101 protein-coding genes and 10 pseudogenes (2 of these 111 running past the window's edge) are annotated in these 115,343 nt (G+C 46.7%); 50 read left to right on the top strand and 61 right to left on the bottom strand.

The window, feature by feature from the left end:
• The 3 genes from mobH to mobI form a co-directional block, all read right to left on the bottom strand.
• Nucleotides 1–1,960, bottom strand: the 5' portion of a protein-coding gene (gene mobH / locus IB222_RS24450) for a MobH family relaxase (RefSeq protein ID WP_223203175.1). The gene continues 1,007 nt to the left of window position 1, outside the view; 1,960 of the gene's 2,967 nt are visible here — the first part of the coding sequence; it begins with the start codon at nt 1,958–1,960; the stop codon falls past the left edge of the window.
• 79 nt (nt 1,961–2,039) lie between these two features.
• A complete protein-coding gene (locus IB222_RS24445) occupies nt 2,040–2,762 on the bottom strand; it encodes a hypothetical protein (RefSeq protein WP_015063003.1) in 723 nt (240 codons plus the stop codon).
• Nucleotides 2,759–3,244, bottom strand: a complete 486-nt coding sequence (gene mobI / locus IB222_RS24440) for a conjugative transfer protein MobI(A/C) (protein WP_015063002.1) — start codon at nt 3,242–3,244, stop codon at nt 2,759–2,761. The genes IB222_RS24445 and mobI overlap by 4 nt, the downstream gene beginning before the upstream one ends.
• A gap of 756 nt (nt 3,245–4,000) precedes the next feature.
• Between mobI and IB222_RS24435 the strand changes: the two genes are divergently transcribed.
• From IB222_RS24435 to IB222_RS24415, 5 genes are all read left to right on the top strand, one after another.
• Nucleotides 4,001–4,798: a hypothetical protein gene (locus IB222_RS24435; protein WP_015063001.1), complete on the top strand. Its 798-nt coding sequence runs from the start codon at nt 4,001–4,003 to the stop codon at nt 4,796–4,798.
• Between the two features lie 5 nt (nt 4,799–4,803).
• Nucleotides 4,804–5,316 (top strand): hypothetical protein, encoded by a 513-nt coding sequence (locus IB222_RS24430; RefSeq protein WP_015063000.1) that lies wholly within the window; start codon nt 4,804–4,806, stop codon nt 5,314–5,316.
• Nucleotides 5,317–5,931: 615 nt separating this feature from the next.
• A complete protein-coding gene (locus IB222_RS24425; RefSeq protein WP_015062999.1) occupies nt 5,932–6,978 on the top strand; it encodes a thioredoxin family protein in 1,047 nt (348 codons plus the stop codon).
• Entirely contained in the window at nt 6,968–8,383 is a 1,416-nt protein-coding gene (gene trhH / locus IB222_RS24420) for an IncHI-type conjugal transfer protein TrhH (protein ID WP_015062998.1), read from the top strand. Before IB222_RS24425 ends, trhH begins: the two co-directional genes overlap by 11 nt.
• A gap of 8 nt (nt 8,384–8,391) precedes the next feature.
• A complete protein-coding gene (locus tag IB222_RS24415) occupies nt 8,392–12,381 on the top strand; it encodes a conjugal transfer protein TraG N-terminal domain-containing protein (RefSeq protein WP_015062997.1) in 3,990 nt (1,329 codons plus the stop codon).
• 371 nt (nt 12,382–12,752) lie between these two features.
• On the opposite strand, the gene IB222_RS24410 is transcribed toward IB222_RS24415, so the two are convergent.
• The gene (locus tag IB222_RS24410) at nt 12,753–13,319 is read right to left on the bottom strand and encodes an HAD domain-containing protein (RefSeq protein WP_015062996.1); all 567 of its coding nucleotides are present in this window, start codon (nt 13,317–13,319) and stop codon (nt 12,753–12,755) included.
• A gap of 99 nt (nt 13,320–13,418) precedes the next feature.
• A complete protein-coding gene (locus tag IB222_RS24405) occupies nt 13,419–13,934 on the bottom strand; it encodes a lytic transglycosylase domain-containing protein (protein WP_032610469.1) in 516 nt (171 codons plus the stop codon).
• 147 nt (nt 13,935–14,081) lie between these two features.
• Between IB222_RS24405 and IB222_RS24400 the strand changes: the two genes are divergently transcribed.
• The 3 genes from IB222_RS24400 to IB222_RS24390 are packed head-to-tail and all read left to right on the top strand — an operon-like array spanning nt 14,082 to nt 15,706.
• Nucleotides 14,082–14,831 (top strand): thioredoxin fold domain-containing protein, encoded by a 750-nt coding sequence (locus tag IB222_RS24400; RefSeq protein ID WP_040113318.1) that lies wholly within the window; start codon nt 14,082–14,084, stop codon nt 14,829–14,831.
• A 25-nt stretch (nt 14,832–14,856) separates the two neighbouring features.
• Complete coding sequence (locus tag IB222_RS24395) at nt 14,857–15,249, top strand: hypothetical protein (RefSeq protein WP_032610466.1); 393 nt, start codon at nt 14,857–14,859, stop codon at nt 15,247–15,249.
• A gap of 34 nt (nt 15,250–15,283) precedes the next feature.
• Nucleotides 15,284–15,706: a hypothetical protein gene (locus IB222_RS24390; RefSeq protein WP_015062992.1), complete on the top strand. Its 423-nt coding sequence runs from the start codon at nt 15,284–15,286 to the stop codon at nt 15,704–15,706.
• A gap of 58 nt (nt 15,707–15,764) precedes the next feature.
• On the opposite strand, the gene IB222_RS24385 is transcribed toward IB222_RS24390, so the two are convergent.
• Nucleotides 15,765–16,112, bottom strand: a complete 348-nt coding sequence (locus IB222_RS24385; RefSeq protein WP_223203176.1) for a hypothetical protein — start codon at nt 16,110–16,112, stop codon at nt 15,765–15,767.
• Between the two features lie 369 nt (nt 16,113–16,481).
• On the opposite strand from IB222_RS24385, the gene IB222_RS24380 reads away from it, so the two are divergent.
• Entirely contained in the window at nt 16,482–17,291 is an 810-nt protein-coding gene (locus tag IB222_RS24380; RefSeq protein ID WP_015062990.1) for a DsbA family protein, read from the top strand.
• 51 nt (nt 17,292–17,342) lie between these two features.
• On the opposite strand, the gene IB222_RS24375 is transcribed toward IB222_RS24380, so the two are convergent.
• The 14 genes from IB222_RS24375 to IB222_RS24310 all read right to left on the bottom strand — a co-directional run bounded on the left by IB222_RS24375 (nt 17,343) and on the right by IB222_RS24310 (nt 31,007).
• Nucleotides 17,343–17,396, bottom strand: a complete 54-nt coding sequence (locus tag IB222_RS24375) for a DUF4113 domain-containing protein (RefSeq protein WP_223203177.1) — start codon at nt 17,394–17,396, stop codon at nt 17,343–17,345.
• A 198-nt stretch (nt 17,397–17,594) separates the two neighbouring features.
• A complete protein-coding gene (locus IB222_RS24370) occupies nt 17,595–19,094 on the bottom strand; it encodes a lipopolysaccharide kinase InaA family protein (protein ID WP_032610464.1) in 1,500 nt (499 codons plus the stop codon).
• Between the two features lie 25 nt (nt 19,095–19,119).
• Nucleotides 19,120–20,757: a PP2C family serine/threonine-protein phosphatase gene (locus IB222_RS24365; protein WP_015062988.1), complete on the bottom strand. Its 1,638-nt coding sequence runs from the start codon at nt 20,755–20,757 to the stop codon at nt 19,120–19,122.
• Nucleotides 20,757–21,797 carry a TerY-C metal binding domain-containing protein gene (locus IB222_RS24360; RefSeq protein WP_015062987.1) on the bottom strand — a complete coding sequence of 347 codons (1,041 nt, stop codon included), beginning with the start codon at nt 21,795–21,797 and terminating at the stop codon, nt 20,757–20,759. Before IB222_RS24360 ends, IB222_RS24365 begins: the two co-directional genes overlap by 1 nt.
• 88 nt (nt 21,798–21,885) lie before the next feature.
• Complete coding sequence (locus tag IB222_RS24355; RefSeq protein WP_015062986.1) at nt 21,886–22,524, bottom strand: VWA domain-containing protein; 639 nt, start codon at nt 22,522–22,524, stop codon at nt 21,886–21,888.
• Complete coding sequence (locus tag IB222_RS24350) at nt 22,524–23,165, bottom strand: TerD family protein (RefSeq protein ID WP_032610462.1); 642 nt, start codon at nt 23,163–23,165, stop codon at nt 22,524–22,526. Before IB222_RS24350 ends, IB222_RS24355 begins: the two co-directional genes overlap by 1 nt.
• 22 nt (nt 23,166–23,187) lie before the next feature.
• The gene (locus IB222_RS24345; RefSeq protein WP_001388628.1) at nt 23,188–23,826 is read right to left on the bottom strand and encodes a VWA domain-containing protein; all 639 of its coding nucleotides are present in this window, start codon (nt 23,824–23,826) and stop codon (nt 23,188–23,190) included.
• Nucleotides 23,827–24,289: 463 nt separating this feature from the next.
• The gene (gene terW, locus IB222_RS24340) at nt 24,290–24,757 is read right to left on the bottom strand and encodes a tellurium resistance protein TerW (protein WP_001176767.1); all 468 of its coding nucleotides are present in this window, start codon (nt 24,755–24,757) and stop codon (nt 24,290–24,292) included.
• Nucleotides 24,758–24,774: 17 nt separating this feature from the next.
• On the bottom strand, nt 24,775–25,983 hold the full coding sequence (locus IB222_RS24335; protein ID WP_000506888.1) for a DUF4236 domain-containing protein: 1,209 nt from the start codon (nt 25,981–25,983) through the stop codon (nt 24,775–24,777).
• A gap of 10 nt (nt 25,984–25,993) precedes the next feature.
• Nucleotides 25,994–26,950: an HpcH/HpaI aldolase/citrate lyase family protein gene (locus IB222_RS24330; protein ID WP_032610458.1), complete on the bottom strand. Its 957-nt coding sequence runs from the start codon at nt 26,948–26,950 to the stop codon at nt 25,994–25,996.
• The gene (locus IB222_RS24325) at nt 26,950–28,029 is read right to left on the bottom strand and encodes a cysteine protease StiP family protein (protein WP_032610457.1); all 1,080 of its coding nucleotides are present in this window, start codon (nt 28,027–28,029) and stop codon (nt 26,950–26,952) included. Before IB222_RS24325 ends, IB222_RS24330 begins: the two co-directional genes overlap by 1 nt.
• Nucleotide 28,030: 1 nt before the next feature.
• Complete coding sequence (locus IB222_RS24320; protein ID WP_032610456.1) at nt 28,031–28,804, bottom strand: hypothetical protein; 774 nt, start codon at nt 28,802–28,804, stop codon at nt 28,031–28,033.
• Complete coding sequence (locus tag IB222_RS24315; protein WP_032610455.1) at nt 28,797–29,939, bottom strand: phosphoribosyltransferase domain-containing protein; 1,143 nt, start codon at nt 29,937–29,939, stop codon at nt 28,797–28,799. Before IB222_RS24315 ends, IB222_RS24320 begins: the two co-directional genes overlap by 8 nt.
• A gap of 9 nt (nt 29,940–29,948) precedes the next feature.
• Nucleotides 29,949–31,007, bottom strand: coding sequence for an ATP-grasp domain-containing protein (locus tag IB222_RS24310; protein WP_015062980.1), 1,059 nt, complete (start codon nt 31,005–31,007; stop codon nt 29,949–29,951).
• A 322-nt stretch (nt 31,008–31,329) separates the two neighbouring features.
• Between IB222_RS24310 and IB222_RS24305 the strand changes: the two genes are divergently transcribed.
• The 8 genes from IB222_RS24305 to IB222_RS24270 all read left to right on the top strand — a co-directional run bounded on the left by IB222_RS24305 (nt 31,330) and on the right by IB222_RS24270 (nt 37,847).
• Entirely contained in the window at nt 31,330–31,911 is a 582-nt protein-coding gene (locus IB222_RS24305) for a TerD family protein (protein ID WP_015062979.1), read from the top strand.
• Nucleotides 31,911–33,068 (top strand): TerD family protein, encoded by a 1,158-nt coding sequence (locus IB222_RS24300; RefSeq protein ID WP_015062978.1) that lies wholly within the window; start codon nt 31,911–31,913, stop codon nt 33,066–33,068. The genes IB222_RS24305 and IB222_RS24300 overlap by 1 nt, the downstream gene beginning before the upstream one ends.
• Nucleotides 33,069–33,090: 22 nt before the next feature.
• Nucleotides 33,091–33,546, top strand: a complete 456-nt coding sequence (locus IB222_RS24295) for a tellurite resistance TerB family protein (protein WP_000007448.1) — start codon at nt 33,091–33,093, stop codon at nt 33,544–33,546.
• A gap of 22 nt (nt 33,547–33,568) precedes the next feature.
• On the top strand, nt 33,569–34,609 hold the full coding sequence (gene terC, locus IB222_RS24290) for a tellurium resistance membrane protein TerC (RefSeq protein ID WP_000255079.1): 1,041 nt from the start codon (nt 33,569–33,571) through the stop codon (nt 34,607–34,609).
• A 48-nt stretch (nt 34,610–34,657) separates the two neighbouring features.
• Nucleotides 34,658–35,236: a tellurium resistance membrane protein TerD gene (terD, locus tag IB222_RS24285; RefSeq protein WP_015062976.1), complete on the top strand. Its 579-nt coding sequence runs from the start codon at nt 34,658–34,660 to the stop codon at nt 35,234–35,236.
• Nucleotides 35,237–35,305: 69 nt separating this feature from the next.
• Nucleotides 35,306–35,881, top strand: coding sequence for a TerD family protein (locus IB222_RS24280; protein ID WP_015062975.1), 576 nt, complete (start codon nt 35,306–35,308; stop codon nt 35,879–35,881).
• A gap of 58 nt (nt 35,882–35,939) precedes the next feature.
• The gene (locus tag IB222_RS24275; RefSeq protein WP_105318587.1) at nt 35,940–36,590 is read left to right on the top strand and encodes a hypothetical protein; all 651 of its coding nucleotides are present in this window, start codon (nt 35,940–35,942) and stop codon (nt 36,588–36,590) included.
• A 15-nt stretch (nt 36,591–36,605) separates the two neighbouring features.
• Nucleotides 36,606–37,847 (top strand): VWA domain-containing protein, encoded by a 1,242-nt coding sequence (locus IB222_RS24270; protein WP_015062974.1) that lies wholly within the window; start codon nt 36,606–36,608, stop codon nt 37,845–37,847.
• A gap of 147 nt (nt 37,848–37,994) precedes the next feature.
• On the opposite strand, the gene IB222_RS24265 is transcribed toward IB222_RS24270, so the two are convergent.
• On the bottom strand, nt 37,995–38,675 hold the full coding sequence (locus IB222_RS24265) for an HAD family hydrolase (RefSeq protein WP_032610522.1): 681 nt from the start codon (nt 38,673–38,675) through the stop codon (nt 37,995–37,997).
• A gap of 313 nt (nt 38,676–38,988) precedes the next feature.
• On the opposite strand from IB222_RS24265, the gene IB222_RS24260 reads away from it, so the two are divergent.
• The 4 genes from IB222_RS24260 (at nt 38,989) to IB222_RS24245 (ending at nt 44,266) form a co-directional block, all read left to right on the top strand.
• Complete coding sequence (locus tag IB222_RS24260; RefSeq protein WP_149384964.1) at nt 38,989–39,618, top strand: hypothetical protein; 630 nt, start codon at nt 38,989–38,991, stop codon at nt 39,616–39,618.
• Between the two features lie 82 nt (nt 39,619–39,700).
• Nucleotides 39,701–40,120 (top strand): hypothetical protein, encoded by a 420-nt coding sequence (locus IB222_RS24255; protein ID WP_223240861.1) that lies wholly within the window; start codon nt 39,701–39,703, stop codon nt 40,118–40,120.
• A 273-nt stretch (nt 40,121–40,393) separates the two neighbouring features.
• Nucleotides 40,394–43,735: a hypothetical protein gene (locus IB222_RS24250; protein WP_032610447.1), complete on the top strand. Its 3,342-nt coding sequence runs from the start codon at nt 40,394–40,396 to the stop codon at nt 43,733–43,735.
• A gap of 309 nt (nt 43,736–44,044) precedes the next feature.
• Nucleotides 44,045–44,266, top strand: coding sequence for a hypothetical protein (locus IB222_RS24245; protein WP_032610446.1), 222 nt, complete (start codon nt 44,045–44,047; stop codon nt 44,264–44,266).
• Between the two features lie 206 nt (nt 44,267–44,472).
• On the opposite strand, the gene IB222_RS24240 is transcribed toward IB222_RS24245, so the two are convergent.
• On the bottom strand, nt 44,473–45,072 hold the full coding sequence (locus IB222_RS24240; protein WP_015062969.1) for a hypothetical protein: 600 nt from the start codon (nt 45,070–45,072) through the stop codon (nt 44,473–44,475).
• Between the two features lie 261 nt (nt 45,073–45,333).
• Between IB222_RS24240 and IB222_RS24235 the strand changes: the two genes are divergently transcribed.
• Nucleotides 45,334–45,864, top strand: a complete 531-nt coding sequence (locus IB222_RS24235) for a hypothetical protein (RefSeq protein ID WP_032610444.1) — start codon at nt 45,334–45,336, stop codon at nt 45,862–45,864.
• Between the two features lie 220 nt (nt 45,865–46,084).
• Here IB222_RS24235 and IB222_RS24230 read toward each other — a convergent pair whose 3' ends face one another.
• On the bottom strand, nt 46,085–46,546 hold the full coding sequence (locus tag IB222_RS24230) for a hypothetical protein (protein ID WP_058806041.1): 462 nt from the start codon (nt 46,544–46,546) through the stop codon (nt 46,085–46,087).
• 8 nt (nt 46,547–46,554) lie between these two features.
• Entirely contained in the window at nt 46,555–48,195 is a 1,641-nt protein-coding gene (locus IB222_RS24225) for a hypothetical protein (RefSeq protein WP_149384963.1), read from the bottom strand.
• A 314-nt stretch (nt 48,196–48,509) separates the two neighbouring features.
• On the opposite strand from IB222_RS24225, the gene IB222_RS24220 reads away from it, so the two are divergent.
• The 3 genes from IB222_RS24220 to IB222_RS24210 all read left to right on the top strand — a co-directional run bounded on the left by IB222_RS24220 (nt 48,510) and on the right by IB222_RS24210 (nt 51,231).
• Nucleotides 48,510–48,767, top strand: a complete 258-nt coding sequence (locus tag IB222_RS24220; protein ID WP_103216141.1) for a hypothetical protein — start codon at nt 48,510–48,512, stop codon at nt 48,765–48,767.
• 267 nt (nt 48,768–49,034) lie between these two features.
• Complete coding sequence (locus IB222_RS24215) at nt 49,035–50,381, top strand: ISNCY family transposase (protein ID WP_077258062.1); 1,347 nt, start codon at nt 49,035–49,037, stop codon at nt 50,379–50,381.
• A gap of 58 nt (nt 50,382–50,439) precedes the next feature.
• Nucleotides 50,440–51,231 (top strand): tetratricopeptide repeat protein, encoded by a 792-nt coding sequence (locus tag IB222_RS24210; protein WP_042973673.1) that lies wholly within the window; start codon nt 50,440–50,442, stop codon nt 51,229–51,231.
• Between the two features lie 40 nt (nt 51,232–51,271).
• On the opposite strand, the gene IB222_RS24205 is transcribed toward IB222_RS24210, so the two are convergent.
• The 6 genes from IB222_RS24205 to IB222_RS24180 all read right to left on the bottom strand — a co-directional run bounded on the left by IB222_RS24205 (nt 51,272) and on the right by IB222_RS24180 (nt 55,476).
• On the bottom strand, nt 51,272–52,108 hold the full coding sequence (locus tag IB222_RS24205; protein WP_004862033.1) for a macro domain-containing protein: 837 nt from the start codon (nt 52,106–52,108) through the stop codon (nt 51,272–51,274).
• A gap of 56 nt (nt 52,109–52,164) precedes the next feature.
• Nucleotides 52,165–52,728, bottom strand: coding sequence for a TIR domain-containing protein (locus IB222_RS24200; protein ID WP_024146422.1), 564 nt, complete (start codon nt 52,726–52,728; stop codon nt 52,165–52,167).
• Nucleotides 52,729–53,087: 359 nt separating this feature from the next.
• On the bottom strand, nt 53,088–53,381 hold the full coding sequence (locus IB222_RS24195) for a hypothetical protein (RefSeq protein WP_016246546.1): 294 nt from the start codon (nt 53,379–53,381) through the stop codon (nt 53,088–53,090).
• Nucleotides 53,382–53,401: 20 nt separating this feature from the next.
• Nucleotides 53,402–53,701: a hypothetical protein gene (locus tag IB222_RS24190; RefSeq protein ID WP_016246547.1), complete on the bottom strand. Its 300-nt coding sequence runs from the start codon at nt 53,699–53,701 to the stop codon at nt 53,402–53,404.
• Nucleotides 53,702–54,016: 315 nt separating this feature from the next.
• A complete protein-coding gene (locus tag IB222_RS24185; protein WP_015062961.1) occupies nt 54,017–54,955 on the bottom strand; it encodes a hypothetical protein in 939 nt (312 codons plus the stop codon).
• Nucleotides 54,956–54,960: 5 nt separating this feature from the next.
• Nucleotides 54,961–55,476: a thermonuclease family protein gene (locus tag IB222_RS24180; protein ID WP_015062960.1), complete on the bottom strand. Its 516-nt coding sequence runs from the start codon at nt 55,474–55,476 to the stop codon at nt 54,961–54,963.
• A 222-nt stretch (nt 55,477–55,698) separates the two neighbouring features.
• Between IB222_RS24180 and IB222_RS24175 the strand changes: the two genes are divergently transcribed.
• The 7 genes from IB222_RS24175 (at nt 55,699) to IB222_RS24145 (ending at nt 61,444) form a co-directional block, all read left to right on the top strand.
• Nucleotides 55,699–57,126: a DNA cytosine methyltransferase gene (locus tag IB222_RS24175; protein WP_015062959.1), complete on the top strand. Its 1,428-nt coding sequence runs from the start codon at nt 55,699–55,701 to the stop codon at nt 57,124–57,126.
• Nucleotides 57,127–57,254: 128 nt separating this feature from the next.
• Nucleotides 57,255–57,422, top strand: a complete 168-nt coding sequence (locus tag IB222_RS24170) for a hypothetical protein (RefSeq protein WP_016246550.1) — start codon at nt 57,255–57,257, stop codon at nt 57,420–57,422.
• Nucleotides 57,423–57,445: 23 nt separating this feature from the next.
• Nucleotides 57,446–58,765, top strand: a complete 1,320-nt coding sequence (locus IB222_RS24165) for a DUF1173 family protein (protein ID WP_149384962.1) — start codon at nt 57,446–57,448, stop codon at nt 58,763–58,765.
• 77 nt (nt 58,766–58,842) lie between these two features.
• Complete coding sequence (locus tag IB222_RS24160; protein WP_003031976.1) at nt 58,843–59,247, top strand: transposase; 405 nt, start codon at nt 58,843–58,845, stop codon at nt 59,245–59,247.
• A complete protein-coding gene (tnpB, locus tag IB222_RS24155) occupies nt 59,244–59,591 on the top strand; it encodes an IS66 family insertion sequence element accessory protein TnpB (RefSeq protein ID WP_021563201.1) in 348 nt (115 codons plus the stop codon). The genes IB222_RS24160 and tnpB (IB222_RS24155) overlap by 4 nt, the downstream gene beginning before the upstream one ends.
• Nucleotides 59,592–59,639: 48 nt before the next feature.
• On the top strand, nt 59,640–61,178 hold the full coding sequence (locus IB222_RS24150; RefSeq protein WP_004201219.1) for an IS66-like element ISKpn24 family transposase: 1,539 nt from the start codon (nt 59,640–59,642) through the stop codon (nt 61,176–61,178).
• 62 nt (nt 61,179–61,240) lie between these two features.
• Nucleotides 61,241–61,444, top strand: a complete 204-nt coding sequence (locus IB222_RS24145) for a hypothetical protein (protein ID WP_105318598.1) — start codon at nt 61,241–61,243, stop codon at nt 61,442–61,444.
• Nucleotides 61,445–61,498: 54 nt separating this feature from the next.
• On the opposite strand, the gene IB222_RS24140 is transcribed toward IB222_RS24145, so the two are convergent.
• The 3 genes from IB222_RS24140 to rcnR all read right to left on the bottom strand — a co-directional run bounded on the left by IB222_RS24140 (nt 61,499) and on the right by rcnR (nt 64,276).
• Nucleotides 61,499–62,719 (bottom strand): hypothetical protein, encoded by a 1,221-nt coding sequence (locus tag IB222_RS24140; RefSeq protein ID WP_016246553.1) that lies wholly within the window; start codon nt 62,717–62,719, stop codon nt 61,499–61,501.
• A gap of 2 nt (nt 62,720–62,721) precedes the next feature.
• Nucleotides 62,722–63,534 carry a DUF4942 domain-containing protein gene (locus tag IB222_RS24135; RefSeq protein WP_015062955.1) on the bottom strand — a complete coding sequence of 271 codons (813 nt, stop codon included), beginning with the start codon at nt 63,532–63,534 and terminating at the stop codon, nt 62,722–62,724.
• A gap of 469 nt (nt 63,535–64,003) precedes the next feature.
• Complete coding sequence (gene rcnR, locus IB222_RS24130) at nt 64,004–64,276, bottom strand: Ni(II)/Co(II)-binding transcriptional repressor RcnR (RefSeq protein WP_000019951.1); 273 nt, start codon at nt 64,274–64,276, stop codon at nt 64,004–64,006.
• A gap of 122 nt (nt 64,277–64,398) precedes the next feature.
• On the opposite strand from rcnR, the gene IB222_RS24125 reads away from it, so the two are divergent.
• Nucleotides 64,399–65,514, top strand: coding sequence for a nickel/cobalt efflux protein RcnA (locus IB222_RS24125; protein WP_001572377.1), 1,116 nt, complete (start codon nt 64,399–64,401; stop codon nt 65,512–65,514).
• Between the two features lie 257 nt (nt 65,515–65,771).
• Here IB222_RS24125 and IB222_RS24120 read toward each other — a convergent pair whose 3' ends face one another.
• From IB222_RS24120 to pcoR, 6 genes and pseudogenes are all read right to left on the bottom strand, one after another.
• Nucleotides 65,772–66,206: a hypothetical protein gene (locus tag IB222_RS24120; RefSeq protein ID WP_000723070.1), complete on the bottom strand. Its 435-nt coding sequence runs from the start codon at nt 66,204–66,206 to the stop codon at nt 65,772–65,774.
• Between the two features lie 217 nt (nt 66,207–66,423).
• Nucleotides 66,424–66,783, bottom strand: a pseudogene (gene pcoS / locus IB222_RS24115) (copper resistance membrane spanning protein PcoS); the annotation flags it as partial.
• 41 nt (nt 66,784–66,824) lie between these two features.
• Nucleotides 66,825–68,360, bottom strand: coding sequence for an IS66 family transposase (locus tag IB222_RS24110; protein ID WP_001000409.1), 1,536 nt, complete (start codon nt 68,358–68,360; stop codon nt 66,825–66,827).
• Between the two features lie 49 nt (nt 68,361–68,409).
• Nucleotides 68,410–68,757 carry an IS66 family insertion sequence element accessory protein TnpB gene (tnpB, locus tag IB222_RS24105; RefSeq protein WP_000609174.1) on the bottom strand — a complete coding sequence of 116 codons (348 nt, stop codon included), beginning with the start codon at nt 68,755–68,757 and terminating at the stop codon, nt 68,410–68,412.
• A gap of 468 nt (nt 68,758–69,225) precedes the next feature.
• Nucleotides 69,226–70,269: pseudogene (pcoS, locus tag IB222_RS24100) on the bottom strand (copper resistance membrane spanning protein PcoS); the annotation flags it as partial.
• Nucleotides 70,266–70,706, bottom strand: a pseudogene (gene pcoR / locus IB222_RS24095) (copper response regulator transcription factor PcoR); the annotation flags it as partial. The pseudogenes pcoS (IB222_RS24100) and pcoR, both read right to left, overlap by 4 nt.
• A 34-nt stretch (nt 70,707–70,740) precedes the next feature.
• Here pcoR and IB222_RS24090 point away from each other — a divergent pair.
• Nucleotides 70,741–71,709, top strand: a complete 969-nt coding sequence (locus tag IB222_RS24090) for an IS5-like element IS903B family transposase (protein ID WP_000654812.1) — start codon at nt 70,741–70,743, stop codon at nt 71,707–71,709.
• Nucleotides 71,710–71,910: 201 nt separating this feature from the next.
• Here IB222_RS24090 and IB222_RS24085 read toward each other — a convergent pair whose 3' ends face one another.
• Nucleotides 71,911–73,044 carry an AraC family transcriptional regulator gene (locus IB222_RS24085; RefSeq protein WP_149384988.1) on the bottom strand — a complete coding sequence of 378 codons (1,134 nt, stop codon included), beginning with the start codon at nt 73,042–73,044 and terminating at the stop codon, nt 71,911–71,913.
• A gap of 228 nt (nt 73,045–73,272) precedes the next feature.
• Here IB222_RS24085 and IB222_RS24080 point away from each other — a divergent pair, with 228 nt between their 5' ends.
• The 4 genes and pseudogenes from IB222_RS24080 to IB222_RS24065 all read left to right on the top strand — a co-directional run bounded on the left by IB222_RS24080 (nt 73,273) and on the right by IB222_RS24065 (nt 75,138).
• Nucleotides 73,273–73,875, top strand: coding sequence for a DUF6448 family protein (locus tag IB222_RS24080; RefSeq protein ID WP_105318619.1), 603 nt, complete (start codon nt 73,273–73,275; stop codon nt 73,873–73,875).
• A gap of 170 nt (nt 73,876–74,045) precedes the next feature.
• A pseudogene (locus IB222_RS24075) lies at nt 74,046–74,144 on the top strand (hypothetical protein); the annotation flags it as partial.
• 66 nt (nt 74,145–74,210) lie between these two features.
• Nucleotides 74,211–74,642 carry a silver-binding protein SilE gene (gene silE / locus IB222_RS24070; protein ID WP_061360591.1) on the top strand — a complete coding sequence of 144 codons (432 nt, stop codon included), beginning with the start codon at nt 74,211–74,213 and terminating at the stop codon, nt 74,640–74,642.
• A gap of 145 nt (nt 74,643–74,787) precedes the next feature.
• Entirely contained in the window at nt 74,788–75,138 is a 351-nt protein-coding gene (locus IB222_RS24065) for a DUF305 domain-containing protein (protein ID WP_149385145.1), read from the top strand.
• A gap of 166 nt (nt 75,139–75,304) precedes the next feature.
• Here IB222_RS24065 and IB222_RS24060 read toward each other — a convergent pair whose 3' ends face one another.
• The 10 genes from IB222_RS24060 to IB222_RS24015 all read right to left on the bottom strand — a co-directional run bounded on the left by IB222_RS24060 (nt 75,305) and on the right by IB222_RS24015 (nt 89,343).
• Complete coding sequence (locus tag IB222_RS24060; protein ID WP_149385146.1) at nt 75,305–77,131, bottom strand: AAA family ATPase; 1,827 nt, start codon at nt 77,129–77,131, stop codon at nt 75,305–75,307.
• 562 nt (nt 77,132–77,693) lie between these two features.
• Nucleotides 77,694–77,993 (bottom strand): helix-turn-helix transcriptional regulator, encoded by a 300-nt coding sequence (locus IB222_RS24055; RefSeq protein WP_001097217.1) that lies wholly within the window; start codon nt 77,991–77,993, stop codon nt 77,694–77,696.
• Nucleotides 77,994–78,355: 362 nt separating this feature from the next.
• Nucleotides 78,356–79,282: a hypothetical protein gene (locus IB222_RS24050; RefSeq protein WP_149385147.1), complete on the bottom strand. Its 927-nt coding sequence runs from the start codon at nt 79,280–79,282 to the stop codon at nt 78,356–78,358.
• 11 nt (nt 79,283–79,293) lie between these two features.
• The gene (locus IB222_RS24045) at nt 79,294–80,850 is read right to left on the bottom strand and encodes a TnsD family Tn7-like transposition protein (protein WP_024143025.1); all 1,557 of its coding nucleotides are present in this window, start codon (nt 80,848–80,850) and stop codon (nt 79,294–79,296) included.
• 41 nt (nt 80,851–80,891) lie between these two features.
• On the bottom strand, nt 80,892–82,340 hold the full coding sequence (locus IB222_RS24040; protein WP_001049182.1) for an ATP-binding protein: 1,449 nt from the start codon (nt 82,338–82,340) through the stop codon (nt 80,892–80,894).
• Nucleotides 82,340–84,463: a transposase family protein gene (locus IB222_RS24035; protein WP_149385148.1), complete on the bottom strand. Its 2,124-nt coding sequence runs from the start codon at nt 84,461–84,463 to the stop codon at nt 82,340–82,342. Before IB222_RS24035 ends, IB222_RS24040 begins: the two co-directional genes overlap by 1 nt.
• On the bottom strand, nt 84,450–85,292 hold the full coding sequence (locus IB222_RS24030; RefSeq protein ID WP_020833813.1) for a TnsA endonuclease N-terminal domain-containing protein: 843 nt from the start codon (nt 85,290–85,292) through the stop codon (nt 84,450–84,452). Before IB222_RS24030 ends, IB222_RS24035 begins: the two co-directional genes overlap by 14 nt.
• A gap of 809 nt (nt 85,293–86,101) precedes the next feature.
• Nucleotides 86,102–87,124 (bottom strand): IS110 family transposase, encoded by a 1,023-nt coding sequence (locus tag IB222_RS24025; protein WP_000156887.1) that lies wholly within the window; start codon nt 87,122–87,124, stop codon nt 86,102–86,104.
• A 152-nt stretch (nt 87,125–87,276) separates the two neighbouring features.
• The gene (locus IB222_RS24020) at nt 87,277–87,981 is read right to left on the bottom strand and encodes an IS6-like element IS26 family transposase (RefSeq protein WP_001067855.1); all 705 of its coding nucleotides are present in this window, start codon (nt 87,979–87,981) and stop codon (nt 87,277–87,279) included.
• Between the two features lie 228 nt (nt 87,982–88,209).
• Nucleotides 88,210–89,343, bottom strand: a complete 1,134-nt coding sequence (locus IB222_RS24015; protein WP_149384988.1) for an AraC family transcriptional regulator — start codon at nt 89,341–89,343, stop codon at nt 88,210–88,212.
• A 228-nt stretch (nt 89,344–89,571) separates the two neighbouring features.
• Between IB222_RS24015 and IB222_RS24010 the strand changes: the two genes are divergently transcribed.
• A complete protein-coding gene (locus IB222_RS24010; protein WP_105318619.1) occupies nt 89,572–90,174 on the top strand; it encodes a DUF6448 family protein in 603 nt (200 codons plus the stop codon).
• A gap of 170 nt (nt 90,175–90,344) precedes the next feature.
• Nucleotides 90,345–90,443, top strand: a pseudogene (locus tag IB222_RS24005) (hypothetical protein); the annotation flags it as partial.
• A gap of 139 nt (nt 90,444–90,582) precedes the next feature.
• Here IB222_RS24005 and IB222_RS24000 read toward each other — a convergent pair.
• Both IB222_RS24000 and IB222_RS23995 read right to left on the bottom strand, forming a co-directional pair.
• Nucleotides 90,583–91,280 (bottom strand): IS1-like element IS1B family transposase gene (locus IB222_RS24000; protein WP_095033700.1). Its coding sequence is split into 2 segments (ribosomal slippage): nt 90,583–91,031 and nt 91,031–91,280, totalling 699 coding nucleotides; the frame shifts between segments, so codons are not numbered across the junction.
• Between the two features lie 271 nt (nt 91,281–91,551).
• A complete protein-coding gene (locus IB222_RS23995; RefSeq protein ID WP_149385189.1) occupies nt 91,552–93,810 on the bottom strand; it encodes a nitric-oxide reductase large subunit in 2,259 nt (752 codons plus the stop codon).
• A 698-nt stretch (nt 93,811–94,508) separates the two neighbouring features.
• On the opposite strand from IB222_RS23995, the pseudogene IB222_RS23990 reads away from it, so the two are divergent.
• Together IB222_RS23990 and IB222_RS23985 are read left to right on the top strand one after the other, a co-directional pair.
• Nucleotides 94,509–94,926: pseudogene (locus IB222_RS23990) on the top strand (Tn3 family transposase); the annotation flags it as partial.
• A gap of 84 nt (nt 94,927–95,010) precedes the next feature.
• Nucleotides 95,011–95,430, top strand: a pseudogene (locus tag IB222_RS23985) (IS110-like element IS5708 family transposase); the annotation flags it as partial.
• A gap of 237 nt (nt 95,431–95,667) precedes the next feature.
• Here IB222_RS23985 and IB222_RS23980 read toward each other — a convergent pair.
• The gene (locus IB222_RS23980) at nt 95,668–96,036 is read right to left on the bottom strand and encodes a hypothetical protein (protein WP_032242306.1); all 369 of its coding nucleotides are present in this window, start codon (nt 96,034–96,036) and stop codon (nt 95,668–95,670) included.
• 144 nt (nt 96,037–96,180) lie between these two features.
• Here IB222_RS23980 and IB222_RS23975 point away from each other — a divergent pair.
• The 4 genes and pseudogenes from IB222_RS23975 to IB222_RS23960 all read left to right on the top strand — a co-directional run.
• Nucleotides 96,181–96,786: pseudogene (locus IB222_RS23975) on the top strand (IS110-like element IS5708 family transposase); the annotation flags it as partial.
• 334 nt (nt 96,787–97,120) lie between these two features.
• Nucleotides 97,121–97,426 (top strand): annotated as a pseudogene (locus IB222_RS23970) (transposase); the annotation flags it as partial.
• 72 nt (nt 97,427–97,498) lie between these two features.
• Nucleotides 97,499–98,619, top strand: a protein-coding gene (locus tag IB222_RS23965) for an IS3-like element ISSen4 family transposase (RefSeq protein ID WP_112150738.1) whose coding sequence is annotated in 2 segments (ribosomal slippage) — nt 97,499–97,757 and nt 97,757–98,619 — 1,122 coding nt in all. Because the reading frame shifts where the segments join, the coding sequence is not laid out codon by codon here.
• Between the two features lie 26 nt (nt 98,620–98,645).
• Nucleotides 98,646–99,350: pseudogene (locus tag IB222_RS23960) on the top strand (IS110-like element IS5075 family transposase); the annotation flags it as partial.
• 922 nt (nt 99,351–100,272) lie between these two features.
• Here IB222_RS23960 and IB222_RS23955 read toward each other — a convergent pair.
• From IB222_RS23955 to IB222_RS23930, 6 genes are all read right to left on the bottom strand, one after another.
• Complete coding sequence (locus IB222_RS23955; protein ID WP_099973644.1) at nt 100,273–100,578, bottom strand: PerC family transcriptional regulator; 306 nt, start codon at nt 100,576–100,578, stop codon at nt 100,273–100,275.
• Between the two features lie 388 nt (nt 100,579–100,966).
• Nucleotides 100,967–102,133: an iron-containing alcohol dehydrogenase gene (locus IB222_RS23950; protein ID WP_099973643.1), complete on the bottom strand. Its 1,167-nt coding sequence runs from the start codon at nt 102,131–102,133 to the stop codon at nt 100,967–100,969.
• A gap of 798 nt (nt 102,134–102,931) precedes the next feature.
• Nucleotides 102,932–103,636, bottom strand: a complete 705-nt coding sequence (locus IB222_RS23945; protein WP_001067855.1) for an IS6-like element IS26 family transposase — start codon at nt 103,634–103,636, stop codon at nt 102,932–102,934.
• A 101-nt stretch (nt 103,637–103,737) separates the two neighbouring features.
• Nucleotides 103,738–104,435 (bottom strand): IS1 family transposase gene (locus IB222_RS23940; RefSeq protein WP_225386177.1). Its coding sequence is split into 2 segments (ribosomal slippage): nt 103,738–104,186 and nt 104,186–104,435, totalling 699 coding nucleotides; the frame shifts between segments, so codons are not numbered across the junction.
• A 434-nt stretch (nt 104,436–104,869) separates the two neighbouring features.
• On the bottom strand, nt 104,870–106,681 hold the full coding sequence (locus IB222_RS23935; protein WP_149385139.1) for a nuclease domain-containing protein: 1,812 nt from the start codon (nt 106,679–106,681) through the stop codon (nt 104,870–104,872).
• Complete coding sequence (locus tag IB222_RS23930) at nt 106,678–109,197, bottom strand: AAA family ATPase (RefSeq protein WP_223240939.1); 2,520 nt, start codon at nt 109,195–109,197, stop codon at nt 106,678–106,680. The genes IB222_RS23935 and IB222_RS23930 overlap by 4 nt, the downstream gene beginning before the upstream one ends.
• Before the next feature lie 189 nt (nt 109,198–109,386).
• Between IB222_RS23930 and IB222_RS23925 the strand changes: the two genes are divergently transcribed.
• Nucleotides 109,387–110,367: a tyrosine-type recombinase/integrase gene (locus tag IB222_RS23925; protein WP_149385140.1), complete on the top strand. Its 981-nt coding sequence runs from the start codon at nt 109,387–109,389 to the stop codon at nt 110,365–110,367.
• Between the two features lie 265 nt (nt 110,368–110,632).
• Here IB222_RS23925 and IB222_RS23920 read toward each other — a convergent pair whose 3' ends face one another.
• On the bottom strand, nt 110,633–111,427 hold the full coding sequence (locus IB222_RS23920) for a helix-turn-helix transcriptional regulator (RefSeq protein ID WP_040078785.1): 795 nt from the start codon (nt 111,425–111,427) through the stop codon (nt 110,633–110,635).
• 85 nt (nt 111,428–111,512) lie between these two features.
• On the opposite strand from IB222_RS23920, the gene IB222_RS23915 reads away from it, so the two are divergent.
• Both IB222_RS23915 and IB222_RS23910 read left to right on the top strand, forming a co-directional pair.
• On the top strand, nt 111,513–112,703 hold the full coding sequence (locus IB222_RS23915) for an MFS transporter (RefSeq protein WP_149385141.1): 1,191 nt from the start codon (nt 111,513–111,515) through the stop codon (nt 112,701–112,703).
• A 72-nt stretch (nt 112,704–112,775) separates the two neighbouring features.
• Nucleotides 112,776–113,357, top strand: a complete 582-nt coding sequence (locus tag IB222_RS23910) for an NAD(P)H-dependent oxidoreductase (protein ID WP_149385142.1) — start codon at nt 112,776–112,778, stop codon at nt 113,355–113,357.
• Between the two features lie 139 nt (nt 113,358–113,496).
• Here the strand turns inward: IB222_RS23910 and IB222_RS23905 are convergent, their stop codons facing one another.
• On the bottom strand, nt 113,497–114,390 hold the full coding sequence (locus IB222_RS23905; protein WP_040078782.1) for a LysR family transcriptional regulator: 894 nt from the start codon (nt 114,388–114,390) through the stop codon (nt 113,497–113,499).
• Between the two features lie 133 nt (nt 114,391–114,523).
• Here IB222_RS23905 and IB222_RS23900 point away from each other — a divergent pair, with 133 nt between their 5' ends.
• A protein-coding gene (locus IB222_RS23900) for an amidohydrolase family protein (protein ID WP_149385143.1) crosses the window boundary here: on the top strand, nt 114,524–115,343 show its 5' portion. 578 nt of this gene lie beyond the right edge of the window; only the first 820 of its 1,398 coding nucleotides appear in the window; the start codon lies at nt 114,524–114,526; its stop codon lies beyond the right edge, outside the window.

Here is a 115,343-nt window from a genome sequence, read left to right as displayed (position 1 = left end):
ACATTGACGTATCAAAAAGCGACTTCAGCGTAGAAGTGGTTCGGGGTTCCGAGGTGCTCACCTGAATACCAGCACAGTTATCCCCCAGTTGTATCAGGCGTAGATTGTTTACGTCACGGACTATCCACATACCATCCAGTGATCCATCACGGTACGTCAGCTGGAAAAAGGGCCCATCACAAAATGCCGCCTCATCAATACCAGGGATTAACGCAATAGCAGCATCGAGATTAAGGTAAGGTACGGAATCAATATTAATGACTGCGTTGTGGGGCAGTGGGGCGCTCAGAAGCATTTCATGCAGCTGCTCGACCAGACGCATCTGACTCTGCTCTTCATGTTCCTCTACCCGTTCCTTTTCATCCAAGCCGCCTGTTCCGGCTGTATCTGTTGGCGTAGTAACCTGCGGATCAATAATATCGGTTGCTTTATCCGTGCCAGCCGCCTCCACACTTTCTGTGATGGCTTCAGTATTTTCACTGCTTTTACCGTTGACACTGTCGGCATCAGGGCCGTTCACGAGTTTGAGTCCGTATTGTGGAGTATCTTCAATGGCGTCGCTTACGGTGTCCGTTACTCTGGTAACAGACTCACGACCCGGGACCGGCCTTCTGTATTCTGTTACAGTTTTCTGTTCATCAATATAGATGAAATCTTTATTTGCATTAACGCTGAAGAGGCCCGGAACAGAATCCGGGATTTTATATGAGTCAAAAATTAACCCGATCCAGCGAAGTTTCAGGAGATTATAAAATTCCAGCTTACCGATACCGTTTCGGAAGATGCTGGCTATTTCATTTTCCGAGTATGTCCCGGGAATAAAATAATGAACCACACGCTCATCATCGTAAGGCTCAACATAACCCCGTTGAACCAGCGACTCTACTAGTACAGTTTTACCTGCATCCCCCTGTGGGAAGTTGAACTTGTGGGCCGCAAAATCACTAAGTACAAAGTCGAGGAAGGCGTTTTCATTGAGGTAAACTTCACCGTTTACAATAATGATGTGCATGGGTTTGGATTTATAGTTATTAATATTAATACTGGTGAAGTTATGCTTAATGGTACCTATTGCTCTTGCCGCAGCATCATTCGACCGCAGACCCATTATCGGGTCCCTCAATACATTAAGGTCAGTTCCCGTTGAATAATAATCTGAGGTTCTTACACATTTGGACAGAAAGTCATTGCCATCGTTATAGACATTCAGTGCCGTAACCATTTTTGCATAGACGCGCTCCTTTTTGACACGGTCGAGGAATGACATACAGACCGGATCTAATATTCTCTCAAGGAAAACGCTTGACCATATATTATGTTGGTTATGAATGCGTTTTCGCCAATGTATTTCATATTCGACAACATTGTTTTCACGTGCCCAGTCAAGCAGGCTTTGCGAGCTTGGCGCCCATGTTAAAGTTTCATTCAGATTCAGACTTACTATATCGAGGTCATATACCTTTCCGGCATCATGCACAAGGCCACAGATAAAAGCGGCATAGAGATATACTTTTCGGCGAATGACTTCTTCATCCTGATACCCAATTGGGCGCAATTCAGAATGATTGGCATTTTTTAAAGAAATCATTGCAACTTCCAGGCTATGTGACAACAATCCGCCAATACCATTATGGTGGTGGTTTTCTGAAGCAGGAAGTAAATGAATCCAACGGATGTATTCAATCAATGGTTTTAAAACCAGATTGGTGAAGGTAAAGGCATCCTCACGGATGTCTCCATCACTTATTGCCAGCATCATAGAGATTGAGTGCAGTTTATCTCTGTAAAGAGAAAGAATAGACTGCTCATTAAACGTTTGTATCCCAGCTGGCCGAGTTGGGTACTCAATGAATTTCAGGACTTCAAGATTCGGGTGATCCGGTACAGTGTATTTCTGATCCCCTATAATCTGAGCAAATGGTGAAAGACTCGAAACATCCTTCATCATTAACTCAGCCACATCATTCTCCCTACTGGAGAAGATGCCTAAAACTCTTTGTATACTTAGGAATAGCGCCCTGAAATTCATCAAATAATCCTTATTGGCGTTTACCAGATAGTTCCGCAGCAATATATGCCTGCACGCTTTTGTACTGTTTTACCTTTTCGATAAACTCATCAGGACTGTAAGAACCTTTTACACGGCGCGACACGTTAAGTGTTTTTTTGACCCGTTCGATATACATGTTGAGACTTCGGATAATATTGTGCGCCATTACGTTGTAATCGCTAACCGGCAGCTGACCCAGAGAGTTGAATTTATACATCTGGGTCAGAAGGTTGTTCATTTCAAAGATGTGCTTATAAAATCGCATCGTGTTCTGGTTGTTGAAGTTTAACTGGACAGATTCAAATCTGAACGGAGAAAACTCAGTTGATGAGAAGAATGGATCACTTTCATCAACCTTAATAGTGGCGATGTGGGCCTCCAGATTCTGCTTCATCAAATTGTTTTCGTCGTGCAATTCATTAAACCAGTCCTGAATTGCCTGCACCAATTCAGGGTGTTTTACCGCATTAACCGTCCTGAATAATGATGAAATAGCAATGCTAACATCATTAAAGCCTCTTATTACGGAACGATTCCGTGCCGTAAGAAATCGGTTAAAGTCTGGCGTGCCTGGAGTAATAGTTACTGTTGCCATGCCGTAATGTTCATTTTTACTTTGCGTGGCTCTTCGGCTATCTTCAGGAGTCTGAGAGGAGCGGGCATTTACATCAGGTGTCTTCTGCTTGCTTTCATTAATTGTTACGTCGGTCATTGTGCCACCTCTGATTTTGAGTATTTACGGATTTTGCGTCCCAGTTCGATATACGCAGTATGATAGAACTCAAGTAATTCTCTGTAGGGTTCTAGTACTCCCTCCGTTTTTTCGATCATTTCATATTCCCAGAAGGCATGATTAACAAAGCAGCTTTTCGAATATTTTCCGCTTTTCATCGCAGAAATCCGTTTCGACATATGACTGGGAGACCTGGTTTTAAACGGGCTGAACTTATGCCAGGTGATTGTAACTTTTTTGGCATTACCGATTAATTCAATTTTCGGCGCATACGAACCCAGATACTCACGCTTTAGCGTATTGTTAGGCCGGGGTAAATTAATCTCCAGATGATTCCGTTCTTTCCACTCGATCCAGTAATTTGTGCAAAGGTCTTCAGCTGCCTCCCGCAGAACCTCGATTTGTGAACGCATCAAACTGCGTGATAATTCTAGTGACTTTATTAGTTTCGAATTAGACATGTGACCTCCTGATGTGAAATCACTATACCGAAGTGGTTTTTATTTTTTTTTCACAAACAGGACTTTTTTCCGTGATTTTTATCGAGAATTTTGAGGTGGGGCTTCGGAGGCGTGAGGAATACAGATAGTGCGCAGCTCCAGATGAACACGGGAACGGCTGAGATGGGCGCATTTAAGCGCGGCAGAAAAGTAACTTTTTCTGCCATGGGTATTTTGAGACCGTGATCTGAAAAGTGCTGTTTTACTTACTAAGTTATACATATATCTAGTGCCACTTTTTAAACAAAAGTGACCCTATGTTTTTTGCGCATAGTGCCACTTTTAAAAAAAGTGACCCTATGTCTTGGCTACATAGGGTCACTTTTCACAAAGAAGTGACCCTATGTCGAGGCTTCATAGGACCACTTTTCGGCAAGAAGTGACCCTATGTAGTAGTCATGTTAATCAATCGGAAAAATATTCATCCTGAATCGCTTTTTTCGCTAATGTTATTGCCGCTTAATGCCGATAACGATTCGGGCTTTGCTATTTTTTTAAGCGATTAAAATTTCGTTAGCAAGCGCAGGGTTTTTTGATAAAATTCTGGTTAGTTTGGTCAAAAAGTGTTACAAGTAAGGCCAATGGATGAATGGTTAGTTTTAAGACTCAAATAGGCAGTATTAAAATTCCAAAAGTTACTTTTCATCATTCAAAAACCAAACTTTAATTTCATGTAGAAGATTAGTACAATTGTATTGACGCAAGGACAATCCGCACATGTCAGAATCAGATAACATAACGCGTAACCTACTCGGTAAACTATTACGTACCGAGATTTCGATTATTCGTAGTTACCGTGCATTCCTAATGTTATTGCCTATTCACGGATCTTCTATGTATCAAACAGGGTCTCCACTCCTGCAACGCCGTCTATTTGGAACCGGGTTTGGGGCAATGGCTGATAATGCATTCGAAGTTGAAACACGTCCCGGAAGTTTCCTCGTTCCACGTTCTTTAGGTAAAGAGATCTCGTGGGATAAATTTTTTATGGCCGTTGTTGATGGTGACACTAACGTTATCCGTGAATATGACAGTGACGATACTGACTTCGGCATTTACAATGCAGGGGAAAAAGTTACTTTGTTGAATGGGCAGGAAGATTGTTATAATCCGAGCAAAATTCAGCAGTTACGCTCCAAGTGTGTAGACATACAAAATGATTATTTTATGCAGATCTTCTTTATGTCAATGCTTGCACCTGAGTTTGTCAGTATATTTTTTGGATTAAAGCCTGCTACCGTAGATGCAATAAAAGATGTTGGTGTGTCATCACTCAAAGCAATTAACGATGTCGTTCTATTCCCACGAATAATTGCCTTTACACCGGGGTTGGGGGATGATAGTGCAACATTAAAATCTAAGGTGTTTGCCTGGGCATACGAATTATCTGCCGACATTCGTTTGGGTAAAGTTAGTGACGACTTAATGGAACTATTGCGTTACGACACTATGTTTACATGCCACCGTCAGGATGTGTTCAACTCTTTGGCAAATAAAGTGCTCTTGAAGGATTAATAAAAATGGCTAAAGTCGATCAAACTAAAGCTAACATGTTGTTGAGCGCTACAAAAACGATGTCACTTGGTGCGAATAAAAACTCAATAAGAATTCTTTATGGAAGCCATGTTGCAGAAAATATTGATTTCAGATCGGAACCTCAACAAAACGTTAAAAAAGGTATTCGAGGGTGGAGTCGTCGTTCGGATAACCGCAGAGCATTTTCTGCGGTTATTGATGTCGCGGTAAATTACTTCGGTTTTGATCCTATTCATCCGGAATCCAGCTTCCGCAATATTGACTTCAACCGAATCATGAGCGTGCTGCATAACCTTGGGTATTTCGTCTGCGCCCCTGAGGTCAATAAAATCATTGAGATCCTCACGTCAATGAAAGAAATAGAGGAACTCGAAACTTGTGCGAAATGCAAGCGGCCTTACATTGTCCCGTATACCAATGATACTCATTGCCCTCGGTGCAGATTGTCGTCAACGGTCTCTGCAATAGCGAGATATTCTCAGGAGGAGTTAGATTAGCTATTACTTTATGTGAGTGGTTTTAAGCTGAGACCAAAAATCTAAAGACTGCGTCGTCTTTATCTATTAAATCTTTGGCTTGCATACCGTTACACATGGTTCCTCATGTTGCTGTTTATTTTCAGACGGCTTCCGTTCTGACGTATCTAAAACATACTGTGTTAAATATTACTACCATCCGTATTTTTTTGTCTGCTCTATCCTTCCAACGTTCATTTTCTGTAAGTATAACTAACATGAATTGCCATTCTTTGATTCATTACGGTCTTTGAAAAGTCCAGATTTTATGATGCGCCTGCCAATTTCGTTTCTTATAGGTATTCAATTAAGTATAAATTCCCTTATGCGTTAACCAGCAAAGTACGGGGATCGTTCATAATCTGGATAGTGTTGTCTGAATGACAACGCGAATTTGCATTACTGTACCGTCATATAATTAATCCATTTCTCTCTTACAGACCATGTCTTTACCGGGACACTGTGTTGAACTGTCGTTTTTGGGGCTTTGTCGGCGTCACATTTCTGGTTTTTTAACGCATGAAATCTACTCCGTTATCGAACTCCCGGTGATTTTTTTTATGCCATCATACCTCTATTCCATGAGGAGATCGGTGAATGACTCGATTAACGTTACTGCCTTCAAAGATGTTAGTGCTGATGTCTTTGTTTATAACTGGCGTCCATGCAAATGAAGACCAGACCCTTATCAAAGACACCCCATTTGTGTCAGGACAAGCCTTTAAGAAAGGTTTTTTCTGGTATGACGACCCAGCCCGGAAAACTGAGGAAGAAATTAATGAGACTACGCCTCCTGTTGCATCTTCGTCCCAGCCAGTACAAGAAGAAAAGATTGATCTTAATTCAAAGTGGCTAAAGGACAATATGCCCCGGCTTTTGACTCAGGCAATGGATAATCCGACCCCTGAAAACTTATCGAGGTTTTATACAGCGCAACGTTTAATGTTGGATATCGGTACGCGATTTTCGGATAAGTCGAAAGATTATTTTCTTAAAAATCCAATGATGTCTGAAAAACGAAGACAGCCGGTTGAGAAGGTTGCCTTGGATGCACATCGTACGGTTGTGGAAAAAAACCAGCAGACGGTAATGAAAGATATTTTCACAAGATCCGGGCTCTTTTTCTTTTTCCAGAGTACCTGTGAGTTCTGCCACGAAGAAAGTCAAATCCTCCAGTTTATGCAGAATTACTATTCGGTCGACATTCTCCCTGTCAGCATGGATGGCAGACCATTACAAAATGGGTTGTTCCAGGATTTCTCTGTCCCTAATGCGCAGATTATTGATCAATTCAAAATCCGCGAAGTGCCAACTATTTTCCTTGTGTCGAAAGACGGGTCATCAGCGCAACGAATTAGCGAAGGTATGATCACTGCTGAGGAGCTCAAGAATACTATTATTCTGGCTGCAAAGGGCATGAACCTGATTGATGATGCCTCATTCCAATCCACGTTAGATATTAAGCGCCAATATACCATTGGTGAGGATGGCGTAATTACAGTGAATAAATCAGAAATGGAATCTGACCCGTTCTTATTGCAACGAATAATGGACCAGAAGTTGGAAGGGTACGATATGCCTACAGCGGACCCTGTGAACTACTTGAATGTTGGTGGCAGTTTAGGAGGCCCATATGCGCGCTAACCTCCATGTTTGTGCAAAAAAGTTACTTTTGTCGTTAGCCGTTTGCACGGCGATGATTGCACCAAATGCCGGTGCCGATAACGCCATGCGTAATATTTTTAATGGAATGATGACGACAACCAGCCCGGCCAGTTTTGAAACGGCCACCCGTACCGGTGTGGTTGGCGGCTCTTTTTCCTACCGCACAACAAACGTGAATACCAATTTAGTTTCAATGTCTTTCCCCAAAGCTTCCGTCGGCTGTAACGGCATCGATGTTTTCCTCGGTTCATTCAGTATGATTAACGGAGATCAGTTGGTGCAGGTTGCTCGCGGTATCGCGCAGGGGGCCGCGATTTATGCATTTAATGTCGCGGTATCGGCAATCTGTGCTGACTGTGCTGCGACTATTAATGATATCCAGAACAAATTGCAGGCGTTGAACAAATTTGCCAAAGATTCCTGCAACGCTACTTACTCGTTTCTTTCTGAAAATGTTGGACCACCCAGCCAGTATGCGAATGCGGTCAGTTCCGGCCCAGCTTCAATGCTTGGTACTCTTAATGGATTGTTGCCTGATTTCGGTTCATCAATGACCAAGTCGCCAGAAACTGTGACCTCCCAGGTAAAAGCAAAAGACCCTGAAGAGTTTGCTGAAAAATTCAGTGGAAACCTTTTCTATATGTCATTTATGGACATCGATAAAGGTTCTATGAATATCGGTGGCGTGACTGAATTATCTGGCTACAAACTCGCAGAGCAGCTGATGTCGCTTGTCGGCACTGTGATTATCAACTGGGATGCTAAAGGTGAAAAAGCGGGGATGGAAGTTCGTCCATCGACGATGACAGTATCGGATTTCATCATGGGTCCTCCGGCTGGTGGCTCCATAAAAATGCTCAAATGTTCGCCTGTACCCGATCCTGCTTCAGCGAGAAAGTCGCAATGCCTGGTTATGTCTGAAGTGATGGATGGTGGTTTCAAAGGACTGAAGGATACGATTTCAGACCTCCTAATTCAGGTTCAAACAAAGGCAATCAGCGATGTCAGGATCTCTGATGATGAATTACGCATTATTTCTTATATCGGCATCCCAACAATTCTTGATTCTCTTCAGACTTTTGATGTCCCTGAAGGCTATGCCTATATCCAGGATATCAGTGCAATAGCGGCCACCAGCCTTGTCATTAACATGCTTCGGCAAGTTGAAGCAAAGATCAGCGCTATGAATATCCCCAGTGAATCACTTTCCGGACGGCGGCAGGACCTGACTCGGTTATCTGAAAACCTTAGCAATCAGGTAAAAGCAGCTTACGAGCTCACCCGTAGCCAGGTAGGTAACAGCTCTGATGTCATTTCAGCATGGGATGATCGCCGATTAAAGAGGAAGGCGTTCATGGAAAGTCTTCGTGGCACAGGTAACTGAGGTCTGATATGGATTACAACATCTATACAGTAGGTGATATCGAGTTCGTGTGGTCCGCCCTTAACGGGATTGCCCTGATTTTCTCACAATATACCGGTGTAAAAGCATTTCTCACCACGGCAGCGGTGCTGGCTGGAGCCAGCCTGTTTTATAAAACATGGCTTTGGCTGTTGAACCCGACAAAAGCAGAGGTGCCGATATTTTCATGGATTCTTGGGCTGATTCTTTTTTCGATGGCAATAGTACGCGTGGATGTGACTATTGAATCGGTTAAGTCTGGTGAAGTGAGAAATGTCGATGGTATTCCTGTTTTTATCGCGGCGATGGGAACTGTAACCACTAACCTTAGCCAGGGCCTACTCAAAGACTATAAAACGGCGTTTGATCCGCTGGCGCCGATCGACTTTGCCGCAACCACGCTTGATGATGACATTACTCTTGGCCCGATGATTCGCTTCGTTAAATTCTTACAATGGGGCGGGGACAGCCAGGGGTATTGTTCAGCGTTCCCCGAACCAGTTAGCGGATTAGGTGCGATGAACGTGTGTGCGACAGTGCAATCACTGGCCTATAACTGCCTCAAGGGAACACAAAACTCAAGCGCGAAAATCGCTGGGAAAGAAACCATTTTTAACGATATTTTCTCTTCAAATGTCGCGGAAAGCATGGAACGCATTAATCAGGCGATGAAAGGTTCGCTGAAGAACGCATCTGCTAACATCGTGGGTGTGAATAGTTCAAAGTCAGCGACTTGTGAAGAGGTCTGGTCGACCGTTAAACAGGTAACGAGCACCCCGGAGGCTCGACAGACGATTGCTTTGATTGGGCAAACAAACGGTATTCTTACCCCAGAAGAGGCGGGCGGTGCCGCATCCGGATCGAGCTTCACGGATGTAATGGCGTCGGCGAACGGCATGTATGGCAAGGCGATTGGCGCTTATGACGCGACGCTTTCTTTGTTCATCATGAATGAGCTACGTAATGGTGCCAGTAAATACAAAACCCCACTTGGTCTGGCCTCGGATATGCAACTGTTTGAGGCATCATTAAAACGTACGAATACCATGGCATCTCAGGGGCAGCTCTGGCTGCAATTATCTGGTGCGGCAATTGCGTTTCTTGAAATGTTTGCGTACATGGTTGCTCCGTTTGCATTGCTCATGCTGCTTGCACTCGGCGGAAACGGTGTTGCCGCAGCGGCAAAATATCTTCAGTTGATTCTCTTCGTTAATATGTGGCCGATTACTGCGGTGATGGTCAATGCCTACGTGAAGAAGGTGGCAACAGCGGATCTTGATACATGGAGCACACTGAATAGTCAGAGTAACGCGGTGACTTGGATGGGCTTACCAGGGCTTGCCGAAACATATAGTTCTTACTTATCAGTTGCATCAGCGCTCTATGCTCTTATCCCAGTCCTGACGCTGTTCCTGATGACGCAATCCATTCATCCAATGATGAATGCGATGAAAGGAGTTACGCCACCCGCACCTGTGGACTCCAGCCACCTCACGCCGAAAGTGTGGGATGCGCCAAATAGCGGAAAATCATCATTTGGGGATGTTAATCGTACAGCACTGACAAGCACCGGGCAGGGGTTCAGCGGTGGCGGGGCCATGGACTCCAGTAACTTCCGACTCGGTACGTGGAATGCAGGTTCAAGTATCGCGTCAAGCCAGGGACAAGGGGCGGCAATGACCTCATCAGTCATGAGTGCAGCAAGTAATTCATTCCAGCAGGCCTACAATCAGATGAGTGAAGTTGGTCGTTCGGGGCAATCGGGCCAGCAATTTTCCTCGAATCTGCAAAACTTGAAATCATATACAGACCAGGCCGGTGCAAACGTCGCTAATAGCGTAGGGGCGAAGCACGGAATTAATTCGCAGCAATTAGCTGGTGTGGTGTCAAACCTTCTCCTCAATGGAAGTTTGGGACTTGGTGGCGAGGAAAAACTTGGAAAAGGGGGGGCTGGGGGCATAGGTCAGAAAGTGATGGATTCACTAGGTCTGAAAGCATCGGGTACCGTTGGTTCAGGGATCTCAAAATCGAATTCAGGCAGTGATAGCCTCTTAACTGATTTGAATAAAGCTATTACGACTCAATTGTCAGAAAACTCAGGACTTTCTGAACAAATGAGTAAAGCGGCTTCTCAGGTAAACAGTGATCAGTTTGCACAGACCAATGCATTCAAAGAAGCTGCATCAAAAATGAACCAGGCAACACAGACAATGGCCGAAAATCTGTCGACGTCACTTTCAACGAACGCCAGCGCTAATACCGGCATGACACTCGACTCAAGACAGTCTGTCAACCTAGACAGATTCTCCGATTCTATTCGTAATAAAAACTTCAGCGATGATGATGTGCGTAATTTTGCACGGAAAAATGGTCTTGATGAGAATGCGTTTATGGATAAATTCAATTCTTACAATGACACATTTAAGGCCAGCACTCAGTTGGGATCACAACTCCAGCGAACTGATGCGCTGGTGGCAACGACACGCGACTTTAGTGAGCAAAAAATTGCGATTGATACTGCCAGGGGTGAAACGGCTGAGAGCAATAAGCAGGATCTGCGTGAGACCTCCAGCCTGCTTAAAGGGCTGGTTGCTGACTTCGGCGGTAACGCTCAACAGATGCTGCCAATTACCAATCAACTTGACCGAATCACTGGTGATGCATCGGGTATTAATACCATTGCACAGGCGCAGGAGCGCACACCAGACCATGTAGATACCTCCGGCGTAATGAGTGCCGATCGTGTTGCTGACGTAGGGCAAGGTCTGGATGCTCAGGCGAAAGCTGGATTGGCACAGAACCAGCAGAATGCTAATCAACATATTGGCGGACAAACCGAATCAGGTGTTACGCCGTACAATGTGGGCTCGGTCAGTAAAGAAGATATTCAGGGCATTCATAAAGGTAATGTAGCTAACTCCTATAGCGAAGAAAACCAAAGTGTTCTCTCGTCGTTGGATAAGAATACCCCTGTAGTGACTAATGAGACCGTGGGAAGAATTCAGGGGGCTGGGCAGGACGTTAAGAACGCCAACCAAACTTTCGACCAGCTTCAAACTGGTATAGGCGGCAAGCATGCTACTTCAGGCATGGGTAATACCAGCGAAAAACTGAATTCTATGTACGGAGATAGCCAGATACGCGGGATATCAAACAACCTCCCGAATTATTTTGACAGGGTTGCAAATGACCCAACCAAAAAGCCGGATGACAAACGGGCGGAGCTGGCCGCACAAGCCGTGTTTACCTATGGGGCCAGTACAATGGCAACCGGCGCTGAGAAAGAACAACTGAAAGCGGATACTCAAAGCCTCCTCACCGAGCTGGGTCACTACAACGTTAGCTGGGGGATGAATGATCTCCAGAGTATCCATGAAGGTTTCAACATGCACAACAAGGCTTCAGGCTCTCTTGATTCAGCAATAAGGGCGAATCTTGGTGAAGGCGGCTCTGGCGGCGGGATCGTTGGCCAACGAACCCAAACCACGATTGATACCCTTGCTGGTAATAAAATTGAGTCCAATACAGAACGTAGTGTGATTGGCAGTACGCTTTTATCGGGCCAGGAGAGTGTTGCCAGAGGGCTTGACGTTATCGGAGCAAAACCCGTAAACGACATGCTCTCAGGTATTGGGGTCCTGACTACGCCCGCATCTTTGGCAAACGATGCAACGAATCCGGTAAATATGCCGAGTTCGTTATTGGGCAAGGTTGGCAACCACCTGCAAATGTCAGATGGTCTGAGCGCGGTGACCAGCCGTTATAAGGATATGGGAAGTGATGGGATCAAGACGTATGAGAGTGCATCACAAAACTCAGAGCGTGCGATTCGTCAGCAACTGACCGATGATCCACGCTTCGGGTCGGATAAAGCAGATGCGTTCGTTAACTTTATGAAGTCAGACCTTAACAATACAAACGAACCGTATCAGTCGAGAATAGAGAGAGCTGAAAACTGGCTGAATGATAATAAGAAGTAGGAGTGAATACTGACTGATAAAAGCCGTGCTCTTTTTGGGCACGGCTTTTTTATGCCTGCATCCGGGGAAAATAACTATTCACGGCAGTGCTATTCAAGGTAAACCACGAATCTGAGAAAAGTACACCGGCTAACTGAGCATTGGATAAGGTTTGTTCAGTTTTAAAACAATGGTCAAACAGGATACTATCTTAATCACGATTCAAATTCTCTTTCCAAATCCAGTTCACTCGCCACCCTAAGAAACGTGAATGCTTACTGGCCTAAATTAAAGTTGAGGAAAAAGTTACTTTTCTGATCGACTGATGCAGTGTTTTTGGTAGATGGCGAATCATGGTTTTTTTTGACGGAGTGTGTGGAAAAGTTACTTTTTTAATAAAAACGGGCCATCAGTAGGTTATATCTGGCTATCAGATCCGTTATGTCCTTTTCTTTAACCCCCGTGTAATAATCCGTACGGATCAGGTGCGGATATTCTGGCGGAAACAGGGTCGTATCGTCATCAAGGCAGATAAAGGCTTTTACCTGGTGCCTGGCCACGAATTCTTCACATTCAGCTGCACGTACCCCTATTCCCCCCGAGGGTAGACACAGGGATGGGGTTGCGCCAATTACCCGGTCTCTGTACGGCGAGCGGAAAAGTGACTTTAGGTAGGTAATACTCCCGCATTCTCTCCATGAACTTGATATAACGATGAACATTGAAGGACTTGCATCAAGTAACTTCTCAATCAAATACATCCGTTCGAAAGATTCATTCTGACATTTGTGGATTACACCATCAAAATCCAGGAAAAGAACAATATGGATTAATGGCAGAGGTCCCCATAAGCCAGCTGTTGATTCATCCTGAGGCAAGATCCCGTCCAAGTCTTTATTTCTAAGCTTCTGTGGAGAACAGCGTATCTTGCACAGGAATTCGTATATTGATTGGAGCATACCTAACCTCTTTCACGGGACAGTTTCACTCGCTCAGTGATGAATTGTTCACAGCCACGTAAAACAACTAAACAATAAATTGGAGAGTAGGGGGGTAATTTACTCCGGAACATTTTTTACAATATGTCCGTTGTACTGGGTCTTTGGTTGCGTCCACTGATATAACTCGTCCATGCCATTCCGGCCCTGAATCCGGCGATTGTATTTGACCATGAAGTTAAAGATATACCTCGCCCGGACCTTAGGGGTTTTGCTGTTGTAATCGGCAATCCCTTCAAATACATTACCATTTCGGTCTACAATTTTCCGGTAAAGCCACCAGGTACCTACCCAGAAACTGGCACAGGCGTCATAGGCCAATACCCGCCAGGTAACAGACGGAAAGTGGCCACGTATTTCCGGCAGATTGGACGAATTGATCTGCATAGGTCCAATATCATAAGTGCCATTTTTATTCCGGCTGAACGTTCCCACTTTTCCGCCTTCATTATCAAAAAGCGTAAAGACCAATTCTGCATCAATCCCGAAAAAGCGGGAGGCATCGGTAATGCACTGTGTGTAGACTTCAACAGGAACGGGAATAGGTTTCACATCATCTGCTGGTGGTATAAACACGAGATAATCTCCACTGGAATTACATACTGGATATTCTCCCACATCGCGGGCTAAAAATTTTTACTATAGGGAGGGAATTTTGTCCCTTAAGCGAATTTGGAGGATTTTTTCGCATGATAGTATTAATGCTCCATTAAAGGAGCTGAAATGAATAAGACTATCAAGGCATCATTCTTATTACTGGCATCTTGTACGGCCTTTAGCATGAATGCCCAGACAGTGAAAACTGACGTGCTTCCTGATGCAGCACTGAAGAAATTAAAAGAAGTTGGGCTGTCCATCGAGCATATTGAACCATCCCCAGTAAAAGATATTTATACCGTGATTTCAAGAGAAGGCGTGAGTTACGTCAGCAAAGATGGTGATTACATTTTTACCGGGAGCTTGTTTCATGTTAACGGCAAAGATGTGGAGAATACAACGGAACAGGCGATACTGAAAGGCGTCAGGGAGTTTGCTGCTAAAACAAAATCCATAGAATATAAGTCGGCGAATGAAAAATATCGCCTGGCGGTGTTTACTGATATAACCTGCGGGTATTGCCAGAAACTACATCATGATCTTCAATCCTATCTCGATGCCGGGATCTCAATAAAATTCCTCGCTTTTCCGCGTGCAGGCCTGAACTCCGTGGTCGCGGGGAATATGGCAAAAATCTGGTGTGCGGCCAAACCTAATGATGCGCTGGATGCTGCAATGAGCTCGATATCAATCATTCCGGAAGGACGGCCTGACGCGGCCTGCCTCGATATTATCAAATCGCATTTCCAGGTTGCTTCAACTATTCCGCTTCAGGGTACGCCAACCATGGTAACGCTGTCGGGTAAACCTCAGTTGTTCACCGGCTGGTTGAGCCCGGAAAATCTGGTGACCCGCATGGGCACCGCACAAAAGTGACTTTTCACGACTGCAAGAGGTGATTATGAAATCTGTAATACTGACAACGTTAATGCTCGTGGCGGTTGGCACTCAACCCGTCTTTGCGGCCCAATGCCAGTTCGGGTCCTGCAACGCAGACATTGAGGCCAGCAGTGAACTGCTGGTCTCTGCGGCTCAGACGGATAAAGACGCGGTTTTAAAAAAACTTAATGACGCATCATCCCCCAGCGACGCTATGTCTAAGCGGGTTGAATCGTATCTGAATAATGACAGGCTAAAGGTGAACACCGACAGTACCCGGAAAGGTCCGGGCAATGGAATCGTGAAGCCGACGGATGAGCTAGCGCCGGTAAGGCAGCTGAAAGCCATTCGCCCCGAGCTTGTACAAAACCCCATCACCCAGCCATTGGTTGCCTTTTATGAACGTATGGCCTGAGAGCGCCGTATATCCGCGATTTGGGGGTTAGAAAATGTCGCTCTGGCTCAGCATTGTCACCCGGGCAACGGGATTACCGGATAAGCGGTATTTAAATGATCCGGTGATCTTCCGTTATTACCAACAAAAGATCCAAAAGGCTCCTTTTGCCCTGGTCGGATGGACTCTCTGTTTCCTGGCAACCATCGGTGTGTCGCTGGGACTGGAGCTCTCCAACCAAATATTACTTCTCGTTCTGCTGATTCTGTTTTTACTAATGGTGGTTCTCCAGAGTCGGTACCAGTTCATGCATCCGGAGAGATGCATCAGTGCTCGATTTTACCAGGAGGTGCTGGACGATGCGTCAGTGTCAGATATTCAGAAAGCGCAGTTTGAGTATTTGTTCGTGTCCAAAGTGGATGCAATGACGATCGGTGATCTTTACCGGCTCTATGATTTCAACAGAGGAGGCCGGTAAAGGTGCGGCATGCAGGTGAGAAAAGTCACTTTGCGGTTGGGCGTTGCGGTGCTGGTCATTAGTTCCAGGGAACCGATGCGACATAGTTTCCGGAGCGTAGCGGGGCATCCAGTTTCCCGGCCAGAGCGTCGATCATTGCGGAATACGCAATGCTGTCCGATGGGATTGGCGCATTGCTCTGCATACTGACTTTAAGAACCTGTTGTGCCCCTTTCCCCGCAGGGTAGACTTCCACATCAAGGCGGCGCCAGAAATGCCTCTGTGATATCGTCTCTGACCCCACGATCCCGCTGACGGGTTTATAGTCATAGTCCGTCTGAGTCTGCCCGTGTTTATCTTTTTTCGTTGTCTTCTTCTCGACGACATATCCGGTTATGCCCGTCACCAGCTGTTCACTGTATTGCATATTTTCCTGGGTCTTACTGTAACTGAATCTGAGAATATAGTCGGGCAGATGGTTGGAAATATTAAACCCTATCCCCGTTAATCCACTCGCAAACCGGGCTGCAAACATGCGCGATTGTATACTGTCATCAGGCGCTACAATTTCAAATTTCTTGTTGCCTACCGGGCGTGACATTAAATCGTAAGCATCAACATCATTCCCGAAATGATAGCTGCACCCACATAAGAACGTTGTGGCGGTCAGTAAGAATAAATGCCGTAACATTCTAATTCCTCCAAAAAGGGTTCTTTAACGAATAATTCCGATGTGCTGTGACAGTATAATCGAACACAGGTTGATAACTAACAAGTTGAATTCGTAAAGGTGGCTATGACTAAATTAAATTATTTAAAACCCGTAGCGTCTGTTTTAATTTCTGTGTTGATTGCGACGGCTGGCTCTGTGTATATCACGTCGAAATATTTTAAAACTGAGCTCCCCAGTAACGATGAAGTAGGAAAGGTAGCGGCTACCTATCTGGTAAAAAATCCTCAGTATCTGCTTGAAGCGGGTAAGGCTCTTGAAAACCAAAATACCAACGCCTCCCTTGAGCGGATCATCCCTTACGCACCGGCTCTCTTCGAGACCAAAGAGACTCCCAACATTGGACCGGATAATGCGGCCGTCGCCGTCATCGAGTTTTTCGACTACCAGTGCCATTTCTGTATGAAGGTAGCGCCGGTCGTTGAATCCGTGTTGAGCCAGAGCAGCGATGTTAAATTCTTCTTTAAAGAATTTCCAATCTTCGCTGGTTCGAAACCCGTTTCTGCGATGGGGGCGGCGACAGGCCTGCATGTGTACCAGGCATTTGGCGCTGAAGCGTATCGTAAGTACCACAACAACCTGATGACCAGCGCGTATGTATTCTTCAACAACCAGCGAGGGTTTACGCTCAGTGATTTAGACATGGTGGTGAATAAATCCGGGTTCAACAGCTCATTCAGCGATCGAGAAAAAAGTCGCTATGAGAATGTCATTTCCGGAAATATGCAACTGGGGGAAGCTCTCGGGATCAGCGGAACGCCAGGGTTCATTATCATGAACATGCAAAAACCCGATGCTGCAACGACATCATTCATCCCGGGGGCTGTCGACGAAGCTACCCTGAAATACGCAATCCAGAAGGCCCGTGGTGGTTAAAGTAGCTTTTCATGCCAGAACTGACCATGCCGGGTAACACTGGCATGGATGTCAGGCTTTTACGACAAGTAGCTCATTCCAGCGAGTGGTATACCGTGGCGACATTGACAGTATGGTCTGCTACCCCCTGAAATCCTGCTGAATCCCTTCCCCAAGCAGGAACAGAGAGCTACGCAGCTCTTTGTTAAACCGATCCATCGCCTTCATAAGCGCTTCACAGCCTCGTTTGGCGGGCCGCTCATCGAATTAGTCGCGATGAGTGGCTCAATGCCGTAACAGCTAAAATCTGGTAAGAGATATTTGTTAGTTTTCTACTAATTGAACGACTACCAGCCTGCCACCTTCCTCTTTTGACAAAACAAATTGAGCGTTATTCTTCAGTTCTATTTTTTCCCCAACCATAATCTGCCGCTTATCCGGTAATGACATTAGTCCTGATATGCCTTCATTTACCAACCACCATTGATCGTTATGGTAAACAAAATAACCAACCCGTTTCCTTTGTGCATCCGTTGTACGTTCATTTGGCGCGATAAGACGATTCACATGCCACGCATAGATAGACTGCCCGCTCCAGACCATCAACCGGTGATCGTCAGGACGATAGCTGCCTTCTTTACGAGAAGAATAAAAATTAAGCACTGGCAACTTACCTTTATACGGCGTACCGCAGTAAGGACAGACCGGCTTTGTCTTACCCGAGAAAACGTACCACTTCTGTTCACATTTCGTGTTTTGGCAGGGCTGTATCAGGTCAACGGTCTTAACCAAGGCACTTTCCCACTCATCGGCGGTAGGGCGTTTTGTGGCATCATGTAAGCCATCGATGAAGGCTCGATCAAACAATGACGTCAGGTAGGGACCCATGATGGTGTAAGGAATTTTACCCGGGTCAGCCCAGGGAAGTGAAAAGGAGGATAACTGACTGATTTTGACTGCATTACTTTTGTCTGTCGGATGTTCAATGAAGAGCGCTTTCTCACCCATTGATAAGGTTTCATCACGCACTTCATCCGACATGTCATGTATTTTTCCGCCACGTAGCGGATGACGGAAAAACAGGTACATGTAGATAAGCACCGACAGTGCATGGCGGTCAGTAGTAATGCTTGGCAGTACGCGGTTCGGATCTTCTTTGGAAAGATGGCTGGTTTTCACCACCTCCGGAGCGATAAAATCCGGAGTGCCCACCACATCGGGAGGATACTTTCCAGGAACGACTAGGCCGTCTACGTCAATGATGCAGGCATGGCCCATTTCTGGATCAATCAGCACGTTTTTATAGCTGAGATCGCTGTGACAGAGGCCAGCTGCATGCATCCTTCTGACGGCTCTTGTCAGCAGCAGACAGACTTTGAGATAGGTAAGCGTATTGCCTCGTTCACGCGGATCGAGGAATTTATTCTGGTTGCTGGCGCTGGCAAACCATTTGCCTTCTTTCTCCCGGCCTTTAATATCCAGAAAATCATCGTTTTTGGAACCATATTTAAAGAAAAAATGGTTCTGGTAGGTTGGAACCACGATACCGATTTTATTCCCATGCTCAACAACGTGGGTCGGCCAACAAAACAGATCCTTCCAGTATTCGCCACCGGATTGTCCAAAAATGTTTTGCCTGTAGCGGCCGGTGATCATATCAATACGATCCCGGGCCTGCTCATTCTGCGGTTTTTGATAAAAAGCGACGACGTAAGATTTATCAGGCGAAAAGTAAACATCCTTCATCGAGCCTGAACCAATCACCTCGTCAACATACTGGACTGTTTCGCCGTTCTTTGTTTTACACGTAACGATATTTGCCATATTGATCACCGAAAAAGCGTATCCCTTACCACAACACCGCAATAGTGCGGTCATCATGGTTCCCAGTGGAGAAAAAGTTTAACCAGTCGCCTAACCCCTCAGACGCAATACTGGCGTCTGCGAGGATAGGGGAGATCTCATTAATGAGACGGGTCCATTTTTCGTCACTGCGAAGCCCGTTATCAGTCTCAAACAGAGGGTCTGATACGCCGTCGGTCATAAGGATCAAGTGAGATACGTCATTCCATTTGCCCACGCTGATGCGACCAGTAAATGATGGGTCTGCGATAATGCTCTGGTCAAGGAAGCGGGTTTGTCCTGCGTATTCTCCGCTATCGGGATTTCCAAGTATCCTGACTTTACCTGAAGGACTGTATGCACCTATCGCACCATCGCCAAGCCAGAAAGCAGCTGCAAACAGCTCGTTTTCAGTTCGCAGTGCTACAGTTGCAAGAAGGGTTGTTGAATAGGATTTCACAGGTTGTTCTGCACAAATGGCTTCGTTCTGGATGCTGTTGACCGCGAGCGTAGCTGCCTGTTTAAAATGATGAAGCATGGCGTTTATGGTTGCCTGCTGATCGCTCCCTTCCCAAGTCGTGATATGCTCTTTTAAACGGACGCCTTTCACTCCACTGAGCTGATTGAAAAGGTAATCGCCAGCCGTCATGACTGCAATTCGCGATCCCTCTCTGGAATTTACTGCACTACCGGCCCCGTCTGCGACCAGCATGACAGACCATCCTGTTTCCTGGCAGTGGTTGATATAGAAGTCATCATCTCTGAAGCTCCCGGCATGCTCATGAGAGCGGCCCCGGCGACTGGCGGCAGCAATACATATGTTATCTCTGACCAGGCCAGCAGAGTCCAGATGGGCCTTAGGGTAGGGAGCGTCTGCTGGTGGTTCTATTACCTTCCACAGGCTTCTCGGATCCGGGTTTACTACAAAAAGTAACTTTGTTTCGCATTCGTCGTGCGAAGTGTATGACCACAGTACTGAAAGCTCAATATCGCCAATTTCAGTGGGTATGCCAGTGAGCAACCCTTGTTCTTTTTTATACGACAAGCCAATGTCCCGGGGAAAGACAACGTCTCTTATCGTCGCCCGTCCACCCTCATCCAGTATGATGGCAACCGGCGAAGAGAAACGTTCGCCTGCGCGGGCGTTGGGTATGGTTATTCTCGCTGTCGGGGGCATTACACATTGCACTGCTGACCCGGTCCGATGCTGGCTTTCCGGTACCTGCCCAGGTTTTAGTATCGGAGACGGCTGGTTTTCAGTTTCATTTTTTCCTGGTTTCTGAAGTTCGTAAAAAGGCATCAATTTCCACAATGTAGGGCTGGTTTCGTTGACTGTGGCTGTTTGCGTCTCTTTTTTGTCAATAGCGTGGTTTCCCTGCATATCCTCATCAGTCCCGACCGGCTGTTGCTTTTCGGCAAGGCCTGGAGCAGGCGGGAGGGCAGTCACTGATTCGTTCTCACCTTCGTTAACCAGTGCAGAGGTACCTTTTGCAAGGTTCTCAATCCGCTTTATAAGCTGCATAACCTCGGCAGACAGGGCAGGATCCTGGGATGGAAGGGAAAGCCGCTCACCTTCTGCGGTGTGGCTGAGCTCAGACAGAACTAAGCGGATAATCTTTTCTTCAAGTGACGTATTTTGCGACATCAACCTCTCCCTCTGTTTACGTCGAAGTTAGTGTTTCCGCCATCATTGCTGAATGAAAGACCTTTTTCACACCATGGGCAGATCACGTCATCGGGGCCATCAATGCAGAGCAACTTCCCGCATGAGCACATGGCAAACGCACTGGCATTACCACAGTGGGGGCAACCCGGTACACCATGCAGTTCGCTTGTGTTTACCTGCAAATCGGTAGCGGTGGCATCTGACCACGCAAAATAGTCCTCATCAATGGGATAGCATCCGGCAATATTAAAGTTGTTCAGGTTCAGGTTGAAATCGAGCCCGGAAACCCTTGCTGGTGGCCGTTCATATTTCATCAGGTACGGTCGACGAGTCTTGCTGCAACGCCCGGTGAGCGTAACGCAGTTTTCGTCGTACGCTTTTACATACTCGTCTTTGGACAGGCGAACTATGTATTCAGTCTGGCTGAGCTCCGGTTGTTTTTCGTCCCCGACACTGCGGCTGTGAGCAGTAACCGAGGCCGTGATCCATTTGATGAAGCGGGTAAAGTCGCCTTCCTGTGACTCTGTGAATAGCATGACATTTTCTGTCAGCTGCCGCAGGATATTCAGGTCCGCTGACGGTCCCAGGCCAACGGCAATGAGATTCACCTTACTCGCGTAGTTATTTTTCCAGCGTTTCACTTCTAAGGTTGTGTCGTCAGTCGGACGTCCGTCGGTAAGGAGATACACTACGGGTTTCCAGTCGCCTTTAGTCTCATGAGTGGTTTTTCTTACCTGAGTATCAATTTGCACGGTCAACTCACGCAATGCAGCCCCAAGGCTCGTGCCGCCGCCAACGGGAAGGCGGGGAGGGTAGAACGAGGCAATTTCGTGCAGAGGTACAATCGTGCGGGCTATTCCGGCAAATGCGATTACCGAGACCCAGGCCGTTTCCAGTGCGTGTGGATCTTTTCTTAAATCTCCGACGATCATTTGCAGACCATCAGTCATTTTTTTCAGGTTTTCACCGATCATGGACTCTGAACAGTCCAGAACAAAAAAAACGGGAAGGCGTCTCATAATATCCCTCGTACGGCTGGTAACAGTCAGCAGAAAACGGTTCTGTAAAGGAAGGCGTTTGCCGGGTAAAGCAGCACCTTCCTGTCTGTCAGAGCACCAGCTGTATTTCTGGTGGAGGAGGTGGGAGGGTATCTGTTCCGGCATTGATCCCCGCGCTTGTGCTACCGGAAGAAACGCTGGCCGAAACCCATTTAAAGAAACCTGCAAAAGCGGTTGAGTCGAGAGTCTCCAGAGACACAACCTTATCAGTGAGCTGTTTTAAATGCTCGTGGCCTGCTTTAGGACCTACCGCACAGGCAATGATGGAGCCAAATCCCCGGCCACGAATAGCTTTTACCGCTTCACCGTACGCCATGGCATCAGAAGGCGTACCATCAGTCATCAGGAATACCAGGGGACGCCAGTCTCCTTTTGTATCACCATCTGAGCGACGCACATCCCGGTCTACACACTGCATCAGACATTCAAGGGCAGCGCCGGTGAACGTCCCGCCAGCGCTTGGCACAACGATGTCAGAAAACTGGAAGTCTTCCAGCGGCGTGAGAGGAATAAACTCACGCGCCTCATTGTCATAGGTGATAATGGAGACATGGACACTTTCGAGGGCGTATGGATCCTGGCGGAGTGCGTTTAGCATCGCCTGAATTCCAACGTTAACGGAATGGATGGACTCACCGCGCATTGAACCGGAGGTGTCGATAACAAGGTAAACAGGCAGGCGACGCATCAGATGTAATTCCTCAGGTGTGAGACAAACGAATCTGATTCTGAAGGCTCACCAATTGCCTTGAGTTTCCAGCCTGTAGGTTCGCGTATCAGCTCGGCAAAGACCATGGAGCGCTGGCTGGCAAAGGCGGGTCCGCCAGAAAGATCGAATCGTGCCATTTCAATATTACGGGCATCTACTGCCCGGATGAAGGCATTCTGAACTTTACCAAAGTGCTGCTGGAGCTTTTCACCATTGTAGATCTGAACGATGAACACAATTTTCTCGTACTGAGCGTCAAGGGAATTCAGGCGCACAATAATTTGCTCATCGTCACCGTCACCGGCTCCGGTTCGGTTATCGCCTGTCAGCCAGATATTGCCTGACTTATGGCGAAGGCTGTTGAAAAAGATGATATCGCCATTCACAAGCGTTGGTTTACCATTTTCCACATTGCCGAGATCGGTCACCTTTCCGGCTGAATTACACAGGAAAGCGATCACATCAAGGTCGTATTCTTCTTCTTTTTTACCAAAGATCCCGCCGAGGAAACCTTTCTTTTCCTCATTAATATCCCAACCCAGGCCGATAGTAACGGACGAGAGATCGTATTCATTTTTTTTCAGGCTTACGCCCTGGCCTTTGCTCAGACTGACAGACATGACATCCCCTTAATTAATAAAATTATAAGACCACATTTACTTCTGGCGGCGGCGGTGGCAGGTCTTCAAGACCGATCACTTCTTTTTTGCTGGACTCCACTTTCTGACTGCCTACCGAAATGCTCGCACTGACCCATTTAAAGAAAGCTTTAATCGTCGAACTGTCAGCTGTATCGAGCTGAACCACGATTTCAGTGATTTCTTTGAGGACGCTGGTATCGGCATCATGCCCGGCTGCACATGCCACAACAACGCCGGTTCTGGCGGCTTTAAAGTCATTCAGGCCTTTACGCCAGTCATCATTCGGACTTCCATCCGTCATCAGGAATACTAGGGGACGCCAGTCACCTTTAGTGTCAGCCGTCGTTTTCTGTACTTCTTTGGCAATGGAGCTGGCCGTCAGGGTAAGCGCTTCGCCAAGAGACGTGGTGCCGCTGGCTGTTAGTGCTGGCATCTGGAAACTCAGGAGGTCTGTCAGGGGGACTGCCTGTCGGGCTGAAGAATCAAAGGTGATCACTGACACGTAAGCCGTTTCGAGTGCATACGGATCCTGTTTCAGCGTGGTAAGCAGCGTCTGAACGCCATTCTTAACCGCTTCGATAGGCTCTCCGTGCATAGAGCCGGACGTGTCGAGTAGCAGATATACGGGTAAGCGTCTCAAATGTAATTCCTTCTTAAGAGATCGGAAGAGGAGAGTAGTTTCAGGAAGAGGCCAGAGTTTGTAGATTTGATAAAACGGCACGACATCTGTCGGGTGGAGATTAAATACTCAGAAGCGGCATTAAAGAAATAAGTTAACCACCATTGAATTACCGACATGTGAATGGCCTCTTATCAGAGAAAAAAATTCAGACCGTACTGGAATATAAGATTTCTGAAAAAAACTCCGGCAAAAATAAACTTTCTTATGTATGAAAATCATCATACATCACAGATCTGCATGAATGGAGTGTAAATCGCCCAAAGATTGATGTGTAGCACAAGAGGATGTCAAGACACCAGGTTTTGTAGGCAGAAAGGCGCTGCTGACATTGCGGGAGGAGAATAGATCAAAACTCCGTCACGCAGATACAGAGGTGAAATATGACAAAACCGGGGTTTTCACCCCGGTCTGAGATTTAGCGTCAGGACTTTTTAGCGCTGTATTCTTTTATCAGTTCATCAACGGAGTGCAGAGCCAGCTTCTCTACCGCTTCACTTCGGGTCGAGCCACTCAGCGCAGCCAGACGGTCAATTTTTCTTAAAATCCGCATGCGTAGCGATAATGACACGGCTGTTTTTTTATCCTTATCGAGTACGACCTTCCCTGTGGACTCACCGGTTTTCAGTTCAGCATTCTGTGCGAGCGCTTCATTCATCCGGCGAAGGGTCTTTTTATCCAGCTGGCCCGGATTAACGAGATGGTATGAATGACCTGCCTTGCTGTATTTGATCTCCGCAGAATATGACTCGCGTAGCTCTTTGAGTGCCCGGGTTAATGTCGGCTCTGAGCATTCCAGACTGGTTATAATGTCGGCAGCGGAAACGGGCTTGCCGGTGCCCAGTAAGTTGGCAAGCTTAAAAATCCGGGCCTGTCTGGTATTTAATTGCATCGTAAGATTTAGCCTGCTTAAAGGGTTAGTGGTTCAATAGGCTGAAAAATGAAGGTACTGCTCATCTTTCGAATAACCGGTTGATCGCCTAACGCTTCAACCGGATCAATGTGTTCTAAGCCTGCAAAATTTACTGACGACATCTGGCTGCGACTGCATTTGCAGGACAGGATATACTCATCCTCCAGATAGCCGGTCCGCTTACTGACCCGTTGCGTAAAGCCTGACACAATCACGTTGTCGAACGGTAGCGTATGTAAAACGATACCGACCAGGCGGAACAAGCAGCCATGGACGTGGCGGGCATAGTTTTCGCGTACGGCTTTTTGCGTCATGGCTTTTTCCGTCAGCTCCGTGCCCCGGGCATTAACGCCGTAAATCTTATCAGGGAAATCTTCAATCTCAGCTAAATCAACATCCAGCAGGACTGCTGATAGCTCCGGCTTTACTTCAAATGCAACAAGCGTTTCACGCGGCCATTCAGTTTCTGCCAGCACACCCGCCAGGTATGATTCGAAAAACGCGGCGTCTGTCCGGAACTGCTGCCGGGCATCTGCCTGAGCCGTGGCGAGCCGTTTTTCATGTTCTTCAGCCTCAAACTTCCAGTTTGCATACTGTTCGGCCCAGGCCGTCCGTTGTTGCTGGTACCGGTGCTGTCGAAGGGTATTCTCACGCTCCACATCAATCAGCTCCTGCTGCCACCGGCGAAGATTTTCGGCGTGGCGCTCAGCTTTAGCTGATTCCGATTCAAACCATTTACCCAGAAAACTAATGCCTTCGCTCTCGGCAGGCTTTTCCGGCAATGCAAGATAGTCTGGCTTTTCTGGACGCACCGGTGCCGGAACCTGAAAAGGCGACGTTCTGTTATGCAGGTATACTGCTTCCAGCTCTGCCCAGCTGATGCCTGTTTTAGGATCCGGCGTCAGCTCGTGAATATTACGGATTGCGGTCACCGCTGACATGAGATCAGCGGCTTCCTGCTCAAGCGCCTGTCTGAGCCCCGGGTCGGTAGCCGTCCGGTTCCCACCTCCGGAACGCGCGGCCCGGTCAAGCCGGGTACGGTAACTCAGCCCGGTACCGGGCAAGCCCAGATTGGCATAGGTCCCCCGGCTTCCAAAAGAAACGGAAGCACCTCTCGGCCCGACACTCAGGCTCGGTGCACCGTTACTCAGGTTGAGGCGAACACCAGGAATAATGTTGATCGACTTTCTGAACCTGAACCCCATTATGATTTCCTTAATGATGCTGGGTCACGGTAAGTAATCTGATTCCATCAGCGCTTTGCTCGTTCTGTAACCCATAAAAACGAGCTCTGTCCAGAATGCCAGCCGCCCAGCGGCGATGTGTGGCGGGTTCACACATTGCTCCCTGCGACTTAAACACGGCCTGGGTAGAGTTCAGGATCCGCAGAGCGTCAGAATGCTCACCCTGAGTGACCATCAGCGCGTTTTGAATGACCTCTATCTGACCCGGGTGAATGGCCGTTTTCCCAACAAGCCCATGTGCCATATCAAGAGCCAGCTCTCTGGCCATTACGGCATGATCGTCAATATGCTCACATACGGGCGCGGTCAGGGCAAAATCACGCGGGCCGAAGACCGAAACGAGCATTTTGATGACGTAGCCCATCGGGCTGTCATACAGCGTCAGGTCCCGGGGACGGCGAAGCGACACAACGTTCATAAGATCGTTGCCGCCGATTCGAAGCGCAATAATGCGGTCGTGGCAGGGATGTTCCACCAGACGGGTGGCCAGCTCCCGCATCTGAGCCACGTCAAAGACGTCTTCTGTTTCCAGCGTTGGCATCATGCACAGGTGAGTCCCGCCCATGATATCCCACCATTCAGCTAACGAACTGAGGGTAAATTTCGGCAACACAAACCCGTCGACAGCGGAAAGATCATAATGCGCTTTTAACCATCTGCCCATGTCGGCATGCCGGGGGCGAATGAACACCAGAGGCCAGTCATTTTTACCCAGGCTACGCATGCTGTTACTGAGCTCGTGCAGCAGGTGCTCCAGATTTATGAGGGCGATGGGGATGTCTGCTTCACTGACAGCATCCTCAAGGCAAATTACCAGAGAGCGCAAACCCGGGATTTTCCCATGCAGGACGGCATCAGCAATATCTTCCCGTGTTGCAGGCATGTATAGCGTGGCTCCCAGATTCCAGGGAGAAAGACGATTTTTCATCAGAGTACCTTCTTGATAATGGTTACAGCCCGATACTGGCCGAGGGTTCCCCCCATTTCTGTAACAACTATTCCCTTTTCACGAGCAAGCCCTACAAGCAAGGCAACGTCCGGGTCGTCAATAGAACGCACAAATATATGGTCCGGTACCCGACGCAATACAGCCCGGGTTGCTTCAGCAATACCGGGTTTAATACGATTGACGCTGTCCACTTTAAATTCATCGGCCAGGAACGCGATAACGTCGCGACTTGTCTGCCATAAGATCCGGGCTGACTCCGTATTCCAGCTCAGGGGAGCGAGGGATGTCGGTGTTAACTTCTTACGGAAATGAGCGACGGTATCGACAAGCATCCGGCTGCATTCGAATTCACTGAGATGCTCGCAAACCATGCACCCATGTAATCCTTCAGAGGACCATACTGACCGGGAGATCAGGCCTGATACCGGCGCACCCATGATGCCAAAAGGAATGAGCCAGTCATCATCACTGGCAGCAAGCCAGGAGCAGCCACAGGGATCCGCCAGGACAACCAGTCGCGGCTGCTCAGGATAGCCCGGGCGATCTTTCAGTGCGCGTACAAGCTCTCCGGTAATTGCACCTTTACCTGTCCATCCGTCAACAAACACAATACCGCTGGTACCGTGTCGCTCTTCAATGACGTCAAGTGCTGTACTGTCAATTCCGCGATCCCGGATGATACTGATGCCGTAATGCCATGAGGTTTTCCCCATATCACGCAGGGTCTGGTGCAGCATAACGCCGAGGGGCACACCTGCCCTGACAAGACTGGCCAGAACGATGGGCTCATCACCGAAGCGTTCGACCAGAGCAATAGCGAGCTGCGTGACTTCTTTTGCAAGCCGGTCTGCCCCCCGATCCAGCGCCCGGTGAAACAAATCAAGATGCCATTGTGTGGGTGCTGGCTCCTGGCTGAGCATGTCCGAATAATGTTTCTTTCCGGACTGAATCAGCTCTTCTTTTTGCTCAACCGGCGTCATCTCAATGACTACCGGCTTTAGCAGAAACTCCACGTCACCGGGCTGGTATGAGCCAGCGAATGTTTCATGTGGCTGCATTTTATTCTTCTCCAAAAATTCGCTGTGAAATGGCCTCTGCAAACTGACTCTGTCGCGGAATGCCAAACCAGCTGCACAGTTTCATAAAACGGTGATCGCTCAGGCTGTCACCCAGACCTATTACGGGGAAAACCCCGCGCTCAGCGCGAAGCTTTTCGAGCAGCCAACTGACAGCTCGCCCCTTCTCAACCGGCGTGGGGAGCCAGGCTACGTTATTACTGTTTCGATGGATGTAGAAACCTTCCGTTGAGAACACCTTTTCAATTTCATCAGCAATAGCAGTGAGCTCATCGAGGCGTGTGCTGTCCCGGTGTTTCATCACCATATAAACCGGAGTTTCATCATATTCATAGTTAAGCCTTGCCCAGGCCTTGATCCCCTTTGCGTCCATCATTTCAGTGATCAGACGTTGCATAGACTCTAACCTTTCCTGGTAGGGCGCTAACTGGTCGAGCATAAGGGCCTTCCATTCCTCGTCGGGCGTTCCCTCTGGCGTTAGAATGACGGCCCCATGCGTGGTGATTGCCCAGGAGCGGAAAGGGATCCTGACGCGGCTGATTTCTTCAGTTCCCCGAGCGGTAACAGGAATGAGTTCAGCCTGCTCAAGGAGCCAGTCCACCAGCATGGACTGTTCTTCTGTCATAAAACTTCGTGGATTCAGGGTGCGATCAACGGCACCGGTACGAAATGGCTCCAGGGCCAGCTCGTCTACCATTTTACGACGGGTCTGAAAGAGCGTGTCGTCAAGGTCGCTCAGAACAACGGGTTTATTCATAGGTAACAATCTCCACGACGGGCGCAACCTCAGCCAGCGCCTTAAGAAGCTGCGCGTCAATACTTTCTGCGGGTGTCTCAGTACACACAAGAATGCGGTCAAACTGCTGGTGGGCGACGTTATAGACAAAATTGGGGATGCCCAGCCCGTAGTTATCCGTAAAGGAAATGGCGGACTCAATGGCATAACCAACGGCGATAGGGGAGCGGGTGGTCGAACCGTAAAATGCCTTTGCCCCGGCAGCTTCGAGCCGTTCTGCAAGCAGGAACGGCTCCCAGACGAATTCCCCTGTCCCGAGAACCAGAACACGCTCCCCTTTGCGGACGGAAACCTCATGGCCGAGATCGGCCGCAGGTGCGAGCATCCCCAGTCGACCCCATGACTGTTTCCCCTGGATGTCCCATTCTCCGCGTGAAGTTACGTTGACTTTCGGCATGTCCGGGACCGGTGCATCTGGTAATGTGGTCCATCCCCACTGACCGCTTACAAGAGAAACAGAAGTGACGGGTAAGGTGCTGCGCTCGGACAAGGCTTTGCCACTCCAGTCGGTAAGCGTAACGGCGATAACCTGTTCAATATGTTGAAGCTTGCCGGTATTACGCAGGGCAGAAAGCAGGTTAATAAAGGTATTACCGGTGGTTGCCTCGTCATCAATCAAAACCAGCGTTCGCGCGTTGGTAACACGACGTCTTTTCTCTTCATCATCTGGCAGATAGATCAGATGATCAGTGGCGTGGCTGTGTTCTTCCTTGAACTCGCAAAGCAACGTGCCATCAACCGGGTGACGGGTAGAGGTCAGATATACAGATTCACGATGCTGGTGGCGCACTTCATCAAACACACCGGCCCCAAGCCCAACGGCGGTTTCAGCCATACCGATAAAGAGTACGGGCCCTGTCAGCGTTGCGGGGAACTGGCTGGCAAGCTGTCTATAGGCCTGCCGCATGACTGAGGGTGGCACGGGAATGTGTCTGCCGAGTACTTTGCTGACAAACAGAAAGGCGCGTTTCGGGTTACGTCTTTCAGCGATATCAAACAGGTCATCGAGCGAAACTTCACCCTGGTCGCGGGTTACCTGAATCGTACCGCATGAGAGGGTACGGCGATAAATCATATCTTCGAGGATGTCAGACATAAATACGCCTTAATTCAGAAGGTTAGAGAGTGATTCCGGGTATGCAATTACATCCGTAATGGATCTCACCGCAACCGGAGAAAAGGTGTTTTTAGCGCTCTGGCGCACCATATCTTCAGACATCAGACCGAGCTTAAAGGCAGCAAATAACCCAGGAAGGTTCACCCCGCTGTGAAGGGTATAACCCACCCCCCCTGACGGACGCATGTTGGTTTCAAGCAGCACCGGGTTGCCATTCACATCGTTTCGCGTCTGAACATTCACCAGCCCGTCGGCCTTCATAACACGGGCGCAGTCACACGCCAGTTCCCAGGCGCTTCCTTCGTTTACCAGATACTGGATAGCCCCTTCCTTACGGCGTCCCACGGCTGCGAGTATTTCGCCCTTATCCGCGAGGATATCGACGGAAAATTCCGGGCCTGGCAGGTACGGCATCAAAACAAGGGGTTTAAACGACTCAGCAGCTGATGCTGCTGCAATATACTGTTGCGGACTGACCAGACGATGTTCGGGATGATTAAAGACGGCCATAGGCGAAGCACTGTCATCAAAGCGCCAGAATCCCATGCCATAGATACCCGTCACCGGCTTCACGCATACCGGGCTGTCAGTGAACGGCGGGGCCGCGAGGTGTGTCTTTAATTCTGCCAGCGTATTCACCCGCCAGGATGGTACGACCGGGAGACCCTTTTGCTCCATAAACTGAGCAAAAGTAACTTTTTCGTCAGCCAGAGTTAACCAGTCGACGCCCGTTGCACCGGTAGTAAGGGTGGCACCGGTCGATTCAATGGCTGAACGGTGTTCTTCAAACCACTGGCTGTTACGGCCAGTATGAATATGGTGGATGCCGTAGGTCTGAATGGTTTCCTGAATAAACTGGAGACGTTTTTGAGGATCTTCAGGTTCAGTCAAAGAATAATCGGCAACGGAAAGGATTTCATTTCTTTCGTTACGGTGGGAGGCAAAAACGGTAATGGCAAAATTATTTTTTTGTGCAAATGATTTTACCCCCTGAATAATATCTCGCTGGGAGGACAAACCTTCCATAAACCAAATTTTTTTGTTCATTTTTTTTAATTATCCGGAACGCCATGCAAATTTATGATTGAGAAGTGAGTCTATGAGTGTCTACGCAACATGTCAATCATAATATGATTAATAACTCCTGAGGTTATGGAGTGTGCCAGTGTTTTTGTGTGCCCTGTTAAAGTATTGATATTTAATACAAGTCTAGAGATAAGGACATCCTAAAAAGGATTTCATTTTGTGTTTTTACAGAAAACTACCAAAATTTCCCTTGTCAGAGAACTTCATCATGATATGATTTTCTTCGTCAGTTAATAAACAACCCTTTGATTGTCTCGGTCATTACCATTTTAAGGAATAAAACATGGTTTCATTAAGTAAGAACCAGACGGTATCACTCAGCAAAGAATCTTCAGCATTAAGCCAGCTTCAATTCGGCCTCGGTTGGGATCCGATTAAGAAAAAAGGTTTTCTTGGCGGACTGTTAGGTGGCAACGACTCAATCGATCTCGATGCTGGCTGCGTATTAATGGACAGCACTGGTAAAACAATTGACACCATCTGGTTCCGCAAACTGGAATCCACCTGCAAAGCTGTTGTGCACAGTGGCGATAACCTGACCGGTGAGGGTGACGGCGACGATGAAGTGATTAAGGTCAACCTCTCCCGTCTGCCTGCAAACGTTGAATACCTGGCGTTTACGGTTAACAGCTTCCGTGGTCAGTCGTTCAATGACGTCGAAAACGCATTCTGCCGCGTGGTCGATCAAACCGGCAAAGAGCTGGCTCGCTACAAGCTGACTGAGCAGGGCTCACATACCGGGATCGTTATTTCTTCGCTGCGTCGTAATAACGGCAACTGGGACTTTACCGCCCTTGGCCATGCCTGTCGCGGCCGCACAATTGACGATATGCACTCCGATATCGTTTCAGCGGTTATTCGCTAATGAACCTGACGCCGGGGGGCAATGCCCCCGTTCCAGCCCAGGAGTTGCGGGTCCGGATCACCTCGGGCGGTCAGGTGGATGCTTCGGCGTTTCGCCTGTATGCCGACGGGAAGGTGCAGGGTGATGCGGACATGGTGTTCTATGGTCAGCCACGCAACGATGATGGTACCGTCAGCCTGGTCAGTGAAGGCCAGTACTCAACTTTTACTGTCGCGCTCAACCGGCTGAAATCTGATGTCCAGAAAATTGCGTTCACAGTGACCTGTGACGGTGGGCAGACGGTGTCCGGTCTTCGTAATCTTTCCATCGACGTGGAGCAGGGGGCTACCGGCCTGGTTAGCGGCATTGTCGAACTGAGCGGCCGTCAGGAAGCAGCCTTAATTCTGGGTGAGTTTTACCGTCGTAATAATGACTGGAAATTCCGCTTCGTTGCACAGGGGTTCAACGGTGGTCTTAAACCGCTGGCAGAGCATTTCGGCGTAAATATTGCCGACGAACCTGCTCCCGCCGCCCCGACCCCTCCGGTTGCAACCCCTCCGCCAGCTGAGACAAAAATCAGCCTGAGTAAGGTATCTCTGACAAAAGAGAAGCCAGCAATCAGCCTGACCAAACGGGATAACTTCGGTGAAATCCGGATCAACCTGAACTGGCACCGGGGCAGCGGCAAATCGGGTTTCGCAGGCATGTTCGGCTCCAAAGGAATCGACCTGGATCTTGGGGCATTTGTTGAGCTTCAGGACGGGTATAAATCGGTCATTCAGGCGCTGGGTAATGCATTCGGTAATTATCGCGATGAGCCTTATGTTCAGCTCAAGGGCGATGACCGGACGGGTGATGTATCAGACGGCGAGTGGCTGCATATCAATGGCCGGGAATGGAAGCATATCCGTGAAGTGCTGATTTACGCCTTTATTTATGAAGGTATTCCCAGCTGGGACAAGACTGATGGTGTGGTCACCATTCATGTGCCGGATCAGCCTCCCATTGAGACCCGCCTCACCGAAGGTGAAAACCGTCGCACATTGTGCGCCATTGCCAGACTCGTAAATGAAAACGGCGCGATTAAAGTCGAGCGTATCAACCAGTACTTCAAAGGCCAGGACGAAATGGACCGGGCATTTGGCTGGGGATTTCGCTGGAGCGCCGGTTCTAAATAACACAGCAACAAAGGAAACAGGTATGAGCTTTTTCGACAAGGTAAAAGGTGCCATTAACTCTGGCCGGGACGAACTGACCCGCCAGGTTGGTCGTTTCAAAAACAAAAAATTTATGCACGGCACCGTTGCTGTATGTGCCCGTATTGCCGTATCGAGTGACGGCGTGAGTTCGGAAGAAAAGCAGAAAATGATGGGCTTTCTTCGCTCTTCAGAAGAGCTGAAGGTCTTCGATACCAATGAGGTGATCGAGTTCTTCAATAAACTGGTTTCAAGCTTCGATTTCGATGTTGAAATCGGCAAGGGCGAAACCATGAAATACATCCTGGCGCTGAAAGATCAGCCTGAGGCCGCTCAGCTGGCCTTACGTGTTGGTATTGCCGTTGCGAAAAGTGACGGTAACTTCGATCAGGACGAGAAACTGGCCTCCCGCGAGATCGCTATCGCGTTGGGCTTCGACCCGGCTGAATTTGGCCTCTGATCCACATCCCTAAGGGTAAAATATGGTTTCCACACACATCGGCTTCCCGACTGAAACGGTCATTGTTTTCATTGCGCTTTCAGTCGGTGCCATCTTTATTGACCTGTTTATGCACCGTGATGACAAGCCCATTTCCCTGAAGAGTGCGGCGCTCTGGTCCGTATTCTGGGTTGTGGTTGCGATGGCATTTGCCGGTTTCCTCTACATCCACCACGGTGCTGAGGTTGCCAGCCTGTTTGTAACGGGTTATGCGCTGGAGAAAGTGCTGTCGGTCGACAACCTGTTTGTCATGATGGCCATCTTCTCCTGGTTCGCCGTTCCTGATCGTTACCGCCACCGTGTTCTCTACTGGGGGATCATTGGTGCCATCGTCTTCAGGGGCATCTTTGTCGCCATCGGTACGAGCCTGCTGAGTCTGGGGCCGTATGTTGAAGTTGTCTTCGCTATCATCGTCGCCTGGACGGCGGTCATGATGCTTAAAAGCGGTGATGACGATGATGAAATTGAGGATTATTCCCAGCATCTGGCTTACCGCATGGTTAAACGCTTCTTCCCTATCTGGCCGAAGCTCAGAGGTCATGCTTTCCTGCTTAACCAGAAGGAAGTGGATGCCGAACTGGCGAAACCAGAAAACAGCGATGTCACCATTGGCCGTGGTAAAAAGGCGGCGCTGTATGCGACCCCTCTGTTCCTGTGTGTGGCCGTGGTTGAACTATCGGATGTTATGTTTGCGTTTGACTCGGTACCGGCAATCATTGCCGTCAGTCGTGAACCGCTTATCGTCTATAGTGCCATGATGTTTGCTATCCTGGGCCTGCGTACTCTGTACTTTGTCCTTGAAGCACTGAAACAGTACCTGGTTCATCTGGAGAAGGCCGTTATCGTGCTGCTGTTCTTCATCGCGGCAAAACTGGGCCTGAATGCGACCGATCACATTTGGCATCATGGTTACAGCATCGCGGCCACAACCAGCCTGTATGTTGTACTGGGTGTTCTGGCGCTGGGCATTCTCGCAAGCGTCATGTTCCCGGGCAAACCTGAATCTGAGGAAAAGGGGAGCTGATCCCCTGAAGTGTTAACCTGAACAATTACTAATCGAAGAGGTTATTTTATGAGTGTTTCTCTTTCCAAAGGCGGGAACGTCTCCCTGAGTAAAGCAGCTCCGTCAATGAAAAACGTCCTGGTGGGCCTTGGCTGGGATGCGCGTTCAACAGACGGTCAGGACTTTGACCTGGATGCTTCAGCTTTCCTGCTGGCCGCAAATGGCAAAGTGCGCGGCGATTCAGATTTCATCTTCTATAACAACCTGACGTCATCGGACGGTTCCGTAACGCACACCGGCGATAATCGCACCGGTGAGGGCGATGGTGATGATGAATCGCTGAAAATTAAACTGGACGCCGTCCCGTCTGAAGTTGACAAGATCATTTTCGTTGTGACTATCCACGATGCTCAGGCTCGTCGCCAGAGCTTTGGTCAGGTATCCGGTGCGTTTATTCGCCTGGTAAATGACGATAACCAGACTGAAGTTGCTCGCTACGATCTGACCGAAGATGCGTCCACTGAAACCGCCATGCTGTTTGGCGAGCTGTATCGTCACAATGGTGAGTGGAAATTCCGCGCAGTAGGCCAGGGTTATGCTGGTGGTCTGGCATCTGTATGTGCTCAGTACGGTATTAACGCGTCCTGATCGAAAAGTTACTTTTCTTATCCGGGGCTGTTTATTCAGCCCTAATTCAACTGTTTGCAGGAGCTTAAAATGGCAGTTTCTCTCGTAAAAGGCGGCAACGTATCTCTGACCAAAGAAGCACCAACCATGAATGTCGCTATGGTTGGCCTGGGCTGGGATGCCCGTGTAACCGACGGTCAGGGTTTTGACCTGGACGCTTCCGTATTTGCAGTAGGCGAAGACGGTAAAGTGCTGTCAGATGCCCATTTCATTTTCTTCAATAACAAAACCAGTCCTGATGGCGCGGTAGAGCACCAGGGTGACAACCGTACCGGTGAAGGCGACGGCGACGATGAGCAGGTCAAAATCGATCTGACCAAAGTCTCAGCAGACATCAAAAAACTGGTGTTTGCCGTTACCATCTATGATGCAGAAGCGCGTAAACAAAACTTCGGCATGGTGAGCAACAGCTTCATGCGCGTGTACAACAACGACAACGGCGCGGAAATTGCTCGTTTCGATCTGTCTGAAGACGCCTCAACCGAAACTGCAATGGTCTTTGGCGAACTGTACCGCCATGGCGCTGAATGGAAGTTTAAAGCTGTCGGCCAGGGCTTTGCTGGCGGGTTATCTGCACTGGCAACCCAGCACGGCGTGAATATTTAATAATAAAAATAAACTCAACCCCGGTGCTGTCACCGGGGTTTTTTATAGGTGTTAGCACATGGCAAAGAAAAAAGATGATGGTTCAGCAGTAATACTACTTTTTATTGTGGCTTTTTTTGTGTTCCTGCCGTTTCTGATATTCGGGATGTTTTTCTACCGAAAGCTAAAAAGAAAATATTCAGCTATCCCCAACATTCAACGTGTATATGATATTGGCGTCATTTTTAAAACGTTAAGTGCCTCTATCGCAGTTATTGTGGTTTCAGCAGTGCTCGTTCTGCAACTCAGTGCGCTTCCCGTCAAATTTGTATCGCCAGAAATATCACATTATATAGCAAGAGTTATGTTCGTTCTCTATCCACTTGTAATGATCTGGCCAATGAAAAAAATGGCGGAACGCATCGCCATAGAATATTTCGGTATAATTTTTAACGACAATGACAGAACGATAATTCTTCCAGCAGATTTAGGCAATATGGGATTGGGTGACTGGCTTCGTCTCAAGTTTCTGAGCAGGATGGGTGAGCAAGACAGCATTGAGATTCGAAAAATATCGAATATCACACGCGAGAAAGGTGTCAACTTCTATATCCATGGTGATTTCGGATCCCGACGCATCAACTTTTCGAACAAGCAAAAGCGCGATGGGTGTATTTCAGCACTTCAGGCCAGAACCCGGGTAAAGGGTGGCAGAGACTACGGTTACTAAACAAGGAACAGAGTCATGCAATTACAGTCAGGTCAAAATATCCTTCTATCTTCATCATCAGTCACTCTTAATTTGCGATACCCGGTACGTCCCGGTTTTAACGGCGAACCCGACACCTGCGTTTTCATGCTCAACGCACAAGGTAAGGTGAGCGGTGATAACGATTTCATCTTTTTCAATAACCTGAGTTCACCGGAGGGGGCTTTAAAACTGACGGCAGGGACGCAGCAATCAAGCGTACATATTGATCTTAACCGCGTTTCCTCGGCTGTTCAGAAAATCGCCATAACCCTCGTGATAGACGGAAGCGATACTATTACAGGCTTGCAGAATCTGAATTTGCAGGCCTCCGGTATTGCATCGTTTGATCCCGAAACAGCAGGGCGCAGCGAGAAAGCTATTATCGTGGCGGAGGTGTATCGCCATAACGGCAGTTGGAAGCTACGGGCGCTTGGCCTCGGTTTCAACGGTGGGCTTGAGCCCCTGGCGATGAGTTATGGTGTTGATGTTGCACAGACAGCTCCGCAGCCAGCACAACCTGCTCGTATCAGTCTGGAAAAGAAGCTCGAAACAAAATCTCCGCGACTTGTAAGTCTCGCTAAAAAGGCCTCAGTCAGCCTCACTAAAAATAAACTGGAAACCCTGGAGGCAGCAGTTGCGTTTGTTCTTGACGCGTCCGGCTCAATGAGTGGCCAGTTCAGTAAGGGTAACGTTCAGTCCGTGCTGGATCGCATCGCCGTCCTTGCCGCCCAGTTCGATGACGATGGCGAAATGGATGTCTGGGGCTTTGGAGAGAAGCATAAGAAGTATCCAAATGTCACTCTGGATAACCTTGACGATTACATTCAGACCATTCGTGGATCCGGAAAGCGTTCAGCCTGGGAAAATTTGCCGGGGCTTGGTGGGACTAACAATGAACCACCGGTAATGGAAGAAATTGTCGACTACTTCAAAGACTCAAAAATCCCGGTTTACATAGTGTTTATTACCGATGGCGGGATAAGCAAGACCGGAGCAATTAAGAATGCTATCCGGCGCTCAGCCAACTTCCCGATCTTCTGGAAATTTGTCGGCCTCGGTGGATCTAGCTACGGAATCCTGAAAAACCTGGATGATTTTACAGACCGCCGCGTTGATAACACCCATTTCTTTGCAATGGATGACTTCGGCTCTATCAGCGATGAAAAATTATACGATAACTTACTGGAAGAATTTAGACCGTGGATAGATGAAACAAAAAGGTTAAATATCCTTTAGCTTGCTTCCTGATAAAGCTTAATTAGAGGGCTCTGGCGAGAGACCCAGCCAGCTGGGTCTTAAAGGTATCAACGGCCAAACACTGGTCATGGACAACTGTGAAAGCTAGCCCCGGTATATTATTTAAAACGTTCATGTTGTGCGATTTTAGACCCTGAACGACTCCTTTTTTAAGCGGTGTATAAAAGCTTTTTTTCTGTCCCAACGAGGATGGAAGTGCCGCCAGTGGGCATCTTTGGCGGCTGCCAGCAATTCATAATCGCCCCGAGTGTCCCCCCAGGCTCGAAGATGATACTGATCTAATGGTCCGTAAATAGACTCCAGCCGGTTAATTTTCTGTATGCAACGACAATTGTGCCCTGTAATGCGCCCGGTCAGGATACCATTAACGCTTTCCAGCTCTGTACCGATGAGCTTGATCCCCAGTCGTTCAGCAAACGGAGCAAGTACAAGCCTCGGTGAGGCTGAGCAGAGTGTCACCTCAACATTGTTAGAAACTTCCGTTGCCACGGCCAATAGGCCTGATGCTCTCATCAGACGCCCCCAATAAAGGTTGCAATAGGCTTCGGCTTTCTCCTTGACCCACTTTTCCTCGATACCAGTGAGAAACGTTGATATTAAAATTTCTTTGAGTTCATCACGAGTTAGTTTGCGACTCAAACACCGCAGGGTAGGAAGAGCGAGTTTAACCAACCGGCGGGTGAAGACACTGTTACCGAAGGCAAAGCGCAAAAAGGGGATAAAGCTGTCATGTCGGGTAAGAGTTCCATCAAAGTCGAAAACGGAAAGAACCTTTATTTCTGCACGAAATGAATTATCCACAAGCAGCCCTTTTTGAATTAGATAAATTTTCCATATTTTATCATCTGACGAGGGTGACTCAAAGCATGTCAGAATTGGATTGGACCATGAAGATCTCGCAGTCTTACACTGCATCTTGTTATCCATGCCGTGGTCAACTAATTGTGGCCCACAACCTGGCTGTTCGTGGAACAGTTGTTCTGATTCATTTGGCGTTTAGCAACTGTTCTCTCTGGCGCTGCATTTAGGAAAGATATAATGGCGCTAAGCCATATTTTATGTAAGGGTATGATATGGTTCAGCGGATTTTCATTCACGATACTGACAACAGGATTTACCTATGACTATCGATACCGACGATTTCGATCCGATAGATGTAGATGTAGAGGTTGCAGAGGCGTTAGAGAAGCACATGGCACAGTTACGGGACCTGGAAGCATACTGGCCGTACAGCACGACAGCCGTTATTGATTGTTTTTTTGACCAGGCTACCCGGGCAACTCACGCTGAATTGTGGTTGGCTGCCTGTACAACTTTCCTGAACGGGATTGAAACCTCACTGAGGGTGACGCTTGAACTGATGGAGTCACAGGCGCATTCGCAGCCAGCCGCAACGCTGGTGGATTTAAGTGATATGGCCACACTCAGTAATGCCCTAATGAGAAGGGCGCACATGGCTGGTATGCCGGTGACGCTGCTGGCGTTTCCCGAGGAGCAGGATCTGCTGACCAAGATTGCTGAAGGTGCCCCGAAAAGGCCCTATGCGGAAATCGTGAGGGTTCGTCACAATTTATGTCACGGGAACATCCTGGAGCACATCATCACTGTGAGTGACGATTTGGGGGAGCCAGTCCGGTTATTCACACCTGAATGTATGCGTGTCCTGGCAGAGACGATGTCGGCAATCTCGAAACAATGGGTTGCAGGCATGCATCAATATTGGCGTGATAACAATTTATCTATGCCTTGAAAATTCCGGCCGGATTCTGTTCCCGGCGTCAGTTTAACGCCGGGATGAAATAATTATGATCCACAACCAGAAATAGCTGTTTATGGTTGAGAAAATATTGTGGTATAAAAATTATGTTTTTAACTTGGTGATAGTCATGGAGAAACAAATGAAAATTAAATGCATCGTATTGGCAGGAATATTTTCACTGGTATTTTCTGTTCATGCCAGCGAAACACAGAATAAAAAAAGTGATCCAGTACCTGTCTTTGGGCACGCAACAGCTGTTTCAAAAATGTGTGGTGAACTTCTCGGAGAAGCTAATCCAGTTAAGATGAGAGATGGGGCTACTAAGATACTAAACGAGACTCTTAGAAGATTACCTGATGCCGAAGTGTCAGATGAAGGGAAAAATGTAATCGAGGCATTTGTTACTCGATCAAGATCCCCGTCTGACATACCTTCTCGCTGTGAAACCAGTGTTAACGAGAGATACTGGGAAATCGTTCAGTCCAAAAAATGATCTGACGTTGGTTGACTGTAAAAAAATATTTCGCCCGTTAAGCTTCTGTCTCTAAAATATATGACTTAATGGGCTATTCAACTCCTTCCTATGTAATATATGAAGTCATTCCCCGATGATTTAATTAACGAAGGTTTAATCCACATGTTCAAAACTGATAAATTGGACAGGCTCAATTTTAATTATTTTACCTCTTCCCGTACTTCAGGTTATTTGGCTGACAATCCAATCTGGTATGATGCTTATAACAAACAAATTCGGAAGGTATAGTGAATGGGTGGCCTGGTCAGCAAAACTAACATTGATCGCCTTGAACGTTTTCATTCTCTGCTGGCGGGGCAATACTGGTCCGCCCTCGTCGATATTCCGGCAGAGGCGATTGCGGCCGGGGATACACTCCTCATCAACTCGTTGCGGTACGTGGATGACAATCTGCATACCGTCATCCTTCGTGCCCACCCTCGGCACTACGGGGAATGGGTAAACGTTGAAGTCGTTGCTGAGAACGGCTCAAAATCAACGAAAGACAAGAAACTGAATGAACATCGGTTTCTGACGGCCGATTTTCTCGCCTTGTTTGAATATCAGCCCGACCATGAATCGATCCGTCAGTCAGAGCTCAAAGGCATTCAGGACGAGGTTGCTGACCTGCAAATGCGTCTCACCGAAACACTGAAAAATCCCTCAGATCTCCGGGAACTGGCTATGAAAAGGATCGAAGACGAAGAGGCCAGTAAAAGGGGGGGCGAGTCAGACGACAGAATGCTTCCGGTCGTCAGAAATGCAGAAGATGCCGCAGTTACCATGGCGCTGGGTACGGTGCAGAATGCCCTTTCTCAGGGAATTTCCGAAGCTCAGGTTTCTCTGATGGCGAAAGTCGCGGAACGGGAAGGGAAGATTGCCGGTGCCGTAGCTAACATTATTACGTCGCGTACCGGTGCTATTACCCGGGCGCTGGAGAAAATGCATCCGTATTATGCGGAGCTGGCCGCTGCCAAGTTGGCCGGAACGCAGGAGGGCATTGAGCAGGCTAACAAAATTCAGGCCGGTGTTCTCACGCTGGAATTATTCGTCGGCAAAAACGTGACGGTAGTCGATATTGCTGAAGGCGAGCCAGCTGACAGCAGCATTCCGCTGACGCTGTGTCAGAAGAAGCTCGTAGTGGATGAGGAACTTTCAGCCTGGTGTGACATCGACGAACACTTTGATTTCAGGAGTCTTTCCGCATTCCACAAGGCGCTAAAAGATAACCCTGGGCTGGTGGAGCAAATTTTTCCGACTGAGCGATGTGTACTCGTCATGGTAACCACCCGCAGATTTATTGACTATGGTGATACCTGGGCGAATTCAGAATACAATGAAAAGAACAGCATCGTGTTTCTGATGGTCCGCAACGGGCAAAACATCAAACAAATCTATTCCCCGGTGGAAAGCCATCTTGGAGCATCACGGTTATTTCCGTCTGAAGATGAGCAGCAGGGCCACTTTCGTGGGTTTGACGGTACCACCATCAAATTTGAAGATGTGGCCTATACCGATCGTCTCAAATCCCATGACCTGATGGCTCTGCATTACCGACGTCTGCTTATCATGCTGTTTGGTCTTGACCAGCGGCTGGCTCTCTTTGGTCAGTTCTATCCCAAGCATGAAAAGGCTAATTTCCTGAATCTGAGCTTCCAGGAGCGGTACTTCCATTTTCTGCACGATGAAGACGGCACAGGGCTGCTGGCATCACCAGACTCGCAGACGCTCGATGAATTTATTAGTGAAAAAAACTCCTATATGCAACCGGGCTCGCGGCTGCTCTGCAACTGGCGTGAGCTTATGACCCCCAGAACAGCACCTGGTGCCGTCAAAGAGGACAGCAGCTATTCAGGGTACTCCTTCATCGCTGAACCAGAGAATAATGTCTCTGCTGCGGTTGTGTATCGTCAGGGAGATAGTCTGGCAGTTGATGTGGCGGTGAAGCGCTACAGAACAGATAAGATGTTTAACTGTAAGGTAAACGTTTCTGGCTACAGGCCGTGGCGCCGGGGAGAAGCAGAGCTTGCATATCTGTGCCTGGATGCAGTGGGCCCGGAGGAACTGAACCGTTTTATCCAGCAGCGCAAATTCCGGAGTAACCACCTTTTTTACATTCGATTTTTTAAGGCCGCAATCAAATTCCTGGAGCAGGAACGTGAAAGAGAATTGCCGCACCGGCAATATCTGCTGACTGCAATGCAGGATTCGGGGTTGCGCCTGCCGGTGAACATTCATGAACTGATTCATCAGTGCATTGCTTCATGGAAGACCGGTAACCGTGGCGTTTCGCTTGATGATGGAATGCGTTTCGAAAAAGGGCGCCAGGCCCTGCTGAATCAACTTTACAGGCTCACTCAGGGTGCAAGCGAAATGGCATCGGTCATTCAGGAGCAGGTAACTGCGTCCGGATCGCAACTGCTTCGGGCCGGGGTCAACTCGTCAGGGAATTACGTCGCGTTTATCGCGCCTAAACCCTATGAGTGTGATAACAGACTTGAAGCTCATGCGTGGGTCCATCGTGTTGTCTATGCAACCGGAAAACGAAACATTCGGGAAACCAGCAGATCCTGGGTCTCTATGCCGGAGCGTTCGGCATCCGAAATTACCCTTTGGGAAGATGAGGAGCAGTCTAGGAAATGGTACTCCATGAAACCGGTATTCAGTTCGTGGGCCGAAAAACAAAAGCTATTTGAAATGTGCGAAAAAGGTGCGGAATTACTGAAAGGGGCCATGGGCAAGTCGGGACATGAGGAATATAGCGATCTTTTTGAGATGTGGGGAGATGCTTATATTGCATGCAACTCCAACTCTGGCGCGGAATACGTAACAACCCCGGATATGTTCCTCCCGGTTGGCTTGATTAAGTCACGAAACTCATTACAGCTAATTGCATTAGGGACATGCTCAACGGAGCAATGGATGTATGCCCGGGCAGGGGATGATGACACACGGGAGCTGTTGCTGGAGTTGTATACCAGTTGGTATGAATGCCCGGATAAAGCGCGAGCAAGGGTCCTGTCGATGGCAGAGAAAAACTCAGGTCTGAGGTTTGTGTTGCTTGAAGGAAAGGCAAAGAAACTGGAGCGGTTTGTTGTCAAACGGCCAGAAGAGATTGTTAACTGGCATGCCGGTGATTTAAAGGAATTCCCGACAATGCTGAATGATCAATGGGCATGTCACATGGCAATGGTCAGTCGGAATGATAAAGTTTATCTGACGCCGGATTTGCTGGATGATGATGGCCTACCAAATTTTAATGAAGTCACAAGGCAGGAGCCCGGAGACGGTTATCAACCCGTCAATGTCTATGAATTTGAGAGTGATTATTTTAACGCGATCTATGATGCAGACGGTAAGAAAGTGGTACTTTGTCACTGGTATGATGTGACGGGTGATTCATATACTGCTGAAGATCTTACAGGGAATATGCCTCATGACGCATTTAAATTCCTTCAGTATAGGCTGGATAATATCGAGCAGGCTGAGGCATTTATCAAATACAGAAACCGTAATTATCAGTCCCGAGAAAATTCAGATTGGCCCGAACCGCCTGAAGGTGTAAAGCGTTACGTCATCAGAGCCCGAAGCTAAGTGAGCAACATTAAGCTAAAAGTTCAGTATGGAAATAGATAAATCATACTGAACAATAAATATAACTTTATGCATAACACTATGACGGTATCTTATTAGCAGGTGCTTCGGAAAAAAGTAACTTTCCAAAGGTAAGTAAGCGCAGCGGGAGATATGCTAACATGAATACATCACGGGGACAGTGCTGGATACTGGCCAATCCATAATTTGCATATGATTAAAATGTACTTAGATGTTGCAATACTGATGAATTGTGTTAAAAGATAGCCGTCGTTACCTAAGTTAAATTTTATGAAGTATGGTACTGTTATGGCTAAGAAAAATTTATACTCGGAAGAGATTGTGATTGCCAAAAAGCAACTCAATCAGCTATCCACGCTTAAAGATAAAGTCAGCCTGCTAACGCGTCAGTGGGAAGGTGATATTGGCAAAAATCTGCCTGGTTACACTGAGCTATATGCTCACGTGGAAAGAATTGAAAGACAGATTCATGAACAAATTGGTAGCTGGAAGAAAAGTCCTACAATGTAAGATTACGGCGATCCATTCTGAAGCGGTGTATTTGGTTCAAGAATGCATAAATAACATTCCTTTATAACTCAATTACCCGCTTTTAAATCTCTTTATTTTCAATCCCGCTCATCCATTTGAGGAACTTTGCGCGGAAGTTCAGCGGCATCATAAACTGTATGGGACAGTAAGAATTGCACTGACATTAACTGGTACAAAATGCAGGGCTATTGAATCCCTTCAGTGTACGCAAGCCTCACGTGTTCATCTACTGTAGCTTGGTTGCCGGGGATATATCGCGGAAAGTCCGACACGTCATTGGCATTTTTGACAATGAAAGAAGGGTATCCAAACTGCTCGGCAGCAATATCGATATAAAAAGTCATTCCTCCAGCACTCAGCTCACACCAGTAGTGGCCATGTCCTCCATACTCATTGAAAAGACCTCCATTATCTGTACCATTCCCGCCGCGTATACTTGCGACCATGCCTCTGAGTCGTGCAAATTTACAAACCAATATACATGCGAACATGCATGTTCCGGTTGTGTCACTTGTTCCAATTTCCTTAAGGTTCTCTTTTAAGGACTTATGGGCTTCTTCTGCAAGCTCCAGGATTGGCGTAAGAACTAAAATAGATGTCTTGTCAGTCACGAATAATGTCTCCGGTAAACAGAACAATGGTAAGGCTAGAATCCCGTTTAAAATAATTTTAGTATCAGGTAACAAGTACCTTGAACAAAGCACTTGATTCACACAGATCAATAAAAACCTTTCGAATAAGGAAAATACGAAAATTTGTGAAAGTACATTATCGAGTTTTAACATGAATCTATTCTGAGTCGCAAGGGTTTTCAGTTCGGACAGAAGGATTCTAAAATTTCATGAAGTCGTCCAACCGTCTTTAACTACTAGGTAACAAACCATAATTATTGATTTCATGAAAATAATTAAACTCAGAAATTGTGTTGTTGAGGTTATTAGAGATGGATATAGGATGTGGTATATTTGTTTGGAAATAAAAACAAAGGTTAGAACTCAGCTTTCGTACAATCTAGTTCAATCAAATTATGACGCTTAGGAGTATAAATGAGCATTAACGACAAAGATTTTAGTTCTTTAACAGTAGAGCAATATGGCTGGAATTTGGGGGTTTTTAATCATTCAACCCCATTTACATCACACTTTATTTATGTCTACGATTGTTATAAACAGTATGTTGGATTGATTTCCATTTCACAGGAGGATTTTAACACCACTAAAATTTCCACATCGTTAAGCATTCATATGTGTGTGGCAAAGCTAGGTAAAATCCTTAAGAAAATGTCAAATAAAAAGGCTTTGTCACAAACGGAAGAAACTGAATTGGCCCCTCTTATTATTAATTATGTAAAGCAAACGATGACTTTTAGGCAATGGGTAAGTCAATCAGAATTAAATCAACGCATGCATTTTCTAATTAATATCTACGGTTCTAAAGATGATAAAAAAGGGGAGGTGGTTCTACGACCATTAATTTCGAATCCAGATGCCTTAATTTTAACACCGACGGAAGTCATTGAATTGAACACGCAAGTTATTAAAGCTGATCGTATGCGACATCCGGAATGGTTCCGTTAAGCAGATTTACCGCATTCACCATTGGAACCTTCGCCAGTAAGAGCTCGATGGTAAAATTACAATCTGAGATGGTTCAAAACGGCTATAGAGTTTTGAACCTCAAACGGGAATATTTTCACATTCATCCTTTGAAAGAAAGTCGTGGCTAAAAGAACTGAAGTAACCCTATCAAAGCCAATTTTCCTAACGACCGGAGTTATCTACTATTTACCGGATAACATTATTTCATTTGTCCTGTCGAATACCATGCCAACGTAGATTCCGGGATGCAGATTTTTGAGGCGAATCCATCGGTAATTAAATCGAGCAGATTTGGGGCTAGTAGATTACACGGTGCTGGCCTCAGTGGTTCATAATGATGCTCCGGGTAATGAAGGCTGCTGAAAATGCCATGGGGCGCCCCTGAGGCTTTATCTGGGCCACAGAAAAGGTTAATCCACATCCGGAGGCGGTAGTCCACCGTGAAGCCGTCGATTTGCAACCATAAGTGGGGGGAGAGCACAAAATCACATCCCTTAACGGTAACTTTCCCAAGGAAGCGAAGATGTGGGATCTTAGCCTCCATCAAGGCATGGCTGAGCATTAAAGTATGCCCATCGCATTCCAGCTTTGCACTGTCTACCGCTAAAAAGGCATCATTAAGGTCAGAGAGATGTATAGGTGTGTTATTCACTGTTACCATTGTGTCTCTCAATTTTTATCCTTTGTCCTGAGATTTGCTATAGTTAAGTTAATATAAACGACTTTATCCGCAAATATTCCGCCAGACTCTCGCAAGCTAAAGCGTATGGTTTGATGATGGGTGCTGTGCATCATTTCAAGTTTAATATTTCTGTTTTCTTTTTGGTAGTCTTCAAGCGCTGATTCAGTGTGTTTACGAATATTCACAAATTTATGGTCAAAGCAGAATAACACCAGATATAGGTCAGGCGGAACGATAAATGACTGAGCAACAGAGTCTGAATACTTTGTATAAAGTTGAAATATTCCTTTTGTTATTACAGATTTTATTGGCACTTCGGTGGAATGTTCTTGTATTAACTTGGATTCGATAATGCAAACTCTCACACCTGAAGAGAAAATAGAAATATCACTTCGCCCGTTTGCGATCTGATCTTCCTGGATCACCATAAACTTTTTAAGTTCAAGGCTTGCTTTCAACCAGGTTAATAATGATGCTGTAAGGTTATTTTCATAAAACAGAATGTCGTTTTTCACACGATACAAATTACTGTTGCTGGTAATGTTCTGAATGCCAGTGAAAATAGTATTAGGCAGAAGGTCGATTGTCTTGCTTTTAACATCGTAATTATTAAATGAATCAGCTAATACACCTAGTTTAAAAGCGAGCGTCCGTATTTTTTCTGTATTTCCAAACTCAAGATGATTGGCTTGATGTTTAAGTGATCTGATTTTATTATATATATATTGTGTGTTTCTTTCACTTAATCTGACCTGCATAAAACTCTGGCGCATGTATTCTTCAAAAAGGTTCTGGAGCTCAAACAATTCTTCAATAATAGAGGTTAACTTATTTTTAGGTTCAAAGAACATTGAGTCTTTATTTTTAATATTTGAAGCCAGTGAAATGATTTCAAAAAGAGCATCGGTAAGCAGATGAAGTGGTTCAACTGTTTTTATAATGCCTTTTTCATTCCTATAAATCATAATGTAAGGCTGGTGACGTGAAAATAAATCCTGCAAGACATCTTGTGACACTGGCGTTGTAATGAAGAAAATAAGTCCCGGCTTAAGATCTTTGTTTTTCAAATGTTCTAATTTATCAATAAGTAATACTTTCCTAATCCCGTTCGCTAGAATTAGTCCGAATTCAGTTCGATAAAGATTCCAATTTCGCTTTGTTGATGTAATAAGGGATAAATCATAATTAATATTTACGAGGTTTTCATTGATTGTCGTAATTAAGTTATGAATGTAATTGTTGTGATAAGTGGCATAACTCATAATGCCAAACTTACTTTTGAGTTCGTTGATGTGTTCGACAAGTGTTTTCAAGTACGTATAAGTTGTGCTTTGAGGAACTTTTTGGAAATTGTAAGATGACCACTCTTTAGCTATATCATAGATAAAATCGCATTCTTGTGATTCAAGGAACTTAACCAAGCGATTTCTGGAACTTTTATTGCTGTTGAATTCTTCTTCAAATCTTTCGAGCTTTCTGCAAAAAATATGAACCGACAGGCAATGGCGACGTTCCTGCTCTAATAATTGATCATCCAGGAAAATCTCAGTATTTTTGTTACGACTGAAGATAGATATGGGGGCCATTTCCATTAGTTCTAACGCATTGAAATCATAAAATCTGCTCATTTATTTCGCCTGCATAGTAATTTTAATCACTAAAAGCTATTAAGCTTTTTCCTTTTTTAAACATACGAAAGCCTTTAGAAACACGATTTATACTAACGGGGCATCTAAATTCGTGATCTGTTCAATGTATTCAAAAGAGTATTGAACGCCTCATATGATATTTTCGCTCTGAAAGCGATTCCCCTAGCTTCATTAAGAGCCTTTCTTCCGGAAGCAGATTCAGGCGATTTAAGGTACTTTAAAAGTAACTTTTCAATCTCTATAGTTTTGTCATTCTGAAGTAACTGAGAGGCCATGATGGCTCCGAGCCTAAATTGAAGCTGAATATTCACTTCTTTGTGAAACTCCAGGTGCTGACGGTGGCGGTCAGCCAGCTGGCTTCCACGGACCCTGGCACGATACAAACGCATATAGTCGGCCATTTCGGCGGTATGGCGTTGACGATACCGGTTCTTGGCTGCATTGACTACATTGCGGTTATTCAATTTATACAACCGGTTTTCGCCAGCTACGCACTGGCGGCAGCGAGTCTTATGGCCATCCTTACTTTTACGGTCAATTCCGAAGTCTAACAAGCTCTTCAGAGTCTTGCATTTTCGGCACAGCTTACTTTCAACGAGTTCAGTCATGGGTATATTATGAATTGAAGTACTTCCCGAAAGTATACCCAATTCGACTATCCATTACAATTAAACGTTTTGGGTTAACATAATCCACGTTATACGCACTTATAATGTTAGAACCATTTAGTAATGTCACTTTTTATCCAGATAGAAACGTCACCTTAGAGTAAGCTAAACTGAATGCAATTCTAAGGGACTCAACGGATGTTGGTGACCATGTCAGATAAAGAAATTCATCGCTTGCCAGTGATACAGGCTGTTTGTGAAAAGCGCCTACGCCGTCGCGATGCAGCGTCACAGCTTGGCATCTCAGAACGTCAGGCGCAACGGCTTATCAATCGTTACCGGGTTTCTGGTGCTGAAGGACTTGTCAGCCGCAAACGCGGTCAACCCAGCAACCGTCGGTTGACCGAATCTCTCAAACTACGCGTACTCACGCTAATACGTGAAAACTACAGCGACTTTGGACCCACACTGGCCGCAGAAAAACTCAGAGAGCGTCATGATATCCGGCTTTCAATCGAGACTGTCCGCAACTGGATGACGTCGGACGGACTCTGGGTTCCGCATGCTCGTCGCAAGTCACGGGTTTATCAACCTCGACATCGGCGTGATTGCCTGGGTGAACTTATCCAGATCGACGGCTCCCACCATGACTGGTTTGAAGGCCGTGCGCCAAAATGCTGCCTTCTGGTATTTATCGATGATGCCACCGGCCGCCTGATGCATTTGCGGTTCAGCGAGTCAGAAACAGCCTTTGACTACATGCTGGCAACCCGGGAATACATTGAGCAGCATGGGAAACCGGTATCGCTGTACAGTGACAAACACGCAATATTTCGCGTCAGTGGTCCGGAGAACCGCAATACCACCGTTACCCAGTTCGGACGTGTGCTCTATGACCTGGCAATCGAGCTTATATGTGCCAACAGCTCTGAAGCTAAAGGCCGCGTGGAACGTGCGAATCAGACGCTTCAGGATCGACTGATCAAAGAAATGCGTCTGGAAGGTATTACCGGCATTGAGGCTGCAAATGCCTGGCTTGCCACTTTCATTGCAGACTTTAACCGCCGATTCTCACGTCCGGCCAGGTTCCCGAAAGATTTGCATCGTCCGGTGCAGGAAAGCCCCGGTGAGTTAAGAGACATCTTTGCCTGGCATGATGTTCGTACCGTGTCGAAATCACTGACATTCCAGTACGATAAGATCCTTTATCTCATGGACCCAACAGAAGAAAATAGCCGTCTTGCCGGTGAAAAAATTAAAATACTGGACTATCCCGATGGCACCCTCGCCTTCCACTATGGACACCGGAGCCTTAAGTGCCAGGCATTTGATAAGCTGGCCTGTGTCGACCAGGGGCAGATTGTCGATAACAAACGTCTCGGGACTGTACTCAGACTGGCTCAGGTAAAACAGGATGAGCGGGAAAGCGAAGGCAAACGGGAACGAAGCAAAAAATCGCCCAGCCGTAAGGCTCAGGTGCGCGTCCAGGAACAGCTCCGGGCTATCAATCCCGTTCTGGCAGACCCGAGCTTGTTTGTGGCAAGTTCAAAGCGATAGAATCGACCATCAGTGCTGCAAAGTACCGGAACAGTGAGCCCCCAAAAGGATACTTGAGATGATTAAATTCCCGACTAAAAAGCGCGTTGATTTGTATAAAAATGCTGTCAGTTCTGAGCAATTACATCTGGATCTGGCTGCGGCTCAGGAGTTCATGTTCGATGCCTGGGAAACTGATGACCTGGACGTTGTGCTGAAACTCATCAGAAAAGCTATCAAGAAATCCCCGCTCTGTGCTGACGCATACTCATTCTACTGCGAGTTATCTCAAGAACCTCCTGAGTCAAAAATCGGGAATCTGGAGACGGCTTTGTACGCAGCCAGCATTGCTCTTGGCGAGGATTTTCAGGAGTTCGCAGGACGTTTCTGGGGATTTGTCGAAACACGTCCATATATGAGAGCAAAAGCAGCTTTGGCTGAGGCCTTATGGGAGTCAGGTAATTTTTATCCGGCTATGGCTCACTGCCGCGAAATGCTGAAGCTCAACCCGAACGATAACCAGGGGATTCGTCATTTATTAGCGAACTATTACCTTGAGCTTGAAATGGTGGATGATCTGGCCTTGCTACTGGACGATTATCCTGGGGATATGCGCCCGTTTCTTCAGTATACACGCGCCCTCCTCGCCTACCGGCAGTCATCCCCAGATGCCAATGATATCGCTAAAGCTGCGATTGATTCTAATAGACACATCCCCGGCTTGTTATCGAAGTGCAGATTACAGCCCAAGTCTAACAGTGGATATATTACGTTAGGTGAAATGGATGAAGCCATATATTACGTGAATAATAATTTAAAAACCTGGATTCGCACCCCTGGTGCAATTGAATGGATTGTCAATGGTATTTAATTTACGAAGGCCATTGCTTAGGCCTTCATCATTAATTTAATCACAAGCCATTTCTTGCTGTCTTTAATTCTAAAAGATTGACTTTATCTATCTTCCCTTCATGGATCATTATTGTTAATTTCGCTGGATGTTTAAATCGCATTTCGCTTATCCTAAAAGTCCAAAGCATTATCTTTAATAGATCTTGCTCATCGATAATTTTGTGGCCTTTTATTCTTGTAAGTCCAGACCCAAAGATTGGGACAGAAACACTTTTTTGAGCATAGACTCGATTAACCTTATCCCAAAAACTTATTAGAAAACCTAAATACTCAGGCATTGTGAGATGAGCTACATTGTGCTCGTCAAACTTAGATAGCGCAGTGAGTATGTAATCACCATAAACACAAATAGTGCCAATTTCAAATTTTTGCTTTTTACCTTCAATCCTTTCCTCATTTCTATCTTTTATCTCTTCGGCATCGAACCTATAGTTACTAATGTAATCATCCAACTCACTTACAGTACAAGATAAATGTTCGTTGATAAATTTACCATTGAGACTACTTCCGGCAATAATTCGCTCATCAACCTGAGTATCAAAATATTCATTGAAAGCGATCGCTTTCAAACCCTCCTGTTTGAAGATATCTCCTGTTTTAATGATAACAGTACTTTCCTCAATGGTTAGATTAATCTCCCTCAAGCTATTTGCTCTGTACCATAACCAAAGATAGGCGATAATAAGCACTGCAATGCAAGCTAAACCTGCCGCAATTTTTTGATTTGCAGGAATGTCGACAAAAATAACAACTGCACCGATAAAACCGAACAATAATGATGCATATCCCTTAAACTCATTGAAAACCTGCTTGTCACAGAGACTAACCTTAGACATTTAATATTCCTATATCTATGCAAAAACAAAGCGCCACAATCGGCGCTTAAGTTACATTATGCGCTATATCTATATACATCTGGAACGGTTTTGGTTTTCACCATAAACTTACTATCTGCCAGTGATTGTCTGATAAGAGCTTTATTCATTGGGATATGCAACGTGGGAACTAAATGCATTGAATCTCTGAATGCGGGAATCTTAGACCATAAATTTTGTATTTGCTGCTTTAAAATGTTGTTAACTAGCAAACTTTCTTTTGTGTCATAGTCAGGGTATATTACAATTACAGGAAGCCCCAAGGAATTAATACCGTAATCAATTTCTTCTCGTAGAGCGCGAGAATTTATAGTTCGATCACTCAGGAATAGAATAATATTCTTAGAATTCCGCAGACGCTGTCTGAGGCGAGGCATTAAAGTTTGCTCCCAGTTACTGCCATCACGAACGTTATAAGTTGTATCGTGTGAATTGGTAAAAGGGAAACCGGAGTCCGCTCCTTTCCACATTCTCAGTGTGTTGTAATAAACGAAGTCTTTCGTAGCATGAGCTCCCAGAGCGCCCTCATGAAAAGGCTCAGCAACATAAAATGCACAGTAATTCCCACTCATTCCTGTAATCCTTCTTTGTTAGAAAAATCCCAAGGAAATTATACACCTCCTTACAAGTTGAACCGCAACCAAAACATGAGCTTTAAGTGCCATTTCTATGTTGCAGAAAGAGGTGACACTTTAAAACTGCATTGACATATAAATCAATGGGTTACGTTTTACTTCTTGGATTACGCACTGGCACGGGATTTGGGATTTCCATGATGATTTTCCTGTGGGCAACCTGCATTATCACCATCCAGGACATAGGACGGGCTTACCCCGTTCTTACCTAATCATTTTAGGTCCTTCGTTACTAGAAAAATTTTTTAAACTCATACAGATAGACCGCCATAGGTACCAGCGGAACTATCTGTACCATTACTGAACTAAAAATAGATGAAAAAACATGCAGCCAGTACCGTGACGCTAATAATTGAAAATAAGTTAACTACGATGGAAATAAAGCTTTTTTTCATCATGGTCAAGGTTTCGGCTGGTGTTTCATCGAGTGCTTTGCCAGATTTATGGTCATCATAAATACGCCTTGAAGTTACAAGCTTATCGTGATGTTTATTCACTTGCTTCATCAAGAGGTGAATGACTAAAATCATAAGGGCAATGTAGATATACTTATCTTTACTTAGTGCGTCAATTATTTGATGTGCCTGATTCTCGTGCATAAAAATATCTCCTTGTTTGATTAACTGTGAAGTAGATAAAATAGATACCCAAAAACAATAGTGGATAGTGCTAACACCACACAATTAGCAATGTACCAGATCAATGTTTGGAACTTAAGTCGCCGGATCATTTCAGGTTCTTCACCGCTTGAGAAAGATCCTCTACCTTCACTGACTAACTTATCAGCATTTTTAAAATGCTGATAAGTTGAACCAGCACGGAAAGTAAGCCATGCCATACCTAACATTATGAATCCAAATAAATAAAATGCTTTTTCTAAGTAAAAATCTACCGCTGATACAACATCCAGATTTTCCATTTGGTAATTCTCAATATTGTTGGTGAGTTAAAGATTTTTTTGTTGGCTAACTGTCTGAAAGCCCTAATTATGGTCATTACAATCCAACCAATTAACAGGTTCCCCAAGAAACCGTGTCAATGCTGCTTTAGCGTATTGTGGCTTAGTGTAATATCGAGGGAACCAGCCATCGAAATTTTGTGTTCCATTGCGGCGGTATTCAGGTTCGACAGACAGTCTACATCCCTGACCGTGAGGCGAAATGAAAAAGGTGAACCCGTCAATCGAATCAGAACTCAACCGGCTGCATGTCATTGGAAATCCTTCATGATTTAACTAACCAGGCATTGCACTGGTAATCTGATGCTCCACACTCCGCATTCGAGGATTTTGACGTACAAAGTCTCTGACGCCCGAGATGCAAGCTTTGATGATTATATCAAAGTGAGGCTGCGCCTCCGATACCAAATTTCCCGTATTATCCAGTAGCAATATGACCCCTAGCGATTTTACAAGCTGGTACTCAACTGTCGACCGGTCTAGGGCGATCTGGAGCATGTAAATAGTTTCCCCGGATACATTTCCGTCTATTCCAATCACGGTTGCCGTGCAAGCTGCCTGCTCCTCTGGGTAGTGAGGTGTATAATAGTCATACCAGTAATCGGACTTCACCGATTCTTTCCTCGATTGCAGGTTTTTAACAGGCCATTTCACCCAGACAGATGACATATTCTCTGAAACCAGTGAGTGCTGTAACGCGGTAAGGGGGTTATCAAATTCGCCCATGGACCATAAGGTCTCAAATTCTGCTTGAAAAGTAGATGGGTCTATTACAGCAATAAAATCGAACTGGTCCTTATTAATTTTAGACGCTCGCTCATCCATATAGAAAAGACCAAGTCTGTTCCCTTTATCACTTCTCCAGGTGGCCCCTGCTGGTTGATAGTCCGTATTTATAAATGGTCGAAGTTGCTGGTCTTTGTGCAGAAAGATAAACGATGGGGCCAGTGTTCTATTCGCGTTCTTAACTGGGTTAACATATAGGCGCTCACCTGCGCTGAGGAGTTCAATGATCGACTTTGAAATGACAACATCTACAGATGGCGTGCAGGGGTTAACGCCCTCCTCCACTTGATGTACTAAATCCCCATCCGGACCCGGAATAACGTCTCGCAGACACGTTGGGCAGCGCTGAGTTTGTCCGGGTAAAATTGGCCACGAAAGATGTCCATCGTTATTAAGCGCAATTTTCAATAAAGGATGTTGTCTTGTCATCGCGGTCACCCCCTGCTTTTCGTCTTTTGAGGTTTCTGGTTTTGCTGGCGCCACTCCCAGGGGGCAACGGGATTCGGATCTACCCAGAGGCCTTTAACTGCTTTCTGCGCTGAAGCTTCGAATTTCAGATAGTTTGGGACGATGGCATTACCGTCAAACCGGTATACCCATGCATAGCCACTGTCTACCATTGAGGCGTTTATGTCATAACCATCAAGCCAAATGGTTCCCAGCATCCTGCCGTAAATATCAGGTCCGTGGTCTATTACCGTAATATTCTGTGCAGCAATCGCGGAGCTCAACGCTTGTTTAGCCTTTTGTCCAAAGGCCTGCTTACTTTCGGGGGCATCAATACCGTACAAGCGGATTTTGATGTTTGTATTCTGACCATCGAGCGCGGTGATTGTGTCCCCGTCGATAATTTTTACCACTTTCGCTTCAAATGATGATTGGGTAGCAAGAGTTGCCACCGGGAAAAGGACGATTAATGTCGGCAAAAGTAACTTTTTCAAAAGAGTCATACGTTCTCCCTGAATTAGATGGTTCGTAGTAACAAATAAGTCGTGTGATTTGACGCGCTTATTGTACCAATTAGAAACTCGGCGATTTTCTGTTAACGGAGGCAATTTGAGTGGATAAAAATTTTAATACAGGAGATGAAAATAAAGGCCTTTAACAAAAAATTGAATTTTCACCGCGTGGTAGTCTGAGAACCTAAATTAATCACATTTCACGGAGTAAGGATGTACAACGATAGAACTGAGCCTGCAATAACAGCATTGCTTAATGATGAGACACCTTCCTCTATCCATAAATTACTGGTGCAGGTTGCAAGCATCTACGACGTGAAGGATTTGGCTGAGCAACTTAATGCTGCAACCGGCAGCGAATGGTCGAGGGGAACGCTTATTCGCCAGATTAAAGGTGCAGTTAATGAATGCCAAATCACCCAGGAAGGATATCGTTATCTTCGAACGTTGCTCCCCTCTCGGCCAGCGGACTATGACCAGAAGTTTTTCCGATTTATTGACTTGTTTGCTGGGATCGGTGGCCTCCGGAGTGGTTTTGACGCCATCGGCGGAAAATGTGTGTTCACCAGTGAGTGGAATCAGTTCTCCCGACGGACTTACAGTGCAAACTGGTACTGTGACGAGACTGAGCACCATTTCAACTCAGATATCCGGGACATTACACTCAGTAATCTTCCCGATGTTTCGGATGACCAGGCCTATGCTTCTATCGATGCATCCATCCCAGACCATGATGTTTTGCTCGCAGGTTTCCCATGCCAGCCGTTCAGTATTGCCGGTGTCAGCAAAAAGAACTCCCTTGGCCGAAAGCACGGCTTTGAATGCGACACCCAGGGGACCCTTTTTTTTGATGTTGCCCGGATCATCCGAGCCAAACAGCCTGCCATTTTCGTTCTGGAGAACGTAAAAAATCTGAAGAGTCACGATAAAGGCAATACGTTCCGCATCATCATGAATGCGCTTGATGAGCTCGGCTACGATGTTGCCGACTCCGATGCTCACGGAGCAAAGGACCCCAAAATAATTGACGGTAAGAACTTCAGACCTCAGCACCGGGAACGTATCGTGCTGGTCGGTTTCCGCCGTGATCTGAAACTCAATGATGGCTTTTCGCTAAGTGGTGTATCCGCTCTTTATCCTTCACGACGGCCAACCCTTAGGGAGCTGCTGGACGCTGAGGTCGATAGCCGTTACATCCTTTCTCCAAAGCTCTGGGAATACCTTTATAACTACGCTAAAAAGCACCAGGCAAAAGGCAATGGATTTGGCTATGGTTTGGTAGATTCATCAATAGAAACAGTGGTTTGCAGAACACTCAGCGCACGCTATTATCGGGATGGATCTGAAATTTTATTAGACCGGGGATGGGATTTTAGCATAGGCGAAAAGCACTTTAATGATCCTGTCAATTTGGCAAGGCGCCCACGCCGTTTAACCCCGCGAGAATGTGCCCGCCTTATGGGGTTCGAGCAACCGGGAAAAGTTACTTTTCGCATTCCAGTCTCTGATACGCAGGCCTATCGCCAGTTCGGGAATTCGGTCATCGTCGACGTATTTGCGGCCGTGGCCAGTTTGCTTCGGAGCCGTATTGAGACTGCCGTTTCGGCTCGGCTCAAGGGAGAGTTTGAAGCGGCATCATAGTCATTCTTCTGTGTGATTTAACAGGGTAACGTAATGGTTTAATTCACAAAATATTAACATTCACGCAGATAAAACCTGGGCAGGAAGAGTAAGCCTGCTTCAGTTATCGCCTTCATCAGGAGGTACTGATGACGTATTTTGATTCAGCTGAAGATCTTACTATTACAAAACAAAGGGCTCTCCAAGAGCTTGCTAAACATGGCGTTGAGGCCAGCGACATCAACGTGTTTTTTTCCGAGTTGGGTGAGAAGGAAGAGTACAACGCGCAGGATGTATTGAGATGGCTGGGCTATTAGTCTTTTAAATTTCAGGAGGTCCCATGGGCCAGAAGTTTGCAGTATTTATTGCTTACGATGACGAACCAAACACGAAACGATACTCGGCTGAATTTCAGACGCAGAACGAGTATGTAAAGGGATGGCAGTCGGCCCTAAAGAAAGCACACCACACGTCCGGGCAGAAATCTGTGATCACCTGCGGATGCCGGGGCAAAGGCGCAAAGCGTCTGTACGTCCGGTCGCTACCAAACAGTGATACCTTCATATTGATTAAGGCTGCAAATACCGGCACTGAGCATGATCCATCGTGCGTGTTTTTCGACCTTGATGCCAGGCATACGGGGTTAAAGGGTTATGCCAGCAATGTTGTACGCATCAACAATGAGGGGACCATGTCAATACGCCTCGGAATAGGCATGACGGAGAAAGATCCGCCGGAAAAGTCAGAGGTTCCTACCCCGCCCCAAATCCAGCGACCTGAAGGTGGACAGGCTTCAATGACCCTGTCCGGACTTCTGAGTCTGTTGTGGACTGAAGCCGGTCTTAATGTCTGGTATCCGAATATGGCCGGGAAGCGAAATGATTCGCTGGTTCGCTACCGGATGTTGGACGCCGCAAAGCAGGTCAAATCAGGTAGAGCGTGTATTGGCGACCATCTCTTTATCGGGGTGGCGGACTCTAAAAGCAAAGTGGCCAGTGAGCAGGTTAAGCTGTTGTCGTCCGCAGAACTGAGCGACAAGCGACTGCTGCTGCTATCAGTACTGCCGCGCTATGACGCAGAAAAGCATGAGAAGCCACTGAAGTTTCTTCCTATGCGTAACTTCGGCGGTATGCCCCTTACCTTCTTTAACTCAGACGGGCACTGGGATAGCGTGAAGCGGCGATTCCCACTGGAATATGCAGCCTGGAAAAATGGTGGCAAAGTTGTTGTTTTTGCACTTACCTCTCCCGTATCTGTGACCACTAGAGGTCTCTCTGCACGAGCTCATCAGATAGTGCTTATGCTGGTGAGTGATAACTGGATACCTCTGGACTCCTCATACGAAGCGATTGTATCCCGTAAACTGGATGCCGAACACCGGCACTATGTTAAGCCTATGCGGTATGACGCAAGTGCGAGCGATGTATTCCCCGATTTTTATTTACTTGATACCTGGAGTGATAAGCCGTTCCCGATGGAGGTTTTCGGAATGTCGACACCAGCCTATCTTGCGCGAAAGGAACTTAAGAAGGCGTATTACAACCAGGAATATGGGGCCTATGGATGGTGGCACTGGGATGCTACGGAGAAGACGGAATCCCAGGATCTCCCTCATTTCCCTGAAGCTAAAAAATACAATTCACCCGAATCACAACCGTAAGCGTCGTCTCAGCACCGTCTGGCAGATCCTGAAATTCCTGAGAGGATAATGGACACCAAATATGGTGGACGCTATCCATGAAATCATTAACCGCAGTGCGTAAAAAAAGCCCTAATTATCCCGTTGAGTTCAAAATCAAAATGGTTGAACTCTCGCATCGACCAGAGATCTCCGTAGCGCAACTCGCTCGTGAGCATGGGATCAACGATAATTTGCTGTTCAAGTGGCGCCAGTACTGGCGCGAAGGAAAACTACGTCCTCCTTCAACAACAGAAAACAACGTGCCTGAGCTGCTCCCGATAACACTTGATGCCGAAGATGTTGTCCCTGCAACCTCCCCCCGGTCACAACCTGTAGCTGCTGCGGCACCTGAATCACTCAATATCAGCTGTGAAGTGACGTTCCGGCACGGATCACTCCGTCTGAATGGTGCCATCAGCGAAAATATCCTGAACCTGCTGATACGGGAGCTCAAACGTTGATCCCATTACCATCAGGGACAAAGATCTGGCTGGTCGCTGGCATCACCGATATGAGAAACGGCTTCAACGGCCTGGCGGCAAAGGTGCAGACGATGCTGAAAGACGATCCGATGTCAGGTCACGTTTTTATCTTCCGTGGGCGTAATGGCAGTCAGGTAAAGCTCCTCTGGTCTACCGGCGATGGACTGTGTCTGCTGACCAAACGGCTGGAGCGCGGCCGCTTCGCCTGGCCGTCAGCCCGGGATGGCAAAGTGTTCCTCACACCGGCACAGCTGGCGATGCTCCTTGAAGGTATCGACTGGCGGCAGCCTAAAAGACTGCTTACGTCACTGACTATGTTGTAGGCCTCTTTATCCTGGTCGACGCTGAATGAGCCTGGTAATATACCCGGTATGAACAGCTTACTTCCTGACGATATCGATGAACTGAAACGTCTCCTTGCCGAACAGGAGGCGCTGAACCGTGCCCTTCTGGAAAAGCTGAACGAGCGTGAACGCGAAATAGATCACCTGCAGGCGCAACTGGATAAGCTGCGCCGGATGAACTTCGGCAGCCGCTCCGAAAAAGTCTCCCGCCGTATCGCGAAGATGGAAGCCGACCTTAAGCAGTTGCAGAAAGAAAGCGATACCCTTACCGGCCGGGTGGATGACCCGGCCGTGCAGCGCCCGCTGCGGCAGACCCGTACCCGCAAACCGTTCCCTGAATCACTTCCCCGTGACGAAAAACGGCTGCTGCCGGCAGCGTCATGCTGCCCGGAATGTGGTGGTGCGCTGAGTTACCTGGGTGAAGATGCCGCCGAACAGCTGGAGCTGATGCGCAGCGCCTTCCGGGTTATCCGGACAGTACGTGAAAAGCATGCCTGTACTCAGTGCGATGCCATCGTGCAGGCCCCCGCGCCTTCACGGCCCATCGAGCGGGGTATCGCAGGACCGGGGCTGCTGGCCCGCGTGCTGAGTTCAAAGTATGCAGAGCACACCCCGCTGTACCGCCAGTCTGAAATATACGGCCGCCAGGGTGTGGAGCTGAGCCGCTCACTGCTGTCGGGCTGGGTGGATGCGTGTTGCCGGCTACTGTCACCGCTGGAAGGGGCGCTTCAGGACTATGTGCTGACTGACGGTAAGCTCCATGCTGATGACACGCCTGTCCCGGTGCTGTTGCCAGGTAATAAGAAAACGAAGACCGGGCGGTTGTGGACGTACGTTCGTGACGACCGTAACGCCGGGTCAGAGCTGGCGCCGGCAGTGTGGTTCGCTTACAGCCCGGACAGAAAAGGTATCCACCCGCAGAGCCATCTCGCTGGCTTCAGCGGTGTTCTGCAGGCGGATGCGTACGCCGGGTTCAACGAACTGTACCGCAATGGACAGATAACGGAAGCTGCCTGCTGGGCTCATGCCCGCCGCAAGATCCACGATGTGCACGTTCGCACCCCGTCAGCGCTGACGGAGGAAGCCCTGAAACGGATCGGTGAGTTATATGCCATCGAGGCGGAAATAAGGGGGATGCCGGCGAAGCGACGCCTTGCAGAACGTCAGCAAAAAGCTAAACCGCGGCTGAAATCCCTGGAAAGCTGGCTGCGTGAAAAGGTGAAAACGCTGTCGCGACACTCAGAACTGGCGAAAGCGTTCACGTACGTACTGAACCAGTGGCCGGCGCTGGCTTACTATACTGACGACGGCTGGGCCGAGGCAGATAACAACATAGCTGAGAATGCGCTACGGATGGTCAGCCTGGGCCGCAAAAACTACCTGTTCTTCGGTTCGGATCATGGAGGAGAGCGGGGAGCGCTGCTGTACAGCCTGATCGGGACATGCAAACTGAACGGAGTGGAGCCAGAAAGCTACCTTCGCCATGTGCTTGATGTTATAGCTGACTGGCCGATAAACCGGGTCAGCGAACTACTCCCCTGGCGCGTAGCACTGCCAACTGAATAACACATCCCCGTCAATACGGTTCTCGCTGCACGCTTACTCACAACCTTAAAATGGGGTTAAAAATGGCGTACATACTTTCGATGAGTGAACAGGTTAAACTGAAAGCGTTTTTGGCGGCAGTACTCGATAACTATAAGCTGGGAGCTATTTCGCAGCAGCAAGCTGTTGGCGGGATCACTAGCCTGGTTGATGCTCTTGAGATCAGTGACTCGGGGAAAATCAGCCAAATGCTATCGGAAGGACGTAAACTCCTCCGGACGGGATAAAGAGCCTACGGGCGCCAGGAATTTAAGTTTATAGCAAATTCCTGGCGGGAGCAGTTATGTCGTCTTTTTGTTTCGCGGTTTTGATGCCCCTGGGGATTTAGGTTTGATAGCAACTACGCCGGTCATAGCTTCGGTAAGCTGCTTGATTGTTCCTCGTAAAGACTCTGCAATGGTCTTTTCCGCATTGAGTGTCGCTTCCATGGACATCATCTGATTCCTGAGCTGCTGAAGCTCTTCTGTCAGATCTGTTTGGACCTTTTTGGACACCAGGTTCTCATCAGCTAAGCGTTGTGCTTCAGCTCGTAGTTGTTCATTCGCCCCTTTAGCTGTTGAGAGCTCCGACCGGACGAGCGTCAGGGCCGTGTCCTTTTCGGCTAAAGATGAGCTCAATTCAGAGGCATGGGATTGTGATGAAGAAAGGTCCTGTTCAAGCTGACTGACACTGGACTTTAAATCAGACACGGTCCGTTGTAAGTTTTCATTCTGGCTGTTGAGGGCGGTCAGCTCTACCTGCTGCGCTTTATTTTCATCATTAAGCTGCTTCTGATACTCCTGCTGCGAGGCCAGTTCCTGTTTGCGCTCACTCAGTTGCTGGTTCAGTGTCCCTACTGTCTGCTGTAAAAGCTGGATCTCGTTTTGGGCATGCTGTAATTCACTTTGAGTTCCTGCCAGAGTTTCTTCTGCTTCCTGAAGTGAATCTTCTAATTTACTGGAGAGTTCACGCTGCTGCTCCAGCAGGTTAATCAGGTTAACTTTTTCGTTATTCAGGACTGTAGCCTGTTCTTTCGACTGTGACAGTTCTTCCAGAATTTCAGCATTCCGGTGCCGTAACTGAGTAATTTCTGCCTTCGCAATTTTCACGCTATCACTCTGGATAGCCGTATAGCTTAAGCGGAAGTACCAGGTGATAAACGCAGTAAAATCACTGAATGCATCTTTAATCTGGTCAGGGATTTCAATCGCGCGTGCTTCTTCGGGCACCTCGTCCACGTATTGCTTGTAGGCCGCCAGCATCTCCTGAGCCCGGGCAAAAGACCCCCCCATTTTATCCCGCAGCCAGTGGGCTTTGAAAAACTGGTCGAGGTTTTCGGTGCTGATGCTCTTATCGAGGCAGATTTGTTCAATCTCGGTGAAATATTTAACCTTAGCTATTGACGAGTAAGGGGAATTCTTCAGTAACTCGGGGCTTAGAGGGGGCGTTTTTGGAGTATCTTCACTTAAACTGGACGCTGTCTGTTCATCCCCGTTCATCAAATTTACATTGTCAGTCATCATTCTTATCCTTTGGCCGGGATCTGGTTGGCAAAATAAATGCTAATCAGGTCATTCAGTGCGTTATGCAGGCTTTCACACTCAACTGAGATATGGACGTTACCATTTTCGAACAATCGGCACTTCCAGCCCTTCGGGTCGGTAATGTCACCCGTAAAATCGGTTTTCCGTAAGACAGCAAGCCGATCGTACATGTTCATTCCACTGCCGACAGGCGGTGTTGCTGCATTGGAGCAGATGCAAACGATATTCTCAAAGTCGTTTAAATAGAAGAGATTATCCTGAGAAAAGCCATTATATCTCATCATGTTCGAGTCGGGAAAAATGCCGCGTAGTACCAGTTTTTTTGGCATCACAAATTGCTGGGCATTAGTTTTATACCGGCGATCAAGCTGGCATAGCAGATCAACAAACCCTTCAGCAAGTGTAATGCTGCGCATGGCAACTGCCTGGCGCAATGTACTGCGGATTACGGTTAACGACGCAATTGGCGGAGCGTTCCGGAGAGACTCACGGAACTCTGCCCGCTGGTTGTGATTCCAGAATCGGTCAATACCCGTTTCTTCAAAAAGATTGTTCCATGTCTTACGGTCTATTTGCTGTCGCCCTTCCTCGATGCTTGCGGCCAGGGACGCAGGAAGGCCAAAAGCATTAGGGGCCATAATTTTGCTGTTAAACAGTGAAAACCCGCAAATTGCTGAGGCTTCGGCAATCAGCGTCATGCCGTCCAGAAATTTTTGCATAGCGGCATCACGACTACTGGCGAGTTGTTCGGTACGGGTACTCAACTTCAGTTCCGGCTGCGAATTCATGCTCATTTCACGATCCTTTTCCCACTGTTTTGGCTGAGAGATTTTCACTGGCCTATCCACCTGTACACAGACATTAAAGTTGTCTCCTTTAACATGAAAAAGACTTTAAAGTTGTCTACTTCTTCAGATAGACCTACTTAACAGGATACTAAGTAGGTCATCTCCTTTCTCGCGTAGCATCTCTCGACGTTCACAGCAGAGGACACGTTTCAAAATGTCATCCAAAATTTTTTTCCATTATCTGACGTTGGGTGATTTTGATGGTCAGCGAGTAGAGGCTTTAACAATGTGGGTTGCCCTGAGCAAAGTAAGGGAAGTAGATGTACCAGAAATGTACGCGTTGCCTTGCATGAAGGGGGGCATCTTAAAGCTCATTGATTAAACAAACTCACTATGCCGCTACAAACAGCCCAAAACCGTCACTTGATAACGTGTTATTTAGATAAATTAATGCTCAGGGCTTTTAGCCAAACTGTCACTTGATGTAAGAATCCAGAACCTTCAGCACAACGTCCAGGTCTTCTTCTCGTTTCTGTTCTTCACTTTCATGAACAATATGTTCAGTCAAATGTCCTTTAATCACTTCACGCAATAAACCATTCACGGCACCACGTATGGCGGCTATTTGTTGCAGTACAGCGGCACATTCGTGAGGTTCATCAAGCATTTTTTTCAGCGCAGCAACCTGCCCCTGGATCTTGCTTGTACGTGCTTTCAGTTTTTGTTTATCGCGGATGGTATGTGACATGTGGGCTCTCACTCTCCTGGATATTTTATGTAACTATACCAGCGTTATTCTACTGGGGGGTAGTATATTTTACTGGGGGGGAGTAGAATCCGGCCTACACTTAATAACCAAGAATGATTCTCATGAACGAATTTACGACACTTCTTCAGCAAGGCAACGCATGGTTTTTCATCCCCAGCGCCATTCTGCTTGGCGCGCTTCATGGACTGGAGCCCGGGCACTCCAAAACAATGATGGCAGCATTCATCATTGCTATAAAAGGCACCGTACGTCAGGCCGTGATGCTGGGTGTCGCGGCAACATTGTCGCACACTGCAGTCGTATGGCTGATTGCTTTTGGAGGGATGTATATCAGTAATAAATTTACCGCAGAATCAGCCGAACCCTGGCTACAGATGGTCTCTTCAGTGATCATCCTTGGTACGGCTTTTTGGATGTTCTGGCGAACCTGGAGCGGTGAGAAAAACTGGCTGGAGGGAATGCAGGAGAATGAACATCATCACCATGACGAAACAAGGTTGATCGATACTGGCCATGGAAAAGTTGAACTGTCCATTTTTGAAGAAGGACAACTTCCCCACTGGCGGCTACGCACTCTTAGTGGCCAAAGATGGGCTTCTGAAGATATCTCATTAACCACACTTCGGGAAAACAGTACGATCTCTCAGACTTTTGAATTTGTTGATCATGGTGATTATCTGGAGTCAACATCTCCCATCCCTGAGCCTCACAGTTTCAACGTACGTCTGTCTCTGGGACATCGTGGTCATGTCCATGACTATGATGTGGCGTTCGCTGAACACGACCATGACCATGACCACTCTGAGCTTGATGGGCTGGATGTGAATTCGAAAGAGTATCAGGACGCTCACGAACTGGCTCATGCCAATGACATAAAACGCCGCTTCGACGGGAAAGAAGTAACCAACGGGCAAATCCTGATATTTGGACTGACAGGAGGGCTTATCCCTTGCCCGGCAGCTATAACTGTATTGTTGATCTGCCTTCAGCTTAAAGCGCTTACGCTGGGTGCCACACTGGTTGTTTGTTTCAGTATCGGCCTGGCATTGACCCTCGTAACGGTTGGAGTGGGTGCGGCGATCAGCGTTCGTCAGGTCGCCAAACGCTGGAGTGGCTTCAATACCATCGCCAGAAGAGCCCCCTATATTTCAAGCGCCCTGATTGCTGCTGTTGGGATTTACATGGGTATACATGGCTGGAATGGGCTGGTGCATTAACACCGGTACTGATGACACACACTCTGGGTACTTACAAAGTACATCCTAAGCGCCACCGTTGAGGTTATGAGCAGAAAAACCCGGAATATAAAGCTGCTCTTTCCGGGACTTGTTGCTGAGGCAGGGATTAAGTAACTGATTAAATCCATTCCCATAAGACTCAATGATAAATGAAAGAATAAAAAAAACGCTCCCGAATGGGAGCGTAAGCCAGTGACTTCGGCGTCAAATGAGGGTCTGACAAGTGGAGCTGCGGGTTAATTCTGGGTGATCTGGCTGCGATGCTTTTCAGCCTGCTGCTGATGAATAACGGAAGACTGACCATTATTCGCCTTCTCGTGCACAACAGCGGCTTTTTCATGCTCGTTCATTTCTGAAAATGACGTTGCTGATTCGTTGGTGGCCCCTGGTTTGCCTTTCATCATTTTTTTATGCATCTCCGCCATGTCCTGGTGGGCAGAAGCGTTGCCGTTTTGCATCATTTCATGGGACATTGCAGCCTGATCGTGTCCGCTCATATCCATCATTGTCATACTGTCTCCCTGAACAGCGCTTTTTTCAGAGGTTGACTGCATCTGATGGGCGGGTGCCTGGGCATTATTTACCTGGTCATGCATGTTCATTGTCTCTGCAGCCATGGCGGATGAAGCGACAGCCATAATGGCAACAAATGATACAAGGATCTTTTTCATGGTTGGGTCTCCGGTGTTTTCATACCCAAACAATCAACGGCTTATAACAGAGAAAGCATTTGATCTCAGGGCGGGTTATTCATCACTCCAGGAACCAGGCGATTGCGTTATCACTCTGCTCCTGATTTATGTATGATTATAAAAAACCGCCTCTGTTTATCGCGTGACTGAATGATGACAATTTTGTCACCTTCCAGGTTTCTCCTGAAGAACGGGATTAATCCATTAACAGGCGCACTTTGAACACAATTTCCCGCCCCTGCTGTTCTGCTGACAGCTCGCCGCCATGAGCATGAATGATCGACCTTGTAATTGATAATCCCAGCCCCGCGCCTTCCGTGTTGTGGACCCTTGATGAATCAGCTCGATAGAACCGATCAAACAAACGTTCCAGATTAGCGGGAACCTGGCCGGACATCGTATTCGTAATCATCACGTTCACACAGTCACTGTCACGCTCAAGGTGTATCGCTGTACAGGTGTTATCGGGAGAATACTTGATTGCATTGGAAAGCAGGTTACTGAAAGCACGTCGCAGCATATCGCTGTCTCCGGCAACAACGCCCTCTCCTTCAACGTAAGCGTGCAGTGAGAACCGTATTGACGAAGTGAAGCTGGTCAGGCAGGCAGAGTAACCCGCCACGGGAGCAGAGCACCCACCCGGTTCACAGGCCAGTCGGCGATGACATCAAGTACATAATGCAGATAGCGTTCCGGATCCACGCCGTTTAATTTGCACGTCCCGATAAGACTGTACAGTGACGCACCGCGCTCACCACCATGATCCGAGCCGAAGAACAGCCAGTTTTTTCTCCCCAGACTGACCCGTCGTAGGGCGTTTTCGGCAATGTTATTATCCACCTCCACCCAGCCATCTTCTGCATAGCGGATCAGCGCCGGCCACTGGTTCAGCGCATACCCGAACGCCTTCGCCAGTTCTGAGTGCCTTGAGAGGGTTTTCTGTTTCTCCCGCAGCCACCCCTCCAGTGACGCCAGCAGCGGCAGCACTTTTTGGTGCCGGACTGCCTGCCGTTCCTCTGCTCTTTTACCTCTGATCTCCGACTCGATGGCATACAGCTCGCCGATCCGTTTCAGCGCCTCCTCCGTCAGGACTGACGGGGTACGGACGTGAACATCGTGGATTTTTCGGCGGGCATGGGCCCAGCACGCGGCTTCCTTTATATGGCCGTCGCGGTAGAGCTCGTTGAACCCGGCGTAGGCATCAGCCTGCAGTACGCCACTGAAGCCTGCAAGATGGGTCTGAGGGTGGATACCTTTTCTGTCCGGGCTGTAAGCGAACCACACTGCGGGGGCCAGCGCTGATCCGGCGTTGCGGTCGTCTCGAACGTACGTCCATAAGCGCCCGGTCTTCGTCTTCTTATTGCCCGGCAACAGCACCGGGACAGGCGTATCGTCAGCATGGAGTTTGCCGTCGGTCAGGACATAGTGCTGAAGGGCTTCATCCAGCGGTGCCAGCAGACGACAACACGCATCCACCCAGCCCGACAGTACAGAACGACTCAACACTACACCCTGGCGGGCATAGATCTCCGACTGGCGATACAGCGGTGTGTGCTCTGCATACTTTGAGGTCAGCACTCGGGCCAGCAGCCCCGGTCCGGCGATCCCCCGTTCGATGGGGCGCGAAGGAGCCGGGGCCTGAACGATGCGATCGCACCGACGGCAGGCATGCTTTTCACGGACTGTCCGGATAACCCGGAAGGCGCTGCGCATCAGCTCCAGCTGTTCGGCGGCATCCTCACCCAGGTAACTCAGCGAACCACCGCACTCCGGGCAACACGGCTCAGTCGGCAGCAGCCGCTTCTCATCCCGTGGGAGTGACTCAGGGAACGGTTTGCGGGTGCGGGTCTGACGCAGCGGGCGCTGCACTGCCGGGTCATCCACCCGGCCGGTCAGCGTATCGCTTTCCTGCTGCAGCAGGTTCAGGTCAGCTTCCATTTGCGCGATACGGCGGGATACCTTTTCGGAACGACTGCCGAAGTTCATCCGGCGCAGCTTATCCAGTTGCGCCTGCAGATGGTCTATTTCGCGTTCCCGGTTGCTCAGCTTTTCCTGCAGGGCGTGGATCAACGCTTCCTGTTCGGCCAGGCGCTGTTTCAGCAGAAGGATGTCGTCAGAAGAGGTGTCGTTCATAAGCCTGTATTTTACCAGGCTTATTCTGCGACAACCAGGATAAAGAGCGCTACAACATGGTCAGGGATGTCAGTAACCGCTTTGGCTGTCGCCAGTCGATACCTTCCATCAGCATCGCCAGTTGCGCCGGCGTCAGGAACACTTTGCCATCGCGGGCTGAGGGCCAGGCGAAGCGACCACGTTCCAGTCGCTTTGTCAGCAGGCACAGACCATCGCCGGTGGACCAGAGCAGTTTTACCTGACTGCCGCTGCGTCCCCGGAAGATGAAGACGTGGCCGGACATCGGGTCATCTTTCAGCGCGGTCTGCACCTTTGCGGCGAGGCCATTGAAGCCGTTGCGCATATCGGTGATACCGGCAACCAGCCAGATTTTTGTGCCTGCGGGAAGATTTATCATACAGGCCCCCGCATCAGTTCGCGCAGGACAGTGCTCATGAGTTCAGCAGAGGGATGAGTCAGTGTTATTTCTCCTCCCCGACATTTTATGTGGCAGGTAGCGGGAGGAGAGCAGGATGGTAGTTCGAAGGTTGGGAGAGAAGAGCCCGCCTGAAGCTGCACGGGTATCAGGGCAGGAAGCGACGATGAGTTTTTTCGGGGCCGACAGACCCGCCCTTCACGCTGCCAGAGCCTTATCCATTTAAAGAGCAGGTTATCATTGACGTCATGTTTCCGGGCCAGTGCGGCAATACTGCCTTCTTCTTCAAGAGCCAGCCTGACCAGTTCCATTTTGAATTCAGGGGAATAGTGTTTCCGGGGAAGTCTTTCTTTAGCGCGCATGAGGTGTCCACCTGCAAAATAAGTGGGTGCTTAAGTTACAGGATCCTGGATTCGGGACCAGACGGTACTCAGACGACGCTTACCCTTCAACGGTGATTGTCTTTCCTGTTTCGTCTGCCAGAGGCTCGAACAGCTCACGTAATTCATTCAGTTCGGCGGCCAGATCCACATCATGTTTATCCAGCTGCAGCAGACCATGCTCTGAACGTGCCAGAAAAAGCATATCACTGGTCATTCGTGACAACCTTTTCAGTTCTTCCAGGTTAGCGAATAAGATTTCGCGGTAATGCGAAACATCCCTTTCCTTAGCCAGTGCAAACTGCGTCTGCATCATCAGATTACTGACCGGTGTGCGCAGCTCATGCGCGATGTCAGACGAGAAATCTGACAGTTTCCGGAATGACCCCTCCAGGCGATCGAACATGTTATTGAACTCCTGCATGGTCTCAGAGATTTCCGGCGGAGCCAGATCGGGATTTAGACGCTGATCCAGGCTGTGTACAGTCATGGAGGAAGCCAGACTGGTCATTTCCCGTAACGGTTTCAGACCAATACGTGTGGTCAGCCAGCCCAGAAAAACAGAAATAAAGACCAGACCGATATTGAACCAGAACAGCCAGGTACTGAGTTTGTCCATAAACAGGGTGTGATACCCAGTATCCGTGGCAACCGTAATGATGACATGTTTGCTTTTACCCTGTTCCGGCGTCACGGCAACCCGCCGCGAGATACTGCGGTACACGGTGTTATTTTCTTCCGTCTGGATCATATAGTCGAGAATATCACCCGACTTATTAAGCAGGACCGCTGGAACAACAGAATTTTTGGCATAGAGTTCAACAATTTTTTCATTTTCCATGTTTTTTATAGAAATGAATAAACCATTGTGCCCTACCATCGCATCGTTTATTTTTTCTGATAATGACTTAATATCCGTTTTGTTCCGGAACGTCTCTGTTTTAAGAAACTCTTCGGTGAGCTGAAGTTTACCTGTCAGAAAATCGCGGTCCTGATTATCGAAATAGCCATTAAGGGTGCTAATCAGGATAAAACTTGATAACCACCATACCGTAAGCATCACCGCAGAAAAAATCAGGCTCAGGCGTGTGGTCAGGGAAATTTTGAACCTCACTCTTCTCTGATCTCCAGGACATATCCGGCACCGCGAACGGTATGGATCAGTTTTGGCTCAAAGTCATCATCAATTTTACTTCTCAGACGTCTCACGGCGACATCAATCACATTCGTATCACTGTCAAAATTCATGTTCCAGACCAGGGACGAGATAAGACTCCTGGGTAACACTTCTCCGGTGCGTTGCAGCAGCAACTCAAGCAGAACGTATTCTTTACCGGTGAGATGGATCTTCTTCCCCGAACGGATCACGGTCCGGCGCACCATATCAACGGTCATATCGGCGATGGTGCAGACTGTTGCGGCCTGCGAGCGTGCCCGGCGCAGCAGGGTTCTTACACGTGCAACCAGCTCCGTAAAATCAAAGGGCTTAATCAGGTAGTCATCTGCGCCAAGCTCCAGTCCTTTCACTTTGTCCCGCACGTTGTCCTTTGCGGGGCTTTGTTGAATAAATCGAACTTTTGCTGAGTTGAAGGATCAGATCACGTATCTTCCCGACAACGCAGACCGTTCCGTGGCAAAGCAAAAGTTCAAAATCACCAACTGGCCCACCTACAATAAAGCCCTCATCAACCGTGGCTCCATAACTTTCTGGCTGGATGATGAAGCTATTCAGGCCTGGTATGAGTCAGCAACACCTTCTTCACGAGGCAGACCTCAGCGCTATTCTGACCTTGCCATCACGACTGTGCTGGTCATTAAACGCGTATTCAGGCTGACCCTGCGCGCTGCGCAGGGCTTTATTGATTCCATTTTTTCTCTGATGAACGTTCCGCTACGCTGCCCGGATTACAGCTGTGTCAGCAGGCGGGCAAAGTCGGTTAATGTCAGTTTCAAAACGCCCACCCGGGGTGAAATCGCACACCTGGTAATTGATTCCACCGGGCTGAAGGTCTTCGGTGAAGGCGAGTGGAAAGTCAAAAAGCATGGCCAGGAACGCCGCCGTATCTGGCGTAAGCTGCATCTCGCCGTTGACAGTAAAACACATGAAATCATCTGCGCTGACCTGTCGCTGAACAACGTTACGGACTCAGAGGCCTTCCCCGGGTTAATCCGGCAAACCCACCGGAAAATCAGGTCAGCCGCCGCCGATGGCGCTTACGATACCCGGCTATGTCACGATGAACTGCGGCGTAAGAAAATCAGCGCGCTTATCCCTCCCCGAAAAGGTGCGGGTTACTGGCCCGGTGAATATGCAGACCGTAACCGTGCAGTGGCTAATCAGCGAATGACCGGGAGTAATGCGCGGTGGAAATGGACAACAGATTACAACCGTCGCTCGATAGCGGAAACGGCGATGTACCGGGTAAAACAGCTGTTCGGGGGTTCACTGACGCTGCGTGACTACGATGGTCAGGTTGCAGAGGCTATGGCCCTGGTACGAGCGCTGAACAAAATGACGAAAGCAGGTATGCCTGAAAGCGTGCGTATTGCCTGAAAACACAACCCGCTACGGGGGAGACTTACCCGAAATCTGATTTATTCAACAAAGCCTTCTCTTTGATAAAAAAGTTTGGAAAAAAGGATGTAAATATATTTGGAAGAGAATTACTCATCATTTTTTCACTATATAGCCTTGCTCAAAAAGTTCTGACAACTTAGTAAGTCACGGCCTGGACTAACCACACATCAATAGATATTATAAGTATTGCCGCCGATATTCTGAAGGCGTTAAACCCGTTTGCTTCTTAAACGCGGTATTAAAGACCGATTTAGAGTTAAAGCCTGAGGAATACATAATATCAAGAATGGTCCGCTTATCTTCCGGCATTGCCAGGAGTTTTTTAGCGTGCTCTATTCGGTACTCGCTGATAAACGTAAAAAAATTCTGCTGAAACCCGTTGTTGATAATGGCTGACAGATCGTGCGGCGAGAGTTTTAACTGATGCGCAAGCTGGCTTAAGGACAGGGTGGAATCCAGAAACGGCTGATTCCGGTGCATAAATTCTGCCACCTTATCCACCTGTTCAGCCCCCCGTAACTGCGGTGCTTTAACCGGCTGAATATTCTCCAGCAGGATTTCATCTGCCTGCGTTAGCCCCATAAACGCAGCGGGTTGCCGCAGCGCACAAACTAATAACGTATTAATAAATGAAAACCCCGCTATGCTGACAACGGGCAGTACCCAACTCGTTTTATCGGTTAGCCTGAACAGATAGAAAAACAGGCAGCAAATAATACTGACTATCCAAAGTCCCGAATAACTTGACAGCAGGAAGCGGAGCCAGAGCATTTGCTGGCGGGCAATATCGGAATAAAGATGCTGAATATCCGAATTAAATGACCGCAAACGTCTGAGGGAATAGCCAAGCCAGCCGAGAAATACCCCGTGATAGGCCAATGCAAGGGGCAGTGATACTGGCATGCCCGGTAAATCCTGCTGCTGTAAGAGCGTTATTTTTGCTGAGTCAGATAACGGAACGTACAGCGTGAAAAACACAATAAGGCCAGTAGCAAACGGGATTAAGTGTACAGCATGAGCTGGCCGGATTCGAAAATGGCGATACATCAGCGAACGGGTATACAGATAGATGGCCGGTGGCTGAAGCAGAGAGATAAGCGTACCGATATAGGCGTAGTTCGGGTGTAAAAAACTCACGCCGCTACCATAGAGGAAAAGTTCACCAAAACCGGCGGCAAGGGTCAGCAGAACGATCACCAATAGCCGGTTGCTGACTTGTATGATGTTAGACGGCAAAAGAAGAAAAACAGAGAGCAATGCAGCCTGCATCATTCCTGCTGCCAGAAGAAAAACAGATAGATCATTCAGCATGCACGAGCACCAACAATTTAAAACGAGATATGAGAAACGGACGCCACACACGCTTCGTGTCAGCAGAACGTTCGACTTTACGTTTCATACGTTCGAATTTATCAATTCGAACGACTCCCGGGTTACTCGCCAGTACTCTGCAACCAAATCGGCAGAGGACTGAAATTCTGCCTCCTTTAAACACAAAAAAGCAGATGAACAGGTCGAAAGAGACCCGGGAGTATTAATATGAAAAAGCAGAAAAAGACCAGAACATCCCTGTGCGCAAGCATTATGTTCCTTGCGGGAATGACCGTAAGCACAACGGCGTTTGCCCACTGCGACAGCATGGATGGGCCTGTGATCACCGAGGCTAAAAGCGCCCTTCAGGCGCGTGATGTTACCCCATTATTAAAATGGGTACCAGAAAACCGTGAAGATGACGTCAGAAAGGCGTTTGACGAAACAATGAGTAAACAAGGCAGCAGTCAAACCTCTCAGGAAAAGGCCCAGCAAAAGCTTTTTACCACCCTGGTACGTATTCACCGTGAAGCGGAAGGTGCATCGTTTACCGGTGTAAAATCGGCAGGTCATATTCCTGTTATTGTACAAGAGGCTGATGCCGCACTTCGCACCAACAGTGTTGATAGCCTGGTGGCAAAGGTGACCGCTAACATTGAGCATGCTATCCGGGAAAAATTTACCAAAGCCGAACTCAGTAAGCAGCAGGCGAATCAATCGGTTAAGCAGGGACGCGAATATGTAAATGACTACATTCACTACATACATTTTGTCGAGGAAATAAACGAAATGGCGGAGGGTAGAGCGCCCGATACGGAGCATCAGCACTAATCATCATGCCCTTCAGAGATGCCTTTACGGCATCTCTGAACCGCGACGCTAAGGCTGTGCGAAAACGCAGCTCACCGTGCTAACCGTTGAACGATACTGAACGTTTCAGGAGCATCGTTGTGACGGTTAGCTTCGGCTAGACAACCATAATATATTGATAAACAGGGAGCGGGATTCTGGTCTGAACCGAGGGCCTCAGCTTTGCCCTACGTCACTGCAACGAAACGACTAAAATCATGGTCAATGACCAGCCCAACGGCGTCACCTTTATTGGAGATAGCGCCAACTGGTGCAAACATTCTATCATCAATGTCATTCAGAAATGGAGAGTTATCATGAAAAATATCGTATTAGCATCTTTGCTGGGCTTTGGTTTAATTTCATCGGCCTGGGCCACTGAAACCGTAAATATCCATGAGCGTGTCAATAATGCTCAGGCTCCGGCCCATCAGATGCAGTCTTCTTCAACTCCAGCCGCCATCCAGGGGGCAGCCCCACGGATGGCCGGTATGGATCAGCATGAACAGGCTATTATTGTTCATGAAACCATGAACAATAGTTCAGCAGATGCACATAAAAAAATGGCGGAAAGTCATCAGAAGATGATGGGAACTGGCACCGTTAACGCTTCCCGTCCGGCGACTTCGTTTGCGGCGATGAATGAACATGAAAGAGCAGCTGTTGCCCATGAATTTACGAATAACGGTCAGTCCGGCCCCCATCAGGCTATGGCTGATGCACACCGCCGCATGATCAATGCGGGCTGATGACAACTGAAGTTTCCGTGCGGTTACCCTTTCCTTGATAGATTGTCCCTTATACGGATATGTTGTTATTTTTTGCCCCCTACAGGGGGCTTTTTTGTCTGACTCAGCTAAACTTATCCGGTAACCATCTGAAAGGGTTTATTATATGAAAATCACAAATTCGCTTTTTGTTATACTGATGTTATCCCTGCCAGCGATTTCCGCAGAACATTCAGAAATGAAAATGTCAGATATATCCTCATCGGCATCGTCACAGGAATATATGTCCGGCATGAAAGGTATGCATGACAAAATGATGGCCGCTGTAAAAGAGTCCGATCCCGACAAGGCTTTTGCGAAAGGCATGGTAGCACACCATGAAGGGGCAATAGCAATGGCTGAGACCGAGCTAAAATACGGAAAAGATCCGGAAATGAGAAAGCTCGCGCAGGACATCATTAAAGCTCAAAAAGGTGAAATTGAGCAGATGAATAAATGGCTTGGCAGTCAAAAATAAAGATTGCAAAAAAGCCATAATAAGCGTAATTTTAATTCACTCCCGGGCACGGGAGCCTGTTAAACGTTAAATAATTAAAACCCGATTAATTTCGGGTTTTTTATATACTATACTCCGGTCCTTTGCTGTGGACCGGAATATATGCAGCTGCGATAATTTTTACACATTATCTCGTCATGGCAACAATATCGCTCAGGATCTCAACCAGCTCAATCCTTTCCTGCATTCCGTCATGATAGGTTGATCTTGAGATGATTCTTTCCGCTGTCATCCGGGGCCAGAATTTATCAAGCACATTATCGGGTTTCATTCCCACCGCCCGGCCAATTATTTTTTTAGCATCACAGGTGTCCGTAAACGTGACGGCTACACCGGTCATTTCTTCAATCAGATCCGGGCAGAGATAGTTCTCTATTTCACGTTTGCGCGTGGCGAAGAATACCTTACCGGCATCCTCCACTTCTTTTTTACGTTTCTGAATGGACAGAACCTGTGCAGGGTCTCCCCCAATATCGGAGTCCAGAAATACGCACCAGGGAAGCCCCAGATCGTTGGCCAGATTCAATGTCACCCAGTGTTTGACGCTGCCACACCCTCCTATGAGGACTGGCACTATTTTCACGTCCTCCAGAGAGGCTGGCAACATACCTGACTGTTTTAATGAACTGGCCGCATGCCTCAGGAAAGTGACATCCGACTTTCCCTCTACCAGAACTATCCCCTGCGCCCTTTCCATACCGGTCTCTGGCAGCACCCCCAGGCTTTCAGTCGCTTCCTTCAGCACAGCGTCATCCGGCATTTTTACTACGGGTTCACCCGCCTCATTTCGGGTGACATAACGTACGCCTTCGACAGGGATCAATCCGGCCAGCGCCGGGACATGGGTGGTGACGATAATCTGACGGTGCGGCTGGCCTGCCAGTGCCAGTAACGCTTTCATCAGCATCATCTGATAGTTCGGATGCTGTGACGTTTCAGGCTCCTCTATGGCATAAATCACATTTCTGGGCGTCCCCGCGACATGCTTCTCGGCCTCAGCCCGGAAAAAATTCAACAGGATAAGCCTCCTTATCCCGCTGCCGCGCTTATTGATGGGGATGCCATTTTCCCCGTCCAGGGTGAAACTGAAGGTCCACTTGGGTTTCTCCTTAAATCGTGGAGTCAGTTCACTGGCGAGTTCGGGGGCCATTTCACGTAATTTATCCAGCGTTCTCTGTGCGACATCCAGTACGCTGTCCTGGATCTCATTTTCCAGCGCTGTAATTTTGTCCTGCAGCGCAGCCTGAGCGTCTTTTACGGCCTGCTGTAAGGGGTTTTTAGCTTCTGAATCCCCGTCGCTGCTTTCCCTGTCGGCTTTGAAAATCGCATACGTGGGCAGCAAATCGAGGATCTTACCCCATAATGATTTTGTGTCGGTTCCAAACTCTTTATCGACATCCAGCAACATTTCAGAACAGGTATAGGGAGCGGCGGCTTCCCTGATGGCCTGACGCCATAACGATGCAGTGCGTTTATCCGCCACATTTTTTTCAGCTTCTTTTCCCTCCGCCCTGAGCTCGGAAATTTTCATTGCCAGTAAGTTTCTCAGGGGCTCCTCTTCGGGATGGATGCAGCGGATGCAGGTCTGCTCCGGTTTTCCTGAGGTCGTTGCTTTAAACGTTTTGACGATTTCAAAATTGCCGTCTTCATTCAGCAGATGTTCTGAGGCGAGCGTGGTCTGCACCCTGTCGTCGATCATGATAAAATCGGGCAGGTCATCAAATTCACAGGCTATTTCAAAACGGCCGTCCCCTTCTCTCAGGCTGAAACAGTTCATGTCATTCTTGTCAGCCTTCATTCCTTCTGTTTCAAAAAAAATAGCCAGCGCTTCCAGAATCGTTGACTTCCCAAAGTCATTACGACCGACAATACCCGTCATGCTTTCATCAATAATGATTTCAGTAGAGTTTCTGTAGCCTCTGAAGTTTTTCAGTTTTAATTTTCTGAGCCGCATATGAAGTCCTGTGTGTAAGAAAGCGTTTTGCTGCAACCTGAATACAAAATATATTTTCAAATGCCTGCCAACATGCAGGGATAACCGTTATTCAGAATATCTTAACGACATTTCTGGATTATGATCTGGTCGCGCTTTCTGAACTTTACTGCTCCTCAAAACACCGGAAGCCAACTTGTGGTTCGATACATGGCTAAGTTAAAACTCCAGAATGATGGGTAATAATTTCAATGCTCATTATATTTTTTGGAACTGACTCATGGCTTTTATGACTTAAATGATAATAATACACATTCTTTGATATTAATTATGTCGTACGGACATTGATAAATTTAAAGGTAGATAGATTTTCATTTACGGATTATTTCCTAAATTCATCGATAATGTGATCGACATAAAATTTTCATTTAAGAGTGAAGAGATAATTTATGGTTGTCCGAAACAGCTCAAACTGGTGTATTTAACATAACAGAAGAAACGAAAGGCTTCATAGCAACCTGATACTTCAGGCCGCTAAGGGGTTAATATTGCTGCAGACAATTAGACCGGGAAGCGCATGGTGTCACCATTTCTCCCGCCTGGCTGGAAGTGAAGAATCATTGTGCAAAGCTCCGTATTCGGGCTTTGCATCTGACAATGGTTCCCTGGATGAAAGTACGATCTCCACTCCAAGGACGCTGAACACTCTAAACAAACGCTCAAAACCCACACTTGCAGGGTTGGCCTCCAGTCGGGCATAAGTTTGCTGTGTTACACCCAAACGTTCAGAAACATCTCTTTGCGTCAGTCCATTGGCTTTGCGAAAGCCGATTAAAACAGGACGCAACTGATTCAAGGTCTTCAAAGCGTATTGAGTGTTCATAAGTGATCTTCCGTATCGACGGGTTAACAAGCACAACGAATGGATTTACAGCAGATAAGCTGTAATACTCATTAACAGACTATAGGCTGTAATACGCCTCTTGCCAAGATTCGGCATCTTTCAAAAACAAGGCCGTGTTGAGTAAGCAGTACTGGTATCTAGCACCCCTGACCACTTTGCTTGAGAGTGACCCAGTGACATTTATCGTGATCGTAGGTCTTTTAGACGTTGTTGCTAACCGGCATCATACTCAGGTGGTAACCCCCAGGGATACTCGGGAAGTGATAATTTATTCCCGCCCTAATCAAAATATATAACCCTATCTTATTAGCTTTCTTAGTAGTTTATAAATGAAGTAAAAATTAGCGAAGAAGCTTTACATTAAAAAGTGAGCAAAAATTTTTACCATTGAACCGGCAAAATTTGCAATCTGCGGCTTTTAGCCTGAGAAAATCCACATTAACAGAATAATCATCAAGTCCAACAGAGGCATAACTTACGTCCTCGAATAAATCGGTAATAAATGAGTTGTAATTACAAAAATTAACCTCACTCAATATCCTGAACACCGCAGAAATATAACTACTATGCATTATCCTGACTTCAATAACCTTTAATAAACTAGAATGCGATTTACTTTTAAAGAGGTCAAAGAGAAAGTAAACCAGCTCATTTTTATTGTCAGAAATCCATTTTAAAATTTTATCCCTGGCACATGGCAATAAATACACTGGAGTTTTGAAAGGATTTGAAATGTCAACCACAAGGGAACAATAACCATGAGGATTTATTCCACTTATAATTAAGTCACTAAGTCCTTTCACTGCATCCAAATAGTTGTCAAAACAAACCTCATATAAACAGGTACTATGAGCTGCACATTTAGATTCAAACAACCATCTATGACGAAGATAACCAATGCCTTTAGAGTGTATATCTTCAATAATACATTTATGGCAGTAACGAATCTTTGAGATGTTTACCAATGGATATGAATTAGTTATGTGTAAATTATTTCGACAGGCATCTTCAACAGCGTTGAAATACCCGTAAACACCAGAAGATAACGACACTATATTGGAAGTTAGTATATAACCATTTCTTGTGGCAAGAATGTCATATATATCCTGCAAACTATGCAATTTGTACATATCAATCAGTTCGAGCCGAGGAAAAGCATCGTACCTTAGTTCACCATGCTTAGATATTATGTTCCTGCAATTGGATAAGTTATACATTATCTGTGAACGCAGAAGAAAACTGTGCCACAATTCATTTTCGTAAACCATATCACTCCCTCTTATTTAATTAGATTCTTTTTCCTGAGAAGTGTCATTGTCATTGGTAGTTTATCTCTGTATTTCAAAAGCCAGTTATGCCCCCCCAGTAAAGCATCCAGGCTTGTAAGTGACATCGGGTATTGCCCCTGAGATAAAACAACATTTATTAATGATGATGAGATTATATCTCTCTCGCTCCAGTCTACTCTTTTATTTCTATAACATCGTACTGCTTTAGGAAGACAGGAATTAAGCCAGCCATTTTCATGTTTATTTAGCCAAAAGAAACTAGCATAACAACTTTCCTTGACTAACTTTCGCGTTACAGAAATGGATTGATTATGTATAAATCTTAATATTTTCTGCTTATGACGCCGTCTTAAAGAATCTTTTTTACATTTTTTACGCCATGAGCATAAACCGTAACAAGATGAAATTACAGAGGATACAGTTCCTTCCGATAATGAGTTTTTCTCAGCTATGGATGCCAGACTAAACCCCCTTACAGCCATAGACTTGATAAGCAATTCAGTGAATATATTAATTTTTGTGTTTCGCTTAAACGCCCTCAGGTATTTTTTATAAATAAGTGTTTTAATGTAACATCTGCTGCGATTAAATTCTCTCCCAAGGTTGCTAACACTAGTATTATTTTCAGCCATATGAAAGCTGTATTCCTTATGACTTTTAAAGATTTCTTTCTTTTTATTAGGACGACTTCCTGCATACGTTGGCCAGCAAGTATTTAACAAACAATAACAAAGCAAAAGGTGCTTTGTGGGATGCTGACAACATTTATCTTTGAGTATAGGCTCCCAGTAGTGATAATCAGTAAGGGATGTCGGTAGAAGCTCCGATGAACCCTCCCCAAATAACTGGCACTTAGCATAAACATGTGCGTAAAATACATTTTTCTTCAGATTCCCGTCCAATGATAATAAATTTAACTTTTTAAGTACATCCATGTAATTTGGGTGACAAATTTCTTTTCTTCTGATTATATTTATGGACTCATAACAAAATTTAGCAAAATCGAAGTCTGTCTCATTGCTGAGTTGTTCTGTATACGAAACAGGAGGCATCAGTCCAATACGTATGTGCGGTGCAGAAGGGACATTGATGCTTTCAAGCACTACCTGGTGCCGATGGCAGGTTGTAACCCCATGAAGTTGATGCGCCAGATGCCAATAAGTAACACCATAATGAAAAGTATCTTCACGAGCGCAAACCGGGCAAAACTTCAATAGTGTCCGCTGTCCTAGTGAAAAATTACTAAGGCGGCACAATCGATTAAGCCTGGCAGGGGTCGTGTTGAAATCCATAATTTCATTACGACTGATTGGTAGTGCCCAGGCAAACAGAGGGAGTAAAGTCTGTTCATGCCAGAGCTGGTCTGCACTTTCGGATGTATGAAGAGAAATAGCCTTTAATCCTGAATTGAGAATTGGATGGACGCTCATATCAGGTTTGTGGAAAATGATCGTTAACAGAGAAGATGGGGACATACCGTACACGGTAGCTGTCCGACAAAACCGACTGAACAAGGATTCATCAGGTAAAACAGACAACATTCTCATTTACCCCACCTCTCTTTGACCGTTACGAACTGATGACCTCATTACAATTTATTAAGTGGATCTGTATTTATAAGCCCGCAACGCTGAAGAGCATCGTAGGTATTTTTCTTTTCAGCTGTTCTGGTGATAACAAGATCATGGTCAAGAGACAGTATTTTCTCGTCGAAATTGCGCATAACCTCGTCTATTTTTCTTACGAATTCCTTGTGCTGTGGCCTGTCTATATCTCCAGGGATCAAAGCTTTTAAGGGCTTCTCTGACATGAACTTAGCCGAAGCATCACTTTCATTAGATGCAGAGAGCCATTTGGCTTCCTCGTCTTCAGTCGCTGCCCCCGGGAGTAAAGTATCCTTATATTCCTCCGTATGGCTTACGAGTACCGGTACAGAGGCCGACAAGACTGCACCAGTTATGATTTCATTACCGCTACCGATAACCTTTAATTGTGCCCCCCGATAAATCATCTGAGCCAATCCAATGTTGCCTTTAGATAAAATGAATAATTTTTCGTTTAACTCATCATTTAATGGTGTTTCAACATTTGTCCATTGTAATGGCCATAAATAATGAATAAACGATTGCCAGTCTTGTGAGTCGTATCTGACATTTGAAATTTTCATATAACCACCAGACTCTGCCCGCCTGGCAATTCTCATTTTCTTTGTCAGAGTCTCGTCAAAAGGATGATTTCCACAAAAAACCATAGATACCCCCATCGAATCTACAATTTCATGTAAAAAATCAATCAACTTACTCTCACCTCCAGTTCTTGAAAATTTTAGCCTCTGCATTTCATCAATAACAAGGATACCTAAAAATGATGATTTTATTCTTTGCGCAATCTGGCGAGCCAGAGCACCATTTCTAATCTCTGGTGTAGTTCGTTCAATACCAATTGCATCATCTAATTTTTGTAAAATCTCTTCACAAAGGTCTCTCACACTTGAGTTGTATGGACAATTAATCTTTACCCATACGATTTGCTTACTGAAGCCGGGAAAAACTCCTTTATAGCTGCTGTGTTCTATAATCTGAGGGAAATGATCCATGACTTGCTCGATCATGGTAGTTTTTCCAGAACCACTCATTCCAACTATCGTAATGGTTTCAGCCTGGGATTTAAAATATCCACTTTCGGGTTCAATATCAGGACGCTCAGTCCCATAGTAATGAAGATATTGAATAGTTCCGCTTTTTAAAGGATTACGGGCTGCATAGCTTTCCCTAAGTGCCCGTAAAATCATTTTATAAGCCTGGATAAGATTGGTTTGAGGGCAACGGAATTTCTTTATACGTTCGACATACTGCTCTCTAACATTCGCCGGGGCAGTCCAGCGGATTTTTTCGTCAATTTCGGGAAAATAACTCATTTCCAGAAGTACTTCATCTTCCGTAAGCGCTTCAGGAAGTGCTTCAATTAAGGGGTTGCCACGATACTCAGGTAACTCCTGTTCTTTATATATCGCTGAAACGCTCCGTATAAGGTTCATTATTCTGCGTCCTCAGTCTTCTTCTTACCTTTTAACCATCTTTGTTTCTCCTCCCGGCCAGGCAAAAGCAGAACCTTACTGGATGACGGAAGTAGGGGTTCAGGTCTTCCATTAGCAACATCAGTTCGCCCTAATGAATCAAGTTCATTTTTCCTGTTCTTTTTAATATCTTTACCATGTACCCGTCGAGATTCGTATATTTCATTTAATCTTTCGTTACCTTTCTTGTTAAAATCATCTTTATTATTGATATTGCTAAGTGAATCCAGAGTAAATAAATTAATTTCTTTTTGAGTATCTACCCAATCAGCCATTACATCTGTATCAAGATGAGCTTTACCTTTAAATATATCTCTTTTCTTAAGCAGGTAATGCTTTTTGAAAATGCTATTTTTGTCAAATCTTACATATATATAATCTACGCAATTGTCATCTATTCTTGCTTCACAAGTGGTTCTTCCAAATACTCTGGCACCTGATGCAATGTCTGGATCACATTCATAAAAAAGATTATTGTACTGAATCCCACCGGCGGTAATGTTAGCGTTCACAGGGATCAACAATCGTGCGATCACTTCGTCGGCCCCAACGGCTCTTGCGCTGAATCTCCCGTGCTTTAAGCTTATCATCCAACTATTTTTTGGTGATATTACGAGATCATTTTCAATCAGTAAGGGATTGATATAAGCCAGTTCTTCATATGTTCTCTGATTATGTGCAAGTATCTCCCGAATCAGTAAAGACGTGACCTCCTGAATCGTTAAACAAGCCCTGGATTGCGGTGTTGGCTCTCCTTTAACAATCTTACCCCTTCGTGTTGTTCCAATAAGCCTATGAATAACTTCATCATTTAGAATACCGAAACAGCGTTCAACAATGCTTTTTCTGTCGCCTCTACCGACTGGCGCAAACTCAAGTTTTGTCAGGGGGGTCATCTTTTCCTGAGGTTTAAGACCAATCATCTCCCCGTTGTCACACATCAATGTTAATGGAATATGAGAACAAGGCCAATCATCATTAGTAATAGAGATTCCAAATAATCTACAATATTCTTTTTTTGGCATAAAGCAATTTGCTAACGCTTGTCGGGCAGCTCGCCATGAAGCATGGTATAAAGAAACATGAAGGCCAATAATCATTCTTGTTGCGCGATCCACCACTGTATAAATAGTTGGGCGCCCAATGACTTTTCGTCTGTTTAAACTCGAAATAAGATGTACATCAGCGACAGTTGAGTCTATTTCGAAAACATCACCCGGTAAAACAGTTGTATTAGCCGCACTACCTAAAAGCGCCCGCATTTTGAGGTCTATTTCTTTTTTCGTGTTCTTCTTCTTTATCGAGAAATCTTTAGTGAAGAGTTTTTTATTCCAGTATGAAAATTGTTTTAAAGAAGGAACATATGGAGCTCTATTTTCTAAGTTCGCTGTTTTAATTTCATCCCTAAAATACAAATCAATATGTCTCTCTAATGTTTTCTTTATCGTATCTCCGTTAACTTTATAATGATACATAATGAGAGATTTTCTAATATTATTTATATCTCTTTCATTAAGAATGAAAACACGTGAACGTTCATTAGGTAATGCTCTGTTTTTCTTGGAATTCCCAAGTTTAATTTCATGTTTGATTCTACTTTTCCCAGCGGCACCACAGTTCGAGAATGCGGGTAGTAATGCATAAACATCCTGCCCATGTCGCCAGTACAACGCCAGAAGCGTTCTGATAGTATATTGTGATATTTTTTTATTTCTGGAGTAGTCCATTAAAAGGTGTGACTTTTTATGTAATGCATAGTCGAACAGAAACATTCTGTCATCTACAAGATCTTTAATGATATTGTAATTTTCATCTCGCCTTCCCCTGTCTTCATCTGTTATTTCTTTCTCATCTACTAACATATATGAAGGGTATATATAATCTTTACAAGTTATGCTATTTGATTCAATATAATATTTAAACAATGAAAATGAGAAAGGAATTGGCTTACCCGTTCTTTCTGATTTTATTTTAAACAAAATTAACAAATCAACCTTTTTGTCAAAATCCAAAACACGATAAAGCCCCTCTGCAAGCAAATCAGTGCCTTGAGAGAGCCAGACTGAATTTCTAATAATATCCATTTGCGTTCAGTCCTATATAGTGGCCATTGGATATTATCTTTATCAGACCGGTTTCGAGTATTGGATATGATAAATCAATTTTTATCATTTTTAATCCAATCATTGCCTGCAATAACATCATCGCTTCTTGTGCATCTACCCCAATGATTGATGAAATCATTGCACGTAGTCCCACTATGGGATAAACATCTGGTTTAAGCTTCCATAGGATTTTATCAAGAGGATATTTATCATAAAATACAGAACCATCTCTTAATACAGAAGTAACCCAACAAATATTTTTACCGACGACGTTATTGAGTTCCGAGCCAACATAAATTTGAAACTCAACATCAATCAACTGCCAAAACATCCTCTCTATTTCAAGTTTTTGGGCTTCGCGTTCAGGTATGCTCTCGTTTTGTTTTACTGCTACAGCTTTGTATCGAAGTCCGCCTTCAGGAGTTCTCAAGGTCAGTAAAAAATCGGTTGTCATAACATTCAGAACTTCGACAGGTACTCCTCTTACTCCCCTCACCATAGGATGTTGAAAATGTAGATGATTTGCTATTTGTTGGGTAAGCCGGAGAGGAAAGAGTGGGAATTGTTCCCGGATATCAATCACCGAGTCATTAAACTCAGCCAGATAGAAAAAGTTACTTTCGACAGAAGAAAGGAGATGATGGTTTCGAAACGTCTTAAGGCCAAAGACTATCGAACGGTTTCCACGGGATTTAACGTCCTGAGCTCTAAGCCAGGGCTGATAACTTTGGCCATAGCCCACTCCTATGCCGTCACCTAGCGCATTTTCATAATCCAAATAGGATTTGAGACGCCTACCCCTACCCATGATCGTACCCAAAAAACGACATTGATACGTACCTATATGTGCATTTTATAGTCTCCAACCCTATAACCACACATTCAGTAAGTATACAACATTAGCGTCGTTTTTTGAGAATGGTTACAACTTTAGTGCTTTGTGTACAACTTTATTGTCTTCGGACACCACCTCTCTCGTTAAAAAAATTCTCGTAGCGTCATATATGGTAAAGCCTTTACTAGTGACTAATGATGAAAAAGATTAGCACACAGATGTCGGGTGACCAACAACCCGCAACCCGTTAAGTGGCGATCGCATCCCCTGAATGCACAACCATTGCGTTATATGACTGATTAATAAGGGTTTTAGCCGCAATTACACTATGGGTGGTGCTATTTGAACGATGGGATTTACCCATAATTAAATCCCATAGTACATAAAGTGAGCTAAAAAAGGCTGGTAAACGTGACGCCGTCACCTCGCGAGGGTTTCTTGTGATAACTAGTTATTAGTAAAGGCATGACTAAATGTATAATGGGATAGTTGGGGTCAGTTTGGATATCGAAAATTTTTGTACTATAAGGACTTCCCCGGCATGTCAAAGCCGGTATTTATGGTTTCTGTCTGCTCTTCAGTAAAAATAAAGGGGAGAGACTGCGGTACTATAAACGGCCATGATGAATCGTCATCGATTCGGGCCCTGATGAAAGACGCGCGTGAGGTTCTTGTTCGTTAAGCGGATACGTATATCCTGTACAATAGCCAGATAGGCCTCACGGGGTCTAACCCTTTATCATCAACGAATTGCAGGTCAGATGGTTATACAGCTTCGAGCTTTAGTTGACTGAGTACAGCCGGAAATCATCACCGTAATGTAGTGATGCCCAACACAGCCGCGCATTTTTGGCGGCGATGGCCACAACAGCCCGCCAGTACCCTCTGCGCTCAACCAACATACAAACCCAACGGCTGAATGAGTCAGTCCTTTTCCCTGCGCCAATAAGCACTGAACGAGCCCCCTGAACCAGAAGCGTTCGCAGATACGAATCACCGGCTTTTGTGATCCTGCCGAGTTTCGACTTTCCCCCGCTGCTGTATTGTGATGGCGTCAGCCCCAGCCAGGCTGCCAGTTGACGTCCATTTTTAAAATCATGTGCATTACCGATACTGGCGACCAGTGCACAGGCCGTTGTGGGACCAACGCCCTTTAGCTCCATCAGCCGCTGACTGCGATGATCTGTTTTGGCTATGTGGGACAAAATTCGGTCATATTCAGTGATGTTAGCTTCAATGCGATCAACGTGTTCCATCAAATCATCAACACATTGCTGAACCTGAAGCGGTAAAGAGCTCTTCTGCACAGAAACCATGTGGCGCAGGGCATCAGCACTTTGTGGCGCGATGACACCGAATTCAGATATCAATCCTCGCAGACGATTATACGTTGCTGTTTTCTCTTCGATAAAACCCTGACGGGTACGATGTAAACACTGCATGGCCTGCTGGCTTTCGTCTTTCACTGGTACGAACCGCATATGCGGACGACGAACAGCTTCACAGATAGCCTGAGCATCAGCTGCATCATTTTTTCCTGATTTTCCGGCCATACGATAAGGCGATACAAACTTAGCAGCCATCAGACGTGGCTCATGACCATACTGCCGAAACAATCTTGCCCAGTAGTGAGCCCCGGAGCATGCTTCCATCCCGATAACACAGGGAGGCAAACTTGCAATTAACTCAGGAAGTGCAGCACGCGATACTTTAGGCTTAACCAGAACAGTTCTACCATTTTGATCAACACCGTGAACAGCAAACACATTTTTAGCAAGATCGATACCGACAGTCGTGATAGTCATAACGAATTCCTCCGGGACGATGTGTACCCCATGATTGCACAAGAGTTAATCAGGCGCATAATCAGGGGAAGTCCCTTCCATTCGTTAAGGTGATTTTTTGGGCACTGTTGCAAAGTTAGCGATGAGGCAGCCTTTTGTCTTATTCAAAGGCCTTACATTTCAAAAACTCTGCTTACCAGGCGCATTTCGCCCAGGGGATCACCATAATAAAATGCTGAGGCCTGGCCTTTGCGTAGTGCACGCATCACCTCAATACCTTTGATGGTGGCGTAAGCCGTCTTCATGGATTTAAATCCCAGCGTGGCGCCGATTATCCGTTTCAGTTTGCCATGATCGCATTCAATCACGTTGTTCCGGTACTTAATCTGTCGGTGTTCAACGTCAGACGGGCACCGGCCTTCGCGTTTGAGCAGAGCAAGCGCGCGACCATAGGCGGGCGCTTTATCCGTGTTGATGAATCGCGGGATCTGCCACTTCTTCACGTTGTTGAGGATTTTACCCAGAAACCGGTATGCAGCTTTGCTGTTACGACGGGAGGAGAGATAAAAATCGACAGTGCGGCCCCGGCTGTCGACGGCCCGGTACAGATACGCCCAGCGGCCATTGACCTTCACGTAGGTTTCATCCATGTGCCACGGGCAAAGATCGGAAGGGTTACGCCAGTACCAGCGCAGCCGTTTTTCCATTTCAGGCGCATAACGCTGAACCCAGCGGTAAATCGTGGAGTGATCGACATTCACTCCGCGTTCAGCCAGCATCTCCTGCAGCTCACGGTAACTGATGCCGTATTTGCAGTACCAGCGTACGGCCCACAGAATGATGTCACGCTGAAAATGCCGGCCTTTGAATGGGTTCATGTGCAGCTCCATCAGCAAAAGGGGATGATAAGTTTATCACCACCGACTATTTGCAACAGTGCCTCATTTTCCGCATGCTGGTATTCTCTTTGATAAAAAAGTTTGGAAAAAAGGATGTAAATATATTTGGAAGAGAATTACTCATCATTTTTTCACTATATAGCCTTGCTCAAAAAGTTCTGACAACTTAGTAAGTCACGGCCTGGACTAACCACACATCAATAGATATTATAAGTATTGCCGCCGATATTCTGAAGGCGTTAAACCCGTTTGCTTCTTAAACGCGGTATTAAAGACCGATTTAGAGTTAAAGCCTGAGGAATACATAATATCAAGAATGGTCCGCTTATCTTCCGGCATTGCCAGGAGTTTTTTAGCGTGCTCTATTCGGTACTCGCTGATAAACGTAAAAAAATTCTGCTGAAACCCGTTGTTGATAATGGCTGACAGATCGTGCGGCGAGAGTTTTAACTGATGCGCAAGCTGGCTTAAGGACAGGGTGGAATCCAGAAACGGCTGATTCCGGTGCATAAATTCTGCCACCTTATCCACCTGTTCAGCCCCCCGTAACTGCGGTGCTTTAACCGGCTGAATATTCTCCAGCAGGATTTCATCTGCCTGCGTTAGCCCCATAAACGCAGCGGGTTGCCGCAGCGCACAAACTAATAACGTATTAATAAATGAAAACCCCGCTATGCTGACAACGGGCAGTACCCAACTCGTTTTATCGGTTAGCCTGAACAGATAGAAAAACAGGCAGCAAATAATACTGACTATCCAAAGTCCCGAATAACTTGACAGCAGGAAGCGGAGCCAGAGCATTTGCTGGCGGGCAATATCGGAATAAAGATGCTGAATATCCGAATTAAATGACCGCAAACGTCTGAGGGAATAGCCAAGCCAGCCGAGAAATACCCCGTGATAGGCCAATGCAAGGGGCAGTGATACTGGCATGCCCGGTAAATCCTGCTGCTGTAAGAGCGTTATTTTTGCTGAGTCAGATAACGGAACGTACAGCGTGAAAAACACAATAAGGCCAGTAGCAAACGGGATTAAGTGTACAGCATGAGCTGGCCGGATTCGAAAATGGCGATACATCAGCGAACGGGTATACAGATAGATGGCCGGTGGCTGAAGCAGAGAGATAAGCGTACCGATATAGGCGTAGTTCGGGTGTAAAAAACTCACGCCGCTACCATAGAGGAAAAGTTCACCAAAACCGGCGGCAAGGGTCAGCAGAACGATCACCAATAGCCGGTTGCTGACTTGTATGATGTTAGACGGCAAAAGAAGAAAAACAGAGAGCAATGCAGCCTGCATCATTCCTGCTGCCAGAAGAAAAACAGATAGATCATTCAGCATGCACGAGCACCAACAATTTAAAACGAGATATGAGAAACGGACGCCACACACGCTTCGTGTCAGCAGAACGTTCGACTTTACGTTTCATACGTTCGAATTTATCAATTCGAACGACTCCCGGGTTACTCGCCAGTACTCTGCAACCAAATCGGCAGAGGACTGAAATTCTGCCTCCTTTAAACACAAAAAAGCAGATGAACAGGTCGAAAGAGACCCGGGAGTATTAATATGAAAAAGCAGAAAAAGACCAGAACATCCCTGTGCGCAAGCATTATGTTCCTTGCGGGAATGACCGTAAGCACAACGGCGTTTGCCCACTGCGACAGCATGGATGGGCCTGTGATCACCGAGGCTAAAAGCGCCCTTCAGGCGCGTGATGTTACCCCATTATTAAAATGGGTACCAGAAAACCGTGAAGATGACGTCAGAAAGGCGTTTGACGAAACAATGAGTAAACAAGGCAGCAGTCAAACCTCTCAGGAAAAGGCCCAGCAAAAGCTTTTTACCACCCTGGTACGTATTCACCGTGAAGCGGAAGGTGCATCGTTTACCGGTGTAAAATCGGCAGGTCATATTCCTGTTATTGTACAAGAGGCTGATGCCGCACTTCGCACCAACAGTGTTGATAGCCTGGTGGCAAAGGTGACCGCTAACATTGAGCATGCTATCCGGGAAAAATTTACCAAAGCCGAACTCAGTAAGCAGCAGGCGAATCAATCGGTTAAGCAGGGACGCGAATATGTAAATGACTACATTCACTACATACATTTTGTCGAGGAAATAAACGAAATGGCGGAGGGTAGAGCGCCCGATACGGAGCATCAGCACTAATCATCATGCCCTTCAGAGATGCCTTTACGGCATCTCTGAACCGCGACGCTAAGGCTGTGCGAAAACGCAGCTCACCGTGCTAACCGTTGAACGATACTGAACGTTTCAGGAGCATCGTTGTGACGGTTAGCTTCGGCTAGACAACCATAATATATTGATAAACAGGGAGCGGGATTCTGGTCTGAACCGAGGGCCTCAGCTTTGCCCTACGTCACTGCAACGAAACGACTAAAATCATGGTCAATGACCAGCCCAACGGCGTCACCTTTATTGGAGATAGCGCCAACTGGTGCAAACATTCTATCATCAATGTCCGATCACGGCCTGAGACATTCGACAAGCATTTTATGGTTTCAGTAAGAGTTTCAGTGCCAGCAAATATTTCACTTCGTCGGTAATGACTCCAACTTATTGATAGTGTTTTATGTTCAGATAATGCCCGATGACTTTGTCATGCAGCTCCACCGATTTTGAGAACGACAGCGACTTCCGTCCCAGCCGTGCCAGGTGCTGCCTCAGATTCAGGTTATGCCGCTCAATTCGCTGCGTATATCGCTTGCTGATTACGTGCAGCTTTCCCTTCAGGCGGGATTCATACAGCGGCCAGCCATCCGTCATCCATATCACCACGTCAAAGGGTGACAGCAGGCTCATAAGACGCCCCAGCGTCGCCATAGTGCGTTCACCGAATACGTGCGCAACAACCGTCTTCCGGAGCCTGTCATACGCGTAAAACAGCCAGCGCTGGCGCGATTTAGCCCCGACGTATCCCCACTGTTCGTCCATTTCCGCGCAGACGATGACGTCACTGCCCGGCTGTATGCGCGAGGTTACCGACTGCGGCCTGAGTTTTTTAAATGGCGGAAAATCGTGTTGAGGCCAACGCCCATAATGCGGGCGGTTGCCCGGCATCCAACGCCATTCATGGCCATATCAATGATTTTCTGGTGCGTACCGGGTTGAGAAGCGGTGTAAGTGAACTGCAGTTGCCATGTTTTACGGCAGTGAGAGCAGAGATAGCGCTGATGTCCGGCAGTGCTTTTGCCGTTACGCACCACCCCGTCAGTAGCTGAACAGGAGGGACAGCTGATAGAAACAGAAGCCACTGGAGCACCTCAAAAACACCATCATACACTAAATCAGTAAGTTGGCAGCATCACCGGGATAACGCTTACCGCTCATGGGCACCTCTCTTTAAGCCATCTTAAATGACTCTGAGGTGTCTGTTAAACCCATGGCGATTCAGACAAGCAAGATCAAGAACATGAGGCGCAGTTAGAGTTGAAGATGAACTAACAGCGCGGAAATGCCCCCTTTCAGGGGGCTGTAAACCAAAGCCGCCTTCTAAGAAGGCGGATTTTTACTAGTTTGTTTAACTTAGCTGCTAATTTGCTTAGCTGCTTTAGTGTCAAACACCCCTTTAACAATTTGCCAGCTTACCGCTAAGGCACCTATGATAAAGACCACGTCACCTATAGTGCGGATCCAACGTAGTGTATGCAGTAAATCACTTTGCATAAAGGCTTCACTTCGTGCATACCATAAGCCTTCTGTGGTACTAGCATAAAACTGGATAAAGCCTATTGGTAATAAACTAGTGAATAGCATTAATACTAAGCCCACGTTTAACCACCAGAATGCGGTCTTCATTAGCTTTTCGTCAAACTGCAACTGTGGCCGAATGTAGCGCAATATTAATAAACAGAAGCCTAAGGCTAAGAAGCCATAAACACCAAATAATGCGGCATGAGCATGAGTTGGCGTGGTGTTTAAGCCTTGAATATAATACAGCGCTATAGGTGGGTTAATCATAAAGCCAAACACGCCAGCGCCTAACAAATTCCAAAATGACACGGCAACAAAGAACATTAATGGCCATTTTAAATCTGCCATCCAAGGCGCACGGTTTTTCATCCGCCACTGTTCAAAGGCTTCATAACCTAATACCACTAAAGGCACTACTTCTAAGGCACTAAAAGTTGCCCCAACGGCCATAACCGGGGTAGTGGTACCCGAGAAATATAAGTGGTGGAAAGTACCAGGAACACCGCCTAGCATAAATAAGGATGCCGAGGCTAAGCTAGCACTAGTTGCCATAGTGCGTGACACTAAGCCCATACTATGGAAAATAAAGGCTAAAGATACAGTAGCAAACACTTCAAAGAAGCCTTCTACCCATAAATGAACTACCCACCAGCGCCAGTATTCCATTACCGATAAGTTAGTCCGTTCGCCGTAGAATAAACCGGCGCCATAGAACAAACCAACACAGATAACCGAAGCACCAAATAAAGCTAATAAGTTTTTATCACCTGGGGCTTTAAAGGCGGGCACTATGGCGCGTAGCATAAGCACTAACCAGAATAAAATGCCGATGTATTTAATGATTTGCCAAAAGCGACCAATATCAATGTATTCATAACCTTGATGGCCAAACCAGAAGCTATATTCATGCGGAATAATTTGCACAATGGCAAAGTAGTTACCGGCGAATGAACCTGCCACTAAAACCACTAAGGCCCAGAATAAAATATCTACGCCAAGCTTTTGGAACTTAGGATCTTTACCGCCATTAATAATAGGTGCTAAAAATAAACCTGCGGCTAAAAAGCCCGTCGCAATCCAGAACATAGCCGCTTGTAAGTGCCATGTACGGGCTAGGCTGTAGGGTAGCCATTCGGTTGTATTTAAACCATAGAAACCATCACCTTCAATGGTATAGTGAGCAGTAAAGCCACCTAAGAACACTTGCAGGGTAAATAGTGCAACTACCACTACAATATACTTGCCCAACGATTTTTGTGAGGGGGTAAGTTTAAGGTTAGCTATAGGATCAAACTTTGGTGACACCGGCTCTTCGTCATCGTGTTTGCGTAAGAATGCCCAAGCCCAAACTAAGGCTCCAACACCAGCAATTAATAAAATAATACTAATTAAAGACCAAATTAAATTTTCAGCTGTAGGCTTATTATCAATTAACGGCTCATGGGGCCAGTTGTTGGTATAAGTGGCTGCATCTGGAGTACGCTCAGTTGAAGCAGCCCAAGCCGTCCAGAAGAAAAACTGTACCATTTGCTCTCTGCGCTCTAGTGAAGGCAGGGTGTTGTTTTTCATTGCATAGTTAGCACGGGTTTCGCTTAACGACGGATCATTACCAAATAATTTAATATAGTGATCAGCAGTTGTTGCAATGGCCTGTATACGGCGACTTGACAGCACTAGGGTGTCAGTGGCTTTATCATAAGTGTTAGTACGATAAGCTTCTTTTAACGCAAACTGTAAGCCATTTTGCTCAGCTGGCGTTAAACTGTCATAAGCTTTGTTATATTGATCTTGAGCGGCAAGCTCTAACCAAGCCAGTAATTCACGATGTAACCAATCTGCAGTCCAATCTGGTGCTTGGTAAGCACCATGACCCCAAATAGAGCCTAGCTGCATACCCCCGACAGATTGCCAGGCCGTTTGACCATCTAAAATACTTTCATTGGTCATTAATACCTTACCGTCTTGGTTAACTACTTTCGCCGGAATAGGTGGAGCAGAGCGGTAAATTTCTGCACCAAAATAACCCAGCACACCAAAGGTAATTGCTAAAACGGTGATTAATACCCACCAGAGTTTACGATATCCAGCCATAATCCCTCCAAAAACTACTAATAAAGCGCCAACAAGCCATTTAAAACTCCTATTATTGTAATAATGCATTAGATAGCTATCTAATACTCTAGTAGCAATACAAGAGTTAGGCCAGTTTTTAACCGCAAATTCAGATACTAAGTGCACCACTCATGGTTGAGTAGGTGGCGAGAGATCAACTGCCCATAGGTGGTATTCTAACGTCGCCAAACAATTAGAGTATTACCATGAGCTACAAGCAGTTGATCGAAGGACAACGATACCAGATTCAAGCCTATCTGAGCCAACATTTAAGTTATATACCCGTGATCATTGAAGATGCTTGATTTTCGATAGAATCAGGATCATGCTACGAACCATGAAAATTACACTGACTCCTCAACAGAAACTGCAACTCGAACAAATGCACGACATTGAACGTGATAGTCGAGTTTGCGACCGTATTAGGGGTCAGTTTGGATATAGAGAATTATTGTACGGTAAGCCTGTTTTTTGAACAGACTTACCTATGGCAATAGGGTGTACTCCCGCGCTATACAGCGTTTTCAGGGGATTTTGTCTTAATCGGATAACCTAAATGCGATACAGCAAGAGCGACAACCTAAAAGCGATAGCCACTGACGATAAATCAATCACTTACGTATCCGAATTGGTTAAATAATGTGCTTAACGTACAAAAATTTCCGATCTCCAAACTGACCCCTATAAAGCAGGGAACGGTAACAGCATCACTGATGATGAAAAAGCTGGCCAGCTATCCGAAACAGAATGGTCTGGCAAAGGCTCTGAGGGAGATTGGCCGCATCGAAAGTTCACCGACTGGGGGAAATCAGAGACCGTGGACTGGAAAACCAGAGCTACCGGGCCAGTGGGCTGACATTGCTGACTGCGGCGATCTCACTGTGGAATACGATATATATAGAAAGAGCCCTTGATGCTCTGAAGCGAAAAGGGATTCAGGTAAATGAACAGCTTATTGCTCATCTGTCCCCGTTGGGATGGGAGCACATAAATCTGAGTGGGGATTACGTCTGGCGAACAAATCTCAAGCTGGGACAGGGTAAATACCGCTCATTACGCTCAATGGATAGTAGTTTGTACAAAAAACAGGCTTAACGAATGGAAGGGACTTCCCCTAGATATGCGCCTGATTAACTTTCGTGCAATCATAGGATAAACATTGACCCAGAGGGATTCGTTATGACCATCACCACTGTCGGTATCGATCTTGCTAAAAATGTGTTTGCTGTTCACTGCATTGACCAAAATGGTAAAGCTGTTCTGGTTAAACCCAAGGTGTCGCGTGCAGCACTTTCTGAACTCATCGCAGGTTTACCTCCCTGTGTCATTGGAATGGAAGCCTGCTCGGGTGCCCACTATTGGGCAAGATTATTCAGGCAGTATGGCCATGATGTCCGGTTGATGGCTCCGAAATTTGTCTCACCCTATCGCATGGCGGGTAAGACCGGGAAAAATGATGCAGCTGATGCAATAGCTATTTGTGAGGCAGTGCAGCGGCCGCATATGCGCTTTGTACCAGTCAAAGACGAAAGCCAGCAGGCAATGCAATGCTTACATCGGACAAGACAGGGATTTATCCAGGAAAGAACAGCAACGTATAAGGGGTCCGCTTGGAAAACGGAAATTTTCCTACGTTAAGCGTTTTGAGCTTAACGAGTGATTTCGTTCCATTGAGCGCGAACCCCTGACCGTAAGGGATGTACGGAACGATCTGACTGTCCGTTAACAGTTTTGCTTACTTTCGTACATGTTATTGGCATGGTGTACGCAATCGTTCGGTTTCGGACGTTTAAGTCACATGCACGTTAACTGTCGGTATTCATCGCCTCACTAGTACTACTCTGCTAGTTCATCATGTTCTTCGAGAGCATATTCAAAATCGGCAACAAGCAAGAAATTTTCTATCCTATAAGCCTGATTTAACTTAATTCGTTGGTATCTTTCGTTCAATAATCGCCATGCTGTTTTCCGTAGTACCATCGGTACGGATTCATCTTTTAAAGTACGCATGAGCACAGAACAGGTTGTCAGAAAAGCAGCGTCCTTACGTTTTCGGTAATACGCATCAGTCGAACAAACCGCAATGATCTCGATTGATTCAGGGTGATGACAGATAGCATTAACCGTAGTTTGTTCATGTATCTGTGCCTTGAGTTCAGCCTGAATTTTTGATTGATGATACATAGCCTTGAGATAGCTAAACATGATTTCCCCATCGAACAGTAAGTCGTGTCAATTCCTAGAGTTAACACATTTCTGATCATGACTCACACGTTACGTTCAGTCGGTAGCCATCTGTGCAAAAAATGCGCTTAGCGTAGGATAATTTCCTTTTTCCAAGCGGACCCCTATAACCGTCTTCGGGGCCTGATATCTGAATTCGGGGTTATTGCCCCACAAAGCACTGATGCTCTGCGTCATGTTGTTTCTGACCAGAAGGAAACTCTGCCAGTACAGGTTAGGCTGTGCATTGATGATCTATTGACACATGTCACTAATATTGAAGAGAAAATCGCCGAATATGACAGGGTATTATCTCGTGTGGCCAAAACAGATCATCGCAGCCAGCAGTTAATGGAACTGAAAGGTGTTGGGCCCACCACAGCGAGTGCGCTGGTCGCCAGTATTGGCAATGCCCATGATTTTAAGAACGGGCGCCAACTGGCAGCCTGGTTGGGGCTAACGCCATCACAATACAGTAGTGGCGGAAAATCAAAGCTTGGCAGGATAACAAAAGCGGGTGATGCCTATCTGCGAACCCTACTGGTCCAGGGAGCCCGTTCTGTAATGGTAGGGGCAGAGAATAGAACGGACCCGTTTAGCCGTTGGGTCTGCTCGTTGATTGGTAGGCGGGGATACTGGCGTGCTGTCGTTGCAATCGCCGCCAAGAATGCGAGGTTGTGCTGGGCATCATTACATTACGGCGATGACTTCAGACTGTATTCAACAACATGAAAAATTTAACTGAGTAGTAACTGAACTGTAAATTGTTGATGGTAAAGGGTTAGACCCCCGTGAGAAGTATCTGCATATCCTACTGGATATCACTATCCGATTAACGAAGGAGGATCTCACGAGCGTCTTTCATCAGGGTCCGAATCACTAGCGATTCAGCATGACCGTTTATAGTAGCGCAGTCTTATCCCTTGCCTTTCATTGATGAACAGACAGAAATTAAAAACCGGCGTTGACTGTTCGGGGAAGCCCTTATAGTAGGATATTTAATGAGATGGTCACTCCCTCCTTCCCGGTACTATGCTGAGGACAGGCTTTCATTCGGAGAACCATCATGGAAAACATTGCGCTTATTGGTATCGATCTGGGTAAGAACTCTTTCCATATTCATTGTCAGGATCATCGTGGGAAGGCCGTTTACCGTAAAAAATTCACCCGACCAAAGCTAATCGAATTTCTGGCGACATGCCCGGCAACAACCATCGCGATGGAAGCCTGTGGCGGTTCTCACTTTATGGCACGCAAGCTGGCAGAGTTAGGGCATTTTCCAAAGCTGATATCACCGCAATTTGTCCGCCCATTCGTTAAAAGCAACAAAAATGACTTCGTTGATGCTGAAGCTATCTGTGAAGCAGCATCACTGACCTGCTCCCCGTTGATTAGTACACCCCGATGTTAGTAATGTCTTCATAAGCCACATGAGGACATCCCCATGAAGAAGCGTTTTTCCGACGAACAGATCATCAGTATTCTCCGCGAAGCCGAAGCTGGGGTACCCGCCCGTGAACTCTGCCGCAAGCATGCCATTTCCGATGCCACGTTTTACACCTGGCGTAAGAAGTATGGCGGTATGGAGGTGCCTGATGTTAAGCGCCTGAAGTCGCTTGAGGAAGAGAACGCCAGACTCAAGAAGCTGCTTGCCGAAGCCATGCTGGATAAAGAGGCGCTTCAGGTGGCTCTTGGGCGAAAGTACTGACGACAGACCAGAAGCGGGAAGCCGTGATGTTGATGTGTGATGCGACCGGTCTGTCGCAACGTCGTGCCTGCAGGCTTACAGGTTTATCCCTGTCGACCTGCCGCTATGAGGCTCACCGTCCGGCTGCTGATGCGCATTTATCAGGGCGCATCACTGAGCTGGCACTGGAGCGCAGGCGTTTTGGCTACCGTCGTATTTGGCAGTTGCTGCGCCGTGAAGGGCTTCATGTTAATCATAAGCGCGTGTACCGGCTTTATCACCTCAGTGGCCTGAGCGTAAAACGCAGAAGACGTCGTAAAGGGCTGGCAACAGAACGTCTGCCGCTGCTCCGTCCGGCGGCGCCCAATCTGACCTGGTCGATGGATTTCGTCATGGACGCACTTTCCACCGGTCGCAGGATCAAGTGTCTTACCTGCGTCGATGATTTCACAAAGGAATGCCTGACGGTCACTGTTGCCTTTGGGATTTCAGGCGTTCAGGTCACGCGTATTCTGGACAGCATTGCACTGTTTCGAGGCTATCCGGCGACGATAAGAACTGACCAGGGGCCGGAGTTCACTTGCCGTGCACTGGATCAATGGGCCTTTGAGCATGGTGTTGAGTTGCGCTTAATCCAGCCGGGCAAGCCAACGCAGAACGGATTTATTGAGAGCTTTAACGGACGATTTCGCGATGAATGTTTGAATGAGCACTGGTTCAGCGATATCGTTCATGCCAGGAAAATTATTAATGACTGGCGGCAGGATTATAACGAATGCCGCCCGCACTCCACGCTGAATTATCAGACACCGTCTGAATTTGCAGCGGGCTGGAGAAAGGGTCATTCTGAGAATGAAGATTCCGACGTTACTAACTGAGTGTTGTATCTAATCGTGGGGGCAGGTCATCACGTCCATCTATGCGTTTCGTGCAGCCCAGAACCGAATCTCAGCAGGCAATGCGAGCTCTGCATCGTGTCCGTGAATCCCTGGTTCAGGATAAGGTGAAAACAACTAATCAGATGCATGCTTTTCTGCTGGAATTTGGTATCAGCGTTCCGCGAGGTGCTGCCGTTATTAGTCGACTGAGTACCCTTCTTGAGGACAGTAGTTTGCCTCTTTATCTCAGCCAGTTACTGCTGAAATTACAACAGCATTATCACTATCTTGTTGAGCAGATTAAAGATCTGGAATCTCAGTTGAAACGAAAGTTGGACGAAGATGAGGTTGGACAGCGCTTGCTGAGTATTCCCTGCGTTGGAACGCTGACTGCCAGTACTATTTCAACTGAGATTGGCGACGGGAAGCAGTACGCCAGCAGCCGTGACTTTGCGGCGGCAACAGGGCTGGTACCCCGACAGTACAGCACGGGAGGTCGGACGACATTGTTAGGGATTAGCAAGCGGGGCAACAAAAAGATCCGAACTTTGTTGGTTCAGTGTGCCAGGGTATTCATACAAAAACTGGAACACCAGTCTGGCAAGTTGGCCGACTGGGTCAGGGAGTTGTTGTGTCGGAAAAGCAACTTTGTCGTCACCTGTGCTCTGGCAAACAAGCTGGCCAGAATAGCCTGGGCACTGACGGCGCGACAGCAAACTTACGAAGCATAAAGGCAGAAATACACCAGTTTAAACAATCATTCATCTGGTTTTGCGAATACTGATATTGATGATACTAACGGCCCACCGGCCTGTTGAGGAACCTGTAAAACGGAAAGGCTCATTGAAGCCGTATATTTTCTGGAGGTTCATCAGGCGCGGAACTCATCGAGGCGCGGGAATAAAATCCCATTCAGACGCCGGATAGATTCAAGCAAGCCAACTTGTCGTCAAAATCGGTGTTGCAAAAACGGGAGTGACCATAGATTCCGTTTTCCAAGCAGACCCCTTTACCACTACTCTATTTCCGCACAGGTGTTGATCCCGGCCAAATCACACACTATCGCGTGCGTTATCAGGAAGGTTTTGTTCAACAGGCCTGGCTGCGTCCTGAAATACAGTTATACATTGTATGTATAGCCAGAAAGAAAGGCGCGTTACGGGATATTCAGGGAGGGCTGGCGGTACTTACCGACATAGAGTACGGTAACGATGTGGAACTGGCGAAGGCATTTGGTGGCATCATATTCCGGTCCGGCGTTCTGCGACCCTTGGTGGGAAATTCTGATAATACGTTTATTTCGGCACGAATACATATAACACGGGACACCCCACCGACAGAAGAAGAGCTGATCAGTATTTTTTACCAGCAATGCCTGAAGCATGGTTCATGGAGTCGTGCCTGAATATCATCCTGCGCTTACGTCTCCGTAGACCCTCCGGCCGCAGATGCGGCCTTATTTATGTTCTTCCTCAGTAACATCCCCCTGCAGAATATCAGGCATGCGGGGAAAGAGAGCGGACGACACAAATCATATTAAAACGACAGCATAAACCACCACTTCGGCAGAACAGGACACCCTCAGGCGTGGCCCTCTCCCGGCGTTTCATCCTTCAGCGCACAACACCATCCCCGGTCCTGCCCGGCCCGGTATCACCGTTGTAACTTCCTGGCGAGACGGTCCGGATGAGACCTGAACGCTGAGCCATCGGGCTGTTTGATCCCCATATTTTCCAGAGCCAGGCTGGCAGCACGACTGACATCCCGGATCCCTGCCGGCTTTGTCCGCAGGACAGGCGTAATTTTTGAATAGCAGTAACTTCGTCTGCGGCTGATCCATTCCCGCTCTTCATCTGTCTGGCAACACCACATCACTTCCAGCCAACGGGTTGCCGCCCTGCGCCATAGTGCTGAATTTTCCAGCGATTCAGCGACAGCATCACTGATAATATCCGACATAATCCCGACTCTGTGCTCCTTATGTGTTCATCCGTTTACCCTGAGCGCTTCCGGCCCGAGCACACACCAGGATAAACAATTTAATCAATAGTAAAGGGGTCTGATACCGTCCCCGTCAGCCCGGATAAGCCGGACACGCCATCGGGCATAACCTGGGGTGACGATTCAGGATCGGGCAGAATGTCCGGAAGATGACATGATCTAAATCACATTAATGAGACAACAGGATTTTTCTTATTCAGGATACACCGATAGCGCTCTACCGGGAGCATAAGGGGAAGACGATCCCGTCGGTCAGGGCAGGCGGCCCCACTCCGGCAAAAAACCGTTACGGGGCCGCCGAAGGCCGGTGCCGGTTTCTCCGCACCGCGCCCTTTTCCGGAACGGGTTACTCGATAGCCTCGCCTTCATAGGCCTGGCGGTAAAGTTCAATAACCTGCTCCAGAGTAGCCTTACGCGGGTTAGTGAGCTGGCAAACATCCTTTTTCGCATTCTCCGCCATTACCGCAAAGTCCTCCGGTTTAACGCCCAGGCTCTTCAGAGAGCGCGGGATCCCAACCTGTTTACCCAGACGCTGAATGGCGCTGATGGCTTTCACCGCCGCCTCGTCCGTTGACAGACCGTCCACTTCCTCTCCCATCGCTTCCGCAATATCTCTGAAACGGTTAAGGTTGCCGATTAAATTGAACGACTCCACGTAAGGCAGCAGGATCGCATTACACACGCCGTGCGGCAGGTTGTAAAAGCCCCCCAACTGGTGCGCCATAGCATGCACATAGCCCAGCGATGCGTTATTGAATGCGATCCCCGCCAGATACTGCGCATACGCCATGTTATCCCTGGCCTTCATATACTCCCCGTTGGCCACGGCCTTGGGCAGGTACTGGGTGATCATTTTAATGGCTTTTAGTGCAGCCGCATCTGTAAGCGGATTGGCCATCGTGGAAACATACGCCTCAATCGCATGGGTCAGCGCATCCATCCCGGTAGCGGCCGTCAATGAAGGAGGCATGCCGACCATCAGTTCAGGATCGTTGATAGAAATTTGCGGAGTCACACGCCAGTCCACAATCGCCATCTTCACCTTACGCGCGGTATCCGTAATAATGCAGAACCGGGTGACTTCAGAGGCAGTACCCGCAGTGGTATTGATGGCCATCAGCGGGATCATGTCATTAACGGATTTATCCACACCTTCAAAGTCACGGATATTTCCGCCGTTAGCGGCAATCAGGCCGATCCCTTTTGCACAGTCGTGAGAGGAGCCCCCGCCGAGGGAAACGATGCCGTTACAGTCATTCTCCCGGTACGATTTGATCCCTTCGGCAACATTTTTATCCGTCGGGTTGGGCTCTGCGCCTCCAAATATATGCACACCAATCCCCGCCTGTCTGTAAATCTCCGCAACCCTGTCCGCCATACCACTTCCGGCAAGGAAGGCATCTGTCACAATAAGAATTTTTTTTACATTTAATGTTTTGGCAAGGCTACCGGCTTCCTGAACACTCCCCTCGCCAAAGACATTACGCGTGGGTAAAAAATAATAAGTCGACATATAACTTCCCTTGTTTAATAGTGGTGGTAAGGATACTCACCCGGGCTCTTCATATTTAAATGCAGGACTGGTTTCCGGCACTTAAATAAAATAATCCGGGAATAAATAATAAAAATACAGGCTGAACACCTACCGGGAGTTTAAGGGAAAAGCGAGCTCAGACTGTGACCATGATCACGTTTTACCCGACAGCATTTATCAATTCGTGACGTTGCGCTGACACAATTTTTGTGCTGTCACCGGACCCGGTAGCGCTAACCCCTCTTCCGCCCGGGTTACCCGGGGAGCCCCGAAAACAGAGGTTCCGGAAAGGAAAGACATCCGCATCTGCCCCCCGAATGGGGGGTGTACCCGGTTATAGGTAATTACATTCGAAACAACAGGAGTATACCCGTGTACCACCACAACGGATTTAACACACAGACAGAATGACAGGGGCAGACTTTCCAGTGGTTAACCGGTAATTCTGCCAGAAACAACCATACTACCGCCCGTTAACTTTTCAGACCTGTTTTATATAAAAATACCGGTATCAGAGATACCATAAAAAAACGTACAGACTATTGTGACTGTTATCACGGAACCTTAATTTATTATTCTCCTGACTGGATCCATAATAAAGCATCCGTGTATTGTTACCGATAACATAACCTTGAGGTAAAAATAAAAACGTCGTTGACGATCCGGGGGGACATCATCATGCTGAGAACGGCAGTTATTGGATGTGGTAACGTGGGGCACTTTCAGGCACTGTTGCAAAGTTAGCGATGAGGCAGCCTTTTGTCTTATTCAAAGGCCTTACATTTCAAAAACTCTGCTTACCAGGCGCATTTCGCCCAGGGGATCACCATAATAAAATGCTGAGGCCTGGCCTTTGCGTAGTGCACGCATCACCTCAATACCTTTGATGGTAGCGTAAGCCGTCTTCATGGATTTAAATCCCAGCGTGGCGCCGATTATCCGTTTCAGTTTGCCATGATCGCATTCAATCACGTTGTTCCGGTACTTAATCTGTCGGTGTTCAACGTCAGACGGGCACCGGCCTTCGCGTTTGAGCAGAGCAAGCGCGCGACCATAGGCGGGCGCTTTATCCGTGTTGATGAATCGCGGGATCTGCCACTTCTTCACGTTGTTGAGGATTTTACCCAGAAACCGGTATGCAGCTTTGCTGTTACGACGGGAGGAGAGATAAAAATCGACAGTGCGGCCCCGGCTGTCGACGGCCCGGTACAGATACGCCCAGCGGCCATTGACCTTCACGTAGGTTTCATCCATGTGCCACGGGCAAAGATCGGAAGGGTTACGCCAGTACCAGCGCAGCCGTTTTTCCATTTCAGGCGCATAACGCTGAACCCAGCGGTAAATCGTGGAGTGATCGACATTCACTCCGCGTTCAGCCAGCATCTCCTGCAGCTCACGGTAACTGATGCCGTATTTGCAGTACCAGCGTACGGCCCACAGAATGATGTCACGCTGAAAATGCCGGCCTTTGAATGGGTTCATGTGCAGCTCCATCAGCAAAAGGGGATGATAAGTTTATCACCACCGACTATTTGCAACAGTGCCCATAAAACACTATCAGTAAGTTGGGTAATGACTCCAACTTATTGATAGTGTTTTATGTTCAGATAATGCCCGATGACTTTGTCATGCAGCTCCACCGATTTTGAGAACGACAGCGACTTCCGTCCCAGCCGTGCCAGGTGCTGCCTCAGATTCAGGTTATGCCGCTCAATTCGCTGCGTATATCGCTTGCTGATTACGTGCAGCTTTCCCTTCAGGCGGGATTCATACAGCGGCCAGCCATCCGTCATCCATATCACCACGTCAAAGGGTGACAGCAGGCTCATAAGACGCCCCAGCGTGGCCAACGTGCGTTCACCGAATACGTGCGCCACAACCGTCCTCCGTATCCTGTCATACGCGTAAAACAGCCAGCGCTGGCGCGATTTAGCCCCGACGTATCCCCACTGTTCGTCCATTTCCGCGCAGACGATGACGTCACTGCCCGGCTGTATGCGCGAGGTTACCGACTGCGGCCTGAGTTTTTTAAATGGCGGAAAATCGTGTTGAGGCCAACGCCCATAATGCGGGCGGTTGCCCGGCATCCAACGCCATTCATGGCCATATCAATGATTTTCTGGTGCGTACCGGGTTGAGAAGCGGTGTAAGTGAACTGCAGTTGCCATGTTTTACGGCAGTGAGAGCAGAGATAGCGCTGATGTCCGGCGGTGCTTTTGCCGTTACGCACCACCCCGTCAGTAGCTGAACAGGAGGGACAGCTGATAGAAACAGAAGCCACAGGAGCACCTCAAAAACACCATCATACACTAAATCAGTAAGTTGGCAGCATCACCCACGGGCAGATACCCCGGCTTCAGCCTCGCGGAGAATACTGATGATCTGTTGGTCGGAAAAACGCTTCTTCATGGGGATGTCCTCACGTTGCAGATGAAGACATTACTAACATCGGGGTGTACTAATCAACGGGGAGCAGGTCAGCACCGGGTAGCTTTACGGAGTGTGGCCCGAAGCCTGTCATTGTTAACGGGTCGTGTTGGTTTAAAGGGTAATTGAGGAGGTCATTACGATAATTCTAGGGGCCGTTGAGTTCCTACTTCTCTGGAATATTGCTCCCCCCTAAGATCATCTAGATGACATACCCAAAACCCTGTGGAGATTTCTTAGTAAGGTAAATAATGGCGGCAATTTAAGAAGATAGCCGCCTTCGGTAAGCTACATCATCTTTAGATTATAATATTGCACTAAGCTTCTTAGTTTATCATCAAGTCCATTATTAGATGGAGCATATATTGTCCCGATCGCTTGTGGTAAAGCTGGATGTGACCCCGTAATGAAATGTTTTGAAGAAACTGTTTTTACAAGCGTTCCTGCTTTATCATGCGGGAATAACAAAATCAGTAAGTCAATAGGGGTAACTGAATTATCATTTGATAAAGAGTGAATATTAAAAAGATAGCGCGGTATTAGTTTTGGAATGTCGTAATCTCTTACATTGCGCGCATCTTTATACTTAGCGTCAATAATCAATGTTAAAGATTTTTTCCATTTTTTTGAATGGATTTTTATCACAAAATCAGGGCAAAAATGGTGCTTGCCATAAAGAGTGGTGGCAAAGGAATTACTAGTATCTATTAAATCACCTGGTCGTGATGAGTTCGTCATCGGAAATATCTTTGGTTCATAAAAAAGCTCTACCTGAAAACTATCTCCAGAAAACATGAAGTGGTTATTGACTACACCGGTTGGCCTGTTAACCACGGCCCCACCGAACCCATTGGATTCTGAATAATCTCTGTATGTTTGCAGACTCAAACTTACTTCGAAAATTTCAGAAATGCTTTTATGGAGCATTATAAGGCTGGTTATCTCATATACAATGGAAAGGTTTTTCAGGCCGAAAAGAAAATTAGTGTCGTCAAAAGCAGGTGCTGTTGATAGATTCGCGATGTTTATTAATCTAAAAGCTTCTCGGTAATGTGCTTTTTTAGCCACAAAAGATGTGATTCTTGGGCTAATGTTGGGATTAATCCTCGAGTTTATGATTTTTCTATAACTATATATAAGTTTTTTTACAAGCTCATGATTGTCTTCGATATCCTTTATACGCATTTTCAAAGCTATTTTCGCATATTTGGACATTGTATGGTCAAAGCGGACGTATTCTGTATCAGAATAAATCATCTCTTTACCTGTGAACTCCGTATAATGCTTTATTAGCGCAAGTAAGAATTTATCAGCATTATATAAAAAAGAGTTTATTACAATATTTTCATAAACATTAGTGTCATCTATAAGTACTTCCTTGGGTTGTTCATCAAAATGATAACCACGGTTGTTAAAATATATGTTATAGTTATCTGCTGTAGAAGGAGATAATTTATCTAAATTCGTAAGTGCCCAGTATACAGAATCAGGCCCCGTTGGCTGACCATTTTGAGATAGGATTACCATCTGCTTCCAGTGAGCTTTCTTATCGTTAACAAAAGCTGGTAATGTTCTCGATAAATATTTCACTGCGTGGATAACAGCATCGTACTTACTAAACTTATGTTCATCCTCGCTATTAAAACCACCTCCATTCTTACTTCTCGAAAAGCATATGGCTGCAGCATCATCGACATTATCACTAATAAACCCTAACATCTCTTCAGCTAATTTTGCATTTTCTTTTCTTGCTAAAATGTTAAATTTAAATATTAATGGTTTTGCTTCCGCTTTATCAAAGCAGATAGTAACCTCGCTTTCACCAAAGAAATTAAAGAAATAACGCGAAGAATGAGAGTATGACGGCTCGCTAGATACAAAATGATACTCCCCGTATGGGGAGTTATCATTTCTAATAAATTTCGTTGGAATATCACCGATTAACAAAATAGGCTCACCAATATTAAGAAACTCTTGTTCACTTAAAATTAAGTGGAATACTAATTTGTCATTTTCTCTTACCTCATAACAACCGCTGTCCATTAAAGGTATTCTAAACTCATCAGTACCACTATAGATATTAGCGTAACAATCAATCATAAATTATTTCCATATCCAAAAAGATTTTGACTTCCATGATTGATGCTTCTTTTAAGTAAGCGGCAAGATCTCTCCATTTCCTCAGGAAGTATATTCAACAGAGTTTCTAATCTTTTACCGAACCCTTGCCCATAACCATTTAATAGAGGTAATATGTGTTGAGATATTGCGTAGTCCAATGCTAAGTATCGACTCTCCATCGACATTAACGGACCCGCGATGTTATAATAATATCTTATAGCCTTTATTTTTCTGTATGAAACAATAATTGGAATGCCAAATTCCAATCTATCATCGCGTAAAACACTTATTATTGATGATAGGGTTTGCTCTACATCTTGCGGTATTTCTAAACTTGTTGGCTGAAAAGCTTTGATAAAGTCATTACCAGATATTGCTTCCATTATCATATTTGATTTAACTTCGGACTCTTTAATGACAACATCATAGTTATGTTCAAAGTCATCGAAGTTGATAATCGCAGCCCGATCTAATAATCGAGGTGTCAGTGTTTGTACGGTTTCATCTTGGTTTATTGTCCCTAAAAATCTAAGATAGTCGGGTACCAATAAGTATGGCTCGTCAGGATTACCTGTAGAAAGGGATCGTTGCGATTCAGGATCTGCCATCTCCAAGAACGGGCTAAAATAATGTTCCGGTTGTGATAGGTTAAATTCATCTAAAAGAATAATTGCGGCCGCAGAATCGACATTACTAATCTTTTCGTTATGTAAGTGAGTTAGGAATTCATATAACCCTGTAGATGACGATGTAAATGACTGCGATAAGGCATTATAGAAACCAAGAACATCCCTGAATGATGACCAACCTCTTGCTACAGGTATGTTTAATAATCGATTCTGAAGGCCTAAACAATTTCCCAGCATTTTTGCAAGGGAGGTTTTACCTGTTCCAGGCAATCCGCTAAATAGAGTAAATTGCGTTTGTGAGATAGTAGTTAGAATATTTGCAGCCGTAGAATAATCTGTTTTTCGTCCTTGTTTATTTAAAGAATCGAGCACACTATCGATAATCTCTTCACGTAAATCTTCCATGCCAATCTTATTAGGTTGCTTTCTAATCGTAACATTGAAATCTCTTTTTTTAGAATCACTTCTTGGTCTGACACCACAAAGGGCATCAACGTCGGGTTTAAGTTTTACAAGACGACTGGTTAGAGCTTCATTACTCTCTTTTAATTTTGAAGCTACCTCGTCAACTTGCTCTTGCATGCGCTTCATTCTATCACGCGCTCTATCACGATCCTTCTCTAGATCATCTATTTCAGTGGTCAGTTTTTCAAGATTTACTAGTTTTGAAAGTCTTTCTTCTTTTGTAGATATATCGGTGTTCAAACTTTCAAGTTTATGCCTTTGTTCTGATAATTGTAGATCAAGCTTTTTCTGAGCTTCTTCAGTAAGTCCCGGGAGCGAGTCTGTATTATTTATTTCAATGTCATTTCGCTCACGAGTTTTTTTTCTTATTTCAAGTTCAAGAGATTCTTTCTTCGTGTTAAGCTCGGATATAATTTCAGTTAACTTAGAAGTTTCGTTGTTTAATCTCCGAGTTAAATTCTCTTTCTCTTCCTTAAAAAAAACTTCTCTGTTTTCTTCAATGAAACTTTTAACAATTTGTTTTCCTTTATCGGTAGATATAAAGCTATCAAGAAGTTCTACTCTTGTTTCATCCCACCCCTCTGCATTTTCGAGGCAGTTAAAAAGCCGGTTAAATCTTTGAGGAAATGCTCTGAATTCCTTTGAGGATGAAAAATGCTTTCGTATTTGAGATATTGTTCCTTTAGTAAAGCTTCTTATGTCGGAATTTTGCGCTATCTTGTTTCCGTATGTTGATATAATTTGATCGTCTGAAATAAAATCAATAACTTCATCAACTTGCTCAAGGTTTCTTTTTATATTTGATAAATATGAAGTGTTGTTTTTATTGTTGCTTGCTATATTTGCTATACATTTCTGAATGCCAATCCTTCCGATATGATATTGAGGTATTCTATTTAGTGGAGTGTTTATAGGCTTTAAAGTTAATGTAAATGTATCAGATGACTCATCATGAGATGCTAAAAAGTCGAATGGGCCAAAGATATAATCATCTTCCTCAATAACTATTGTCTTTGTTGTCGGTTTAGTCTCTGTCACTAAAAGTGGGCTTTCTGGTACCGGAAGTTTACCACTTATAATTTGACTAACTTGAAGGCCTTTTATTTCTTCACAAGAATTAAATCTAGTTACATATTTGCAATCTCCCTCTTTTTTTTCGAAGTTTGTTGGGGAGCAAGTTGCTTCAAATAAGTTGTCTTTGAATTTTTCCTTAATTTCTGAAAAACCTCCTGTTACGAATACTTGCTCGGTTTCGCAAAAAAATTCGCTTTGATTGATTGGTATTATTTCTCCATTACTAAATACTTCATAATACGCTTTCAACTTACCAAATTGGTCTTCGCGCTCTCCATAAAAAGCTTGATCAATAGTACATAAAACTTTTCTTTCATTAACACTCATTTTCAATTTCCATTTTTATCGTCAATTAAGATTTATCCTATCATTTTCCTTTTTCTTATCAATTTTTTTCTTTACTTATTAAAATGTATGTTTGAGAAAGTAGACTCTCTGCGATAGACTTCACATGGGCAATCGGGCCCGTTTTTTCACACAGCGCGCCGGGCATTTTCCGGCCCGGGAGAGTGCCGGATGACAGACGATGATGCGAGTTCGTTACCGGAGTTGGCACCGCTGATACCTGAAAGTGAATTATGGCCGTTGCCAGCCGGCGGCGAGCGTCCCCTCGGTCCCGCACGTGCATACCTTCTTTCCCTGAATTCTCCGCGCAGTCGTCAGACCATGGCATCTTTCCTCGGGATCGTGGCCCGGATGCTCGGTGCTTCCAGTGCTGATACCTGTAGCTGGGGAAGCCTGCGCCGGCACCATGTCATGGGGATCACTGAGCTCCTGCGCGATACCGGTCGCGCCACGGCTACCGTTAACACCTACCTTGCCGCGCTGAAGGGTGTGGCAAAAGAGGCCTGGATGCTGAGGCTGATGGATGTGGAGAGCTTTCAACATATCCGCGCGGTGCGGAATTTTCGCGGGAGTCGCCTACCTCGTGGCCGTGCCTTGCCGGCGGAAGAAGTACGTCAGCTATTTGCCGCCTGCGACGCTGATCGGAGTAGCCTCGGGGTACGGGATGCGGCCATACTGGGCGTACTGCTAGGCTGTGGTCTGCGCCGTTCTGAAGCTGTTGGCCTCAGTTTAAGTGACATTGTCACGTCTGAGAGGGCCTTCAGAGTGCTTGGAAAAGGCAATAAGGAACGACTGGCCTACATGCCTGAAGGAACCTGGCAGCGCCTTCTGCTCTGGATCGATCAGGTGCGTGGTGAAAACCCCGGACCGTTGTTCACCCGCATACGTCGGTTTGACACCCTGACGAATGACCGCCTTACCGACCAGGCTGTATACCATATTCTGCAGGTACGTCAGGGCCAGGCCGGAATTCCGCAATGTGCCCCGCATGACCTGAGGAGAACCTTTGCCACCGTGATGCTTGATAACGGCGAAGACCTGATAACGGTGAAGGATGCAATGGGCCATGCCAGTGTTGCCACCACCCAGCAGTACGATCGCCGGGGAGAGGCGCGACTGCGAACGGCACGTGATCGCATCAGTCTGCCATGATAACCAGCTAAGTTATTAAGTTATTAAGTTATCAGCATGTTAAGATTATAGGTTCTGAATTTTTCGACCTGCCAGTAGATGCCAGCCGGCCTTTTTCAAAACAAACGCGTAATGTTTACTTTTTCATTCATGCAGTTTTTCGTGTCCGCTTTGAGCGAAGATCATCCCCTCAGCCTTATTCTCACTTCTCAAGGATTAAGCCTTTCTCCATATAGATTCATCGTAGTTAGTTAGTGATCATCAAGCTTCAGACTGGCGATAACCTTCAATTCAGCGAAGAAAAATACTGAGTTGGTGATTTCCCCAATGCTTTCTTAAACATAGTGATAAAGGCACTTACCGAGTCATATCCCAGAGTGCCTGATACCCTTTGAACCGACTGACCTTCGGCAAGATGATTCAGGGCAATCATAAGATGAAGCTGCTGGCGCCAGCGTCCGAAACTCATTCCCGTCGTACCTTGTATCAATCTTGCCAGCGAGCGTTCGCTGGTTGCCAGGCGCGCAGCCCACTGCTTTAGCGTCGCCCTGTCACCTGGATCTGCAAAAAGTGCCTCAGCCATATGCCTGATTTTTGGATGATCTGATACGGTCAGATGGAGTGCTTCCACCGGTGCATCCGGAATTTGCTCCAGGAGAACAGCTGCGAGTCTTGACGCTTTACTTTCAGGGGAATAACAGGGAGCCTCTGCAGCAAGATAAAGAATGAGCTCGCGGACAAGAGGCGTTATGGCAACCGTACAGCATATTTCAGGCGTCACAGCCGCACCGGGTTCGACGAACAGGAAACAGGAGCGGGCATTCTGCGTTACTCGGCAACGGTGAAGCATATTGCCAGGGATCCAGACAGCATGTCGGGGAGGAACAAGCCACAGGTCATTCTGAACTTCGCAGCTCACTGCTCCGTACAAGGACAGGATAAGTTGACCTTTCCGATGAGCGTGCGGGGTGATGCCGGAATACTCCTGAGCCTGCACCGCCTGCAGAGCGATGGCTGGCTGGGGAAACGAATCTGCATCAAACTCGTCAGGAGAGGAAACCACTTTTTTATGATTTGGCATGATTTAGCAATATTTTGTCTTATTATCTATATTTTGTAATGGACATGTTCCTTAAAGTCACTCTTTTTTAGAGAACGTGTGAAATATGTCAGATACCAAAAGCAAATGGCACTCTGTCGCCCTTGTGTCAGGAATTCTTTTTATCGCCATCAACCTGCGGGTTCCTTTTACTTCGATAGCACCGGTTTTAACGCTCATTCAGGATCATTTTCAACTGAGTATAACGTCGGTTGGATGGCTTAATTCATTGCCGTTGTTTGCCTTTGCTGTTTTTTCGCCTTTGAGTGCGGCTATTGCCCGTCGATTTGGTCTGGAGCGCACCCTCTTCAGCGCACTGTTGGTTATTTCAGTGGGAATTTTGCTGCGTTCTGCAGGCAGCATGTGGGCGCTATATGTCGGAACGATCCTTATCGGTACCGGTATCGCACTGGGGAATGTCCTGCTACCAGGTCTTATCAAGCGTGACTTTGCCGGAAATGTCGCCTCAATGACGGGGGCCTATTCCATTACAATGGGGGCTGCAGGAGCAGTGGGTTCGGCCATTATCATTCCTCTTGCGCAACACTTTGGCTGGAATATTGCTCTCGCCCTCCTGGTGGCAGCGCCAGCGCTTGCCCTGATTATGTGGTTTCCGCAACTAAGCAATCATCAGAAGCTCAGGCTCTCAGGTCAGAATCAGACCGTGAGTGTTTCAGTCTGGAGCTCTCCCCTGGCATGGCAGGTAACTTTATTTATGGGGCTGAATGCCATGCCATTTTACGTGGCAGTAGGATGGCTACCGGCCATTCTTACGGATAACGGGATCACCCCCGAAAGGGCAGGAGCTGTACACGGGATGCTGCAGCTCACTACCGCGATACCCGGGCTGATACTTGCAGCCACGTTACGTCGTCTTAAGGATCAGAAACTGGCGGCCGTTTTTGTCAGTCTGCTGTCGGGAATCTCCATTATCGGAATGTTATATACACCAGGCCTGTCGATGCTGTGGGCTGCCATTCTGGGGTTTGGTTGTGGTGCCAGCATGATGCTGGGTCTGACCTTCATCGGATTGCGGACAACAAATGCAGGCGACGCTGCGGCACTGTCAGGCATGGCGCAGTGCGTAGGCTATCTGATGGCCGCGATGGGTCCCCTGTTGCTGGGTAAAGTCCACGACTGGTCCGGTGGCTGGACAGTACCGTTGCTGATGACCGCTGCAATAACGGTGGCCGGTGCCTGTACCGGGCTGGCCGCAGGACGCAACGTCTGCCTCGAACCTGGCGCCACGGCAGTGTAACTGTTGCCGTCGCTAAAGCAGAAGATTATTTTAAATATTCAGCTTCTAATACTATGAAAAGGCGTGATTTTTATGAGTAATATTTTGATTATTAATGGCGCTAAAAGCTTTAACTTTGCCAGAGGCGAGCTAAACGAACTCTATGTCAATACTGCGCGTGAGGTGCTGAGCAAACTTGGGCACAACGTCTGCGTAACCAAGGCTGACTGCGAATTTGAACCGCACGACGAGATCACAAAAATTCTGAACAGCGATGTATTGATTTATCAGATGCCTGGATGGTGGATGGGTGAACCCTGGACGGTAAAAAAATGGGTCGATGAGGTATTTACGGCGGGTCAGGGGGCCCTCTATGAAAGTGATGGGCGTACACGTTCTGATGGCTCCAAAAAGTACGGATCGGGCGGTCTTCTTCAGAACAAAAAATACATGCTTTCCCTGACCTGGAATGCCCCCCTGGAAGCCTTTACCGATCCGGAACAGTTCTTTGAGGGTCAGGGTGTGGACGGGATGTATCTTCATTTTCATAAGCTAAACCAGTTCCTTGGCATGATCCCGTTGCCCACTTTCATCACTAATGATGTGGTCAAATCGCCGGATGTGGAAAATGAAATCCACCGTTTCAGCGAACACCTGATTGCGACATATTCCTGAACCAGAGCGATGCCCGATATTTTCAGTACAAGGCTTGTCATTTCCGGGGGAAGGGTAAAGGATCAACCCAGCCCAACACCTGCATGATAATAAATACTTCAGGATAAGTTTTTCATGCCGGTGATTTCACACCCGGACGTCACCCTTTTGAAAATAGTCCGGCAACCCAGTCAGCAAAAACGCGAACAGCTGGAGAAAGAAACCGCTGATGCGGATAAAGCAATGTGACCGGAACTGATGGAGGTTGCCAGTCTTCCAGAACTTCAATAAGCCTGCCTTTCTTAAGATCCTCAGAAACAATACTTTCTGCCAGCTGTGCCAGCCCAAAACCTTCAAGACACATTTTAATGTAGAGTCCCGTTTCGTTAACGGCTGCGTTTCCTGTTACAGGCACGTACAAATTTTCGGTGCCACGCAGGAAATGCAGCTCGTCTGTGCGCCTGCCCGAGCCGGAAATATAGTGGATGGCCCGATGCTCTGACATATCGTCCGGGGTTTGAGGAATACCATATTCCTTGAGGTAGTCAGGAGAGGCGCAGGTGATCCACCGAAACCGGCCTAGTGGGCGGGCCACAAGCGTAGAGTCATTAAGCTCTCCCGTTCTGATCACGCAGTCAACTCCCTCCTGAACCAGATTCACCTGTCTGTCGCTGACGCCAATCATCAGATAAATATCCGGATAAAGCCGGTAAAAATCTTTCAGGTTTGGCATGACGATGAAGTGGGCTATCCCGCCCGGCATATCAACGCGTAAACGTCCCGTTGGCCTCCCTCCGGCATCCTTCAGCCCGGATTCTGCATGTTCGATTAAGGAAAGTATCTCCCTGCACTCACCGAGATACTGCATACCTTCAGGGGTAAGGCTGACCCGCCTCGTTGTCCGGTTAAGCAGGCGAACCTGCAAATACTTCTCAAGACTTTTTATCGTGCTGGTTACCGTCGATGAGGGCATTGAAAGCGTTTCTGCTGCCCGCACGAAGCTCCCGGCTTCAGCCACGCGTAAAAAGATCTGCATAGCCTGAATGCGATCCATTTCTTCCTCTTAGCTGATGATCAGTGAAGATTATTATTCGTGAATTATGAATTATGAAAACAGTTTAAGCATCTTTTTCACTTTAATACAGCCACGTATTGTTTCTCAGATTGCTAAGAAAGAGGCTGTTCAGATGAACGATTACATCAGAAATATTGTGAATAACAAGACTGCAAAACCACCGTTAACATTGATTCGGGGTGCAACGATCCTGAGCATGGATGACAACGTGGGCAACATTGAGCACGGCGACATCCTTATTCGTGGTGCAACCATCACAGCCGTGGGTCAGAACCTGGACGCGCAGGATGCCCACGTGATAGATGCCAAGAACATGATTGCCATGCCGGGAATGGTGGATTCACATCGTCACGCATGGGAAGGCCAGCTGCGCCGTATCAACCCTAATGCTACTTGTCTGGATGACTACAGCAACGCCACGCATTTCTCTTTCGCCAAATATTATCGCCCTGCCGATATCTATGTGGGTAACCTGCTTACTGCCCTGGGCGCAATTGATGCGGGCATTACCACCGTTATTGATAATTCGCACAACAGCCGCACCGCTGCACACTCTGATGCCGCCGTAGAGGCGCTGCTGGATTCGGGCATTCGTGCTATTCACGCCTCCGGGGCACCCGTTGCAGGCGAATGGGACAAAGCGCACTGGCCGGGCAACTGGCAGCGCCTGCAGGAGAAGTATTTCAAAAACAACCCTGAAGGGCTTGTCTCTCTGGGTATCATGGCCCAGCTGGAGCCAAAGCTGTGGGCGGAGGCGCGGAGGCTGGGACTACCAATCGTCACTGAATTCTTCGGGGCCGAGATGGCCTCTGAACTTGAATCACTGTATCAGCAGGGGCTGCTGGGGCCGGACAATATTTTCAATCACTGCACGGCGTTGCCTGATGAGGGATGGGACATCCTGCGCAAAGCCGGTGTACGGGTAAACGTCT

It is taken from the genome of Citrobacter sp. C13 (genome assembly GCF_014596815.2).
GTDB lineage: Bacteria > Pseudomonadota > Gammaproteobacteria > Enterobacterales > Enterobacteriaceae > Citrobacter > Citrobacter portucalensis.
The sequence above is the reverse complement of the archived record's forward strand: the minus strand, read 5'-3'. Positions and strand labels throughout refer to the sequence as shown.

Excerpts from the sequence above, each read along its gene's own strand:
- IB222_RS24435 (WP_015063001.1), top strand. The coding sequence starts at position 4,001 with ATGTCAGAATCAGATAACATAACGCGTAACCTACTCGGTAAACTATTA.
- IB222_RS23925 (WP_149385140.1), top strand. The coding sequence starts at position 109,387 with ATGACAGACGATGATGCGAGTTCGTTACCGGAGTTGGCACCGCTGATA.
- IB222_RS24170 (WP_016246550.1), top strand. The coding sequence starts at position 57,255 with ATGACGTATTTTGATTCAGCTGAAGATCTTACTATTACAAAACAAAGG.
- IB222_RS24250 (WP_032610447.1), top strand. The coding sequence starts at position 40,394 with ATGGGTGGCCTGGTCAGCAAAACTAACATTGATCGCCTTGAACGTTTT.
- IB222_RS24370 (WP_032610464.1), bottom strand. The coding sequence starts at position 19,094 with ATGGCAAATATCGTTACGTGTAAAACAAAGAACGGCGAAACAGTCCAG.
- IB222_RS24080 (WP_105318619.1), top strand. The coding sequence starts at position 73,273 with ATGAAAAAGCAGAAAAAGACCAGAACATCCCTGTGCGCAAGCATTATG.
- IB222_RS23950 (WP_099973643.1), bottom strand. The coding sequence starts at position 102,133 with ATGTCGACTTATTATTTTTTACCCACGCGTAATGTCTTTGGCGAGGGG.
- IB222_RS24055 (WP_001097217.1), bottom strand. The coding sequence starts at position 77,993 with ATGAACACTCAATACGCTTTGAAGACCTTGAATCAGTTGCGTCCTGTT.
- IB222_RS24215 (WP_077258062.1), top strand. The coding sequence starts at position 49,035 with ATGTCAGATAAAGAAATTCATCGCTTGCCAGTGATACAGGCTGTTTGT.
- IB222_RS24410 (WP_015062996.1), bottom strand. The coding sequence starts at position 13,319 with ATGCTCCAATCAATATACGAATTCCTGTGCAAGATACGCTGTTCTCCA.
- rcnR (WP_000019951.1), bottom strand. The coding sequence starts at position 64,276 with ATGTCACATACCATCCGCGATAAACAAAAACTGAAAGCACGTACAAGC.
- IB222_RS23995 (WP_149385189.1), bottom strand. The coding sequence starts at position 93,810 with ATGGCTGGATATCGTAAACTCTGGTGGGTATTAATCACCGTTTTAGCA.
- IB222_RS23930 (WP_223240939.1), bottom strand. The coding sequence starts at position 109,197 with ATGAGTGTTAATGAAAGAAAAGTTTTATGTACTATTGATCAAGCTTTT.
- IB222_RS24045 (WP_024143025.1), bottom strand. The coding sequence starts at position 80,850 with ATGAGAATGTTGTCTGTTTTACCTGATGAATCCTTGTTCAGTCGGTTT.
- IB222_RS24365 (WP_015062988.1), bottom strand. The coding sequence starts at position 20,757 with ATGTCGCAAAATACGTCACTTGAAGAAAAGATTATCCGCTTAGTTCTG.
- IB222_RS24235 (WP_032610444.1), top strand. The coding sequence starts at position 45,334 with ATGAGCATTAACGACAAAGATTTTAGTTCTTTAACAGTAGAGCAATAT.
- IB222_RS24400 (WP_040113318.1), top strand. The coding sequence starts at position 14,082 with ATGAATAAGACTATCAAGGCATCATTCTTATTACTGGCATCTTGTACG.
- IB222_RS24140 (WP_016246553.1), bottom strand. The coding sequence starts at position 62,719 with ATGATGACTGACAATGTAAATTTGATGAACGGGGATGAACAGACAGCG.
- IB222_RS24325 (WP_032610457.1), bottom strand. The coding sequence starts at position 28,029 with ATGCAGCCACATGAAACATTCGCTGGCTCATACCAGCCCGGTGACGTG.
- IB222_RS24395 (WP_032610466.1), top strand. The coding sequence starts at position 14,857 with ATGAAATCTGTAATACTGACAACGTTAATGCTCGTGGCGGTTGGCACT.
- trhH (WP_015062998.1), top strand. The coding sequence starts at position 6,968 with ATGCGCGCTAACCTCCATGTTTGTGCAAAAAAGTTACTTTTGTCGTTA.
- IB222_RS24125 (WP_001572377.1), top strand. The coding sequence starts at position 64,399 with ATGAACGAATTTACGACACTTCTTCAGCAAGGCAACGCATGGTTTTTC.
- terW (WP_001176767.1), bottom strand. The coding sequence starts at position 24,757 with ATGCAATTAAATACCAGACAGGCCCGGATTTTTAAGCTTGCCAACTTA.
- IB222_RS24430 (WP_015063000.1), top strand. The coding sequence starts at position 4,804 with ATGGCTAAAGTCGATCAAACTAAAGCTAACATGTTGTTGAGCGCTACA.
- IB222_RS24445 (WP_015063003.1), bottom strand. The coding sequence starts at position 2,762 with ATGACCGACGTAACAATTAATGAAAGCAAGCAGAAGACACCTGATGTA.
- IB222_RS24315 (WP_032610455.1), bottom strand. The coding sequence starts at position 29,939 with ATGTCTGACATCCTCGAAGATATGATTTATCGCCGTACCCTCTCATGC.
- silE (WP_061360591.1), top strand. The coding sequence starts at position 74,211 with ATGAAAAATATCGTATTAGCATCTTTGCTGGGCTTTGGTTTAATTTCA.
- IB222_RS24110 (WP_001000409.1), bottom strand. The coding sequence starts at position 68,360 with ATGAACGACACCTCTTCTGACGACATCCTTCTGCTGAAACAGCGCCTG.
- IB222_RS24010 (WP_105318619.1), top strand. The coding sequence starts at position 89,572 with ATGAAAAAGCAGAAAAAGACCAGAACATCCCTGTGCGCAAGCATTATG.
- IB222_RS24180 (WP_015062960.1), bottom strand. The coding sequence starts at position 55,476 with ATGACTCTTTTGAAAAAGTTACTTTTGCCGACATTAATCGTCCTTTTC.
- tnpB (WP_000609174.1), bottom strand. The coding sequence starts at position 68,757 with ATGATAAATCTTCCCGCAGGCACAAAAATCTGGCTGGTTGCCGGTATC.
- IB222_RS24335 (WP_000506888.1), bottom strand. The coding sequence starts at position 25,983 with ATGGGGTTCAGGTTCAGAAAGTCGATCAACATTATTCCTGGTGTTCGC.
- IB222_RS23980 (WP_032242306.1), bottom strand. The coding sequence starts at position 96,036 with ATGTTTAGCTATCTCAAGGCTATGTATCATCAATCAAAAATTCAGGCT.
- IB222_RS24280 (WP_015062975.1), top strand. The coding sequence starts at position 35,306 with ATGGCAGTTTCTCTCGTAAAAGGCGGCAACGTATCTCTGACCAAAGAA.
- IB222_RS24385 (WP_223203176.1), bottom strand. The coding sequence starts at position 16,112 with ATGCAATACAGTGAACAGCTGGTGACGGGCATAACCGGATATGTCGTC.
- IB222_RS24350 (WP_032610462.1), bottom strand. The coding sequence starts at position 23,165 with ATGTCTGTCAGTCTGAGCAAAGGCCAGGGCGTAAGCCTGAAAAAAAAT.
- IB222_RS24355 (WP_015062986.1), bottom strand. The coding sequence starts at position 22,524 with ATGCGTCGCCTGCCTGTTTACCTTGTTATCGACACCTCCGGTTCAATG.
- terC (WP_000255079.1), top strand. The coding sequence starts at position 33,569 with ATGGTTTCCACACACATCGGCTTCCCGACTGAAACGGTCATTGTTTTC.
- IB222_RS24120 (WP_000723070.1), bottom strand. The coding sequence starts at position 66,206 with ATGAAAAAGATCCTTGTATCATTTGTTGCCATTATGGCTGTCGCTTCA.
- IB222_RS24085 (WP_149384988.1), bottom strand. The coding sequence starts at position 73,044 with ATGCTGAATGATCTATCTGTTTTTCTTCTGGCAGCAGGAATGATGCAG.
- IB222_RS24295 (WP_000007448.1), top strand. The coding sequence starts at position 33,091 with ATGAGCTTTTTCGACAAGGTAAAAGGTGCCATTAACTCTGGCCGGGAC.
- IB222_RS23915 (WP_149385141.1), top strand. The coding sequence starts at position 111,513 with ATGTCAGATACCAAAAGCAAATGGCACTCTGTCGCCCTTGTGTCAGGA.
- IB222_RS24040 (WP_001049182.1), bottom strand. The coding sequence starts at position 82,340 with ATGAACCTTATACGGAGCGTTTCAGCGATATATAAAGAACAGGAGTTA.
- IB222_RS24050 (WP_149385147.1), bottom strand. The coding sequence starts at position 79,282 with ATGGTTTACGAAAATGAATTGTGGCACAGTTTTCTTCTGCGTTCACAG.
- IB222_RS24175 (WP_015062959.1), top strand. The coding sequence starts at position 55,699 with ATGTACAACGATAGAACTGAGCCTGCAATAACAGCATTGCTTAATGAT.
- IB222_RS24195 (WP_016246546.1), bottom strand. The coding sequence starts at position 53,381 with ATGCACGAGAATCAGGCACATCAAATAATTGACGCACTAAGTAAAGAT.
- IB222_RS24205 (WP_004862033.1), bottom strand. The coding sequence starts at position 52,108 with ATGTCTAAGGTTAGTCTCTGTGACAAGCAGGTTTTCAATGAGTTTAAG.
- IB222_RS24260 (WP_149384964.1), top strand. The coding sequence starts at position 38,989 with ATGACTATCGATACCGACGATTTCGATCCGATAGATGTAGATGTAGAG.
- mobI (WP_015063002.1), bottom strand. The coding sequence starts at position 3,244 with ATGTCTAATTCGAAACTAATAAAGTCACTAGAATTATCACGCAGTTTG.
- IB222_RS24275 (WP_105318587.1), top strand. The coding sequence starts at position 35,940 with ATGGCAAAGAAAAAAGATGATGGTTCAGCAGTAATACTACTTTTTATT.
- terD (WP_015062976.1), top strand. The coding sequence starts at position 34,658 with ATGAGTGTTTCTCTTTCCAAAGGCGGGAACGTCTCCCTGAGTAAAGCA.
- IB222_RS24245 (WP_032610446.1), top strand. The coding sequence starts at position 44,045 with ATGGCTAAGAAAAATTTATACTCGGAAGAGATTGTGATTGCCAAAAAG.
- IB222_RS24030 (WP_020833813.1), bottom strand. The coding sequence starts at position 85,292 with ATGGGTAGGGGTAGGCGTCTCAAATCCTATTTGGATTATGAAAATGCG.
- IB222_RS23955 (WP_099973644.1), bottom strand. The coding sequence starts at position 100,578 with ATGTCGGATATTATCAGTGATGCTGTCGCTGAATCGCTGGAAAATTCA.
- IB222_RS24380 (WP_015062990.1), top strand. The coding sequence starts at position 16,482 with ATGACTAAATTAAATTATTTAAAACCCGTAGCGTCTGTTTTAATTTCT.
- IB222_RS24190 (WP_016246547.1), bottom strand. The coding sequence starts at position 53,701 with ATGGAAAATCTGGATGTTGTATCAGCGGTAGATTTTTACTTAGAAAAA.
- IB222_RS24300 (WP_015062978.1), top strand. The coding sequence starts at position 31,911 with ATGAACCTGACGCCGGGGGGCAATGCCCCCGTTCCAGCCCAGGAGTTG.
- IB222_RS24305 (WP_015062979.1), top strand. The coding sequence starts at position 31,330 with ATGGTTTCATTAAGTAAGAACCAGACGGTATCACTCAGCAAAGAATCT.
- IB222_RS24255 (WP_223240861.1), top strand. The coding sequence starts at position 39,701 with ATGGTTGAGAAAATATTGTGGTATAAAAATTATGTTTTTAACTTGGTG.
- IB222_RS24025 (WP_000156887.1), bottom strand. The coding sequence starts at position 87,124 with ATGACTATCACGACTGTCGGTATCGATCTTGCTAAAAATGTGTTTGCT.
- IB222_RS24310 (WP_015062980.1), bottom strand. The coding sequence starts at position 31,007 with ATGAACAAAAAAATTTGGTTTATGGAAGGTTTGTCCTCCCAGCGAGAT.
- IB222_RS24145 (WP_105318598.1), top strand. The coding sequence starts at position 61,241 with ATGGCGTACATACTTTCGATGAGTGAACAGGTTAAACTGAAAGCGTTT.
- IB222_RS24185 (WP_015062961.1), bottom strand. The coding sequence starts at position 54,955 with ATGACAAGACAACATCCTTTATTGAAAATTGCGCTTAATAACGATGGA.
- IB222_RS24060 (WP_149385146.1), bottom strand. The coding sequence starts at position 77,131 with ATGCGGCTCAGAAAATTAAAACTGAAAAACTTCAGAGGCTACAGAAAC.
- IB222_RS24330 (WP_032610458.1), bottom strand. The coding sequence starts at position 26,950 with ATGAAAAATCGTCTTTCTCCCTGGAATCTGGGAGCCACGCTATACATG.
- IB222_RS24065 (WP_149385145.1), top strand. The coding sequence starts at position 74,788 with ATGAAAATCACAAATTCGCTTTTTGTTATACTGATGTTATCCCTGCCA.
- IB222_RS24165 (WP_149384962.1), top strand. The coding sequence starts at position 57,446 with ATGGGCCAGAAGTTTGCAGTATTTATTGCTTACGATGACGAACCAAAC.
- IB222_RS23905 (WP_040078782.1), bottom strand. The coding sequence starts at position 114,390 with ATGGATCGCATTCAGGCTATGCAGATCTTTTTACGCGTGGCTGAAGCC.
- IB222_RS24015 (WP_149384988.1), bottom strand. The coding sequence starts at position 89,343 with ATGCTGAATGATCTATCTGTTTTTCTTCTGGCAGCAGGAATGATGCAG.
- IB222_RS24390 (WP_015062992.1), top strand. The coding sequence starts at position 15,284 with ATGTCGCTCTGGCTCAGCATTGTCACCCGGGCAACGGGATTACCGGAT.
- IB222_RS24225 (WP_149384963.1), bottom strand. The coding sequence starts at position 48,195 with ATGAGCAGATTTTATGATTTCAATGCGTTAGAACTAATGGAAATGGCC.
- IB222_RS24270 (WP_015062974.1), top strand. The coding sequence starts at position 36,606 with ATGCAATTACAGTCAGGTCAAAATATCCTTCTATCTTCATCATCAGTC.
- IB222_RS24035 (WP_149385148.1), bottom strand. The coding sequence starts at position 84,463 with ATGGATATTATTAGAAATTCAGTCTGGCTCTCTCAAGGCACTGATTTG.
- IB222_RS24210 (WP_042973673.1), top strand. The coding sequence starts at position 50,440 with ATGATTAAATTCCCGACTAAAAAGCGCGTTGATTTGTATAAAAATGCT.
- IB222_RS23920 (WP_040078785.1), bottom strand. The coding sequence starts at position 111,427 with ATGCCAAATCATAAAAAAGTGGTTTCCTCTCCTGACGAGTTTGATGCA.
- IB222_RS24160 (WP_003031976.1), top strand. The coding sequence starts at position 58,843 with ATGAAATCATTAACCGCAGTGCGTAAAAAAAGCCCTAATTATCCCGTT.
- IB222_RS23945 (WP_001067855.1), bottom strand. The coding sequence starts at position 103,636 with ATGAACCCATTCAAAGGCCGGCATTTTCAGCGTGACATCATTCTGTGG.
- IB222_RS24425 (WP_015062999.1), top strand. The coding sequence starts at position 5,932 with ATGACTCGATTAACGTTACTGCCTTCAAAGATGTTAGTGCTGATGTCT.
- IB222_RS24360 (WP_015062987.1), bottom strand. The coding sequence starts at position 21,797 with ATGAGACGCCTTCCCGTTTTTTTTGTTCTGGACTGTTCAGAGTCCATG.
- IB222_RS23910 (WP_149385142.1), top strand. The coding sequence starts at position 112,776 with ATGAGTAATATTTTGATTATTAATGGCGCTAAAAGCTTTAACTTTGCC.
- IB222_RS24240 (WP_015062969.1), bottom strand. The coding sequence starts at position 45,072 with ATGTTAAAACTCGATAATGTACTTTCACAAATTTTCGTATTTTCCTTA.
- IB222_RS24230 (WP_058806041.1), bottom strand. The coding sequence starts at position 46,546 with ATGGTAACAGTGAATAACACACCTATACATCTCTCTGACCTTAATGAT.
- IB222_RS23935 (WP_149385139.1), bottom strand. The coding sequence starts at position 106,681 with ATGATTGATTGTTACGCTAATATCTATAGTGGTACTGATGAGTTTAGA.
- IB222_RS24150 (WP_004201219.1), top strand. The coding sequence starts at position 59,640 with ATGAACAGCTTACTTCCTGACGATATCGATGAACTGAAACGTCTCCTT.
- IB222_RS24135 (WP_015062955.1), bottom strand. The coding sequence starts at position 63,534 with ATGAGCATGAATTCGCAGCCGGAACTGAAGTTGAGTACCCGTACCGAA.
- IB222_RS24320 (WP_032610456.1), bottom strand. The coding sequence starts at position 28,804 with ATGAATAAACCCGTTGTTCTGAGCGACCTTGACGACACGCTCTTTCAG.
- IB222_RS24020 (WP_001067855.1), bottom strand. The coding sequence starts at position 87,981 with ATGAACCCATTCAAAGGCCGGCATTTTCAGCGTGACATCATTCTGTGG.
- IB222_RS24415 (WP_015062997.1), top strand. The coding sequence starts at position 8,392 with ATGGATTACAACATCTATACAGTAGGTGATATCGAGTTCGTGTGGTCC.